The 115,343-nt window shown below is 69.6% G+C and carries 107 protein-coding genes, 2 tRNA genes, 1 pseudogene and 1 riboswitch (2 of these 111 cut by a window edge); of the genes and pseudogenes, 63 read left to right on the top strand and 47 right to left on the bottom strand.

What is annotated here, in order from left to right; genetic code table 11:
* Both U9J66_RS10200 and U9J66_RS10195 read right to left on the bottom strand, forming a co-directional pair.
* A protein-coding gene (locus U9J66_RS10200; protein WP_014909545.1) for a DUF1850 domain-containing protein crosses the window boundary here: on the bottom strand, positions 1-348 show its 5' portion. 216 nt of this gene lie to the left of the window's left edge; 348 of the gene's 564 nt are visible here — the first part of the coding sequence; its start codon is at positions 346-348; the stop codon falls past the left edge of the window.
* 13 nt (positions 349-361) lie between these two features.
* Positions 362-1,444: a TAXI family TRAP transporter solute-binding subunit gene (locus U9J66_RS10195; RefSeq protein ID WP_161110641.1), complete on the bottom strand. Its 1,083-nt coding sequence runs from the start codon at positions 1,442-1,444 to the stop codon at positions 362-364.
* Between U9J66_RS10195 and U9J66_RS10190 the strand changes: the two are divergent.
* Positions 1,413-2,690: pseudogene (locus U9J66_RS10190) on the top strand (TAXI family TRAP transporter solute-binding subunit); the annotation flags it as partial. The gene U9J66_RS10195 and the pseudogene U9J66_RS10190 overlap by 32 nt on opposite strands.
* A gap of 10 nt (positions 2,691-2,700) precedes the next feature.
* Here U9J66_RS10190 and U9J66_RS10185 read toward each other — a convergent pair.
* The 4 genes from U9J66_RS10185 to U9J66_RS10170 form a co-directional block, all read right to left on the bottom strand.
* Positions 2,701-4,179 (bottom strand): sensor histidine kinase, encoded by a 1,479-nt coding sequence (locus U9J66_RS10185; protein ID WP_014909145.1) that lies wholly within the window; start codon positions 4,177-4,179, stop codon positions 2,701-2,703.
* A 20-nt stretch (positions 4,180-4,199) separates the two neighbouring features.
* Positions 4,200-4,916 carry a response regulator transcription factor gene (locus tag U9J66_RS10180; RefSeq protein ID WP_014909335.1) on the bottom strand — a complete coding sequence of 239 codons (717 nt, stop codon included), beginning with the start codon at positions 4,914-4,916 and terminating at the stop codon, positions 4,200-4,202.
* Between the two features lie 140 nt (positions 4,917-5,056).
* Complete coding sequence (glpD, locus tag U9J66_RS10175; protein WP_014908649.1) at positions 5,057-6,778, bottom strand: glycerol-3-phosphate dehydrogenase; 1,722 nt, start codon at positions 6,776-6,778, stop codon at positions 5,057-5,059.
* 98 nt (positions 6,779-6,876) lie between these two features.
* Entirely contained in the window at positions 6,877-7,929 is a 1,053-nt protein-coding gene (locus tag U9J66_RS10170) for a helix-turn-helix transcriptional regulator (protein ID WP_326337581.1), read from the bottom strand.
* A 99-nt stretch (positions 7,930-8,028) separates the two neighbouring features.
* Between U9J66_RS10170 and U9J66_RS10165 the strand changes: the two genes are divergently transcribed.
* Positions 8,029-8,445, top strand: coding sequence for a DUF3224 domain-containing protein (locus U9J66_RS10165; protein ID WP_014909980.1), 417 nt, complete (start codon positions 8,029-8,031; stop codon positions 8,443-8,445).
* A gap of 86 nt (positions 8,446-8,531) precedes the next feature.
* Positions 8,532-8,915 (top strand): STAS/SEC14 domain-containing protein, encoded by a 384-nt coding sequence (locus U9J66_RS10160; RefSeq protein ID WP_326337580.1) that lies wholly within the window; start codon positions 8,532-8,534, stop codon positions 8,913-8,915.
* Here the strand turns inward: U9J66_RS10160 and U9J66_RS10155 are convergent.
* The 6 genes from U9J66_RS10155 to groES form a co-directional block, all read right to left on the bottom strand.
* Positions 8,897-9,781 carry a lytic transglycosylase domain-containing protein gene (locus U9J66_RS10155; RefSeq protein WP_326337579.1) on the bottom strand — a complete coding sequence of 295 codons (885 nt, stop codon included), beginning with the start codon at positions 9,779-9,781 and terminating at the stop codon, positions 8,897-8,899. The genes U9J66_RS10160 and U9J66_RS10155 overlap by 19 nt on opposite strands.
* Before the next feature lie 769 nt (positions 9,782-10,550).
* Positions 10,551-11,657 carry a GuaB3 family IMP dehydrogenase-related protein gene (locus tag U9J66_RS10150; RefSeq protein WP_017533345.1) on the bottom strand — a complete coding sequence of 369 codons (1,107 nt, stop codon included), beginning with the start codon at positions 11,655-11,657 and terminating at the stop codon, positions 10,551-10,553.
* 119 nt (positions 11,658-11,776) lie between these two features.
* Positions 11,777-13,267 carry an IMP dehydrogenase gene (gene guaB / locus U9J66_RS10145; protein ID WP_014912486.1) on the bottom strand — a complete coding sequence of 497 codons (1,491 nt, stop codon included), beginning with the start codon at positions 13,265-13,267 and terminating at the stop codon, positions 11,777-11,779.
* 294 nt (positions 13,268-13,561) lie between these two features.
* Entirely contained in the window at positions 13,562-14,212 is a 651-nt protein-coding gene (locus U9J66_RS10140) for a sigma-70 family RNA polymerase sigma factor (protein ID WP_376737577.1), read from the bottom strand.
* 204 nt (positions 14,213-14,416) lie between these two features.
* Positions 14,417-16,021 (bottom strand): chaperonin GroEL, encoded by a 1,605-nt coding sequence (gene groL / locus U9J66_RS10135; RefSeq protein ID WP_014913507.1) that lies wholly within the window; start codon positions 16,019-16,021, stop codon positions 14,417-14,419.
* 106 nt (positions 16,022-16,127) lie between these two features.
* A complete protein-coding gene (groES, locus tag U9J66_RS10130; protein ID WP_014910929.1) occupies positions 16,128-16,436 on the bottom strand; it encodes a co-chaperone GroES in 309 nt (102 codons plus the stop codon).
* A gap of 227 nt (positions 16,437-16,663) precedes the next feature.
* Between groES and U9J66_RS10125 the strand changes: the two genes are divergently transcribed.
* Both U9J66_RS10125 and U9J66_RS10120 read left to right on the top strand, forming a co-directional pair.
* Positions 16,664-17,923, top strand: coding sequence for a class I SAM-dependent methyltransferase (locus tag U9J66_RS10125; RefSeq protein ID WP_326337578.1), 1,260 nt, complete (start codon positions 16,664-16,666; stop codon positions 17,921-17,923).
* Between the two features lie 388 nt (positions 17,924-18,311).
* Positions 18,312-20,555 carry a hypothetical protein gene (locus U9J66_RS10120; protein WP_326337577.1) on the top strand — a complete coding sequence of 748 codons (2,244 nt, stop codon included), beginning with the start codon at positions 18,312-18,314 and terminating at the stop codon, positions 20,553-20,555.
* Positions 20,556-20,639: 84 nt separating this feature from the next.
* Here the strand turns inward: U9J66_RS10120 and U9J66_RS10115 are convergent, their stop codons facing one another.
* The 6 genes from U9J66_RS10115 to alr form a co-directional block, all read right to left on the bottom strand.
* Positions 20,640-21,596 (bottom strand): zinc-binding dehydrogenase, encoded by a 957-nt coding sequence (locus U9J66_RS10115; RefSeq protein WP_326337576.1) that lies wholly within the window; start codon positions 21,594-21,596, stop codon positions 20,640-20,642.
* Positions 21,597-21,710: 114 nt separating this feature from the next.
* The gene (gene tsaD / locus U9J66_RS10110; protein WP_017533341.1) at positions 21,711-22,742 is read right to left on the bottom strand and encodes a tRNA (adenosine(37)-N6)-threonylcarbamoyltransferase complex transferase subunit TsaD; all 1,032 of its coding nucleotides are present in this window, start codon (positions 22,740-22,742) and stop codon (positions 21,711-21,713) included.
* On the bottom strand, positions 22,735-23,172 hold the full coding sequence (rimI, locus tag U9J66_RS10105) for a ribosomal protein S18-alanine N-acetyltransferase (RefSeq protein WP_086003583.1): 438 nt from the start codon (positions 23,170-23,172) through the stop codon (positions 22,735-22,737). Before rimI ends, tsaD begins: the two co-directional genes overlap by 8 nt.
* A 23-nt stretch (positions 23,173-23,195) precedes the next feature.
* Positions 23,196-23,867 (bottom strand): tRNA (adenosine(37)-N6)-threonylcarbamoyltransferase complex dimerization subunit type 1 TsaB, encoded by a 672-nt coding sequence (tsaB, locus tag U9J66_RS10100; protein WP_017533339.1) that lies wholly within the window; start codon positions 23,865-23,867, stop codon positions 23,196-23,198.
* 11 nt (positions 23,868-23,878) lie between these two features.
* A complete protein-coding gene (gene tsaE / locus U9J66_RS10095) occupies positions 23,879-24,391 on the bottom strand; it encodes a tRNA (adenosine(37)-N6)-threonylcarbamoyltransferase complex ATPase subunit type 1 TsaE (RefSeq protein WP_026124772.1) in 513 nt (170 codons plus the stop codon).
* A 115-nt stretch (positions 24,392-24,506) separates the two neighbouring features.
* Positions 24,507-25,634, bottom strand: coding sequence for an alanine racemase (gene alr, locus U9J66_RS10090; RefSeq protein ID WP_017533337.1), 1,128 nt, complete (start codon positions 25,632-25,634; stop codon positions 24,507-24,509).
* Positions 25,635-25,724: 90 nt separating this feature from the next.
* Between alr and U9J66_RS10085 the strand changes: the two genes are divergently transcribed.
* A complete protein-coding gene (locus U9J66_RS10085) occupies positions 25,725-26,336 on the top strand; it encodes a DUF6069 family protein (protein ID WP_014910172.1) in 612 nt (203 codons plus the stop codon).
* Between the two features lie 70 nt (positions 26,337-26,406).
* Here U9J66_RS10085 and U9J66_RS10080 read toward each other — a convergent pair whose 3' ends face one another.
* Positions 26,407-27,639: an ROK family transcriptional regulator gene (locus U9J66_RS10080; protein WP_014911724.1), complete on the bottom strand. Its 1,233-nt coding sequence runs from the start codon at positions 27,637-27,639 to the stop codon at positions 26,407-26,409.
* Between the two features lie 115 nt (positions 27,640-27,754).
* Here U9J66_RS10080 and U9J66_RS10075 point away from each other — a divergent pair, with 115 nt between their 5' ends.
* The 26 genes from U9J66_RS10075 to U9J66_RS09950 all read left to right on the top strand — a co-directional run bounded on the left by U9J66_RS10075 (position 27,755) and on the right by U9J66_RS09950 (position 58,082).
* Complete coding sequence (locus U9J66_RS10075; RefSeq protein ID WP_326337704.1) at positions 27,755-28,912, top strand: Gfo/Idh/MocA family protein; 1,158 nt, start codon at positions 27,755-27,757, stop codon at positions 28,910-28,912.
* Positions 28,909-30,414 (top strand): sugar ABC transporter ATP-binding protein, encoded by a 1,506-nt coding sequence (locus U9J66_RS10070; protein ID WP_042284031.1) that lies wholly within the window; start codon positions 28,909-28,911, stop codon positions 30,412-30,414. Before U9J66_RS10075 ends, U9J66_RS10070 begins: the two co-directional genes overlap by 4 nt.
* Entirely contained in the window at positions 30,411-31,484 is a 1,074-nt protein-coding gene (locus tag U9J66_RS10065) for an ABC transporter permease (protein WP_326337575.1), read from the top strand. The genes U9J66_RS10070 and U9J66_RS10065 overlap by 4 nt, the downstream gene beginning before the upstream one ends.
* Positions 31,481-32,527 carry an ABC transporter permease gene (locus U9J66_RS10060; RefSeq protein WP_017533332.1) on the top strand — a complete coding sequence of 349 codons (1,047 nt, stop codon included), beginning with the start codon at positions 31,481-31,483 and terminating at the stop codon, positions 32,525-32,527. Before U9J66_RS10065 ends, U9J66_RS10060 begins: the two co-directional genes overlap by 4 nt.
* Positions 32,528-32,532: 5 nt before the next feature.
* A complete protein-coding gene (locus tag U9J66_RS10055; protein WP_326337574.1) occupies positions 32,533-33,741 on the top strand; it encodes a substrate-binding domain-containing protein in 1,209 nt (402 codons plus the stop codon).
* Between the two features lie 2 nt (positions 33,742-33,743).
* Complete coding sequence (locus tag U9J66_RS10050) at positions 33,744-34,652, top strand: sugar phosphate isomerase/epimerase family protein (RefSeq protein WP_161110652.1); 909 nt, start codon at positions 33,744-33,746, stop codon at positions 34,650-34,652.
* 192 nt (positions 34,653-34,844) lie between these two features.
* Positions 34,845-39,179 carry a ThuA domain-containing protein gene (locus U9J66_RS10045; RefSeq protein ID WP_326337573.1) on the top strand — a complete coding sequence of 1,445 codons (4,335 nt, stop codon included), beginning with the start codon at positions 34,845-34,847 and terminating at the stop codon, positions 39,177-39,179.
* A gap of 152 nt (positions 39,180-39,331) precedes the next feature.
* Positions 39,332-40,099 carry a hypothetical protein gene (locus U9J66_RS10040; RefSeq protein ID WP_326337572.1) on the top strand — a complete coding sequence of 256 codons (768 nt, stop codon included), beginning with the start codon at positions 39,332-39,334 and terminating at the stop codon, positions 40,097-40,099.
* A gap of 11 nt (positions 40,100-40,110) precedes the next feature.
* Positions 40,111-41,268: an inositol-3-phosphate synthase gene (locus U9J66_RS10035; protein WP_051018260.1), complete on the top strand. Its 1,158-nt coding sequence runs from the start codon at positions 40,111-40,113 to the stop codon at positions 41,266-41,268.
* The gene (locus tag U9J66_RS10030; protein WP_326337571.1) at positions 41,265-42,146 is read left to right on the top strand and encodes an SCO3242 family prenyltransferase; all 882 of its coding nucleotides are present in this window, start codon (positions 41,265-41,267) and stop codon (positions 42,144-42,146) included. The genes U9J66_RS10035 and U9J66_RS10030 overlap by 4 nt, the downstream gene beginning before the upstream one ends.
* Positions 42,143-42,994 carry a sugar phosphate isomerase/epimerase family protein gene (locus U9J66_RS10025; protein WP_161110656.1) on the top strand — a complete coding sequence of 284 codons (852 nt, stop codon included), beginning with the start codon at positions 42,143-42,145 and terminating at the stop codon, positions 42,992-42,994. Before U9J66_RS10030 ends, U9J66_RS10025 begins: the two co-directional genes overlap by 4 nt.
* On the top strand, positions 42,991-43,632 hold the full coding sequence (locus tag U9J66_RS10020; RefSeq protein WP_052358179.1) for an EboA domain-containing protein: 642 nt from the start codon (positions 42,991-42,993) through the stop codon (positions 43,630-43,632). Before U9J66_RS10025 ends, U9J66_RS10020 begins: the two co-directional genes overlap by 4 nt.
* Entirely contained in the window at positions 43,633-44,502 is an 870-nt protein-coding gene (locus U9J66_RS10015) for a TatD family hydrolase (RefSeq protein ID WP_017533325.1), read from the top strand. It begins immediately after the preceding gene.
* Positions 44,499-45,662 (top strand): metabolite traffic protein EboE, encoded by a 1,164-nt coding sequence (gene eboE / locus U9J66_RS10010; RefSeq protein WP_326337570.1) that lies wholly within the window; start codon positions 44,499-44,501, stop codon positions 45,660-45,662. Before U9J66_RS10015 ends, eboE begins: the two co-directional genes overlap by 4 nt.
* A 28-nt stretch (positions 45,663-45,690) precedes the next feature.
* Positions 45,691-47,088, top strand: coding sequence for an alkaline phosphatase family protein (locus U9J66_RS10005; RefSeq protein WP_326337569.1), 1,398 nt, complete (start codon positions 45,691-45,693; stop codon positions 47,086-47,088).
* A gap of 37 nt (positions 47,089-47,125) precedes the next feature.
* Complete coding sequence (locus U9J66_RS10000) at positions 47,126-48,130, top strand: sugar phosphate isomerase/epimerase family protein (protein ID WP_161110661.1); 1,005 nt, start codon at positions 47,126-47,128, stop codon at positions 48,128-48,130.
* Between the two features lie 527 nt (positions 48,131-48,657).
* Positions 48,658-48,981 (top strand): contact-dependent growth inhibition system immunity protein, encoded by a 324-nt coding sequence (locus U9J66_RS09995; protein WP_326337703.1) that lies wholly within the window; start codon positions 48,658-48,660, stop codon positions 48,979-48,981.
* A 388-nt stretch (positions 48,982-49,369) separates the two neighbouring features.
* Complete coding sequence (locus U9J66_RS09990) at positions 49,370-49,690, top strand: hypothetical protein (RefSeq protein WP_042283949.1); 321 nt, start codon at positions 49,370-49,372, stop codon at positions 49,688-49,690.
* The gene (locus U9J66_RS09985; protein ID WP_014912911.1) at positions 49,687-50,052 is read left to right on the top strand and encodes a DUF6507 family protein; all 366 of its coding nucleotides are present in this window, start codon (positions 49,687-49,689) and stop codon (positions 50,050-50,052) included. The genes U9J66_RS09990 and U9J66_RS09985 overlap by 4 nt, the downstream gene beginning before the upstream one ends.
* A 43-nt stretch (positions 50,053-50,095) precedes the next feature.
* Complete coding sequence (locus U9J66_RS09980) at positions 50,096-52,936, top strand: hypothetical protein (protein WP_326337568.1); 2,841 nt, start codon at positions 50,096-50,098, stop codon at positions 52,934-52,936.
* A complete protein-coding gene (locus U9J66_RS09975; protein ID WP_326337567.1) occupies positions 52,908-53,762 on the top strand; it encodes an RHS Repeat family protein in 855 nt (284 codons plus the stop codon). The genes U9J66_RS09980 and U9J66_RS09975 overlap by 29 nt, the downstream gene beginning before the upstream one ends.
* Positions 53,763-54,081: 319 nt before the next feature.
* On the top strand, positions 54,082-54,804 hold the full coding sequence (locus U9J66_RS09970) for an immunity 49 family protein (protein ID WP_326337566.1): 723 nt from the start codon (positions 54,082-54,084) through the stop codon (positions 54,802-54,804).
* A gap of 96 nt (positions 54,805-54,900) precedes the next feature.
* Positions 54,901-55,356: an immunity protein YezG family protein gene (locus U9J66_RS09965; protein ID WP_326337565.1), complete on the top strand. Its 456-nt coding sequence runs from the start codon at positions 54,901-54,903 to the stop codon at positions 55,354-55,356.
* 178 nt (positions 55,357-55,534) lie between these two features.
* Positions 55,535-55,726, top strand: coding sequence for a hypothetical protein (locus tag U9J66_RS09960; RefSeq protein WP_014913003.1), 192 nt, complete (start codon positions 55,535-55,537; stop codon positions 55,724-55,726).
* A 156-nt stretch (positions 55,727-55,882) separates the two neighbouring features.
* Complete coding sequence (locus U9J66_RS09955) at positions 55,883-56,644, top strand: immunity 49 family protein (protein WP_326337564.1); 762 nt, start codon at positions 55,883-55,885, stop codon at positions 56,642-56,644.
* 31 nt (positions 56,645-56,675) lie between these two features.
* Positions 56,676-58,082 (top strand): DUF6177 family protein, encoded by a 1,407-nt coding sequence (locus tag U9J66_RS09950; protein ID WP_326337563.1) that lies wholly within the window; start codon positions 56,676-56,678, stop codon positions 58,080-58,082.
* Between the two features lie 10 nt (positions 58,083-58,092).
* Here U9J66_RS09950 and U9J66_RS09945 read toward each other — a convergent pair whose 3' ends face one another.
* The 4 genes from U9J66_RS09945 to U9J66_RS09930 form a co-directional block, all read right to left on the bottom strand.
* Entirely contained in the window at positions 58,093-58,338 is a 246-nt protein-coding gene (locus tag U9J66_RS09945; RefSeq protein WP_014912897.1) for a hypothetical protein, read from the bottom strand.
* Positions 58,339-58,451: 113 nt separating this feature from the next.
* Positions 58,452-58,823 carry a hypothetical protein gene (locus tag U9J66_RS09940; protein ID WP_014913133.1) on the bottom strand — a complete coding sequence of 124 codons (372 nt, stop codon included), beginning with the start codon at positions 58,821-58,823 and terminating at the stop codon, positions 58,452-58,454.
* Positions 58,824-58,911: 88 nt separating this feature from the next.
* Positions 58,912-59,406 carry a hypothetical protein gene (locus U9J66_RS09935; RefSeq protein WP_014912905.1) on the bottom strand — a complete coding sequence of 165 codons (495 nt, stop codon included), beginning with the start codon at positions 59,404-59,406 and terminating at the stop codon, positions 58,912-58,914.
* Positions 59,407-59,619: 213 nt separating this feature from the next.
* Positions 59,620-60,321: a carbonic anhydrase gene (locus U9J66_RS09930; RefSeq protein ID WP_026124767.1), complete on the bottom strand. Its 702-nt coding sequence runs from the start codon at positions 60,319-60,321 to the stop codon at positions 59,620-59,622.
* A gap of 466 nt (positions 60,322-60,787) precedes the next feature.
* Here U9J66_RS09930 and U9J66_RS09925 point away from each other — a divergent pair, with 466 nt between their 5' ends.
* The 3 genes from U9J66_RS09925 to rsgA all read left to right on the top strand — a co-directional run bounded on the left by U9J66_RS09925 (position 60,788) and on the right by rsgA (position 63,770).
* The gene (locus U9J66_RS09925; RefSeq protein WP_014911673.1) at positions 60,788-61,360 is read left to right on the top strand and encodes a TetR/AcrR family transcriptional regulator; all 573 of its coding nucleotides are present in this window, start codon (positions 60,788-60,790) and stop codon (positions 61,358-61,360) included.
* Between the two features lie 181 nt (positions 61,361-61,541).
* On the top strand, positions 61,542-62,408 hold the full coding sequence (locus U9J66_RS09920) for an MHYT domain-containing protein (protein WP_326337562.1): 867 nt from the start codon (positions 61,542-61,544) through the stop codon (positions 62,406-62,408).
* 240 nt (positions 62,409-62,648) lie between these two features.
* The gene (gene rsgA / locus U9J66_RS09915; RefSeq protein ID WP_326337561.1) at positions 62,649-63,770 is read left to right on the top strand and encodes a ribosome small subunit-dependent GTPase A; all 1,122 of its coding nucleotides are present in this window, start codon (positions 62,649-62,651) and stop codon (positions 63,768-63,770) included.
* A 23-nt stretch (positions 63,771-63,793) separates the two neighbouring features.
* Here the strand turns inward: rsgA and U9J66_RS09910 are convergent, their stop codons facing one another.
* Complete coding sequence (locus U9J66_RS09910) at positions 63,794-64,717, bottom strand: TatD family hydrolase (protein ID WP_017533309.1); 924 nt, start codon at positions 64,715-64,717, stop codon at positions 63,794-63,796.
* A 146-nt stretch (positions 64,718-64,863) separates the two neighbouring features.
* Here U9J66_RS09910 and U9J66_RS09905 point away from each other — a divergent pair, with 146 nt between their 5' ends.
* Both U9J66_RS09905 and U9J66_RS09900 read left to right on the top strand, forming a co-directional pair.
* Positions 64,864-66,039: a hypothetical protein gene (locus tag U9J66_RS09905; protein ID WP_326337560.1), complete on the top strand. Its 1,176-nt coding sequence runs from the start codon at positions 64,864-64,866 to the stop codon at positions 66,037-66,039.
* Positions 66,036-66,449, top strand: coding sequence for a GntR family transcriptional regulator (locus U9J66_RS09900; RefSeq protein ID WP_326337559.1), 414 nt, complete (start codon positions 66,036-66,038; stop codon positions 66,447-66,449). Before U9J66_RS09905 ends, U9J66_RS09900 begins: the two co-directional genes overlap by 4 nt.
* 55 nt (positions 66,450-66,504) lie before the next feature.
* Here U9J66_RS09900 and metG read toward each other — a convergent pair whose 3' ends face one another.
* Positions 66,505-68,322, bottom strand: coding sequence for a methionine--tRNA ligase (gene metG / locus U9J66_RS09895; RefSeq protein ID WP_014912906.1), 1,818 nt, complete (start codon positions 68,320-68,322; stop codon positions 66,505-66,507).
* 251 nt (positions 68,323-68,573) lie between these two features.
* On the opposite strand from metG, the gene U9J66_RS09890 reads away from it, so the two are divergent.
* Positions 68,574-69,053: a hypothetical protein gene (locus U9J66_RS09890; RefSeq protein WP_161110670.1), complete on the top strand. Its 480-nt coding sequence runs from the start codon at positions 68,574-68,576 to the stop codon at positions 69,051-69,053.
* 70 nt (positions 69,054-69,123) lie between these two features.
* Positions 69,124-71,760, top strand: a complete 2,637-nt coding sequence (gene secD, locus U9J66_RS09885) for a protein translocase subunit SecD (RefSeq protein WP_161110671.1) — start codon at positions 69,124-69,126, stop codon at positions 71,758-71,760.
* Positions 71,761-71,880: 120 nt separating this feature from the next.
* Here secD and U9J66_RS09880 read toward each other — a convergent pair whose 3' ends face one another.
* On the bottom strand, positions 71,881-72,555 hold the full coding sequence (locus U9J66_RS09880; RefSeq protein WP_326337558.1) for an AIM24 family protein: 675 nt from the start codon (positions 72,553-72,555) through the stop codon (positions 71,881-71,883).
* A gap of 101 nt (positions 72,556-72,656) precedes the next feature.
* A complete protein-coding gene (gene rsmI / locus U9J66_RS09875) occupies positions 72,657-73,532 on the bottom strand; it encodes a 16S rRNA (cytidine(1402)-2'-O)-methyltransferase (protein WP_014910096.1) in 876 nt (291 codons plus the stop codon).
* Between the two features lie 112 nt (positions 73,533-73,644).
* Between rsmI and U9J66_RS09870 the strand changes: the two genes are divergently transcribed.
* The 3 genes from U9J66_RS09870 (at position 73,645) to U9J66_RS09860 (ending at position 76,277) form a co-directional block, all read left to right on the top strand.
* On the top strand, positions 73,645-75,282 hold the full coding sequence (locus tag U9J66_RS09870; RefSeq protein ID WP_326337557.1) for a dolichyl-phosphate-mannose--protein mannosyltransferase: 1,638 nt from the start codon (positions 73,645-73,647) through the stop codon (positions 75,280-75,282).
* A gap of 319 nt (positions 75,283-75,601) precedes the next feature.
* The gene (locus U9J66_RS09865; protein ID WP_014911107.1) at positions 75,602-75,805 is read left to right on the top strand and encodes a cold-shock protein; all 204 of its coding nucleotides are present in this window, start codon (positions 75,602-75,604) and stop codon (positions 75,803-75,805) included.
* Between the two features lie 160 nt (positions 75,806-75,965).
* Entirely contained in the window at positions 75,966-76,277 is a 312-nt protein-coding gene (locus U9J66_RS09860; protein ID WP_014909879.1) for a sec-independent translocase, read from the top strand.
* A 13-nt stretch (positions 76,278-76,290) separates the two neighbouring features.
* Here U9J66_RS09860 and U9J66_RS09855 read toward each other — a convergent pair whose 3' ends face one another.
* The 10 genes from U9J66_RS09855 to galU all read right to left on the bottom strand — a co-directional run bounded on the left by U9J66_RS09855 (position 76,291) and on the right by galU (position 84,710).
* Positions 76,291-76,710, bottom strand: a complete 420-nt coding sequence (locus U9J66_RS09855) for a hypothetical protein (protein ID WP_326337556.1) — start codon at positions 76,708-76,710, stop codon at positions 76,291-76,293.
* A 1,061-nt stretch (positions 76,711-77,771) separates the two neighbouring features.
* Positions 77,772-78,185, bottom strand: coding sequence for a hypothetical protein (locus U9J66_RS09850; RefSeq protein WP_326337555.1), 414 nt, complete (start codon positions 78,183-78,185; stop codon positions 77,772-77,774).
* 5 nt (positions 78,186-78,190) lie between these two features.
* Positions 78,191-78,793 carry a TetR/AcrR family transcriptional regulator gene (locus U9J66_RS09845; protein ID WP_326337553.1) on the bottom strand — a complete coding sequence of 201 codons (603 nt, stop codon included), beginning with the start codon at positions 78,791-78,793 and terminating at the stop codon, positions 78,191-78,193.
* A gap of 325 nt (positions 78,794-79,118) precedes the next feature.
* Positions 79,119-79,192: transfer RNA gene (locus tag U9J66_RS09840), tRNA-Ala, on the bottom strand.
* 68 nt (positions 79,193-79,260) lie between these two features.
* Positions 79,261-79,896 carry a divisome protein SepX/GlpR gene (gene sepX, locus U9J66_RS09835; protein ID WP_017533299.1) on the bottom strand — a complete coding sequence of 212 codons (636 nt, stop codon included), beginning with the start codon at positions 79,894-79,896 and terminating at the stop codon, positions 79,261-79,263.
* 404 nt (positions 79,897-80,300) lie between these two features.
* Complete coding sequence (locus tag U9J66_RS09830; protein ID WP_014908406.1) at positions 80,301-81,020, bottom strand: GNAT family N-acetyltransferase; 720 nt, start codon at positions 81,018-81,020, stop codon at positions 80,301-80,303.
* A gap of 238 nt (positions 81,021-81,258) precedes the next feature.
* Positions 81,259-81,753: a MogA/MoaB family molybdenum cofactor biosynthesis protein gene (locus tag U9J66_RS09825; RefSeq protein WP_014909347.1), complete on the bottom strand. Its 495-nt coding sequence runs from the start codon at positions 81,751-81,753 to the stop codon at positions 81,259-81,261.
* A 28-nt stretch (positions 81,754-81,781) separates the two neighbouring features.
* The gene (gene moaC / locus U9J66_RS09820) at positions 81,782-82,285 is read right to left on the bottom strand and encodes a cyclic pyranopterin monophosphate synthase MoaC (protein ID WP_026124763.1); all 504 of its coding nucleotides are present in this window, start codon (positions 82,283-82,285) and stop codon (positions 81,782-81,784) included.
* A gap of 140 nt (positions 82,286-82,425) precedes the next feature.
* Positions 82,426-83,646, bottom strand: coding sequence for a molybdotransferase-like divisome protein Glp (gene glp, locus U9J66_RS09815; RefSeq protein ID WP_161110673.1), 1,221 nt, complete (start codon positions 83,644-83,646; stop codon positions 82,426-82,428).
* Between the two features lie 125 nt (positions 83,647-83,771).
* On the bottom strand, positions 83,772-84,710 hold the full coding sequence (gene galU / locus U9J66_RS09810) for a UTP--glucose-1-phosphate uridylyltransferase GalU (RefSeq protein WP_017533296.1): 939 nt from the start codon (positions 84,708-84,710) through the stop codon (positions 83,772-83,774).
* Between the two features lie 163 nt (positions 84,711-84,873).
* Between galU and U9J66_RS09805 the strand changes: the two genes are divergently transcribed.
* From U9J66_RS09805 to U9J66_RS09790, 4 genes are all read left to right on the top strand, one after another.
* Positions 84,874-85,506: a 5-formyltetrahydrofolate cyclo-ligase gene (locus U9J66_RS09805; protein ID WP_326337552.1), complete on the top strand. Its 633-nt coding sequence runs from the start codon at positions 84,874-84,876 to the stop codon at positions 85,504-85,506.
* A 170-nt stretch (positions 85,507-85,676) separates the two neighbouring features.
* Positions 85,677-86,054, top strand: coding sequence for an FmdB family zinc ribbon protein (locus U9J66_RS09800; protein ID WP_014910673.1), 378 nt, complete (start codon positions 85,677-85,679; stop codon positions 86,052-86,054).
* Between the two features lie 136 nt (positions 86,055-86,190).
* Positions 86,191-86,838 carry an SAF domain-containing protein gene (locus U9J66_RS09795; protein WP_326337551.1) on the top strand — a complete coding sequence of 216 codons (648 nt, stop codon included), beginning with the start codon at positions 86,191-86,193 and terminating at the stop codon, positions 86,836-86,838.
* Between the two features lie 82 nt (positions 86,839-86,920).
* Positions 86,921-87,334 (top strand): MscL family protein, encoded by a 414-nt coding sequence (locus U9J66_RS09790; protein ID WP_014911884.1) that lies wholly within the window; start codon positions 86,921-86,923, stop codon positions 87,332-87,334.
* Between the two features lie 68 nt (positions 87,335-87,402).
* Here the strand turns inward: U9J66_RS09790 and U9J66_RS09785 are convergent, their stop codons facing one another.
* On the bottom strand, positions 87,403-88,512 hold the full coding sequence (locus tag U9J66_RS09785) for a M15 family metallopeptidase (protein WP_014908247.1): 1,110 nt from the start codon (positions 88,510-88,512) through the stop codon (positions 87,403-87,405).
* A gap of 422 nt (positions 88,513-88,934) precedes the next feature.
* Between U9J66_RS09785 and U9J66_RS09780 the strand changes: the two genes are divergently transcribed.
* Positions 88,935-89,007 (top strand) — tRNA-Arg (locus tag U9J66_RS09780).
* 312 nt (positions 89,008-89,319) lie between these two features.
* On the top strand, positions 89,320-89,541 hold the full coding sequence (locus U9J66_RS09775; RefSeq protein WP_014911157.1) for a hypothetical protein: 222 nt from the start codon (positions 89,320-89,322) through the stop codon (positions 89,539-89,541).
* On the opposite strand, the gene U9J66_RS09770 is transcribed toward U9J66_RS09775, so the two are convergent.
* The 3 genes from U9J66_RS09770 to U9J66_RS09760 all read right to left on the bottom strand — a co-directional run bounded on the left by U9J66_RS09770 (position 89,538) and on the right by U9J66_RS09760 (position 92,561).
* Positions 89,538-90,305, bottom strand: a complete 768-nt coding sequence (locus U9J66_RS09770) for a class I SAM-dependent methyltransferase (RefSeq protein WP_014912349.1) — start codon at positions 90,303-90,305, stop codon at positions 89,538-89,540. The genes U9J66_RS09775 and U9J66_RS09770 overlap by 4 nt on opposite strands.
* A gap of 87 nt (positions 90,306-90,392) precedes the next feature.
* Positions 90,393-91,631: a phospholipase D-like domain-containing protein gene (locus U9J66_RS09765; RefSeq protein ID WP_014911394.1), complete on the bottom strand. Its 1,239-nt coding sequence runs from the start codon at positions 91,629-91,631 to the stop codon at positions 90,393-90,395.
* A 138-nt stretch (positions 91,632-91,769) separates the two neighbouring features.
* Complete coding sequence (locus U9J66_RS09760) at positions 91,770-92,561, bottom strand: class I SAM-dependent methyltransferase (RefSeq protein ID WP_326337550.1); 792 nt, start codon at positions 92,559-92,561, stop codon at positions 91,770-91,772.
* 176 nt (positions 92,562-92,737) lie between these two features.
* On the opposite strand from U9J66_RS09760, the gene U9J66_RS09755 reads away from it, so the two are divergent.
* From U9J66_RS09755 to U9J66_RS09725, 7 genes are all read left to right on the top strand, one after another.
* Positions 92,738-93,799 (top strand): STM4015 family protein, encoded by a 1,062-nt coding sequence (locus tag U9J66_RS09755; RefSeq protein WP_326337549.1) that lies wholly within the window; start codon positions 92,738-92,740, stop codon positions 93,797-93,799.
* A 52-nt stretch (positions 93,800-93,851) separates the two neighbouring features.
* A complete protein-coding gene (locus U9J66_RS09750; RefSeq protein ID WP_326337548.1) occupies positions 93,852-94,820 on the top strand; it encodes an STM4015 family protein in 969 nt (322 codons plus the stop codon).
* Complete coding sequence (locus U9J66_RS09745) at positions 94,817-95,998, top strand: STM4014 family protein (RefSeq protein ID WP_326337547.1); 1,182 nt, start codon at positions 94,817-94,819, stop codon at positions 95,996-95,998. Before U9J66_RS09750 ends, U9J66_RS09745 begins: the two co-directional genes overlap by 4 nt.
* Positions 95,999-96,042: 44 nt before the next feature.
* A complete protein-coding gene (locus U9J66_RS09740; RefSeq protein ID WP_326337702.1) occupies positions 96,043-96,870 on the top strand; it encodes an STM4013/SEN3800 family hydrolase in 828 nt (275 codons plus the stop codon).
* 11 nt (positions 96,871-96,881) lie between these two features.
* Positions 96,882-98,216 (top strand): STM4012 family radical SAM protein, encoded by a 1,335-nt coding sequence (locus U9J66_RS09735; protein ID WP_326337701.1) that lies wholly within the window; start codon positions 96,882-96,884, stop codon positions 98,214-98,216.
* A 4-nt stretch (positions 98,217-98,220) separates the two neighbouring features.
* Entirely contained in the window at positions 98,221-99,159 is a 939-nt protein-coding gene (locus U9J66_RS09730; protein ID WP_326337546.1) for an STM4011 family radical SAM protein, read from the top strand.
* A gap of 65 nt (positions 99,160-99,224) precedes the next feature.
* Positions 99,225-100,040 carry an HAD family hydrolase gene (locus U9J66_RS09725; protein WP_161110680.1) on the top strand — a complete coding sequence of 272 codons (816 nt, stop codon included), beginning with the start codon at positions 99,225-99,227 and terminating at the stop codon, positions 100,038-100,040.
* 62 nt (positions 100,041-100,102) lie between these two features.
* Here U9J66_RS09725 and U9J66_RS09720 read toward each other — a convergent pair whose 3' ends face one another.
* Positions 100,103-100,417: a DMT family transporter gene (locus U9J66_RS09720; RefSeq protein ID WP_017533283.1), complete on the bottom strand. Its 315-nt coding sequence runs from the start codon at positions 100,415-100,417 to the stop codon at positions 100,103-100,105.
* A gap of 31 nt (positions 100,418-100,448) precedes the next feature.
* Positions 100,449-100,515, bottom strand: a riboswitch (guanidine-III (ykkC-III) riboswitch).
* A 299-nt stretch (positions 100,516-100,814) separates the two neighbouring features.
* On the opposite strand from U9J66_RS09720, the gene U9J66_RS09715 reads away from it, so the two are divergent.
* From U9J66_RS09715 to U9J66_RS09685, 7 genes are all read left to right on the top strand, one after another.
* On the top strand, positions 100,815-101,207 hold the full coding sequence (locus U9J66_RS09715; RefSeq protein WP_326337545.1) for a DUF485 domain-containing protein: 393 nt from the start codon (positions 100,815-100,817) through the stop codon (positions 101,205-101,207).
* A complete protein-coding gene (locus U9J66_RS09710; RefSeq protein WP_326337544.1) occupies positions 101,204-102,898 on the top strand; it encodes a solute symporter family protein in 1,695 nt (564 codons plus the stop codon). The genes U9J66_RS09715 and U9J66_RS09710 overlap by 4 nt, the downstream gene beginning before the upstream one ends.
* Positions 102,899-103,120: 222 nt before the next feature.
* Complete coding sequence (locus U9J66_RS09705; protein WP_041561726.1) at positions 103,121-104,137, top strand: sensor histidine kinase; 1,017 nt, start codon at positions 103,121-103,123, stop codon at positions 104,135-104,137.
* Complete coding sequence (locus U9J66_RS09700) at positions 104,134-104,928, top strand: LytR/AlgR family response regulator transcription factor (RefSeq protein WP_161110683.1); 795 nt, start codon at positions 104,134-104,136, stop codon at positions 104,926-104,928. Before U9J66_RS09705 ends, U9J66_RS09700 begins: the two co-directional genes overlap by 4 nt.
* Positions 104,925-105,353, top strand: a complete 429-nt coding sequence (locus U9J66_RS09695; RefSeq protein WP_326337543.1) for a hypothetical protein — start codon at positions 104,925-104,927, stop codon at positions 105,351-105,353. The genes U9J66_RS09700 and U9J66_RS09695 overlap by 4 nt, the downstream gene beginning before the upstream one ends.
* Positions 105,350-107,005, top strand: a complete 1,656-nt coding sequence (locus tag U9J66_RS09690) for a sodium/solute symporter (protein WP_326337542.1) — start codon at positions 105,350-105,352, stop codon at positions 107,003-107,005. Before U9J66_RS09695 ends, U9J66_RS09690 begins: the two co-directional genes overlap by 4 nt.
* Before the next feature lie 54 nt (positions 107,006-107,059).
* On the top strand, positions 107,060-107,848 hold the full coding sequence (locus U9J66_RS09685) for a hypothetical protein (RefSeq protein WP_326337541.1): 789 nt from the start codon (positions 107,060-107,062) through the stop codon (positions 107,846-107,848).
* Positions 107,849-107,904: 56 nt separating this feature from the next.
* On the opposite strand, the gene U9J66_RS09680 is transcribed toward U9J66_RS09685, so the two are convergent.
* The 3 genes from U9J66_RS09680 to U9J66_RS09670 all read right to left on the bottom strand — a co-directional run bounded on the left by U9J66_RS09680 (position 107,905) and on the right by U9J66_RS09670 (position 112,044).
* Positions 107,905-108,678 (bottom strand): bestrophin-like domain, encoded by a 774-nt coding sequence (locus U9J66_RS09680; RefSeq protein WP_014911828.1) that lies wholly within the window; start codon positions 108,676-108,678, stop codon positions 107,905-107,907.
* Positions 108,679-108,952: 274 nt separating this feature from the next.
* Positions 108,953-110,749 carry a phosphoenolpyruvate carboxykinase (GTP) gene (locus U9J66_RS09675; RefSeq protein ID WP_202422749.1) on the bottom strand — a complete coding sequence of 599 codons (1,797 nt, stop codon included), beginning with the start codon at positions 110,747-110,749 and terminating at the stop codon, positions 108,953-108,955.
* 392 nt (positions 110,750-111,141) lie between these two features.
* Positions 111,142-112,044, bottom strand: a complete 903-nt coding sequence (locus U9J66_RS09670) for a universal stress protein (protein ID WP_014909643.1) — start codon at positions 112,042-112,044, stop codon at positions 111,142-111,144.
* Between the two features lie 233 nt (positions 112,045-112,277).
* On the opposite strand from U9J66_RS09670, the gene U9J66_RS09665 reads away from it, so the two are divergent.
* A complete protein-coding gene (locus U9J66_RS09665) occupies positions 112,278-113,006 on the top strand; it encodes a DUF998 domain-containing protein (RefSeq protein WP_017533275.1) in 729 nt (242 codons plus the stop codon).
* A gap of 5 nt (positions 113,007-113,011) precedes the next feature.
* On the opposite strand, the gene U9J66_RS09660 is transcribed toward U9J66_RS09665, so the two are convergent.
* Positions 113,012-114,643 carry a tetratricopeptide repeat protein gene (locus U9J66_RS09660; RefSeq protein WP_326337540.1) on the bottom strand — a complete coding sequence of 544 codons (1,632 nt, stop codon included), beginning with the start codon at positions 114,641-114,643 and terminating at the stop codon, positions 113,012-113,014.
* A 127-nt stretch (positions 114,644-114,770) separates the two neighbouring features.
* Positions 114,771-115,343 carry the final stretch of a HelD family protein gene (locus U9J66_RS09655; RefSeq protein ID WP_326337539.1) on the bottom strand. Its footprint extends 1,566 nt past the window's final position, so the window shows 573 of its 2,139 coding nt (coding positions 1,567-2,139); its start codon lies beyond the right edge, outside the window — the gene reads right to left on this strand; its stop codon occupies positions 114,771-114,773.

Below are 115,343 nucleotides of genomic sequence, written 5' to 3'. Positions count from 1 at the left end.
GTCGGCTCGGCCGTTCCCCTCTCCGGGGATGTGGCCCATACCGGCGCCGAACTGGCGTAGGCGGGTGGAGTCGACCACCAGGGTGTCCTCGCGGACCTCGATGTTCTCCTCGATCGGCAGATGGTCGATCGAGTGCACGTAGGCGATCGTGAACCGTTCCCCCTCGGCCAGGGGCAGGTGGCCGAGGTGTTCTCCGTCGACGCTCAACCGGAGCGCGGGCCACAGGGGCAGAAGGGCGGCCGCCGCCCCCAGGGCCAGGAGGATGGTGATGCCCCCGATCGCGGCGATCCGCGGACGCCGGGGCGTTCCGGTGTCCGCGGATCCGCGCACCCTCTTCGGGGTACTCATCGGGTCACGGGTCCTACTCGTCGTCGGAGTCCTCGGCGGCGGCGTCCTCGTCGCCGGAGGAGTCCGTCTCGGGCAGCAGGTCCGCCGGGATCTCGATGCCCTGCTCCTCGTAGAAGCGGACGGCGCCCGGGTGGACGGGGACCGGGCTGTTCTCGATGGTCTCCGGGACCAGGTACTTCTCACCGGGACCGTAGACGCCGATGACCTGGTCGATGTTGTCGAACATCGCCTTGGTGATCTCGTAGGCCTGGTCCTCGTTGAACTCCCCGCTCACGACCAGGGCGTTCCACACGGCGATGGTGTCGACGTCCTCGTCGACACCCGGGTAGGTGCCGCCCTCGATGACGTGCTCGGTGTAGCCGCCGTAGCCGCTGACGACCGCCTCGCGCTCGTCGTCGCACATCTCGATGATGGCGATGTCCTCGGTGGTGCCGAGCTCGGTGATACCCGAGTGGCCCTCGCCGACGACCCAGGAACCGGCGTCGAGCTGGTTGTTGGTCAGGGCGTTGGCGGTCTCGGCGTAACCGAGCTGCTGGAGCTCGATCTCCTTGGAGGAGATCTCCAGCGACTCGAACACCTGGTTGGTGGTGGCCTCGTTACCACTGCCGATGTCGCCGACGGAGTAGCGGTTGCCCACCACGTCGGAGAAGCACTCGAAGCCCTTGGACTCGGCGATGTCGGCCAGGGTCACGGCGTGGAAGACGTTCGGGTACATGACCGCGAGCGAGTAGGTCTCGATCGGCTCGCCCTCGAAGTCACCGGTACCCGTGAAGGCCTGGTCCGCGGCGTCGCCCTGAACGATGGCGAGCTGGCCGTCGCCGCCGCCCAGCAGACGGATGTTCTCGACGGAGGCGCCGGTGGCCTCGACCGAGGCGCTCTGGCCTTCGAGGTTGTCGCCGATGATCGTGCGCAGGGCGCCGCCGATCGGGTAGTACACACCGCTGGTGCCGCCGGTGACGATGCTGAGGTTGTTCTGGACGGGCCCGCCACCGAGTTCGACGTCTTCGGCGGCCTGCTCTGCGGGCTGTGCCCCGCACGCCGCCAGCAGGAGAACGCCGGCGGGGATGGCGGCCAGGGACAGCGGATTGCGTCGCATGGTCGGTTGGGTCCTCTCGGATTTTCGGCTCAGGGGATGTCGGAGAACTTCGGGGGTATGGGTACTCCGGTACACACCCGCCCTCCGGGTACGGATATGGCATGTACCACTCTCCGTCGCGAGCAACCTAACCGTCATTCCTGTGAAACGGGTAAACCGGGGAGGTGAATTTGAGCCTCTCCTGAGGTTCGTCCCCGATTGCTATTGTTCGGGTATGGAGCGGCCTCCCACCCACCGTCTGTGGGCGACCACCCGAGCCCTCTCCGTCGGTCTGTTGACCGTCACACTGCTCTCCTGGTCACACCCCCTTTACACGGACCCCCTCCACCTGTCCATCGGCACGGGTGGAGCCGGCGGCGTGTACCACACGTATGGAACCGGTCTGGCGCACGTGGCCGGTTCCGATCCGGACACGCGCATCCGTGTCCTGACGACGGCCGCCAGTGTGGAGAACAACCGGTTGGTCGCCTCGGGATCGCTGGACGCGGGTTTCACCCTCGCCGACGTGGCGGCCCTGGCCGTCCAGGGCGAGGAGCCCTTCGACCGTCCACTGCCGATCACCGCGATCGCCCGCCTGTACGACAACCACACGCACGTGGTGGTCCGCGCGGACTCCCCCTACCAGAGCGTCTCCGACCTGGCGGGGGGCACCGTCTCCGTGGGAGCGCTGGGGTCGGGGACCGAGATGATGGCCGAACGCCTCCTCCGCGCCTCCGGTCTCGGGGAGGACGGCGAGGGCATCGAGAGCGGGATACCGATGGACGAGGAGGGGCCCCGGGACGAGGAACGGGCGACACCGCCCTCCGGCCCCTCGGGCGTGACCCGGCTGCGGCTCTCCATCGGCGCCTCGGCCTCGGCCTTGGAGGAGGGGCGGGTCGACGCCTTCTTCTGGTCCGGCGGTCTGCCCACGAAGGTCGTCGCCGATCTCGCCGAACGGACCCCGATCCGGTTGTTGGACCTGTCCGAACACGTTCCGGACATGGTCGAGGAGTACGGCGAGTTCTTCTCCGAGCTACCGGTGCCCGCCGGAACGTACGAGAACGTGCCCGCGGTGCGCACCATCGGCGTACCGAGCCTCTTGGTGGCCAACGAGCAGATGCCCGATCGGACGGCGGAGGCGCTCACCCGGCTGCTGTTCGAGTCCCGGAACGAACTGGCGGAGATCCACCCGGTCGCCCTGCAACTGCATCCGAGGTCGGCCATATCGACACTGCCGGTGCCCCTGCATCCGGGCGCCGTCTCCTACTACCGGTCGGTCAAGTACGCCCATGACTCTCCGGCGTCCCCTCCGGGTCCCCTTCGCACCCCTCCCCCGGCTCGTGAGGGGAGATCGCCCGGAGCCGGATCCGGGCGTCGATCCCGTTCGGCCGTGCCGGTCGCAACGACAGGCTCGCCCCCTGGAGCTCCAGCAGGGTGACCACGATGGACAGCCCCAGTCCGGAGCCGCCCCCGCCACCGTCCCGCCAGAAGGGTTCGGTGGCCCGGTCGAGCTGTTCCTCGGGGAGGCCGGGGCCGTCGTCCACCACGTGAACGTCCAGATGCCCCTCCCGACCGTCGACCTCCCACACCGGTTCGCCCACACGGACCACGATCCGCACCCCGTGTCCGCCGAACTTGAGGGCGTTGTCGATGAGCGCGTCCAAGGCCTGGTCGAGGGTGCCCTCCACGCAGCGCACCGATACCCCAGACCTCCCCTCGCAGAGCAGCTCGGCGCGGGCGCGTTCGGCGATGGGGCTCCACGCCGCCACCCGGTTCTCGACGACCTCCCGGACGTCCTCCCACACCATCGAGTGTTCGGCGTCCTCGGTACGGGCGAGGGTGAGCAGGCTGTCGCAGATACGGGTGAGCCGGTCCACCTCGTCCAAGGCCAGTTCGTGTTCCTGCCGGGCGTCCGGTCCCAGGTGTCGGGCGAGACCGTCCACCCGCAGGCGTAGCGCGGCCAAGGGGTTGCGGACCTGGTGTCCGGCGTAGGCCACGAAGGTGCGCTGACTCTCCAACATGGAGGTGATGGTGTCGGCCATCTGGTTGAAGGACTCCCCCAACCGCCGCAGTTCCTCCGGGCCGGCCGCCGTGGGCACCCTGATGTCCAGACTCCCGCCGCTCACCGCGCGGGTGGCCTCGTCCAGGTCGTCGATGGGACGCAGGATCCACCGGGTGAGCGGACCGGCCGCGGCGATCCCGGCCAGCATGAGCGCGAACGCCACCAGCCAGGTCACCCCCCACTGCACGAGGGTGGCGCGACGCAGCGACTCGGTGGGAGAGACGGTGACGGCGGCGCCGACCACCTCCCCGGAGCGACCGATCGGCTCGGCCACCACGAGCGGGCGATCCTGCCAGGGCCAGACCACGTGGTCACCGCCCACCCGGTTCCCGGCCAGGGCGGTGCGCACCGGCTCGGGCATGTCGCCGTCCCCGCCGGACCACCCGTCCGGCTCCAGATCGGCGAGGGTCAGGCCGGACCGTGAGGAGGCCACCACCTCGCCGTCACGGTCCACCACCAGTGCCGCGATCCCGTACACCTGCTCATAGGCGGCCAGCTCACCGGCGAGGGTGCCCCCGTTCCCGGTGAGCACGCTCGGCTCGGCCAACCCCGCGAAACGCGCGGTGTCGTTCATCCTGTCGAGCAGCATGTCCGAGGTGCCGCGGGCGGCGATATTGCCGCACAAGGGCACCGCCAGAGCGAGGCAGGCCGCCACCAGCAGGGTGACGTACACGGTCACCAGACGTCTGCGCATACCGGGCCCCAGTCGGCCTCTCAGCTCCGAGAGGCGCGGGCGGACGCGGCGACCGGACGGCCGCCGTGCGGTCCGCCGGCGCTTCCCAGGCGGTATCCGACCCCGCGCACGGTCTGGATGAGCCGGGGTACTCCCAGCTTGGAGCGCAGGGTGCCGATGTGCACTTCGAGCGTGCGCAGGGTGCCGGGCCAGGCGGTCTGCCACACGCGGAGCAGGAGGTGTTCACGGGAGACGACGGCCCCGGCGTCGCGCAGCAGTACCACGAGCAGGTCGAACTCCTTCCGGGTGAGCTCGACCGGTCTCCCCTCGCACTCGACGGTGCGGGTGATCAGGTCGACACGGACCGGGCCGGCCTCCAACGTGGTGTCGACCCTCTTACGGGTGCGCCGCAGGACGGCCTCCATCCGGGCGCAGAGTTCCTCGATGCCCAGGGGCTTGACCACGTAGTCGTCGGCACCCGAACGCAACCCCAGTACACGGTCTCGCTGCCGGCCCCGCGCGGTGACCATGATGACCGCGGTGTCCCCGAAGTCCTGACGTTCACGAAGGAGACGGCACAGCTCTATGCCGTCCATGTCCGGTAACCCGAGGTCGAGAAGAACGACATCGGCGGGCGGCGCGGCCAACGCGCTCGCTCCGGTTCGGACTTGGTCCACCTCGTAACCGTGTGCTTCGAGCGCACCGGCGAGGGCGTCGGCGAGCCGGACGTCGTCTTCGACGAGCAGCACCTTGATCATGACTGCGGGTCCTTTGGAGGGTAAGTACACCAGGGGGTCATAAGCACCCTAACGGGACCGTGTGCCATGGGACACAACAGGGTGACCGCACTGTGTGACCAGTGCGATCCCCCCTGTGTTCCGAATATCGGAAGTCCGGCTCAGGAACGGTCGGCGTGCACGTCCGGGACGATCTCCGGCGCCCCGTGCTGGATCGCGTCGGCCTCCTGGTCGGTGTCCTGTTCCTGGGCGGCGCGTTCGGCCTCGATGCCCTTGCGGTAGTACTCCACCTCGCGCTCCACCTGCGCCCGGTCCCACCCGAGGGGTTCGGCCATCAGCTCGGCCGCCTCCTCGGCGGCGGCGATCCCCCGGTCCCAGGTCTCGAACGTGATGCGGGTCCGCCGGGACAGGACGTCCTCCAGGTGTCGGGCGCCCTCGGCCTCCACGGCGTAGACGACCTCGGCCCTCAGGTAGTCGTCGGACCCGGCCAGCGGGCGGCCCAGGTCCTCACGCTCCTTGATCAGGTCGAGCACGTCGTGGACGGCCGACCCGAAACGGCGCAGCAGATGCGAGATCCGGGAGACGTGCAGGCCCGAGTCGCGGGCCAGCCGGTGACGCTGGTTGTACAGCGCCGAGTAGCCGTCCGCGCCCACCAGCGGCAGCCGATCGGTGACCGACTCGGGAACACCTCCGCCCAGGCCGTGCGCCACCGCGTCCACGGCGTCCTTGGCCATGACCCGGTAGGTGGTGTACTTGCCGCCCGCGATGAGCACCAGACCCGGTACGGGATGCGCGACCGTGTGCTCGCGGGACAGCTTGGAGGTCTCCTCCGACTCCCCCGACAACAGCGGGCGCAGACCCGCGTAGACGCCCTCGACGTCGTCGCGGCCCAGCGGCGTGCGCAGGACCTGGTTGACGTGGTCCAGGACGTAGTCGATGTCGGCCCGACTCGCCGCCGGGTTCTCCTTGTCCAGGTCCCAGGGGGTGTCGGTGGTGCCGATGATCCAGTGCCGCCCCCAGGGGATCACGAAGAGCACGCTCTTCTCGGTCTGGAGGATCATCCCGGAGGAGGCCTGGATACGGTCGCGCGGCACCACCAGGTGCACGCCCTTGGAGGCGCTCACGTGGATCTGACCGCGACCGCCGACCATCTCCTGGATGTCGTCGGTCCACACGCCGGCGGCGTTGACCACCTGCCGGGCCCGGATCCGCAGCCGCTCCCCGCTCTCGAGGTCGGCCGCGGTCGCCCCGACCACGTGCTCGCCCTCGCGCAGGAACTCGACCGCCTGTACCCGCGAGGCGATCCGCGCGCCCAGGCCGGCCGCCGTCCTCAGCACCGTGGTGACGTAGCGGGCGTCGTCGACCTGACAGTCCCAGTACTGGATCGCTCCGGCGAGGGCGCTTCTCTTGAGCGCGGGGAAGACCCTCATCGCACCGGATCTGGTCAGATGCCGATGCGAGGGCAGCCCCCGGTTATTGCGCGAGGTCATGGCGAGGGTGTCGTAGAGGGCGACGCCGGCCCCGATGTAGAAACGCTCCCAGTGGTGCTGGAAGGGGAAGAGGAACGGCACCGGCCGGACCAGGTGCGGGGCGAGTCGGGTGAGCAGGAGCCCGCGTTCCTGGAGCGCCTCCTGGACGAGTTCGAAGTCGAGCTGTTCCAGGTAACGGAGCCCGCCGTGGATCAGTTTGCTGGACCGGCTGGAGGTGCCCGAGGCGAAGTCGCGCGCCTCGATCAACCCCGTGGACAGGCCGCGCGAGACCGCGTCCAGGGCGATCCCCGCCCCCACGATCCCACCTCCGACCACGAGCACGTCGAGTTCCTCGTCGGCCATGGAGGCCAGCGCCGTGGCGCGGCCCTTCGGTCCCAACCAGGTGGTCGCCATAGGTCGTCCTCCGTCTCGATGGGTCTTTCTCCCGAGCGCATACCCGCTCGAGGCCCGTCCATCGGGCCGATCGGTGTGGCGACCGACCGGTGGGCCTCTCAGGCTAACCCGGACGACCCCGACATCTCGCGGAGCCACACGGGGCCTCCCCGATCCCCACCACCCCCTCGGTCCCTCCCCTCGTAGAGACGCCCCAAGGCCGCCACCTCGTCGGCGACCGCTCGACGCAACTCCTCCGGACCGAGTACCTCCGCCCCCGTGCCCATGCGGAGCAGATCGCCCACGGCCACGGCGAGCGTCTCCACCTCCATCTCGACCTCCACCCAGCCCCGTTCGTCCGGTGGCCCGGCCCCCTTCAGGGCACGGACCCCGACCGCGCCGAACCGCATCGGCAACAGCTCCCGTTCCCTCGGCGAGATCCGCAGGCGGGCCCTCCCTCGGAGCACCGAACCCTCCAGTCGACGGGCCGACTCCTCCCAGTAGGAGACCAGGTCGAAACCGGTCGGCCGCGCGAAGACCTTCCCGGTCGTCTCCACGGACGAAAGGCGGGAGACCCGGTAGGTCCGCACCGCCCGCTCGTCCCCGGCCTCGACCGACGCCACCAGATACCAGGTTCCGCCCTTGAGCACGACGCCGAGCGGCCACAGCTCCCGCTCGACCTCGGTGTTCCGCCGCCGGTAGAGGACGCGCAGCACCCTCCGCTCCCATACCCCCTCGGTGACCTCCGCCAGAAGAGGCACCTCCTCGGCGTCGCGGAACCACCCGGGCGCGTCCAGGTGGAAACGGTCCCGGACCCGCTCGGCGCGTTCGGCCAACGGGGCGGGGAGAGCGGCCCGCAGCTTGTGCCGGGCCGTCGCCAGCACGGCGTCCAATCCCAGGTCGCGAGCGGCGGAGGGGGCTCCGAGCAGGAAGAGCGAGTCGGCCTCGGCGCCGGTGAGCCCGGTCAGCCGGGTGCGGTACCCCTCCATCAACCGGTAGCCGCCCTCGGGGCCCCGATCGGCGATCACCGGGACGCCCGCGGTGCCGAGCGCCTCCACGTCCCGATAGACGGTGCGGACCGAGACCTCCAGTTCGGCGGCGAGGCGGTCCGCGGTCATACGGCCTCGGTTCTGCAACAACAGGATCAGGGAGACCAGTCGATCGGCGCGCATGAGAACATTCTCCGCCTACCTGACAGAAGATGTCAGGTACCCCGAGCAGGCTGGTCCTCGAACGCGGGAGAGACCCGCACCGAAACGAGGGGTCATGCCATGTCATCGTCGAACGGAACCCGGATCGAGGGAGCCTTCACCTTCTCCGATTGGAAGGAGGAGCAACTGACCGAAGGCCCCGGCCCCACTCTCGCGCGGGCCCACGTGACCAACCATTTCAGCGGTGGGATCGAGGCGCCCGACAGCACCTGCGCCTACACCTTCGTCTACCTGGAGGACGGCACCGGCTCGTTCGCGGGGCTCCAGCTGCTGAACGGGACCCTGGACGGCCGCGAAGGCGCCTTCACCATCGAGGAGCGCGGCACCTTCACCGGTCAGGGGAACGTACGGTGCTCCTTCGAGGTCGTCTCCGGCAGCGGGACCGGGGCGCTGGAGGGGCTGAGCGGTCGAGGCTCCTACGTCGCCGTCCACGGGGAGCCCTCGGTCCCCTACACCTTCGAGTACACCCTGCCCTGACGTCGAACGACCTTCTTCGAAGGGCATGGGGGACACCTCGAACGGGTAGTCCGCCCGCACACCCTCTTTCGAGGAAGGGAGGAGCCGTGTACAGGAGACTGGACTCGGGCGAGGACGACGTGCTCGGCTACGAGGTGGAGGACACGATCCCCCACGACGATTTCGAGGAGATCCTGGACGAGGTGCGCGAGGTCATCCGCCACTACGGCGCGGCCCGCCTCCTCGTCCGCATCCACGGCCGCCCCTCCACCGAGACGCCCACCTTGGAGGAACGCCTACGGTTCGCCAAGGAGCACCTGCACGACATCGAGCGCTACGCGGTGGTGGGCGACGACCGGATCATCCGCTTCCTCACGACCCTCGCCGACGCCTTCGTCGACATGGATCTGCGCTTCTTCGAGCTCGACCAGGAGGACGCGGCCTGGGCGTGGGTGCGCGACAAGAGCACCCCTCAGGAGGCGTCGGCGTAGGCGTGGGCGTAGGCCAGGACGTCGGCCACGTAGGTTCCGGAACGGTTGTAGGTGAGGATCGCCCGCTCCCAGTCGTTCGCCGTGGTCAGATCCCGTCCGTCCGCGCACAGGTAGCGGCCGGCGCTGAGGGCCGCGTCGTCGATGTTGTGGGGGTCGGGGGTGTCGCCGCTCGGAGAGTCCCCCCATCGGGCCCAGGTGCTCGGGATGAACTGCATCGGGCCGATCGCCCGGTCCCATTCGGTGTCCCCGTCCAGTTCACCGCCGTCGGTGTCCGGGATCGCCTGGGTGTTGTTCTGCCCGTTCAGCGGGATGCCGATGACGTCCACCGTGGTGGTGCCGTCGGGGCCGATCTCGCCGCCCGCGTAGGTGCCGTGGCGGGATTCCACGTAGCCGATGCCGGCCAGGGTCGGCCAGGACAGTCCGCACGTGGGCAGCTCCTCGTCGAGGATCAGCTGGGCGCCCGCGTACCCTTCCAGGGCGCGCACCGGGATCCCGGTGCCCTCGGCGACCTCGTCGAGCCAGGCCTCGTCCGGTCTGGGCGGACCGCTCTCCGGTCGGGTGCGCTCGTCCGCGCCCGCGTCGAGGGGCTCCTCCTCGGCCGTGTCGGCCTCGGACCCCTCCTCACGGGCGACCACGTCGTGGTGCTCGGGGGGACCGGTGAGCTCGTCGTGCGGAGGCGTGGCGATCGCGCCCGCCGAGGGCTCCTCCGCCGCCGCTCCCGGCGCCTCCCAGGTGTTGAGCGCGCTGGAGACCTTGCCCACCAGGACCACGACCCCGGCCGTCACCAGAAGACACACGGCCAGGGTGATACAGACCGCGATCGTCGGACCGCGGCGCCGTCGAGCACCGGTCGCGCTGTCGCCCATCCCGTCCTCCCCAAAGAAAGGTCACCGAGTCATCACGAGACAACAAAACTCGCCTCATAGTGGCACACGATCGCCTACGAATCGCACCCGTGCGCGCACGAAAAAGGGGACGCCCCGCGTGACGCGAGACGTCCCCCGACACTCGATCACCCTCGAGCGACCGCCCCCACCTGCCCGAACGCCCACCCTCAGGGTGTGTGACCGGTACACGAGTTCCTACAGCAACCCCGAGGGAGTAACGGCCCCGCCCCTACCTCGACCCCCTGTAGTGACCGGCACGCGGTCTCCTGCACCGGCCGCAGGGGGTCGCGGCACACGGTCTCCCCCATCAACCCCCTGAGGTCGGGACACACGGTCTCCTGCACCAACCCCCTGGGGTCGGGGTAGGAGATCGAGCGGCGGGTCCCACCCCTGGGGGTGAAGGTGGAAGTCCGCACCCTCCGGCACCCCAGGGGGTCGGTGTACGCGGTCTCCTACACCAACCCTCTGGGGTCGCGGCACACGGTCTCCTGCACCAACCCCCTGGGGGTTGAGGCAGGAGATCGTGTACCGGTTACACCCTGCCGGGGCTGAGGCCCGAAAGTGTTTGCTTTGCGCCTCCGCTTCGCTTCGGCGCGTGTTCGGGCGCCAAGGGAGGGAGCGTTCTTCATCCTCGTCCACGCCTACGCTCGTACCTCGCGGGCGGCTCGACTCGTCTTGCAGAACACTCCCGGCGCCCGAACCGGAAACCCCCCGTGGCGAGGTGGGAGACCGAGCAGCGGTCACACCCCTAACGGTGCGGGTTGACCACGACCTCCACCCGCTGGAACTCCTTCAGATCGGTGTAACCCGAGGTGGCCATGGTGCGGCGGAGGGCGCCCATGAGGTTCATGGAGCCGTCGCTGGTGGAGGCGGGGCCGTGGAGGATCGACTTGAGGTCGCCGATGGTGCCGACCTCGACGCGTTCGCCGCGCGGGAGCTCCTCGTGGTGGGCCTCGCTGCCCCAGTGGTAGCCGCCGCCGGGCGCCTCGGTGGCGCGGGCCAGCGGGGATCCGACCATGACGGCGTCGGCGCCGCAGGCCAGGGCCTTGGCGATGTCGCCGCTGCCGGTCATACCGCCGTCGGCGATGACGTGCACGTAACGGCCGCCGGATTCGTCGAGGTAGTCGCGGCGGGCCGCGGCGACGTCGCCGATGGCGCTGGCCATGGGGACGGCCACGCCCAGGACGGAGCGGGTGGTGTGGCCGGAGCCGCCGCCGAAGCCGACGAGGACACCGGCGGCACCGGTGCGCATCAGGTGCAGGGCGGCGGTGTAGGTGGCGCAGCCGCCGACCACGACGGGGACGTCGAGGTCGTAGATGAACTGCTTGAGGTTGAGCGGCTCGGCCCGGCCGGAGACGTGCTCGGCGGAGACGGTGGTGCCGCGGATGACGAAGATGTCCACGCCCGCGTCGACGACCGCCTTGTGGTACTGGGCGGTGCGCTGCGGCGACAGGCGCGCGGCGGTGACCAGACCGGCGTCACGGATCTCCTCGATCCGGCGGCCGATCAGCTCCTCCTGGATGGGGGCGGAGTAGATCTCCTGGAGCCGCTTGGTGGCCGCGACGTCGTCGAGGTCCCGGATCTCCTGGAGCAGCGGTTCGGGGTCCTCGTAGCGGGTCCACAGACCCTCCAGGTCGAGAACGCCGAGTCCGCCCTGTTCACCGACCGCGACCACGGTCTTGGGCGAGGCGACGCTGTCCATGGGGCTGACCACCAGGGGCGTCTCGAACCGGTAGGCGTCGATCTGCCAGGCGATCGACACCTCCTCCGGGTCGCGGGTCCGTCGGGCGGGCACGATCCCGATCTCGTCGAGTTCGTAGGCACGACGCCCGTTCTTGCCCAGCCCGATCTCCACCTGAGCCAACGCTTCGCTTCCCCTCTGACGTGCGGCTCCGGCCGGTCGACCGGAGCGATGACCGCGGACGCGAGTCTATCCGCCCGCGGTCATCCTCTGCTCGGCCCCATCGCCCGAAGTCAGCGGGCGTTGTAGTTGGGGGCCTCCACGGTCATCTTGATGTCGTGCGGGTGGCTCTCGCGCAGGCCGGCGCTGGTGATGCGCATGAGCTGGCCACGCTCGCGGAGCTCGGGGACGGTGCGGGTGCCCGCGTACCACATGGACTGGTGGAGACCGCCGACGAGCTGGTGGGCGACGGCCGAGAGCGGGCCGCGGAAGGGGACCTGTCCTTCGATGCCCTCGGGGACGAGCTTGTCCTCGGAGGAGACGTCGGCCTGCGCGTAGCGGTCCTTGGAGAAGGAACGGCCGCGCATGGCGCCCAACGACCCCATGCCCCGGTAGGCCTTGAACTGCTTGCCGTTGATGAAGATGAGCTCGCCCGGGCTCTCCTCGACACCGGCGAGGAGGCTGCCGAGCATGACGCTGCTCGCCCCGGCGGTGATGGCCTTGGCGATCTCGCCCGAGTACTGGAGACCGCCGTCGGCGATGAGCGGGACCTCGGCCGGCCCACAGGCCTTGGCGGCCTCGAGGATGGCGGTGAGCTGGGGCGCGCCCACGCCGGCGACCACGCGGGTGGTGCAGATGGAGCCCGGCCCCACACCGACCTTGACGGCGTCGGCGCCGGCGTCGATCAGCAGCTGGGCGCCGGCGCGGGTGGCGACGTTGCCGGCGACGATGTCGGCGCGGGAGTTGGCCTTGAGCTTGGAGACCATGTCGGCGAGGCCGGCGGAGTGGCCGTGCGCGGTGTCGACGACGATGAAGTCGACCCCGGCGTCGATGAGCAGCTTGGCGCGCTCCTCGGCGGCGGTTCCCACTCCCACGGCGCCGCCGACGACGAGGCGGCCGTCGGCGTCCTTGGTGGCGTTGGGGAACTGCTCGCTCTTGATGAAGTCCTTGACGGTGATCAGACCGCGCAGGCGGTTGTCGGCGTCCACGAGCGGGAGCTTCTCGACCTTGTGCTCGCGCAGCAGTTCGAAGGCGCGCTCGCGGCCGACGCCGACGGGGGCGGTGACCAGGTTCCGGGTGGTCATGACCTCGCGGACCGGGCGGGAGCGGTCGTCCTCGAAGCGCATGTCACGGTTGGTGACGATGCCGACGAGGGTGCCGTTCTCGTCGGTGACCGGGACGCCGGAGATCCGGTAGTGGGCGCAGAGGCGCTCGACCTCGGCCAGGTCGTCCTCGGGACGACAGGTGACGGGGTCGGTGACCATGCCGGCCTCGGAGCGCTTGACCAGGTCGACCTGGCCCGCCTGGTCTTCGGCGGAGAGGTTGCGGTGCAGGACGCCGACGCCGCCCTGGCGGGCCATCGCCACGGCCATGCGGGCCTCGGTGACGGTGTCCATCGCGGCGGAGATCAGCGGGATGCTCAGGGAGATGTTGCGGGACAGCCGCGTGGCGGTGTCCACCTCTCCGGGCTGAAGGTCGGAGTAGGCCGGGACCAGCAGAACATCGTCGTAGGTCAGGCCCGGCGGGAGCAGTTTGTCCCCGTAGTCGCTGTAGTCCTGGCTCATGACACAACCTCCGCTGTTGACCGGCAACACCTGCGCGGATCGCCCCCGCGTGTCGTCTCATCCTAGGTCGTCGACCCGGTCGCCCCAGGTGGATCGGACTGTTTGCCCCGTCACCCCGCACCCAAAGTGGCCAACGTCACGGTTTGAGCGGCCCTCAGGTCAAGAGAGGATCACCGGGGCGCGGCGTGAAGGTAACGGCAGTAGCCCTTGGAGCCCACGATCAGAGGGTGGACGAAACGGTTCGGACAGGAACGCGGTCCCGGCCCGGGCCTGCGCCCGTGTTCGAGGGAGCTTCTATGGGAGGACGCGGTTCGCCAGGGCCACCTTCCGAAGCCGAGCGATAGCTCGGTGCTGGGCAACCCGTACCGCCCCTGCCGACATTCCAAGGAGATTTCCCGTCTCGTCCGCTGTCAATCCTGTGATCACCCGCATCACCAGCAGTCTTCGCTGCTGTTCGGGCAATTCGTCGAGGAGGTCTCTGGCCCGCTGTGCCTCGATCACGCGCACTGCGGACTCCTCGGGCCCCGGCCCCTCGTCCGGCTGTTCGGGCACGGTGTCGGTGGGGACCGTCTCCACCCGACCCGCCACACGGAGGGTGTCCGCGACCTTGTGCGCGGCGATGCCGAACACGAAGGAGGCGAAGGGCCTGCCTCGGTCCTGGTAGCGGGGGATCGCCGAGAGCAGGGCTATACAGACCTCCTGCGCGACGTCGTCGGAGTAGTGCGCCAGCCCCGAGACCCGTGCCAGGCGACTGCGACAGTACCTGACCACCATGGGCCGGACCTCGCGCAGTAGCGAGTCCATGGCACTGTCATCTCCTTGGACGGCGAGCGAACCCAATCGGTTCAAACCCGTCTCACGCGATTCGGGGGCCGCCCCCTCGTGTTCCTTGGGCGTCCCTGTCCGCTGCGCGGTAACGCCTTCCCGGGCGCCTGCATCCGTCACGTTACGAATGATGCCCGCACCACGGGACCCAACCACTCCAAACGGCAACTACAGAATGGTCACATTTTGGGAAAATAGGCTGAAATCGCCACCACATCGACCCTGTTTTTCGCCCTCAGCGTGGTAATGAGCGGGGGTGGGACGCCGTGGCGCCCCACCCCCGCTCGAGGTCATCGGTACGGAAACGTACCCGACCCGACGCTCCTAGTGAGCGTGGCCGTGACCGTCGTCGTCGCTCTCCTCGGGCTTGTCCGCGACCAGCACCTCGGTGGTCAGCAGCATGCCCGCGATGGAGGCGGCGTTCTGGACGGCGGAGCGGGAGACCTTGACCGGGTCGAGGATGCCCTCGGCGGTCAGGTCGCCGTAGGTGCCGGTCGCGGCGTTGAAGCCGTGGCCGACCTCCAGCTCGGAGACACGGTGCGTGACGACGTAGCCCTCGGCGCCCGCGTTCTCCGCGATCCACCGGGCGGGCTCGACCAGGGCGCGGCGGACGATCGCCACACCGGTGGCCTCGTCACCGGTCAGGCCCAGGTCGCCCAGGGCGGTGGAGGCGTGCACCAGGGAGGCGCCGCCACCGGCGACGATGCCCTCCTCGATGGCCGCGCGGGTCGCCGAGATGGCGTCCTCGAGGCGGTGCTTCTTCTCCTTGAGCTCGACCTCGGTGGCCGCGCCCACGCGCAGCACCGAGACGCCGCCGGCGAGCTTGGCCAGACGCTCCTGGAGCTTCTCGCGGTCCCAGTCGGAGTCGCTCGCCTCGATCTCGTTGCGGATCTGGCGAACGCGGTCCTCGACCTCGGCCTGCGCGCCGGCACCGTCGACGAGCGTCGTGGCGTCCTTGGTGATCGTGATGCGACGGACGCTGCCCAGCGCGTCCAGCTCGGCGTTCTCCAGGGTCAGGCCGACCTCCTCGGAGATGACCTGGCCGCCGGTCAGAACGGCGATGTCCTGGAGCATGGCCTTGCGGCGCTCACCGAAGCCGGGCGCCTTGACGGCGGCGACGTTGAGCATGCCGCGCATCTTGTTCAGCACCAGGGCGCCCAGGGCGTCGCCCTCGACGTCCTCGGCGATGATCAGCAGCGGCTTCTTGCTCTGGACGACCTTCTCCAGGAGCGGCAGCAGCTCGTTGAGGTTGCCGATCTTGCCCTGCGAGATGAGGACGAGGGCGTCCTCCAGGACCGCCTCCTGGCGGTCCCCGTCCGTGACGAAGTACGGGGAGATGTAGCCCTTGTCGAACTGCATGCCCTCGGTGAAGTCGAGCTCCAGACCGAAGGTCGGGGCCTCCTCCACCGTGATGACGCCGTCCTTGCCGACCTTGTCGAAGGCCTCGGCGATCAGGTCGCCGATCTGGGCGTCCTGGGCGGAGTTGGTCGCCACGTAGGCGATGTCGGAGCGCTCCTTGATCGGAACGGCGCGCTCCAGGAGGGTGCGCGACACCTCGGCGGCGGCGGCGTCGATGCCCTTCTTCAGGGACATCGGGGAGGCGCCGGCGGCCACGCTGCGCAGGCCCTCGCGGACCAGCGCCTGGGCCAGCACGGTGGCGGTGGTGGTGCCGTCGCCCGCGGCGTCGTTGGTCTTGGTGGCGACCTCCTTGACCAGCTGGGCGCCCAGGTTCTCGTAGGGCTCGTCCAGCTCGATCTCACGGGCGACGGTCACACCGTCGTTCGTGATGGTGGGGGCGCCGAACTTCTTGTCGATGACGACGTTGCGGCCGCGCGGGCCCAGGGTCACCTTGACGGCGTCGGCGAGACGGTTCACGCCCTGCTCGAGAGCGCGGCGGGCGTCGTCCTCGAACTCCAGGATCTTCGGCATCTGTGGTGTTTCCTCTTAGCGGTGTGAGGTCGAAACGAGAACATCCCGCCCCGCCCGGCTTCGAAGGCCGACCGGTGCGGGATGTTGAGGGCTCAGTAGCCGAGGACTACTTCTCGACGACCGCGAGCAGGTCGCGAGCGGAGAGAACCAGGTACTCCTGGCCGTCGTACTTGACCTCGGTGCCGCCGTACTTGCTGTAGAGGACGACGTCGCCGACCTTCACATCGAGGGCGACGCGCTTGCCGTTGTCGTCGAGGCGACCGGGACCCACGGCCAGGATCTCGCCCTCCTGGGGCTTCTCCTTGGCGGTGTCCGGGATGACCAGACCGGAGGCGGTGGTCTGCTCGGCCTCCAGGGTCTTGACCACGACGCGGTCCTCGAGCGGCTTCAGCACGGTCTTGGTGGCGGTCGACACTGTGTGACCTCCCCCTTCAAGGTTTCGGTGTCCTGAACATCGGCCCGTGCGGTGGCACGGACCGGCTATGTAAAAGGGGCGACCGCGGCGGCCTGTCGTCGCGGGTGCCAGACCGGCCTCGTCGCGTTTAGCACTCTACCCCCGAGAGTGCCAGAATGGAAATGTGGCGAGGACCCCTCCCGTAGGGGGCGGCCACCTACCCCGTCGTGCCCATCGCAGGAGGATCCATGCGCCTTCCCGCCTTCTCGGCCCTGCTCACCGACGCCGGGCGGGAGATCATCGCCGGCGTGGATCCGTCCGAGGCGGCCCGGAATCCGCTGGCGACCGCCTCCCACCTGCGCGAAGATCCGGCCGTGGCGGCGCTGTCCCCGGAACTCCCCGTCTCCGAGCTGGTCAACGCCGTGATGACCCAGGTGGGGCTGCGCGAGCGGGGGCGCGCCAAGTTCGGAGAGCGCGCACGGGGGATGTTCTTCACCCCCGACGGTCTCGAACAGTCCACCCGGGGCTCGGTGGCCGCCTATCGCGCGGCGAGGATCGCCGCGACGTCCGCCGTCTCCCTGGACGCGGGCGACCTGTGCTGTGGGATCGGCGCGGACCTGCTGGCCCTGGCCGAACGGGGGGTGAGGGTCGAGGGGGTGGACGCCGACCCCCTCACGGTGGCGGTGGCCCGCGCCAACATCGAGGCCCTCGGACTGGAGTCGTACGCCCGCGTCCGTGAGGGCGACGTGAACGACGTGACCCCGGGCGCCTACCCCCTGCTGTTCTGCGACCCGGCCCGTCGGGGCGGTCGTGGCCGGGTGTTCGACCCGGCCGCCTACTCCCCTTCGTGGGACGTGGCCACCGATCTGGCCGAGAGGGCCGAGGCGGCCTGCTTGAAGGCCGCCCCCGGGATCCCCCACGAGGTGCTCTCGCCCGCCGCCTCCGCCGAGTGGATCTCGGTGGACGGGGAACTGAAGGAGACGGCCCTGTGGTTCGGGGCCCTGGCCGGGGGGCCGAGCCGGCGGGCGACGGTCCTGCACGAACGCCCGGGGCTGCTGGAACGCGAGGGGGCGATCGCCCACCTGGACTCCGATCCCGACGTCGGCCCGGCTCCGGTGGACGCCCCACGTCGCTACCTCTACGACCCCGACCCCGCCGTGGTGCGTTCGCACCTGGTGGCGGAGGCGGCCGCGCGCGTGGACGGCGCGCTGTTGGACGAGCGCATCGCCTACTTCACCTCGGAGCGGGCGGAGGCCTCGGCTCTGTGGCGCGTGCTGGAGATCGTCGAGTTCGCGCCGTTCTCCCTGAAGCGATTGCGTTCTTCGATTCGATCGCACAAGGCCGGAACGATAACGATCAAGAAACGTGGTTCGGCGGTGGACACCGAGAAACTCCGCCGTGATCTGCGGGCCTCCGGACCGGAATCCATGACCGTCGTCCTCACCCGGATCGGAGAAAAGCCCTTCTACCTGCTGTGTCGTAGGATCCCCGCGCCACAGGCGATCTGAGCGGACCCTCGACCCGGGGTGCGGATCGGCCCTCCGGCATTCGAAACGGCGGCCGGGAACCATATCGTTACCTATCCCACCGACATCTTTGGCGGTCTCCCCTGGCTCGCCCAAGGGATGTCGTTAAACTGGCGAACGCTGAATTCTTTCCCTTCTCATGGGCTCCCCCGGAAGGCCACGCTCGTCGGATCCGCTCCCCCGCGGTTCGTCCGGCGACGACCCGCACCCGCTGTGTGCACGCACGGTCACGTTTTCATCACGGTGAGACGCGACCGGCGCGTGACCACGCCCGCCCGGGGACCATCGAGAACCCGTCCCCCCGGTACCTCTCCACCGTCCGATGAATCCGGGTACGGACGGGAGCGCCAGAACCATAAGGAGCACCTCGGTGGAACAGACCAATCACAACTTCCTCAACGGGGGAGGTCAGGCCGGTGTCTCCGACCGGATGCGCGACCTCCTGTCCCAGGCCGCTCAGGAACACGTCTCGGAACAGAAGTCCCAGGGTGCCGTCAACGAGGAGATGCGTCAGCGCCTCGAGGGCATGGAGTGGCTGCTGCGCGAGCTGCGCGAGCGCGAACTCGTCTCTCTGGCCGAGTCGATCACCGCGGTCGACGGACGCATCGACGACTTCATGGCCCGCCCCCCGGAGTGGGCCGAGGCTCTCGCCGAGCACATCGAGGTCGTCGGACGACAGGTCAAGCCCCTGTCGGACATGTCCTCCCTCCGGGCCGACACCAACCGCATCGCCGGTCACCTCGACACCGCGCTGACCCGGCTCCAGCGCATGGCCGAGACGGGGACCAAGACCGCCGAGCAGCTCTCCGAGGTCGGCGAGCGCGTCACCGAACTGGGCGAGACCTTCGGGACCCGTCTGGACGCCCTCGACGCCGCCCTGAAGAGGCTGAACGAGCGGACCGAGGCCATCGAGACCTCGCTCGGCGCCGTGGACACCGCCCTCGGGGAACGCCACGAGGAGCTGACCACCACGGTCCGCACCACCCTGGCCGAGAGCAAGGACGAGCTCGCCGAGGCCATCGAGCGGAGCCGGGAGACCCTGGACACCGCCGTCCGCGAGAGCCGCGAGGAGCTGAACGCCACCGGTGTCAGGCTCGGCGAGGAGCTCACCACCGCCCTGACGGAGCGCACGGCCGAACTGCGCTCCCTGGTGGAGGAGAGCACCTCCGAGCAGAGCCGGACCCTGCTGGAGCGTCTCCAGGAGAACACCGGCGAACTGGGCGAGCGGTACGAGACCCTCTCCGAGGGGCTCACGGCGCTCGGCACCGCCGCCGAAGAGCGGCACACGGGCCTGACCGAGCGGGTCGAGGCACTGGAGACCGCCTCCACCGAACGCCACGAAGCCCTCACCACCAGGCTCACCGAGGCCGGCACCGCCGCCGAGGAACGGCACACGGGCCTGACCGAGCGGATCAAGGCGCTGGAGACCACCTCCACCGAACGCCACGAAGCCCTCACCGGCAGGATCGAGGCCACCGAGACCGCCGCCGCCGCGCGCGACGAGGCCCTCACCACCAAGCTCACCGAGAACGTCGGCCACCTCAGCACCCAGGCCGACGAGAACCACGCCGAGGCCACCGCCGCCGTCGCGGACCTCACCGGCACCCTCACCAAGATGCGGGAGACCCACGAGTCCTCCCTCACCGAGCTGCGCACCCACCTGCGTCAGCGGCTGGCCGAGCTCGACGAACAGATCGAGCTGGGTCGCACCGAGACCCGGGAGCACGCCGAGGCCACCGCCACGAGCCTGCGCGAGTCCGTGACCGAGCGGACCGACGCCTTGGCCGCGCGGGTCGCCGAGGACGGCGAGAAGGTCGCCTCCGACCTCACCCGGCTGCGTACCTTCGTCCAGGAGGCCCACGACAGGCTCTCCACCGAGACCGAGGAGCGCCACCGGACCCTCGCCGAGTCCCTCACCGAGCAGGGCGAGACCCACCGGACGGCGCTCGACGAGCGGCTGGAGCGTCACCGCGAGGCCCTCAACGGCAAGGTGGACAACCACCTGTCGCAGATCACCGGCAAGGTCGACCACGAGCTGGGCCGCCTGACCGACCGCTTCGACACCTTCGAAGGCCACTTCGAGGGCAGCTTCGAGAGCGTCGAGGGCAAGATCGACCGGGTCGACGGTCGACTCGACGGGGTCAACGGCCGGCTGGACGGCCTGGACGGCCGTGTCAACGGGGTCGAGGGCAAGTTCGAGGGCGTCAGCGGGCACTTCGAGGGCGTCGACGGCCGCATGGAGGCCATCGACGACCGCCTGGAGGCCCTCAACCAGCGTCTCAACCAGCTCCCGCAGACCCTGGAGGTCAGCGAGGTGCACCGTCGCCTCACCGAGCTGGTCGACCGCCCCCTCCTCGACCACTCGGGCAGGCTCGACGAGATCGACGCGCACGTCGTCTCGGCGGTCGAGCCGGTCCTGCGCGAGCTCAAGCAGCGTCCCGACCGTCACGAGTTCGAGGAGACCGTCACCGAGGCGGTCGAGAACTCGCACGACGACATCACCAAGCGGTTCTCCTCGCTGGAGGAGACGGTGCTCGCCCTGGCCGAGGCCCTGCTGCGCCCCGGTCGTGACGGCAAGAAGAAGCGCCGCCGCGACGAGGACGACGACGAGTGATCGATCCTCCCCTCACGGAGGAGCACGCGGGGCCCGGAGCGACGAACGCTCCGGGCCCCGCCCCGTTCCGATGGTCGGACCGGGTCAGTTCGTGAAGACGATCTTGCCGAAGACATCGCCCTCGGCCATGGCGCGGAAGCCCTCGGCGGCGTCCTTCAGCGGCAGGACCCGGTCGATCTCGGGTCGCAGACCGGTGCGCACGCACATCTCGGTCAGGGCCCGCAGCTCCTCCCAGGTGCCCATGGTCGAACCCAGCACCCGCAGCTGGAGGAAGAACACCCTGGTCAGCTCGGCGGGCGGGGCGTCTCCGCTGGTGGCGCCGCAGGTGACGATGGCGCCGCCCGGCTTCAGCGAACGGACCGAGTGCCTCCAGGTGGCCTGGCCGACCGAGTCGAACACCACGTCCACCCGCTCGGGCAGCCGCTCCCCCGAGGGCAGGGCCGCGTAGGCGCCCAGTTCCAGGGCCTTCGCCCGTTTGTCCTCGTCCCTACTGGTCACGTACACGCGATGGCCGACCTGGGCGGCGAGCTTGATGAGCGCCACCGACACCCCGCCGCCGGCCCCCTGCACCAGCACCGTCGATCCGGGCCGCAGGTCGGCCTTGTCGAAGAGCATGCTGTAGGCGGTCAGCCAGGCCGTGGGCAGACAGGCGGCCTCCTCGAAGGACAGTTCGGCGGGCTTGGGGAGGAGGTTGGCCTTGGGGACGAGCACCTTCTCGGCGAAGGTGCCGTCGTAGTGCTCCGACAGGAGGGAGAAACGCGGGGTGGCCCCCGGTGCGGCGGGTTCGGTGATCACGCTGTGCACGATGACCTCGTCGCCGTTCTCGTCGATCCCGGCGGCGTCCCCGCCCAGGATCATCGGGAGCCGGTCCTCCCCCAGGGCGACGCCGCGCAGGCTCCAGAGGTCGTGATGGTTGAGCGAGGCGGCCTTGACCCGGACCGTCGTCCATCCCTCACGGGGTTCGGGGTCGGGGCGCTCGCCGGCCTCCAGGCCGGAGAGGGGGTCGTCGGGCGCGATACGGGCTGCGGTGATGGCGAACATGCCCGTAGCCAACCACGGGCCCGGGCGTCGATTCCAGCCCCCGCCCGGGTTCGGGGGAACGTCGAGGGCCCCGTCGCGGTGGACGCGACGGGGCCCTCGTGGGCGGGAGACGGTTCACACCGCCAGCGGCGATCCCACCGGAAGCGATGTGTCCGTGGCCAGGCTCAGGGACGACGGCGGCAGCCCCGCCTTCACCACCTCGGCGCCCAGGGCGGCGATCATCGCGCCGTTGTCGGTGCACAGACGCGGACGCGGGACCCGCAGTTCGATCCCGGCCTCGGCGCAGCGCTGTTCGGCCAGGGCGCGCAGCGCCGAGTTGGCCGCCACTCCGCCGCTGATCACCAGCGTGCTCACGCCGTGCTCCACGCAGGCGTCGACCGCCTTGCGGGTGAGCACGTCCACCACCGACTCCTGGAAGCCGGCGGCGATGTCGGCGACCACCAACGGCTCGCCCCTGCGGTCGGCGTCCTCCACGTGCCGGGCCACGGCGGTCTTGAGCCCCGAGAAGGAGAAGTCGTAGGTGCCGTCGCCCCACTTGCCGCGCGGGAAGCGGATGGACTTGGGGTCGCCCTTCTGGGCGGCCCGGTCGATCGGCGGGCCGCCCGGGTAGGGCAGCTCCAGCAGGCGGGCGACCTTGTCGTAGGCCTCGCCGGCGGCGTCGTCGACCGTGTCGCCGAGCGAGACCACGTCGGTGGCCAGGTCGTTGACGAGCAGCAGCGAGGTGTGGCCGCCGGAGACCAGGAGGGCGATCGACGGCTTGGGCAGCGGCCCGTGCTCCAGCTGGTCCACCGCCACGTGACCGACCAGGTGGTTGACCCCGTACAGCGGCTTGTCCAGCGCCATGGCGTAGGCCTTGGCCGCCGAGACCCCCACCAGGAGGGCTCCGGCCAGGCCGGGTCCCGCGGTGACGGCGATCGCGTCGACGTCGGCGAGGGTGACCCCGGCGTTGTCCAGGGCCCGTCGCACGGTGGGCGTCATGGCCTCCAGGTGGGCGCGGCTGGCCACCTCGGGGACCACTCCGCCGAAGCGGACGTGCTGGTCGACGCTGGAGGCCACCGAGTCGCCGAGCAGCTCGCAGCCTCGGACCAGCGCCACCCCGGTCTCGTCGCAGGACGACTCGATCCCGAGGATCAACGGCTCACTCATGGCTTCCCCTCTCGGCGACGCGCCGCATGACGATGGCGTCCGCGCCCTTGTAGTAGCCCCGGCGGACGCCGATCTCGACGAAGCCGAACCGTCGGTACAGCTCCTGCGCGCGCGGGTTGTCCGAACGCACCTCCAGGAACATGTGGGTGACGCCGTACTCGGCGGCCCGGTCGAGGAGCCCGGTGAGCAGGGCGCGCCCGATGCCCCTGCCCCAGGAGCCCTCGGCCACGGCCATGGTCTGTACGTCGCCCTCGGGCGGCACGAAGCGCAGCCCGGCGTAGCCGACGATCGTGTCCTCGGCCTCGGCCACCACGTAGTGGCGGGTGCTCGTCTCGGCGAGCTCGTCGCGGAGCATGCCCTCGCTCCAGGCGTCGAGGGGGAACAGGGCCCGCTCCAACTCCATGACGGCGGGCACGTCGTCGGTGGTCATCCGTCGCAGGGACGGCGTCACGGTCACTTCACCCACTGGCGGACCTTCTTCGGGGCGCCGGGCTCGACGGCGTCGGGACGGCGCAGGTAGAGGGGGTCGGGGGCGGGGAGCTTCTCACCGAGGCGCAGACGCCTCAAGGCGAGTTCGGCCATGGCGGCGGCGTCCGGCAGCAGCGGTTCCTCGGCGGGGGCGCCCAGGACCTCGGAGTACATGCGGGCGCCGTCGCCGATCAGGGGCAGCCCCTCGGTGTCGATCTCGGCGGGCCGGGCGACCCGGACCTCGCCCACCCGGGTGAGGTGGTCGTCGTAACGCGCCCAGAACACCTCCTTGCGGCGGGCGTCGGTCATGCCGAGGAAGGGCTCGTCACGTCCGGTGGCGAAGGCCAGGGCGTCCAGGGTGACCACGCCGTGGCAGGGGATGCCCAGGGCGTCCGCGAGCGCGTGCCCGGTGGCCAGGCCGACCCTCAGGCCCGTGTAGGGGCCGGGGCCGACGCCCACCGCGATGTGGTCGAGGTCGGTCAGGGCGAGTCCGGACTCGGTGAGCAGGTCGCGCACCGTGGGGGTCAGGAGCTCGCCGTGGCGACGCGCGTCGACCGAGCTCGCGCTCGCTCGAAGGGTGAAGGCGCCGTCGGCGTCGGTCTCGCCGATCGCCGCGGTGACCGCCGGGGTGGCGGTGTCGAAGGCCAGGAGCAACACGGGTGTTCCGCCTATCCGCGCCCGGCGGCGGTGCCGGGCAATTCGATGTCGGCCCACCGGGCGCCGACCGGGCGCAGGTGGACGGTGCGGGTGTCGTCGGGGTGGCGTTCGATGCGGATCTCCAGCCGATCGTCGGCCAGCCCCTCGGCCACGCCCTCGCCCCACTCGACGACGGTGACGGAGTCGGGGAGGGTCATGTCCAGGTCGATGTCGTCGATCTCCTCGGGGCCGCCCAGACGGTAGGCGTCCACGTGGACGAGGGCCGGGCCCTCCGCCAGGGAGGGGTGGATCCGGGAGATGATGAAGGTCGGAGAGGTGACCGCCCCCCGCACGCCCAGGCCTTCACCCAGGCCCTGGGTGAAGGTGGTCTTGCCCGCGCCCAGCGGCCCGGAGAGGATCAGCAGGTCTCCGGGGCGGGCGAGGGCGGCGAGGTCACGGCCGAGCGTGCGCATGGCGTCGTCCGTCGCGGCGGTGACCGTGTGGACGTGGGACACGCCCGCTGTGGTGGCTGTGGTGTCTGTCATCGGGCTCGCAGCTTGTTCGGGTGGTGGATCGATCGACGATCGGACGCGCCGAAGTTCCCTCTTCACCCAGGTTAGGCCGGGTGAAGGAGGTTCGTGACCGATATCGGGGAGTGCGTCAGTGACCGCCGACATACTCCCGGGGCACGCGGGTGCCGATCCTCGTGACGATCTCGTACGGGATGGTGTCCAGGACCTCGGCCCATTCCTCGGCGGTCGGGACGCCCGGGGACTCGGCCGGGTCGCCGAACAGTACCGCGTACTCGCCCGCCTCCACGGCGTCGTCCTCGACATCCACAACGAACTGGTCCATGCAGACTGTTCCCGCGATGGTCCGGCGGCGCCCTCCCACGAACACGGGACCCTTGTTGGTGGCGGCGCGGGGGACGCCGTCGGCGTAGCCCAGCGGCACCACGGCCAGCGTGGTCTCACGATCGGTGACGTACCGGTGTCCGTAGGAGACGCCGCTGCCCTCCGGGACGCGCTTGGTCAGTGCGATCCTGGATTCCAGGGTCATGGCGGGACGCAATCCGGGCACGTCCAAATCCGGGATCGGGCAGAGACCGTAACTCGCGATCCCCCCGCGGACCAGGTCGTACCTGGCCTCGGGCACGGTGAGCAGCGCCGCCGAGTTCGCGATGTGCCGCACCTCGGGGGTCAGCCCCGCCTTCTCGACCAACGCCAGAGCCTGGTCGAACACGTCCAGCTGTGCCCGGATCGAAGGGTGGCCGGGCTCGTCGGCGCAGGCGAAGTGCGACCAGACGCCGCTGACCTTGAGGACCCCCTCCTCCTCGGCGCGCGCCGCGATCTCCACGACCGACTCCCAGTCGGAGACGGCGACCCCGCCGCGGTTCAACCCGGTGTCGGCCTTGAGCTGGACCCGCGCGACCCGTCCCAGACGGCGTGCCTCGGAGATCACCGTGTCCAGGACGGCGCGGTCGCTGACGCCCAGGTCGATGTCGGCCTCGATCGCGTCGCCCACCGCTTCACCCGGCGGAACGATCCAGGACAGCACCGGGACGGTGATCCCGCCACGGCGCAACTCCAGCCCCTCCTTGATCAGGGCCGTCCCCAACCAGGTGGCGCCACCCGTGATGAGGGCGCGCGCCACGGGCAGCATGCCGTGGCCGTATCCGTCGGCCTTGACCACGCCCATGAGGGGCGTACCGCCGGCGATCTCACGGAGCAGCCGGGCGTTGGAGGCGATCGTGTCCAGGTTGACGCGAGCGTGCGCGAAAGGAGCCATGCCTCCAGTGTTCCACGCGTGGGTTACCGCCTCGGAGCTGCGGGTATGTGGCTTACGACCGAGTTAGCGCCCTCTTTTGGGGATATCGGCATGAACGAAAACGGAAGTGAACGAGCCGTCGACGTCACCCGGCTCTGGTCCGGCGGACTGGCCACCGCGGTGGTCGCCGCGTTGGTCATCTTCGCGGGGACCCTGATCGTCCGCGGGGTGTTCGGAATCCCGGTGTTGGCCCCCGAGGAGGCCGGCCACCTGGGAGACGCCGGAACGGTCGGCTACGCGCTCATGGCGGGCATGGTCGCCCTGTTGGCGACCGCGCTGCTGCACCTGCTGTTGCTGTCGGCACCGCGGGCGCTCTCGTTCTTCGGCTGGATCGTCGGTCTGGCCACGGCCATCGCGGCCGTCACGCCCTTCACCCAGGGCGCCGAGCTCTCCAGCCAGATCGCGACCGGACTGATCAACCTGGTCTGCGGTATCGCGATCGCCTCGCTGCTGAGCGGCGTGGGCCGGAGCGCGCTCGTCCGTCGCCGCGGCGACCGACCCGTCCCACCGCAGCGCCCCGCGCTGCGGCACGAGGGGGTCCTGCCCGACATCGAGCAGGAGGAGTACGACCCCACGCGCTATCGCGCGATGGACGATGACGCCGAGTACGAGCACAGGCGCGCCGAGGAGGAACGCGCCCGCCACGGCCACCGCGACATCTAGCGCACGAACGCGGGAGGGGGCGGACCCGAGAAGGGTCCGCCCCCTCCCCCGTGTTCGGTGTCCGGCGAGGTCAGGCGCCCGCGACGAGGGTCTCGACGTGGCGGGCGCTCAGACAGTGGTCGATCACCATGACCGCCGCCCCGACGACCCCCGCGCCCTCCCCCGCCTTGGAGGAGACGATGCGCAGGTTCTCGGTGGCCAGCGGCAGTGAGCGCTGGTAGATGATCTCCCGCGCTCCCGCGAGGAGGTGGTCGCCGGCCTGGGCCAGGACCCCGCCGATGACGATCACCGAGGGGTTGAACATGTTGACGGCGGCGGCCAGGACCTCGCCGATGTCACGTCCGGCCTGACGCAGCGCCCGCAGGGCCGGGATCGATCCGTTCCGGGACAGCTCCACCACGTCGCGGGCCCCCGCGGCGGGGACCCCCTCGGCGGTGAGCGCCTCGGCCAGTGCGTGCCCGCCGGCGACCGCCTCCAGGCAGCCGGTGTTGCCACAGCGGCAGGGGAGTTCCCGGGCGTTGGGGACGTGGATGTGCCCGATGTCCCCGGCCGCCCCTTGGGCGCCCCGATAGACACCGCCCTCGCTGACGATGCCGCAGCCGATACCGGTGGCGACCTTCACGAACAGCAGGTGGTCGGCGTCGGGCCATGCGACGTGGTGTTCGCCGACCGCCATGATGTTGACGTCGTTGTCCACGAGCACGGGGCGTTCGATACGACGTTCGACGTGGCCGGAGACGTCGAAGTGGTCCCACCCGGGCATGATCGGCGGGTTGACCGCCCGACCGGCGGAGTGCTCGACCGGACCGGGCAGGCCCATTCCGAGGCCGAGGAGTTCGTCGGTTCCGCGTCCCGCCGCGTCCAGCAGGGCCAGGCCGTGCTCGACGACCCAGTCCAGGACGGGCTCGGGACCCAGGGCGATGTCGAGGTCGGCGCGGTCCTCGGCGAGGACCGTCCCGGACATGTCGGTGAGGGCCAGCCGCGCGTGGGTGGCGCCGAGGTCGGCCGCGAGGACGACGCGCGCCTCCGGCCGGAACGAGAAGGTCGTGGGCGGACGGCCTCCGGTCGAGACCGCCTCTCCGGCCGGTCCGATGAGCCCGCCGGCCAGCAACGCGTCGACGCGCTGGGTGACCGTGGAGCGGGCCAGACCGGTGACGGAGGCCAGTTCGGAGCGGGTACGGGGGCGACCGTCCCGGAGCAGTCGGAGCAGGGTTCCCGCGCCGGGGGCGGCGGTGGGGTTACCGGAGGCGCGTGGGCCGGCCGCCCCCGCCCCTCCCGGTTCGGTGAGCGCGTCTTCCGTCATGTGACCAGTGAATCACAGGATCTATTGCTCTTCCTCCCTCCAACTAATTTGTCCAGATGCGGCAACTTTTGCTTGACCATCGACATAAGTGCGACGTAACGTCTCCGTCATGTCAGTGAAGAAGGTCACAAGTCCGGACGCCCCCACGTCCGGACCGACCACCCCCCGGACATACCGAGCCGCGATCATCGGCACCGGCTTCATGGGACGGGTCCACTCCCACGCGATCCGGGCCCTCGGCGGCGAGATCGTCGGCGTCGCCGGTTCCTCCCATGCGAAGGCCGAACGGTTCCGCGCCTCCCACGGCATCGCCCGAGCCCACTCGGACGCCCTCGAACTCGTCCACGACCCCGACGTGGACGTGGTGCACGTGTGCACCCCCAACCATCTGCACGCCCCGCTGACGCGGGCGGCGCTGGCCGCCGGCAAGCACGTGGTCTGCGAGAAGCCCCTGGCCACCGACGCCGCCACCGCGCGCGAACTCACACGGAGCGCCCGAGAGGGCGGACGGGTCGCCGTGGTCCCCTTCGTCTACCGCTTCCATCCCATGGCCCGCGAGGCCCGGGCCCGGGTGGCCGCCGGCTCCCTCGGCAGGGTCGGGCTGGCGCACGGCGGCTACCTCCAGGACTGGTTCCTCTCCCCCGAGGAGGACAACTGGAGGGTCGATCCGGACATCGGCGGCCCCACCCGGGCCTTCGGGGACATCGGTTCGCACTGGTGCGACATGCTCGAGTTCGTCACCGGGGACCGCGTCACCGCGGTCAGCGCCCAGACCTCGCGGATCACCGACTCCCGGGGGACGGACGGCGGCCGATCCGTCACCACCGAGGATCTGGCGTCGTTCCAGTTCACCACCGCGGGCGAGGCGATCGGCACGGCGGTGATCAGCCAGGTGTCGCCGGGACGCAAGAACCAGCTGTTCCTCGAGGTCTCCGGAACCGAGGGGTCCCTGCGCTTCGACCAGGAGCGACCCGAGACCCTGTGGTCGGGCGAGCGCGCCCGGACCGGCACCGTCTCCCGGGACGACCCCGGCCTCAGCGCCGAGGCGGCCCGCATGGTGCGGCTCCCCGTCGGCCATCCGCAGGGCTATCAGGACTGCTTCAACGCACTGATCGCCGACACCGCGGCCGCCATCGCCGGACATCGGCCGGAGGGGCTCCCGGTCTTCGCCGACGGCCTGCGGGCCGCCGTCCTCGCCGAGGCCGTCCTGCTCTCGGCCCGGGAACGCCGATGGGTCGACGTCCCGCCCACGGACGAGGCGGATCCCACGTGAACGCCGCGCCCCTGCTCAGAATGACCGGCATCGACAAATCCTTCCTGGGCGTACGAGTCCTGCACGGTGTCGACCTGGAGCTGCGTTCCGGGGAGCTGCACGCCCTGGTCGGTGAGAACGGCGCGGGCAAGTCCACGCTGATGAAGGTGCTGGCCGGGGTGCACCGACCCGACGGCGGGCGAATCGAGATCGACGGCGCGGAGGTCTCCTTCGACCACCCCTCGCGGGCCCGCCGCGCCGGTGTGTCCACCGTGTTCCAGGAGTTCAACCTGCTCCCGGAGCGGACCGTCGCCCAGAACGTGTTCCTGGGGCGGGAGATCCTCTCCCGGGGGCTGGTGGACGACCGGGCCATGGAGCGGACCACCGCCGAGCTGCTCGACGACCTGGGCCTGGAGGGCATCTCCCCCAGAGCGAGGGTCCGGCATCTGTCCGTGGCCGAACAGCAGGTGGTGGAGATCGTCAAGGCGCTCTCCCACGACGCGCGCGTCATCTCCATGGACGAGCCGACGGCGGCCCTGGCCGACCACGAGGTCGAGGTCCTCTACCGGATCATCGCCCGTCTGCGCGAACGCGGCGTGGGCGTCCTCTACGTCTCCCACCGGCTCAAGGAGATCTTCGACCTGGCCGACACCATCACCGTCCTCAAGGACGGCCATCGGGTCGACACCGTCCCGGCCGACGACATCGCCCCCGCCGACCTGGTGCGCAGGATGGTGGGACGCCCCGTCTCCTCGGTCTTCCCCGAACGGCTCGAACCGCACGGCGAGCACGTGGGCCGGGTGCGCCTGGCGGTCTCCGGCGGCGGCAACACCCGGTTGGACGGGATCGACCTGGAGGTGCGCGGCGGCGAGATCGTCGGCCTGGCCGGGCTCCAGGGCAGCGGCCGCACCGAGATCGCGCACGCCCTGTTCGGCGTCGACCGGTTCACCCGGGGCGAGGTCCACGTCGACGGGCGGCGGGTCGATCCGCGCTCGCCGCGCCGGGCGATCCGCGCCGGACTGGCCCTGGTCACCGAGGACCGCAAGGCCCAGGGACTGGCGCTCGAACAGTCCGTCACGGCCAACGCCCGTCTCGTCCTGGACGCCGTGAACCCGTTCGGTTCCGCCCGACGCGCCGCGCGCGTCCCCGGCCTCCTCTCCTCCCTGGAACTGGTGGCGCGGGGCGGCCCTCGCCAGGAGGTCCGGTACCTGTCCGGCGGCAACCAGCAGAAGGTGGTGCTGGCCAAGTGGCTGGTCACCGACCCCGGTGTCATGGTGCTGGACGAGCCCACCCGGGGGATCGACGTGGGCGCCAAACAGGCCGTCTACACGCTGATGCGCGAGTTGGCCGCCGCGGGTGTGGCCGTCCTCCTCATCTCCTCCGAACTCCCCGAGCTGATCGGTATGTCCGATCGCCTGGTCGTGCTCGACGACGGCCGGGTGGCGGGAGAACTGCCGGGCGGCTCCGACGAGGAGACCGTGATGGCCCTGGCGACCGGCGCCGCGAGGGAGGCCGTCTCATGACCCCCTCCCCTTCACCTCTGAGAGACCTCCTGGATCGGGCCGGCACCACCGGAGCGGTCTACGCGGCCCTGGCGGGCGTCCTGGTGATCGGTTCGCTCTTCGTGGCCTTCCAGGGATCCCACCTGTTCACCGCCGCCAACACGGTGGACCTGTTCACCAGGGGCAGCCTGCTGGGCTTCCTGGCCATCGGCCAGACCCTGGTGATCCTGTGCCGCTCCCTCGACCTGTCGGTCGGCTACGTCGCCGCCCTGTCCACGATGGTCTCGGCGATCGTCATGGCCGGGGACCCCTCCCGGATCGTCCTCGGCATCGGCGCCACCCTGGGGCTGGCGGCCCTCATCGGCCTGGTCAACGGGCTCGTCGTCACCCGACTGCGGGTCAACCCCTTCATCACCACCCTGGGGACGGGGCTGCTCATCAAGGGCTACCTCGACACACGGTTCCAGGGGCCGGCCGGGTCGATACCCGCCGAGTTCCAGACGTTCGGGCTCTCCCGGATCGGCGTGCTCCCGGTGTCCACACTGGTCATGCTGGCTCTGGCGGTGCTCGCGATCCTCTTCCTGCGACGTACCCGGATGGGCTTCCACATGTACGCGGTGGGCGGGGACTCCGAGGTGGCCCGGCTCTCCGGGATCCGTCCCGAGGTCCCCGTGATCACCGCGCACGTGCTGTGCTCGATGACGGCCGGGATCGCCGGACTGCTCCTGGCCTCCCGTTTCGGCACCGGCAACACGCTGGTCTACAACAACGGCTACGAACTGGAGGCCATCGCCGCGGTCGTGCTCGGCGGCACCTATCTGCTGGGCGGACGCGGCGGGGTGGCCGGGACCGTGGCGGGGGTGTTCATCCTCGCCACCCTGGACACGGTGTTCAACACGCTCTCGGTCGACCCCTTCGTCAAGGACGTGCTGCGCGGCGCCATCGTCATCGCCGCCGTCGCCGTCTACGCCCGAGGGCGACACGGGCGCACCTCTGTCCGGCCCCGTTTCACCTCCGGTGGCGCACCACCGGCTCCCCCGCCCCCACCGCCCCCGACGGCGACGCCCTCGGCCCGGGGAGGAGACCGATGACCCGCCCGACCCGCCTCTCCCCCGGCGCCCTGTCGTCCGCCCTTCGCGGCGGCACCGGGACCGTGGCCGTCCTACTGACCTTGATCTTCCTGGTCATCGCCGTACAGAACCCGTCGTTCTTCGAAGGCCCGCCGCTGATGGCGTTCGCGAAGAAGGCGGCGCCCCTGGTCGTGCTCGCGCTCGGCCAGTACCTGGTGATCGTCTCCGGCGAGTTCGACCTCTCGGTCGGCTCCCTGGTGGGCGCGCAGGTGGTGATCGCGGCCCGGTTGATCGACGGCGACGAGGCCTCGACCCTGCCGGTCATCGGCCTGATGCTGCTCTTCGGTCTCGTCGTGGGGCTGGTCAACGGCCTGATCACCACGGTGTTGAGGGTCCCGTCGATCATCACCACCCTCGGCACGATGCTGATCCTGTTCGGCGCCGTGCGCTACTGGACGGGCGGCGCGCCCACCGGGGCCCTGTCGGAGGGGTTCCGGGTGTTCGGCCGGCACGGCCTCGACGGCGTCCCCGTCATCGGCCAACTGCCCTGGGCGTTGGTGATCGCTGCGGTCCTGACGGTCGGCGCGGTCCTCCTCATGCGCTCGCCCTATGGACGTTCCCTGATGGCCACCGGCGACAACGACACCGCCGCCGCCTTCTCCGGGGTCCGCGTACGACGAGTGCGCACCCTGGCCTTCGTCGGCTCGTCCCTGGCGGCCACCGTGGCGGCCATCCTCATCGGCGGCTTCGCCGGGGTCACCGCCCAGGTCGGCCAGGGGCTGGAGTTCACCGCCATCACGGCCGTCGTCCTCGGCGGGGTCGTGTTGGGCGGCGGTCGCGGGAGCGTCATCGCGGCCGTACTCGGCGCGCTCACCGTCGAAGCGCTCTTCACCCTGTTCAACCAGCTCTACCTGCCCTCGACCATCCAGCCGGCGGCGCAGGGGCTCATCATCATCGCGGCCGTGGCCTACGCCTCGCGCCGTGGCGACCGGAGACCGCCGAGACACGCGCGACGGCGGCCGGTCCACCCGAACGATCGACCGCTCGACCCTTCCCGGAGGTAACCCCCATGCGCCTACCCCCCGCGTTCCTCGCCGGCTCCGCCGGCCTGACCCTGCTGCTCACCGCCTGTACGACCGACGCCCCCGAGGGGGCGGACGGCGCCGGCGGAGAGAACGGCGCCGCCACGACCCCGGACGCCGAGTGGTTCGACCAGGTCGAGTTCGACGCGCAGCTCGCCCAGCGCGAGATCACCCCCGAGGGCCCGGACGACGAGCCCTGGGCCCAGGCGATCGAGCCCGAATGGATCGACACCGCCGAGTTCGCCATCGACGACCCCGAGAACGCCCGGGTCTGCTTCTCCAACGCCTCGGTGTCCAACCCCTGGCGGGTCACCGGCTCCATCACCATGCGCCAACAGGCGGAGGCGCTGATCGAGGAGGGGCGGATCGGTGGTTTCTCCTCCTCCGACGCGGCCGACGACGACAACCAGCAGATCTCCGACATCCAGGCGTTCGTGGACTCCGGGGACTGCGACGCCATCATCATCTCCCCCTCCACCACGGCCACGCTGACCCCGGCGGTGGAGACCGCCTGCGAGAGCGGGGTCCCGGTGATCGTCTTCGACCGGGGCGTGAACAGCGACTGCATGGTCACGTTCATCCACCCGATCGGCGGCTACGCCTACGGGGCCGACGCCGCCGAGTTCCTGGTCGAGAACCTGGAACCGGGGTCGACCGTCCTGGCCCTGCGCATCCTGCCCGGTGTGGACGTGCTCGAACACCGTTGGGCCGCGGCCCAACAGGTCTTCGGCGACAGCGACCTGGAGCTGCTCGGTTTCGAGTTCACCGAGGGCGACGGGGCCCAGATCAAGGATCTGGTCTCCCAGCACCTGCAACGAGGCGAGGTCGACGGCATCTGGATGGACGCCGGGGACGGGGCCGTCGCGGGCCTGGAGGCCTTCGAGGACGCCGGCCGCCCCTATCCGGTGATCGCCGGCGAGGACGAACTCAGCTTCATGCGCAAGTGGGACGAGGAGGGGCTGACGGCGATCGCCCCGGTGTACTCCAACTTCCAGTGGCGCACCCCGATGATCGCGGCGGGCATGATCCTCGCGGGCGAGGAGGTCCCGGCCGAGTGGATCCTGCCGCAGGAGCCGATCCGTCAGGACGAGCTCGACGACTACCTGGAGCGCAACTCCGAGATGCCCTCCCTGCACTACGCGAAGTTCGGCGGCGAGGACCTGCCCGGCTTCCCCGAGGCGTGGGTGGACCGGTAGGGATGCGCGCGCTGGGGGTCGACACCTGGGTCTGGACGTCACCGCTCACCGACGCCGAACTGCGTCGGATCGCGCCCCGCGTGGCGGGGTGGGGGTTCGACGTGCTGGAACTGCCGGTCGAGGAGATCGGCGACTGGAACCCCGCCCACGCCCGGACGCTCCTGGACGATCTGGGGCTCGGCGCCACCGTCGTCCTGGTCATGTCCCCGGGCAGGGAGCTCGTGGCGACCGATCCCGGCACCGTTCGACGGACCAGGGACTACCTCAGGCGGGTCGTCGACGCCGCGGCGGAGGTCGGTTCCACCGTCGTCGCGGGTCCGGCCTATGCCTCGGTGGGGCGTACCTGGCGCATGTCCCCGAAAGAGCGGGCGGGGCTGCGCTCGGAGCTCACCGAGGCTCTGGCCCCCGTGGTCGACCACGCGTCGGCCGCGGGGGTGCGGATCGCCGTGGAGCCGCTGAACAGGTACGAGACCAGCGTGCTCAACACGGTGGACCAGGCGTTGGAGGCGCTCGCGGACCTGCCCGCCGAACACTGCGGTCTCGCCTTGGACGTCTACCACATGAACATCGAGGAGAAGGATGTGGCGGAGGCGATCTCCCGGGCCACCGGGCGCATCCACCACGTCCAGGTTTGTGCGAATGACCGAGGAACGCCCGGCGCCGATCACCTGGACTGGTTACAGATCGTGACAAAACTAGATGAATCCGGTTACCCGGGACCCCTGGTGATCGAGTCGTTCACAGCGCACAATGTGAGCGTCGCCACGGCGGCGTCCATATGGCGGCCCCTGGCCGCCTCCCAGGACGCCCTCGCTGTCGACGGTCTGGCCTTCCTCCGTTCGATCACCACCTCGGAACCTCCTCCGTCTCCCTCCCCCACGCCCCCGGTGAAAGGAGCCGCCATGGACTGAGCACCCCGATGAGGCGGCCTCCCCCGCTTCCGAACGCGATAGCAGGAACTCCCCGACGGACCCCGTCCACGCGTCCACCGACGCCCGGTCCCCGACCGGCGCCGGAACACCGTGGCCCGCAGACCGTCCCTGCCGTCGGCGCCGGCACGCCGCACGGACTCATCGACCCCCATTCTCCGGATGAGGTTCCCCGTGATCACCAGCCCCCTGAGAGCGTTGGGCGCGACCGTCGCGGCCATCGCCATGGCCATCGGCCTGACATCGGTCCCCGCCCAGGCGGACGAGGTCGAACAGGACCCGTTCACCGCGCTGATCTTCTCCAAGACCACCGGCTTCCGACACGACTCCATCCCCCACGGCGTCGCCCTCTACGAGGCTCTCGCCGAGGAACACGGCTTCGAGACAGAGCACACCGAGGACGCCGACGTCTTCAACGAGGAGGACCTGGCCCGCTTCGACGTGGTCGTCTGGCTCTCCACCACCGGCGACGTGCTGGACGAGGACCAGCAGGGCGCCTTCGAGGACTACATCCGTTCGGGCGGCGGCTACGTCGGCGTCCACTCGGCCTCCGACACCCACTACGACTGGGAGTGGTACGGCGAACTGGTCGGCGCCTACTTCGCCAGTCACCCGCCCGGCACCCAGGACGCCACGGTCATGGTGAACGACCGTGTGCACCCCTCCACGGCCGGTCTTCCCGCTTCGTGGGAGCGGCACGACGAGTGGTACGACTACGACGTCAACCCGCGCGGCGACGTGCACGTCCTGGCCGGGCTCGACGAGGGCTCCTACGAGGACCAGGTCGACCCGGCCGGCCAGATGGGGTACGACCACCCGATCGCCTGGTGCCAGGTCTACGACGGCGGCCGATCCTGGTACACCGGCGGCGGCCACACGAACGAGTCCTACTCCGAACCGGAGTTCACCGACCACCTCCTGGGCGGTCTCCAATGGGCGGCCGGCCGGGCCGAGGGCGACTGCGGCGCCACCGCCTGGGAGAACTTCCAGAAGGTCACCCTCGCCCAGGGCGAGGAGAACGTCGGCGAGCCGATGGGCATGGCGGTCCTGCCGGACGGCCGTGTCGTGCACACCTCGCGCGACGGCCGGGTGTCCCTGTGGTCCCCCGAGACCCACTCCACCGCCCTGCTCACCGATCTGCCCGTGTACGACCACGACGAGGACGGTCTTCAGGGCGTAGCCCTCGACCCGGACTTCGAGGAGAACGGGTGGGTGTACCTGTACTACGCGCCCGTGCTGGACGGGGTCCCCTCGGGTGAGGCGCCCTCGGACGGCGCGCCGGAGGACTTCGCCCCCTATGAGGCGCACAACAACCTGTCGCGTTTCCAGTTCGTGGACGGTGACGAGCCGACCCTGGACCTGGAGAGCGAACAGGTGATCCTGGAGGTCGAGGCCACGCGCGGCATGTGCTGCCACGTCGGCGGCGACATCGACTTCGACCACGAGGGACGTCTCCTCCTGGCCACCGGGGACGACACCAGCGCGTTCGGGTCGGACGGGTACACGCCGATCGACGAGCGCGAGAGCCGCAACCCGGCGTTCGACGCCCAGCGCAGCTCCGCCAACACCAACGACCTGCGGGGCAAACTCCTCCGGATCTCCGTCGACGAGGACGGCGGATACTCCATCCCCGAGGGCAACCTGTTCCCGCCGGAGACCTCCGACCCGGACCTGACCCGCCCGGAGATCTTCGCCATGGGTCTGCGCAACCCGTTCCGCTTCTCGGTCGACCCTCAGGACGGCGGCGTCTACCTGGGCGACTACGGACCCGACGCCCATGAGGCCGACCCCGAGCGAGGGCCGCAGAACACGGTGACCTGGCACCACATCACCGAGGCCGCCAACATCGGCTGGCCGTACTGCATCGGGAACAACTCCGCCTACGTCGACCACGACTTCGGGTCGGGGACCTCCGGTGAGGCGTTCGACTGCGCCGCGCCGGTGAACGACTCCCCGCGCAACACCGGTCTGGAGGAGCTGCCCCCGGTCACCCCGGCGTCGATCTGGTACTCCTACGAGGAGTCCGAGGAGTTCCCGCACCTGGGCGAGGGCAGCGGCTCCCCGATGGGCGGACCCGCCTACCACTACGACCCCGACCTGGAGTCGGACAACAAGTGGCCCGAGTACTACGACGGCGTCCCCCTGATGTACGAGTGGGGACGCCAGTGGATCAAGCAGATCCACCTGGACGACGAGGGCGGCGTCCTCGACATCACCGACACCGTGCCGGACATCGACCTGGCCAACCCCATGGACATGGAGTTCGGCCCGGACGGCGCCCTGTACGTGTTGGAGTACGGATCCGGCTACTTCGGCGGGGCCGAGGACTCGGCGATCTCCCGCATCGACTACGTCTCCGGCAACAGCCCGGTGGCCAGGATCGGGGTCGACACCACCTCCGGTCCGGCCCCGCTGACCGTGGAGTTCTCCGCCGAGGACTCCTTCCACCCCGGCGGCCTGCCCTTCGAGTACGCGTGGGCCTTCGGCGACGGCGCGACCTCGACCGAGGTCTCGCCCACGCACACCTTCACCGATGAGGGCCGTTACACCGTCACGTTGACGGTCACGGACGAGGAGGGACGTACGGGTACGGCGACGACGACGGTCACCGCCGGCAACACCGCGCCCGAGGTCTCCTTCGACACCCCGAGGGACGGACGGTTCTTCTCCTGGGGCGACGAGATCCCGTTCTCCGTCTCCGTGGAGGACGCCGAGGACGGATCGATCGGCGACGGGATCGACTGCGGCGACGTTCAGGTCACCTCGTCCCTGGGGCACGACTCCCACGCCCACCCCTGGACGCAGTACGACGCGTGCGAGGGTGTCAGCGTCACCGGGACCGACGGCGGTCACGGCCACGACATGAACATCTTCTGGGTGCTCCAGGCCGAGTACACCGACGGCGGCGGAGCGGCCTCACCACCGCTGAGCGGCTCCGACGGGGTCAAGCTCAACCCGTCGCGGATGCAGGCCCAGTACTTCTCCGACAGCCGAGGCGTGCAGACCGAGGCGACGGAGGACGACGAGGGAGGGCTGCGCAACCTCTCCTGGATCGGGCACGGTGACTGGGTCTCCTACACCCCGGTCGACCTGTACGAGATCGAGGAGATCACCTTCCGGGTCGCCTCGGACGGATACGGCGGTGCCATCGAGGCCCGGGCCGGCTCCCCCGAGGGGGAGACGCTGGGCACGGTCGACGTCCCGGTCACCGGCGGCTGGCAGGAATGGACCGACGTGACCATGGAGGTGACCGATCCGGGCGGGACCATCGAGCTGTTCCTGGTCTTCACCGGAGACGACCCGGACGTGGCCGACGGTCTGTTCAACCTCAACTACTTCGAGGTCGGTCACGGGGACCACGAAGCCCCCGACGAGGGCCCCGAGGTCGCTCTGACCAGCCCCGAGGACGGTTCCGTCCACGCCCCGGGCGAGGACATCGCGCTCGCGGCGGAGGTCACCGACCACGGCGACGTCGGTATCGAAGGGGTGGAGTTCCTCGTCGACGGCGAACCGGTGGCCACGGCGACCGAGAGCCCCTACGAGGCCACCTGGACGGAGGTCGCCGAGGGCGAGTACTCCGTGAGCGCGGTCGCCACCGACGGCGACGGGGCGACCGGGACCTCGGCCTCCCACACGATCACCGTCGGCGAGGTCGCCGAACCCGAGGAGTGCGCCCCGCCGAACGTGGACGACGGGTACCGCGCCTTGTGGGACGGCGAATCCCTGGACGGCTGGAGCATGGCCGGACCGGGCGGCTTCGAGATCGTTCCGGACGAGGACGGATGCGTGCTCCGGACCGAGGGCGGCATGGGCCTGCTCCATCACGAGACCGAGCTGGGCTCCTACCGGCTGAAGCTGGACTACCTCACCCCCGAGGAGAGCGACAACTCCGGTGTCTTCGTCGGCTTCCCCGACCCCGGGGACGACCCCTGGGTCGCCGTCGACCAGGGCTACGAGATCCAGATCGACCCGTTCGGCGCCCCGGCGGGCGACCCCCTCACCCGGACGGGAGCCGTCTACGGCTTCCAGGAGGCGAGCTCGCACCCCGAGGTCGTGGGCGAGTGGAACACGATGGAGATCGAGGTCGACGACCCGATGATCCGGGTCAGCGTCAACGGTGAGCTCGTCAACGAGTTCGAGAGCACCGACCCGGACCGGGACCTGTCCTCCGGGTTCATCGGACTCCAGAACCACGGCGACGCCGACACGGTCCTGTTCCGCGACGTGCAGGTCATGGACCTGGAGGACGAGGTCGAGCCGATCACGTTCACCGAGGTCTCCGAGCGGATCGACGCGCTCGCCGACGAGGGGTCCCTGACCCACTCCGAGGCCCGCCGTCTCGCCCCGCAATTGCGGCTGATCGAACACCACCTGGACACCGGACGGCCCGCCCAGGCCGAGCGTTCCCTGGAGCGCTTCGTCGCGGTCGTCGAGTCCGTGGTCGACGACGACGCCCGAGAGGAGTTGACCGACCTGGCCACCCGGCTCAGGGCCCTGCTCCCCGACTGACCCCACCGACACCCGGAGCCGCCGTGTCCACGGCGGTGAAGCACGACCGAACGCGGCGGGGCCCTCCCCGGCCCCGCCGCCCCCGGCGGCGTCGCTCGCACGGTACGCGCCGCCTCTCCCCCGACAGAGTGCCGAACCGACGGGAGGTGCCCGTGCGCACCGAGAAGGACCAGAGTCGAGACCCCCGCGAGCCCGAGAACGGAAAGGGCCCGGACACGACCGAACGCGTGATGACCAAGGACGCCACCGCCACCACCTGGTGGCTGACCGGCGGATCCGTCCTGTTGGTCGGAGCGATCGCCGCCGCGGTGATCGTCGTCTTCTCCGGAGGCGACGACGCGGTCTCCCCCGACCTGGCCCGGGTGGCCGAATTGGAGGCCTCCGCGGCCGAACGCCACGTCGACCAGGTGGAGGAGCTCGTCCACCACACCCGTGCCGCTCACGAGGGACTGCTCCCGGTGCTGGAGTCCCTGGACACGGTGTTGCCCGCGGACGGTTCGGCCCCGTCGGAGGACCTCCCGAACACCGAGGAGATCGACGCCTGGCTCGGGACCACCCTGGAGGCCCGCGACCACCTGGAGCACGCCGAATCGGGCGAGACCGCGTTCAACGTCACCCACGCGGGGCTGCGCGGCTCCGTCGACCTGCTCGCCTCCTCCCTGAACGCCTACGACTCCGCCGTGCGCGCCGACGAGGACCGGCGCACCGATCTGCTCGAACTCGCCGCCGACCTGCGGGACCAGGCGGTCCGCGCGTGGTCGGTGGCGGCCACACAACTGGACATGGTCAGTGTCGAGGCCGGTCACGGCCATATCCACCTGTACCTCCCCGCGGCACCGGGCAGCGGGGCCCTGACACCCGACGAGGCCGAGGACGGCGACGGGGCCCTCGAAGAGGCCCCCGGACACGACGACCACTGACAGGGGACCCCATGACACGTATCGGAGTGTGGTCGATCGGAGCGCGAGGATCGGTCGCCACCACGGCCGTCCTCGGCGCTCTGGCCGTCCGGGCCGGAGCCGTGGAGCCGATCGGGTGCGTCACCGAACGCCCCGAGTTCGCCGCGGCGGGCCTGCCCGGGATCGGCGACCTGGTCTTCGGCGGCCACGACCTCCACGGCACCCACCTGGCCAAGGGCGCGGAGCCCCTGGCCGGGGCGGGGGCGGTGCCACCACGTCTGACGGAGATGTTCGCCGAGGAACTGGGCGCCGTGGACCGTCGGATCCGCGAGGGGGTGGAGACCCCGGCCGCAGGGTTCTCCCGCCGCCACGTGGACTCCCTGGAACGCGATCTCCGCGAGTTCGCCGAGGCGGAATCGCTGGAGAGGGTGGTGGTCGTGGACCTGTCCGGCACCGAGCCCCCTCCGGCCCCGGCCCCCGAACTCACCGACCCCGGCCGCCTGGAGGAGGCCCTGGACGCGGGGAACGCCCGGATCCCGGCCTCTTCGGCCTACGCCTACGCGGCGCTGCGCGCCGGCTGCTCCTTCGTGGAGTTCACGCCCAACGCCGGCCCCCGACCACCCGCCCTCTCAGCCCTGGCCGAACGGCTGGGGCTGCCCTGGGCCGGTTCGGACGGCAAGACCGGGGAGACCCTGGTCAAGAGCGCGCTGGCGCCGATGTTCGCCACCCGCGCGCTCCGGGTGCGTTCCTGGTCCTCGACCAACCTGCTCGGCGGCGGCGACGGACGGACGCTGGCCGACCCGGGCAGCAACGACAGCAAGACCTCCTCCAAGGCCCGGGGGCTGGAGCACCTGTTGGGGCATCCGGTGGACGGCCCGCTGCACATCGACTACGTGCCGGACCTGGGCGGGACCAAGGTGGCCTGGGACCACGTCTCCTTCGAGGGTTTCCTGGGAGCCCGGATGTCCCTCCAGTTCACCTGGTCCGGTCACGACTCGGCCCTGGCCGCTCCGCTGATCCTGGACCTGGCCCGGCTGACCGCCCACGCCCACCGGACGGGCCGGGTCGGTCCGGTGCCGGAGCTGGGCTTCTTCTTCAAGGATCCGGCCGGCGGCGGCCCGCACGGGCTCGCCGAACAGTGGCGCGCGCTGACCGCCTGGTGTTCCGACGACCGGGGAGGGCTCCGATGAACCGCCGGCTCCGTTCCCTGGCCCGCCTGGTGCGCCTTCCCGCGGCCCTGACCGTCCTCGGTGACGGCCTGACCGGCGCCGCGGCGACGGGCCGGTCGCGCGACCCCCGCGTCATGGCGCTACCGCTGTCCTCGGTCTGCCTGTACTGGGCGGGTATGGCGCTCAACGACTACGCCGACCGGGACCTGGACGCGGTCGAGCGGCCCGAACGTCCGATCCCCTCGGGAGAGGTGGCACCGGGCGAGGCCCTCACCGTGGCCTGTGGGCTCACGGCGGCCGGTGTGGGCGTCGCGGCCCTGTCCGGCGGCCGACGTGCCGCCCTGGTCGCCTCGGCGCTGGCCGCCACCGTGTGGACCTACGACCTGGTGCTCAAGCCGACACCGTGGGCCCCGTTGGGGATGGCCGCCGCCCGAGGCCTGGACGTGCTGTTGGGCGCGGGCGATCGCACCGCCGACGCGGCGCGGCCCGCCCTGGCCATGGCCGTGCACACCCTGGGGGTGACGGCGCTGAGCCGAGGCGAGGTGCACGGCACCCGGCCGGAGGTGGCGGCCGGATCCCTGGCCTGCACGCTGCTGTCCACGGCGGTGGCGGCGCTTCCCTCCGCGAAGGGCCACGACGCCTCGCGCGGAACGGTGGAAGGCCTCGGCGCCGCGCTGTTCGCGGGCGTGTACGCCGTGTCCGTCGGTTCGGCCCAGGGCCGGGCCCTCGTGGATCCGACCGCCGGACGGGCCCGAGAGGCCACCGGAACGGGCATTCGCGGGATGATCCCGCTCCAGGCCGCGCTGTTGGCGCGGTACGGGGCCCCGAGGACGGCCTGCGCGCTGGCGGTGGCCGCACCCTTGGCGGCCCGTGCGGCCAGGACGGCGGTGGTGACGTGAGGTTCGGATACGGCACCAACGGTTTCTGGGACCACCGCCTGAACGACGCCCTGGCGATCATCGCCGACCTCGGCTACGAGGGGGTCGGACTGACCCTGGACCATCCGCACCTGGACCCGTTCGGCCTGGACGTCAAGGCCCGGACGGCCGCGATCGGTCGACGCCTGGAGTCACTGGGACTGTCGGTGGTGGTGGAGACCGGCGCCCGCTACCTGCTGGACCCCCGGCGCAAGCACGAACCCACCCTGGTCTCCGACTCCGACCGTGACGTCCGGGTCGACCTGCTCAAACGGGCGGTACGCATCGCCGACGCCTGGGGCGCCCGGGCGGTGTCCTTCTGGTCGGGGATCCTCCCTCCCGGCGCCGACCCCGACCGGGGTTGGGAACGACTCGTCGCCGGTGTGGAGAAGGTCCTGGTGGTGGCGGAGGAGCTGGGCGTGGACTGCGCCTTCGAACCCGAACCGGGCATGTTCGTCGAACGGCTGGACGACGTCCTGGAGCTCCGGCGTCGGCTCGGGGACCCCGAACGGCTCCGGGTGACGCTCGACGTAGGGCACGGGGTGTGCAACGAGCCCGACGGTCCCGAGGGGGCGATCGCCCGGGCCGGCGACCTGATCGCCAACGTGCAGTTGGACGACATGCGGCCCCACGTGCACGAACACCTGGAGTTCGGAGAGGGCGAGATCGACCTGCCCGGGGTCCTGGGCGCCCTGGACCGGGCCGGCTATCGAGGACTCGCCTCCGTGGAACTGCCCCGCCACGGTCACGCCGCCCCTCTGGTCGCCGAACGCTCCAAACACGCCCTCGACGCCGCATGGGAGCGGGCCGTTCGAAAGGACCGGGTATGAGCGTGGAGCACCTTCCGGACGCGAGGGCCCGCGAGGCCCTGACCGATCTGTGCGCCGAGGTGGCCGAACACCCGACACGGATCGCGGTGCTGTTCCCCGCCGCCGCCCGGCGGGTGGCCCGGGGCGCCGGCCCCTCCGGAGACCCCACCGGTCTGCGTGGACCCACCGTGGAGGACCTGGTCCGGGTCGCGCTGCTGCGGACCCTGACGCGCGCCCTTCCGGCGCCGGATGCGGCCGAGGAGATCCACGACCTGTACGAGTACGGGGACGCCGACGAGAGGCGCGCGGTCCTGTACGGCCTCCACCACCTGGACACCGCCCTTCCCGAGGTCGCCTCGATCGTTCGCGGGCTCCTGGCCGACGCCCTGCGCACCAACGACCCCCGATTGATCGCGGCCGCCGCCGCGAGCCCGACCCAGGCGCTGTCGGACGACCACTCGTGGCGCCAGGCGGTGCTCAAATGCCTGTTCGTCGAGGTCCCGCTGTCGGTGGTGGCGGGGTTGGACTCGCGGGCCGACCCCGAACTGGCCCGCATGTGCGCCGACTTCGCACACGAACGCTCCGCGGCGGGCCGCCCCGTCCCCGACGACGCCCTGACCCTCCTGGACCGCTTCCCCGAGCACCGGACGGAGACCTGAATGCGCATCTTCGACCCGCACGTCCACATGACCTCCCGTACCACAGCCGACTATCGGGCCATGTACGACGCCGGAGTGCGGGCCCTGGTGGAACCGGCCTTCTGGATGGGCCAGCCGCGCACCGGCGTGAGCTCCTTCCGCGACTACTTCGACGGCCTCGTCGGATGGGAGCGCTTCCGTGCCTCCCGGTTCGGCATCGCCCACCACTGCGCGATCGCGCTCAACCCCAAGGAGGCCAACGACCCCCGCCTGACCGGGGTCCTCGACCTCCTCCCCCGCTACCTGGCCAAGGACGGCGTGGTCGCGGTCGGAGAGGTCGGTTTCGACTCCCGCACCTCCGAGGAGGAGAAGGCCTTCCGACACCAGTTGGAGCTGGCCCGCGAGTTCGAACTGCCGGTGCTGGTGCACACCCCGCACCGGGACAAGATCGAGGGCACCCGGCACACCCTGCGCCTGGTCGAGGAGTCGGGGATCCCGCCCGAGCGGGTCCTGGTCGACCACCTCAACGAGACCACCGTCGCCATGGTGCACGCCTCCGGCTGCGCCATGGGCTTCTCCATCTACCCCGACACCAAGATGGCCCCGGAACGGATGGTGCGGATCCTGTCGGAGTGGGGCACCGAACGGATCCTGGTCGACTCCGCCGCCGACTGGGGCCACAGCGACCCGCTGACCACCCTGTACACCGGTCGGGCCATGCTCGCGGCGGGGTTCTCCGAAGAGGACGTGGACCGGGTCCTGTGGCGCAACCCGGTCGACTTCTACGCGCGGAGCGGGCGGCTGTTCCCGGAAGGGGGCGCCACGGCAGGCTCCACCTTCGAGGGCAACTCGCTCCTGCGCGGTGAAAGACCCGAGGGGGACGACCGATGAGGTTCCGCCACCCCGACGGCACCGTCGTCCACCTGGCCTACTGCACCAACGTCCACCCGGCCGAGGACCTCGACGGCGTCCTGCGACAGATCCGGGTGTTCGGCGGCGGCGTCCGCTCGGCCCTGGGGGTGGAACGTCTGGGGCTGGGACTATGGCTGCCCGCGCCCCTGGCCCGTCGGCTCGCCACCGACCCCTCGCTGGTCGACCTCCTGCGCGAGGGCCTGGACGAGGCCGGCGCCGAGACCGTCACCCTCAACGCCTTCCCCTACACCGGCTTCCACGCCCCCGTCGTCAAGCACGCCGTGTACGGACCGGACTGGACCGATCGCGCCCGATTGGACTACACCGTCGACTGCGCGCGGGTCCTGGCCCGACTGATGCCCGACGACGCCGAACGCGGCAGCGTCTCCACCCTCCCCCTGGCCTGGCGCGAACCCTGGACCCCCGAGCGCCTGACCGTCGCGCGCGGGCACCTGACCGAACTCTCGAAGGCGTTGGAGGAGCTCGCCGACGCCGGACGTCCGATCCGGGTCGCCCTGGAACCCGAACCCGGATGCGTCGTGGAGAGCACCCGGGACGCCGCCCGACTGCTCGCGGGCCTCCCCCCGCACCTGGGCGTGTGCCTGGACACCTGCCATCTGGCGGTGGGGTTCGAGGAACCCGCCCCGGCCCTGACACGTCTGGCCGAGGCGGGCCTCCCGGTGGTCAAGACCCAGGCCTCCGCCGCCCTGGAGATCCCCGACCCCACCGGATCCGAGGCGCGTACGGCCCTGACCGCCTTCGCCGAGGACCGTTTCCTGCACCAGACCCGTGAACGCGCGCACGGCCGGCTCCACGCCCGCGACGACCTGCCCGAGGCCCTGTCCGGCCCCCGGGCGCTCCCCGGCGACGGCCCGTGGCGCACCCACTTCCACGCTCCCCTGCACTCCCCCGCGCACCCTCCGTTGACCGGCACCACCGACCACCTCGTCGAGACCCTCGGGCTCCTCCTCGGGCCGGGCGGAGCGCTCACCGACCACGTCGAGGTCGAGACCTACACCTGGACGGTGCTCCCCGAGGAACGACGGCCGACCGACGAACGCGGGCTGATCGACGGCATCGCCGCCGAACTCTCCTGGGCCCGCGACCGGCTGATCGAGCTCGGCCTGACCGCCCTGTGACCACCGACGACGGAAGGGACCACCATCCATGCCCCAGGACCGACGCCTCCTCGTCATCGACGCGGTCGGCCTCACCCCGCGCCTGCTCGAACACGCGCCCCGGCTGAGCGCCCTGGCCGACCGAGGGACCCGGGCCACCCTGGAGACCGTGCTGCCCGCCGTCACCTGCACCGTCCAGTCCACCTTCCTGACCGGAGCCCCGCCGGCCCGGCACGGGGCCGTCGCCAACGGCTGGTACTTTCGGGACCTGGGCGAGGTCCACCTGTGGCGCCAGCACAACCGGCTGGTCGGCGGCGAGAAGGTGTGGGAGACCGCCCGCCGCCATCGCCCGGACTTTCGCACCGCCAACGTGTGCTGGTGGTACGCCATGGGCGCCACCACCGACTGGACCATCACCCCGCGCCCCGTCTACCACGCGGACGGCCGCAAGTCCCCCGACTGCTACACCCGGCCGGTCGCACTGCACGACGAACTGACCGCGGAACTGGGCCCCTTTCCGCTCTTCCACTACTGGGGGCCGACCGCGTCGATCCGCTCCACCGAATGGATCGTGGCCGCCACCCGTCGTCTCCTCCCCAGGGCCGACCTGACCCTGTGCTACGTCCCCCACCTCGACTACGACCTCCAGCGTTTCGGCCCCGACTCCGTACAGGCGCGCCGGGCCGTCCGCGACCTCGACGCCGCGCTCGCCCCACTGCTGGACGACGCCGAGGCGGCGGGCGTCACCGTCCTGGTGCTGAGCGAGTACGGCATCACCCCGGCCGACCGCCCCGTCCACGTCAACCGGGTGCTGCGCGAGGCCGGGCTGCTGGAGGTGTACACGCAGGAGGGCATGGAGTACCTCGACCCCTGGACCTCCCGCGCCTTCGCCGTCGCCGACCACCAGTGCGCCCACGTCTACGTCGACGACCCGGCGGCCCTGCCCGAGGTCGCACGACTCCTGTCCGAGGTGGAGGGTGTGGACCTGGTCCTGGACCGGCGGGCCCAGGCCGACCACGGCCTCGACCACGAACGCTCCGGAGAACTGGTGCTGTTCGCCGACCCCGGAGCCTGGTTCACCTACTACCACTGGCTGGACGACGACCGCGCCCCCGACTTCGCGCGCGGCGTCGACATCCACCGCAAGCCCGGATACGACCCGGCCGAACTGTTCCTGGACCCCGCGGACCGGCTCGTGCGGCTGCGCGCGGCGTCCGGACTCGTCCGCAAGAAGGTCGGGCTCCGTTACGCGATGAACGTCGTTCCCCTCGACCCGAGCTGTGTACGGGGCACCCACGGACGCCCGCACACCGACCCCGAGGACGGTCCCGTCCTCCTGTGCACGGACCCGGACCTGGCCCGGGACCGTTTCGCGGCCACCGAGGTCCGCGACCTGATGCTCGACCTCGTCGGTGTGCCGGCACCGGCGAGGTCGACCCCGCTGTGAGCCCCCGGCCCCGCCCCCGACCCCAGGAGGAACCCCGATGACCCGACCGGTCACCCTCTTCACCGGCCAGTGGGCCGACCTGCCCTTCGAGAAGGTGTGCGAACTCGCCTCCTCCTGGGGCTACGACGGCCTGGAGATCGCCTGCTGGGGCGACCACCTCGACGTGACCCGGGCCGCCGTGGACGACGCCTACGTGCGAGAACGCCGAGAGATCCTCGAACGGCACGGCCTGGGCGTGTGGGCGATCTCGAACCACCTGCTCGGCCAGGCCGTGTGCGACGACCCGATCGACCACCGGCACCGGGACATCCTGCCCGCCCGGGTCTGGGGCGACGGAGAGCCGGAGGGCGTGCGGCGGCGCGCCGCCGAGGAGATGAGGACGACGGCGCGCGCGGCCGCCCGGATGGGCGTGTCCACGGTGGTGGGCTTCACGGGCTCGGCCAACTGGAAGTACGTGGCGATGTTCCCTCCGGTGGACGAGGCCGTCGTCCGGGCCGGCTACCGCGACTTCGCGGACCGATGGAACCCGATCCTGGACGTGTTCGACGAGGTCGGCGTCCGCTTCGCCCATGAGGTGCACCCCTCGGAGATCGCCTACGACTACTGGTCGACCGCGGCGACCCTGGAGGCGATCGGGCACCGGGAGGCCTTCGGGCTGAACTGGGACCCCAGCCACATGGTGTGGCAGGACATCGACCCGGCCGGCTTCCTGTGGGACTTCCGCGACCGGATCTACCACGTGGACTGCAAGGACGCCCGTAAGCGCGTGGGCGACGGCCGCAGCGGACGCCTGGGCTCCCACCTCCCCTGGGGGGACCCACGCCGGGGCTGGGACTTCGTCTCCGTCGGACGGGGCGATGTGCCCTGGGAGTCCTGCTTCCGAACCCTGAACTCGATCGGCTACACGGGACCGATCTCCATCGAATGGGAGGACGCCGGCATGGACCGGCTCACCGGGGCCGCCGAGGCGGTCCGGTTCGTACGGGCCAACGCCTTCGACCCGCCCTCGGCCTCCTTCGACTCGGCCTTCTCCTCACGGTGACCGGCCGTAGGTGAGGAGGAAAAAAAGGGGGGCGGGCCCGTCATGGGCCCGCCCCCCTTTCGTGTTCCACCCCTCCCCCGGCGCGATGTCCGTATCCGGCCACCATCGACCGCCACCACCACTGACCTGGCCCGACGAGCCGCCCCACCCGCGCCGGGCCCCGCGTCCCCCCCTGACCAGGACGCCAAGGCCCGAGAAGACCACACAGAATCAGAACGAAGTTCCCCGCACCCACGCGCGAAGCCACCGCGATCCCCATATGGGACAGCGTTCAACACCACCGAAAGGAGGCGGAGAAAGGACTACCCCGGCCTCTACATCGAGGAGGTCGAAGACATCGATGGGATTCTGCAAGACGTCTCCGCCGGGGTTCCGGAAAGCCACTGGTGGTGGCGATCCCCCGCACAACAGGGCATGGGTGAGAAGGAGATCGGACAGCGCCTCGAATACGACCGCCGGGACGGACTTTGAAAGACCGACCCAGCACCAGAACAGGTCGCTCTGGAACGGAGAACCCCGATTTGAACATGGACCCGGCGTCTCTGGACAAGAGCGAAGACCTCGCCGACATCAAACACTTCTTTCAGGCATACCTGCACCAGGACTGGACGATCGACGGAAACACCCTTGAAGAGGTCTTCGAGAACAACCACGGACTCGAAGGCATACGCGAGGGGGTCGGAACCGGTGCTCGGATACTGATCGACTCGGACCTCACCGAGCACCGACTGGGAATACTCCTCGTCCGCCACTGGAGCGCCGGATACGAACCAGAGGACGAGGATCTCGGGACCTGGCGGGGGATCTTGAAGGAGATCGTGCGGCTCTGTGATGCCTACGACCGACCGTGAACGACCAGGTCGGATATCAGCGAGACCCCTACCTTCGCGGAGGCGATGAGGCCGGGCACGATGACGACCCGGTGGCGAGAGTCATCGCCGGCGAGCCGACTTCACGCACCCGACCGTTCCGTCATACCTCTCTGAGAGCCTTCCCCCGGAACGAACACGAGCCCCAACGTCCCGACACCTTCATTCCGCATCGATGGCCACATCCGGCCACCATTCACCTCCACCACACCGATGACCTGGAATAACAAGGGACTTCACTCGTCGGAGTCCGAATACTCACCCGGAACCGGAGCTCCACGGCCAGAGAAGAGCACACAGAATCAGAACCGAGCACGCCGATGGCGCGACTGAACACACAAGACCATCCGAACGTTGAAAAGGCAGAGCGGTGAAGTTCGAGTTCATCGAGGACGAGAGTTCAGAGCACCGGCACACGACCACCGGCCATGAGGGAGCGCAGGGGACCGAAGACGAACAGCCCACGCCGCTCTCTCCCTCCGCTCTCATCGCGGCGGCCTCGGAGCGCCTTCTCAGCAGGACCTTCACCGACGTCCACCGGGCCCGCGCCTCGCTGAACCGGATGCAGTACGCCGTTCAGGCGTCCCCGTCCTGGACGGAATCCACTTTCGAGAGCACCACCCCCGAGCCGGAGCCGGCGACGTTCCGCCCCTCGGCCTTCGGCCCTCGCCCCCAGGAGGACGGGTCTTGAGTAGTTGGTCCATCGATCCCCCACAGGTGAGCGCGATCCTCACCGAGACCCTCGGCCTCATCGGCGAGGAGGGCGGCACCGACGGACTGGTCGGCGACATGGACACCATCGCCACCACCGCCGAGACCGTGAGCGAGATGGCGGACAGCGTCCCCATCAGCATCGCCCTGAGCGAGTTCTGCGGCCACTACTTCGAGGTGATGGGCGAGATGGCCGCCAAGACGTTGAGCGGGGTCGAGGGCGCCGGAGACGCCACCACCGCCTACGTCAACGGCAACCTCGAGATGGCGGCCGAGGCCCAGAGCAACGCGGGGGTCGTCCCTCCCCCCGATTCCCCGCCTCCCCCGCCGCCCAACATCTGACCCCTCCTGACCTCGTCCCCCACCCCCGCCAGGAGCCCCCCGTATGACCGGCATCCTCGATGTGCCCGCGCCCCTCCAGGACTGCGACGGCCTCATCGACCCCTCAGCGTTCCCCATCCCCACCACCGACCACGTCGAACTCCGTAACCAGGCCTCCGCCCTGCGCAAGGCGGGGAAGGGCGTGGCGGAGACCGGAGAGGACATCGTCTCCACCTGGGGCGGTCTCTCCGCCTGCTACACCGCACCCGAATCAGAGGATCTCCTCGGCGCGTTGGCCCCCGTCTCCGCCAAAGGAAGCGATGTCGAGTGCGGGACCGACCGGGCGGCGGGGGCCTTGGAGGACTTCGCCGACGAGGTCCGCGAGATCAAGATGGAATGGAACGACCTGAGGAATCGGGCCGCCGCCTTCCGAGAGCGCATGCTGAGTGAGGAGGACTGGAAGAAGTCCGACCACTGGTTCACCAGTACGAGCTCCAACGTCGAGAAGAGCAACGCCTACCGGGACGAGGCCCTGGCTCTGATCAAGTGGTACGAGAGAGCCCAACGTATCTGCGCCAACACGATCAGCCGGGGGATCGTCGGGAGGACCGTGTTCGTCCGCGGCTCCTCCAGTCAGGCCACGACGAACCCCGACGCCTTCGTCTTCGACACGATCGACACCGACGCCGACATCCCCTCCGTGTGGGGCGAGCCGGGCACCGCGGACCAGTACTGGCATCAGGACGCGCTCGACGCGGTGTGGGACTTCGGCGTGGACGCGGTCCAGGGCACCGGAGCCATGCTGGGCATGCACTCCTCCGAGGGCTGGTTCGAGATGTCCTGGGGGGACGCCCTCAAGGAGTACCACTGGGACAACCTCACGTCGGCCGCCTCCCTCATCGGGATGTACGACGCCGAAACCGACTCCCTGGGCTGGTCCGGCACCGACACCATCCATGGGGCCTGGCGGGACCTGGCGCACTCGGTGGTGCCCTGGGAGGAGTGGGGCGACCGTCCCGGATACGTGATCGGCACCGCCGCGTTGAACGTCGTCGGCCTGGTCGGCGGCGCCGCGCTCACCGCCACCGGTGTGGGCGCTGTGGTGGGCGTGCCCCTGATGGCCTGGCGCGGCATGTCCATCGTGGACGGGATGGGAGGCTCCGGCAGCCGGGGCGGCAGCGGCGACGGTGTGGGAACGAACATCTCCTCGCCATCGATGAACCTGCCGAACTTCGGCGGCAACGGATCCCCTGTCGCGAACCTGAACTTCGACTCCTCCGACCTCAGCGGATTCGACCCCCGGCAGGTCTCCGAGATCGGCGCTTCCCTGGAGCGGCTGTACAACAGCCAACAGAGCGGCGGGACAGGCTCCGGCGAGGCGGCGGGCGGTGGACGTCCTACCCCCTCCAGACCCATCGGGCAGGACCGCTCCGAGACATCGGGACCGGAACGTCGCCCCGCGGAGGACCCTCGGGTCGACGACATGCTCACCTTCGAGGACATCGTCAACCACCCGGACAATGCCACCCTGGGAGACCGGCTCCGAACCGAGAACCAGAGGGCGCTCGACCAGGTCGACCGGGACAACAAGACCCGGTCGAACGACACCCCGGCCTCCGACGAGGGCACCTGGACCGCCCGCGAGATCATCGACGGTCCCGAAGGCGACCGCTCCCGTGTCCTCACTCCAGCGGGCGGCGGCCACAACGACACCTTCGACGCCTCCGCGGCGAACAGACCACCGTCGTCCTCACTCCACGCCCGCGCCGACGGCATCGACGGCACCGGCAGCGGTCGGGGCCCGGGCAACGAGGCCTCCGACAACAACCGCGGCGGCGACCACGGCGCGAACATGAGCGACCGCTCCCCCACCGCCCACAACCAGGACGGTACCGGCCCGACCCGGAACAACCTCGACGACGGCGCCTCCTCCAACACACCGGACTCGGACTTCTCGAGAAATTCAGATTCTTCACCCGAAACCAACAGAGGGGAAGACACAAAGGAACCAACCCATCACAATGAAGAAAATAATATTAAAGAGAGCGAAAATGAAAAGCTTCCACCATCCACCAGAGACGCCGACAGCGAAGTTATTAAAAATTCAGGACTTGAATTCGAGGAAGGAAAATACCCAGAGGGTGGACTTGCAAAAATTCCACCAGAACTCACAAACGGAAGAATACTGGGAAGAATTCCAGTTGAAAACGAAGGTCTGGTAGAAAGAAACTCCAACGGCCTGATTGAATCCTTCAATGGGATCCCAATCTCCGAATGGCACGCCAACCTACTAAAAGAAAGAACAACAGAGCTGAACCTACTCCAAAGGGAAGAGGGTTTCTCGTTCCGAGCATTAGGAAGTCGGGGTGGCGCGGTTAACTCAATTGTCATCGACCTTAGAACAGGGATCGTGGCAGAGGGCATGAACGGGAGATCTGGCAAGAAGGGAGAAATTCCAGAAGAAGACACCCACCCGATCATCGCCGAACGAATAGAAGCAATGAGAGGAGAATACACCCAGTACGACAGCAGGGACGGGGTGATCACCGAGCGTGCAGAAAAATCCGAGTATCCGCACACGGACAAGCCTCGACGACATGCAGAGGTGAAAGCGTCTAATCGAATACTCTTCGCCCGGGACTCTGGGGACCACGGGACACCTCCAGCCTCCACAGAAAGCTTCCGCGATCTTCGCGTGGATAACGCATTCACTTTCGCCGAAAGATTCGGAGATTGCCCTTGCTGCGCCAACTGCACTAGAATTACCGATGGAGCACCCGCACCCAGAACCGGAAAAAATATTAAAAACCCCCACGATCCTTCAAACAGAAGAATCACAGGGTCTGGCGAAAAAAGCGAGGAGCAGTGGAATCCAATTGAGAACGACCCATTTGAAAATAATTGACGCCGAAGAAATCGGAAATCCCGACGAGACAAACGTCCTACTCAACGGGAGCGCCTTCACCGGGATCCTCACCGAGAGGGACGGACCACACACGACCTACTTCAGAACCGTGGTCGATGGAAGGAATGACGGAGCCTGCTTCTACCGACTCGACAGTGGCACGCTGATCGAATACGGAAATTACTACGGCGGACTCGACCGAGGACCATCATACGAGTGGGACGAAGATGGAAACTTGATCAGTGAAACCGCTGGCGACTCCAAAATAACCTTCACTGAAAGAAGGTGGAATTCCAGCGGAAAGCTAATAAGTGAAGTTAAGCCCCCTTCAAATTTGAAGCAACCACACTCAAACAATAAAGAAGAAATCCTCTCGTGGCTAAGAATTCCCCCACACCCCGACGCCCCTGGAAATGATGGACACATCGAGGCCGTACGAACGACAGATCTCGATTTCAAAGAGAAGGCGGAATACTCACGCGCCCCCTACACGGGAAAATCAGCCGCAATAAAAGAGAACCGGAGAACAGAGGTCAGAACCTTCATCGAGGGCTACGAGTTCGGCCCCTACTGGGTCTGGTCCCCCGAGAAGAAACTCATCATCCAAGGAGTTCGATGCCACCCTTACGGCCCCGTCGGACCGTGGCACGAATGGGATGAGCAGGGCCGTCTTCTGAGAGAAACAATCTACGACGCCCTCGGGAACAAAATCATTCATCGTGAACTGGATGAGAACTGCAATATCGTCAGACAGGAGAGGTTCGATCCGACCACCTTCATGATCGATCCCGAGAGTGGAGAACAGCGGCCCGCCCCCTGGTTGTGAGAGTAGAGAACTCCATCGTCGATTCGACATCCCTGTGAGTACGTCAGGGCCGGAGCAGATCGTCCAGCGGGCGATAGCGTGGGAACACCCGAAACCCAGGGTTCAACTCCGACTACCTCCCCGAGAACATTCTCTCCCGAATCTGGGAAAGGCGCTCTCTATCCTAGTACCGAGCCATGACCTCTCGCACCGGATAGAACCCGACCACGAAGAGGATTCAAGGGAAGACCGAGAATTCTATTCCGATCTTCTTGAAACGAAACCACAGAGTGTCGATCTGATGGTGAGTGCTTTCAGGTCCAATACCATCTACAGCACCGTGGCCGACTCCGAAGTGGACCTGGCCTCCACTTGGGAGGCCTGGGTCACGGAAATGCAGATGCAGTACGCGATGTTCAAGATCACCACCAACCCCGAGGGCACCCCTCTGGAGCTGATGATCAACCGAAAGCTCCGCCACACCACCGCCACCGGACCGCGCTACTGCACCAACGTCGGCAACTGGACCCGAGCGTTCTTCCTCGCCGTCGTCTGCCGCGAACAACAGCGCTACCGCGACCTCTGCGAGATCCCCGTCGACCTCCTACGCGAAGCGGGAGAAGCAAAGGGGACCCGCTATAACCCCTCCTCCTACCACTGGGCCGCCGCTCTCCAGGACTTCGTCCTCAACCGGCCCGGCCTGGCCGAGAACCTCACCACGGCCATGGAGCTCTCCACCCCGGAACGGGCCGAGATCAGTGACCCCGAATACCTGAACAAGATCACCTTCCCCCCGATGAACACCTTCCTCCGCCTCGTCCAACGCGACAGCGACCGATACAACCAGGCCCTGGCCCAAGGACTCGCCCTGCACGGCGACTACTGGACCACCGGAGACCGGATCAACGACATCGACGGCATCGTCTCTCTCCCCCTGCTCGCTCTGGCCTGCCTGGGATACGACACCGCCGAACAAGACCCCGACTTCCACTTCGACGTCGAATCCGGCTACCTCCCCAAGCATCTACTCGAGAACTCCTGGTACGGAGAATTCCCCACCTGAACCGGGCACCCACGATCGGAGTACCGGAGACCGGACCAACAGCGCACCCCGAAAGGTCGCTATCCCGCACCCAGCCGGCTTCAAGTAAGGGATGACATGTACGGATCCCAAAAAGGCCACATGGGGCCAATTGAAGAAATCGAGAAGATTTCCGAGATAGCCTTTAACATAACAAAAGAGCTGCCCGATGGGTGGGTGTCTGCGGATTATTATTCCATGTTCATGGGAGCCTACGGAATCCAGCAGATCGATGTGGAAAAAGAAGGAGGGGAAGTAGCTCGAGTCAGCCTTCCTCCGAGTTTCATCATCAACACCATGCAACTCCGCTCAGGGATGTACAAAGAGAACGAAGGAACCTGGCTTTCGTGGGAACTGAACGTATCGAACGAAGGACGGTACCGCTCTAAGTTCAACTACGACACGATACCCCCCTACACCTTCTCGCCGAGCGACCGAGAGTACATTCGAGAAACCGAACTCTTTCCCAGAGAAGGGGAGCACATGCCGAGCTGGCTCCAAGATAAAATCGATGAAATAAACCTTCGACCCTAGACCGATACCCCAAGGAAAATACATCCAGGAACCCAAAATCATAGAAATCCCCGAAGAAGAACTCGATGGCATCAGGAAAGCTTTCATAACCTACCTACACCAGGACTGGAGCATCGACGGGGACACCCTGGAAGAAGTCTTCGAAAATACCCACGGTTTCGATAACTACAGAAATTGCGTGAGGATCGGGGCACAGATCCTGATCGACTCGAATCTCACCGAACTCCAACTGGAGCAACTGTTCTCTGGATGTTGGGGCGTCGGATACGAGCCGGAGATCGACGACTTCGACGGATGGCGAGAGGTGCTGAGGGAGATCGTTCGGCTCTGTGACGAGTACGGCCTGAGCGGATCGTCCGTCGGGCGATAGCGCAAGAACAACCAGACCCCTCCCCACCCCCTTCGGAGATATCTGTTGCTCCATCATCTATCACACCGCATAGAGCCCGAACACGAAGAAGGGGCTGAAAGAAGGAGAGACAAATACCCTCATACTCTCGAGACACGGCCGGAAAGTGTCGATCTGATGGTGAGTGCGTTCGGCTCCGACACGATCTACAGCACCGTGGCCGATCCCAAGGTGGACCTGTCCTCCACCTGGGAGGCCTGGGTCACGGAAATGCAGATGCAGTACGCGATGTTCAAGATCACCACCAACCCCGAGGGCACCCCTCTGGAACTGATGATCAACCGAAAGCTCCGCCGCACCACCGCCATCGGCCCCTGGTACTGCACCAATGTCGGTAACTGGACCCGAGCGTTCTTCCTCGCCGTCGTCTGCCGCGAACAACAGCGCTACCGCGACCTCTGCGAGATCCCCGTCGACCTCCTGCGCGAAGCGGGCGAGTCGGAGGGAACGCGCTATAACCCCTCCTCCTACCACTGGGCCGCCGCTCTCCAGGACTTCGTCCTCAACCGGCCCGGTCTGGCCGAGAACCTCACCGCGGCAATGGAACTGTCCACCCCGGAGCGGGCCGAGATCAGTGACCCCGAGTACCTGAACAAGATCACCTTCCCCCCGATGAACACCTTCCTCCGCCTCGTCCAACGCGACAGCGACGGATACAACCAGGCCCTGGCCCAAGGGCTCGCCCTGCACGGCGACTACTGGACCACCGGAGACCGGATCAACGACATCGACGGCATCGTCTCTCTCCCCCTGCTCGCTCTGGCCTGCCTGGGATACGACACCGCCGAACAAGACCCCGACTTCCACTTCGACGTCGAATCCGGTTACCTCCCCAAGCATCTACTCGAGAACTCCTGGTACGGAGAATTCCCCACTTGACCCGCCCCTTCCCCCTTTTCGGAGGCATCTTTTGAGCCGTGACGTGATCGCCGTGTTGGCGGAGAGCCCCGGTCGTCGTTCGCTTTTGGAGGCCCTCGCGGCGGCCGACCCCGCTCTGCGGGTCCGGTTGATCGCGGAGGGCACCGTGGTGCAGTTGCGGGACGATTCCGGTCGGCTGGTCATGGCGGTGCAGGCCGCGCAGCGGAACGCCGTCGCCACCGAGATCGATCGCTTGTTGGGCGAGGGGTTCACCGACGATCTGCCCGCCCAGCCGTGGTGGGTGGAGGCTCGCGGCGGTGAGTTGGAGGACGTCGACACGCTCGCCCTGGTCCGCCGGTTCGCCCACCATCTGGTCGGGGCGCACGGCGGGAGGGTGTGGGAGCCCGAGTCGCGTCTGTCCAGGGATCCCTGGCTGCTCGGGGGCACCGACCATCCCGCGGTGAGCACGGTGACCGGGAAGAACGTGGTCCTGGTGCAGGACCGTCCGGTGGTGTCGTTCTCCGGTTGGACGGTGGACGCGCTGGCCCGCTTCGGTCGGGAGGGGCTCGGCCTGCAATTGGTGACCCCGTCCACGAGCTCCCTGACACACGCCCTGCGCGGGATCCTGAGCGACCCGAACGCCACCTGGGTGGTGCGCACGGAGGACGGCCACCACTACGACGGGTTCAACGGCCTGCCTCTGGTGTGGCGGGACGAGGAGGGGTACGTCCCGGATCCGTCGACGCGGGCGGAGGAGGAGGGGCCGCATCCGGATTTCCGGGCCGCGGAGGAGCATCTCGGCGGTGTTCTGCTGCACGTGGATCTACGCGTGGACCATCCGGTCCATGACGCTCTGGTGGTCGGTGAGGCCACCGAGCTGTTGACCGAGCGTCTGGCCGGGGCCGCGCCGGCGGTGTGGGGTCTGGCGGAGCCGTTCGCCTACGAGTGGGACACGGCTTCGGTGACCGCCCTGGCCCGTGATCGGATGCCGCGGGAGAGCACGGTGGGGTTCGGCGGGATCCCGGGGAGCGGACGACCGTTCGCGGGACGGTTGCGGTTCTCGCGTACGGCGTCGGGGGTGCGCGAGCACGTCGCTCTCACCGTGGGGCACACGGAGGAACCCGACCTGGACGTCCTGGAACCCCTGGTCCGGGAGTTGGTCGACCGTGACGGGCTGTCGTCCATGACGGTGCGGCGTGCTCTGGGCCGCGCCGATCTGCTCTACCCGCCGAAGTGGGCGGGGGTCCCGGTCCCCATCGGGTCGGCCGTGGGAACCGAGGGGGTGCTCGCGGCGGGGCGGGAGCGCGCCTTGACCGGGCCGGTGAAGGGCGTGCCGTTCGGTCCGCCGATGACCCCGACGGTCTGGTATCGGATCGGGGACGGGGTGGAGCCGGACGCTTGGCACCGGTTCCAGGCCCTGGTCGAGCATCTGAGGCCCGCGCCCTCGCGGCGGAGGTGAGGTCGGCGGGTCACATCATGGGGGCGATGACGACGCGGTAGTGGGAGCCGTCGGCGGTGGCCACGTCGTGGCGGAAGTCGTTGACCCGGTTGACCGAGCGCTGCACGGCGTCGCTCTGGAAGGCGGTGGTGTCCACGGTGGGCAGGACCTCGCGGAGGGCGTGGACCGCCTCGTCGACGGACAGGGCCGTGCCGCGGTGTTCGGGGGTGATGCGGCGGCCGTCGTCGGTGAGTCGACTGATGGCGATCCGGAACATGCCGGTCTCCCTGGGATGGCTGGGGGTGGTCACCCGCATTCTCCCCCATACCCGCCGGGGTGGAAAGGCCGATGGTCCCTTCCACCCTTACCGCGGGTGGGCCCTGAGGGCCCTTAGACCTCCAGGGTCCGCTCGATCTCTCCCAGCCGTTCACGGGCCGAGGCCAGGTCGCCTCCGGAACGCTCCAGGACCAGGTAGAGGAAGAGGTCGCGCTTGGTGGGCGCGGTGACGGGCCGGATGACGTGGTACTGCCCGGACAGGGTGATGAGCATGTCCTCGATCCGGTGGGCGGCCTCTGATTCGTCCAGGGCTCCGGCCTTGGCCCGGATGACCTCGGTGTTCGCGGCCAGGGCGGCCGTGAGGTCGAAGGAGTCGTTGGAGGTGAGCGTTCCCAGGGGCAGACCGCTGTCGTGGTCGACCACCGCCGCCCCCATGGCCCCCTCGATCCGCATCATCTCGCGGAGCCCGATCTCGATGTTGGGCATGTCCCTCTTCTCTCCTCGGTCGGACCGATGCCCGAGGCCGATCGGCGCGGTGGCCTCGTGATCGGGGCCCGGGGGGCGAGGGAGCGTCTCACGTGACCGTCATCGCCGGGCGCACTCCGGCCACGGCCAGGGATCGCAGGCCGGTGAGGACCCGTTCCAGGACGGGTCGGTCCACACGGCTCTTGGCCCTGACTCGGGGGTGTCCGCCCCGGCCTCTGCGGGGCGGCCTCCCGTGGTCCCGGGTGGGCAGCTCGGTGTTGTCGGCCAAGTGTCTCAGGCGCCGAAGGGCGAGGGCGACGTCCCCTTCTTCACGTTCGACGCGGACCTGTACGCAGTACCGGGAGCCGCGCATGACGGCGAACAGGAGATGGTGGTCGCCTTCGGTGATCATCACGTCCTCGACGGCCTGGGCGACGCACAGAGGGCCTCGGTCGATGGCCCGAAGCATCGCGGCCGTGCCCGTCGCCCCCTCGGATTCGCCGAGGTGCTCCAGGACACGGCCGCTCCGCCAGTCGAGGAGGCAGACACCGCTCACACCCGGGGTCCGGAACATCTGTCGCATCTGGTGATCGATGGCGTACACGGGGTTCCTTCGCGAAGACGGGACCGCCCCCGTCGGCGCACGGGCGGATCGGACGACATCCCTGAGGACACCACGAGAATAGGCGCACTCGCACCCTTCCGCAGACTTTTCCCGTATTCATCGCTCACCAGCGGTTTGACCTGCCCCTTCCTGGAAAGGGTAGTAAGTCGATTTTCGGTCCGCCCTCTTCTCCTCCGTGTACGGTGCCGTGCCTCAGAGCCAGGAGACCCGGGAGTCCTCCAGGCCGTACCGGGCGGCGACGATCTGTACGCGTCCCTCCGCCACGGATCCTCCGATCTCGTCGTCCTCCCGGAGGAGGTCGGCGATGTGCTGAGCGTTGGCCCTCACACAGTCGTCGAGGAAGTCCTCACCGTCGTCGGGGGTGGACTCCACGACCTCCAGGATCTCGGCGACCAGTCCTCCGACGTGTCCATGCGGGAGTTCGCCGGTCCGGTGCGCCTCGACCGCGGCGTCGACCGCGCCACAGCTCTGGTGGCCCATGACGACGATCAGGGGCGTGCTCAGGTGTTCGACGGCGTAGGCGATGCTGCCGAGGACGGATCCGTCGAGGACCTGTCCCGCGGAGCGGATGGTGAACAGGTCACCGAGTCCGCGGTCGAAGACCAGTTCCGGGGGCACCCGTGAGTCGGCGCAGCCGAGGACGACGGCGAAGGGGTTCTGGCCGCCGACCATCTCCTCCCGGCGACCTCTCCCCTCGTTCGGGTGGGAGGAGGCGTGACGTCTCCAGCGCCGGTTGCCCTCCTTGAGCAGGCGCAACGCTTCCGCCGGGGTTCGTACGGAGGGCGCGCCGGGGATGGGGTCGGCCCAGGCCGAGGTGGGGAAAGCGGTCACGGCGGCGGCGCCGACGCCGCCGAGAAGGGATGCCTTGAGAGCACCCCTACGACTCATGGCCATGAGGATCTCTTTTTCCGTTTCACGAAAATCAATGGCTTTCAGCGGCAAAGCCCGAAAAAGCTACTCCTGTGTCCTGTGTGCCAACAAGGGGGATTAACGGTCCCCTAACGCGCGACGGCCGATTGCGACACAGGCGAACTTCGCGATCATGGATATATCTATATAAAAGAGACAAAAAACAGCGCCCCGCCGCCCCGCCTCCGCTCCGAGGAGACCCGCCGACCCGCCGAACTTCCCCTTGTGGACCCTCGGGTCTATGCTGGATTACCTACCGACCGTTCGTTCAGTGAACGGATCCGGACACATGACACATCCGGGAGGAACGCGTCCCCGCACGTCCCGCTCCCGCCGCAAGGTAGGTTCGACAACCGTGGCCCGAACTTCCGCACCAGAACAGTCCACGGCCCGCTCCACGGGAAGGCGCCGGTCAGGCCGGCCGGGACACGACGCCGACTCCGTACTGCGCGTGGCCGCCCGCGTCTTCAACGAGCGCGGGTACGACGGCACGAGCATGGAGGACCTGGCCCGCGCCCTCGGCGTGACCAAGTCCGCGATCTACCACCATGTCTCCGGCAAGACCGAGCTCCTGCGCCAGTCCCTCGAACTGGCCATGGACGCCCTCTTCGCCGTCACTCGGGAGGAGGGGGCGACCACCGGTCCGGCGATCGACCGGCTCGAACACGTGATGCGCGGCAGCGTCCGGGTCCTGGTGGAGGAGCTTCCGCACGTGACCCTGCTCCTGCGCGTACGGGGCAACACAGAGGTGGAGAAGCGGGCCCTGGAGCGCCGCCGCCGATTCGACCACCTGATCGCCGACCTGGTCCGCGAGGGCGTGGTCGACGGCGACATCCGCGACGACGTGGACCCCGCGGTCGCCTCCAGGCTTCTGTTCGGCATGGTCAACTCGATCGTCGAGTGGTACAAGCCCGACCGGGGACTGGGCTGTGAGGAGATCGCCGACACCCTGACCCGCATCGCCTTCGAGGGCATGCGCTCGTCCCGGACGCGGAACGAGGCCGGAGACCACCCCGGCCCGTGACCGTCTCCTCGCCCACCGCGAGCGAGGAAGACCCTTTTCGCCCGGAACGGGACCATAAAAGGCCGATGGCCACAAAAGGTCATGTGAAAACGGGCGTTCCCCCTGGTGAAGGACCACTTTCGTCTCTACGATCCATGGACGGAGGTCACTTTTGTGACCTGTGACATAGAGAGTAGAGAACGTGGCCGATCTTCTCCCCCAGGACTGGCTGACCCCCGCGATCGCCTACACCGTCTCGGCGATCGGTTCCTTCCTCGGGCTGTCCTTCGCCTCACGGGCACGCCGGGCGAGCGGTCTCTTCCGCCTCCAGTGGCTGGCCCTGGCCTCGTTGGCCCTCGGCGGCATGGGCGTGTGGTCCATGCACTTCATCGCCATGCTCGGCTACAGCGTCCCCGGGACGGTCATCCGGTACGACGCCCTGCTGACCGTGATCAGCGGTCTGGTCCCGATCCTCGTCATGGGCGCGGCCCTGTACCTGGTGATCCGGTTCCGGGGCGCCGTCCGGCTGCTCGCCGGCGGGGTCCTGCTGGGACTCGGGATCGTCTCCATGCACTACACCGGCATGGCGTCGATGAATCTGCACGGGGACCTGCACCACGACCCCGTTCCCGTGGCCGTCTCCGCCGTGATCGCCGTGTTCGCGGCCACCGCCGTACTGTGGGGGGCGCGTCGGCTGAGCCACTACGGCGCGATCGCGCTCGCGTCCCTGTTGTTGGCGCTGACCATCACCGCCGTGCACTACACCGGGATGAGCGGGGTGTACGTCACCGAACCGCACGTGGAAACGGTCGGCCCGCCCGACGGGTTGAAGGCGCTCGACCTGTTGCTCCCGATGATCATCGGGCTGTTCGTCCTCCTGCTGATCTGTAGCCTGCTCCTCCTGTTGAGCGACTCCGAGGACGAGTCCCGCGATCCCGCGCGCCGAGGTTCGCGCGAGCCCGAACCCACCACCGCGGCCGCGTCTCCGGGCGAGTACGCGCCCAGGCACAGCGCCGTGAACACGACCACGCCTCCCGCCACCGACGACGTGTGGTCGCGGACCCGTTGACCGGCGGGGTCGGGTCCGGAGAAAAACCGGTGGCGCGCCCGGCCCCGTCCCGTCTAGTGTCGACCGAACCGAGCCCGGGATCGCCGGGCGAACGAACGACCGGAGAGGAGCACACGATGCCCGTTCTCGTGTCCACCCCCCACCAGAGTCCTTCCTTCGCCACCGGCGAGTCCTGAGCCGCCGCCCCGTTCCTTCGAGGATCCGGCGGCCACGACTCGCGACGCACAGAAAAGCGACGACGTGAGTCACCACGAACACGGTTCCACCCTGCCCGAGAACCGGACCCTTCACCCTCTGGCCCCTCTGGGCTGGAACACCCGGACGGCCGAGGCCTTCGACGCCCTGGCCGACGTGCACGAACTCCGCCCGGCCCGGGTCACCGAGGCCCGACGCGGTTCGGTGGGCGTCGCCATGCCCGAGGCCGCCACCGCCGACCTGTCACCGCGGGTCCGCAAGGCCGCCGAGACCGACCGATCCACCTCTCCCACCAGCGGCGACTGGGTCGCCCTTCGACGCTCCGGCGACTCTTGGACGGTCGAGGCCGTCCTGGAACGTTCCGGAACCCTGGTCCGCCAGGGCGTGGCCAAGGACTCCCACGACCAGGTCCTGGCCGCCAACATCGACGGGGTCCTCATCTGCGAGGCCGCCGATCAGGGCCCCAACGTGGGCCGCCTGGAACGCTTTCTCAGCCTCGCCTGGGCCAGTGGCGCCGCCCCGGTCGTGGCCGTCACCAAGTCCGAACTCGCCGGGGAACGACTGCCCGAGGTCGTCGAGCTGGTCGAGGCCGTCACCATGGGACCCGACGTGTACGCGGTGAGCGCGCACACCGGCGACGGGCTGGCGGAGCTGGCCGAACGGCTGCTCCCCGGTCGTACCTGGGTGCTGTTGGGCACCTCGGGCGCCGGGAAGTCCAGCCTGCTCAACGCCCTGGCCGGTCACGAGGTGATGGACACCGGGGCGATCCGCCACGACCGTCGGGGACGGCACACCACCACCCACCGTCGGCTCGTCCCGATGCCCGGCGGCTCCCTGTTCCTGGACATCCCCGGCGTCCGCCGGATCGACGTGCCCGGGGGCGAGGAGGGGGTGGATCGCACCTTCTCCGACATCAACGCCCTGGTGGACCTGTGCCGCTTCCGGGACTGTTCGCATCGGAACGAGCCCGGCTGCGCGGTGAACAGGGCCGTCGACGAGGGAGAACTCGACGTGTCCCGGCTGGAGCGCTGGTTCAGGCTCCGGCGCGAGGCCGAGTGGAACCGGACCCGCAACGACGTCCGTCTGCGCGCCGAGCGCAAGCGGGAGTGGAAGAAGCTCACCCGCCAGGGCCGTGAGAGCGCCCGGCACAAGCGCGGCGGCCTGTAGAGCGCGCCTGTCCGGGCCTCGCCTCAGAGGCCGAAGGCCCGGCGGGCGTTCTCGGCGACGATCGTCGCGAGTCCGTCCTCGTCCATCCCCTTGACCTCGGCGATCGTGCGCAGTGTGATCGGGATCAGGTAGGGGGCGTTGGGGCGTCCCCGGTAGGGCTTGGGTGTGAGGAAGGGCGCGTCGGTCTCCACCAGGATCAGCTCGGCCGGGGCCGCCGCGGCCGCCTCGCGCAGGGATTCGGCGCTGGCGAAGGTGACGTTGCCGGCGAAGCTCATGAAGTAGCCCCGTTCGGCGCAGACGCGGGCCATGTCGGCGTCTCCGGAGAAGCAGTGGAAGACCACCCGTTCGGGGGCGCCCTCCTCCTCCAGGATCCGCAGGACGTCCTCGTGCGCCTCGCGATCGTGGATCATCAGCGCCTTGCCGTGTCTCTTGGCGATGGCGATGTGGCGGCGGAAGGAGTCCTCCTGGGCCCGGGCGCCCTCGGGACCGGTCCGGAAGGTATCCATCCCGGTCTCGCCGATCGCGACGACCTGGTCCAGACCCGCCAGCGCGTCGATCTCGGCGAGTTCCTTCTCCAGGGCCTCGATCCCTCCGGCGGGGCGGGCCTTGCCCGTCCAGTCGGTGTCGTCGGCCTCCACACCCTCGGCGCCGTCCCCGTGGACGACGCGGGGGGCCTCGTTGGGGTGCAGCGCGACCGCGGCCCAGACCTTTCCGGGGTGGACGGCGGCGATCTCGGCCGCCCAGCGCGAGGAGGGCAGGTCCACCCCGACCTGGATCAGCGGGGTCACCCCCACGGCCTCGGCCGCGGCGATGATCTCCTCCACCTCGGGGGTCTGCATGTCCATGTGGGTGTGGCTGTCGGCCACCCGCACCCGCAGTGCCTCGGGCGCCGGTGGCGGCGTCTGCGCGTTGCGCTTCTCGACCGCCTTGCCACTGCGCTTGCCCACGTGTCCCACCTTCTTCTCGCCGGTCGTCGTGGTGATTCTAGGCGCGCCGGCGGTGCGGATCCGCCGGGGATCGACACGTCATTGACTCAATGATTTAATACATTGAGTCAATGAACACCGGCCCGCCCCACGAAGGGACCCCGCCCATGCCGGAGCCCACCCCCGCCCTGGTCGTCGACCACCTGGCCCCGTCACTCGGATCCGCTCTGCCCTGGATCGCCCTCGTCGGCGCGCTGCTCGCCATCGCGTTGCCCATACGGACCATCCGGGCCGGTTCCCCCCAAGGCCGGAACCGTTCCGGACCCGTACCTCCCCTGGTCGGAGCCGTCGTCGCGGTCCTCGCGGCCGAGTACCTCACCGGAATCCGGGGGTGGGCGACCATCACCCTGCTGGTGGTGATCCTGGTCATCGGCCTCGTCCTGCTCGTACGGTCCCGACGCGAGGCCTCCCTCCTCGAAGAGGCCCACGGGGAACCGCTCGACCAAGGGGCGACCGCGCGAAGCTGGTGCACCGCCTCCCTCCTGGGATTCCTGGCCACCGTGGTGGCCGGGGTCACGCTCCTGCTCGTCAGTGGCGGCGACGGGTTCATGACGATGTCCTCCATCCTGATCGCCGTCGTCCTGTCCTCGATCGTGATCGGCGACCTCTCCGCGAACCTGCTGCTCAGGCTGAGGTCCCGCGTCCGGCGGGCCGAACTGCGGCCGCGTGGACCGGGCGCGCTCCTCTCCCCCGGTGTCGCGGTCACGGTCCTCCTGGCCACCGTCGCCGTGACCGTGGGCGGGTTCGTCGTGGCCCGCGGCGAGTACCTGGCCGGCGGGGCCGCCGACTGCCACCCCTCCATCACCCTCGGGATCTCCGAGGCCGAGGACACCGTGGCTCTGGGCATGATCGGCGTCATCGCCCCGGCGATCGCCCTCGTGGGCGTGATCGGTGTCCTGGTCGCCGCGGCACGGCCCGCGATCGCCTCCTTGGAGCCCGACGCGGACCGGGCCCTGCGCCTGCTGTCCGCCGGACGCACCGTGGGCGCGGTCCTCGGCGCGCAACTCGTCCTCGCCGGAGACCTCGTCCCCGGCGCCGCTCACGCCGTGCTGCCCGTCGATCCGGCCCTGTGCGACCCCATGGACACGAGCCCCGATTCGTGGGCCTGGCTTCCCGGCCCCTACGAGCCGGGAGGGCTCCTGGTCCTGGCCGGCACCGTCCTGTCCGTCGCCGGTGTCCTCGTGTGGGCGGCCGTGACCCTGCGGACCGCGCGTCGGTCCCTCGCCCCTCTGCGTTCGTCCCGGCGACCGCCGGCGATCACGTCTTCGGAGGCGCCCCGATGATCGTCGAGGTGGACTCACGGGATCCGCTCCCGCCCTACGAACAGATCCGTCGCCAGGTCCTGGCCCTGGTGGCCTCCGGTGAGCTGCCCCCCGGGACCCGCCTGCCCGCCATCCGGCAACTCGCCGGCGACCTCGGTGTGGCGCCCAATACCGCCGCGCGCGCCTATCGGGAGCTGGAGGGCGTAGGGGTGCTCTCCAGTCGGAGGCGACACGGGACCTCGGTCACCGCCGATGCCCGGGAACGGGCGCTCGCCCTCCTCGGGAGGGCCCCGACGGCCCTGCCTCCGGCCTCACCGAGCCTGGACCCCGCCGCCCGGGAGTACATCGGGCACGTCCTCCGGCTCGGCCGCACCCTGGACGAGGCCCTCGACGCCGTACGTCGGAATTGGGAACGGGGGCCGGAGGCGTGAAAAGGGCCCGGCCCCCGGAGAAACCCCGGGGTCCGGGCCCTGAGCGTCGAGGCCCCTACTCGGTGGGGCCGGCCAGGCGGGCCAGCTCCTCGTCGACCACGGAGGGGTCGAGCTTGGCGAACAGTGGCTCGGGGCGGTTCAGCGGGGTGCCCGGGACGATCGGCGTCGACCCCCAGCGCGCCACGTTGTCGGCGTAGTCACCGGTGATCACCGGATAGTCCACCTTCTCCTCGGAACCGCCGATGGTGTCGTGGCCGGTCTCCAGACGGGGCATGCCCGTCCAGGTGCCGGTCCCGCCCAGCATCGCGTACACCTTGTTGGCCGCGGCCGGCAGGAACGGGGTGAGCAGGGTGTTGGCGTCCTGGACCAGCTGGAGGGCCACGTGCAGGACGGTGGCCATCCGCTCGGGGTCGGTCTTCTTGAGCGCCCACGGAGCCTGGTCGGAGATGTACTTGTTGGCCTCGGCGACGGTGCGCATGGCCTCCTGGAGACCGGCCTTGAACTGCGAGCGCTCCAGGCGGGCCCCGACCGTGGCGAAGGCCTCCTCGGAGGCGGCCAGGACCGCGCGGTCCTCGTCGGTGAGTTCACCCGCCGCGGGGATCTCGCCGAGGTTCTTGGCCGCCATCGAGATGGAACGGTTGACCAGGTTGCCCCAGGCCGCCACCAGCTCGTCGTTGTTGCGCCGCACGAACTCGGCCCAGGTGAAGTCGGTGTCCTGGTTCTCCGGGCCCGCGGCCATGATGTAGTACCGCAGCGCGTCGGCGGAGTAGCGCTCCAGGAAGTCGCGCACGTAGATCACCACGCGGCGCGAGGAGGAGAACTTCTGTCCCTCCATGGTGAGGAACTCGCTGGAGACCACCTCGGTGGGGACGTTCAGCTCGCCCAGCGGTCCGGCGTCGCCGCCCCGGTCGCCCCCGCCGCTCGCGCCGAGCAGGATGGACGGCCAGATGACCGAGTGGAAGACGATGTTGTCCTTGCCCATGAAGTAGAAGGACTCGCTGTCCGGCGACTGCCACCAGCGCTTCCAGGCGTCGGGCTCGCCCACGCGACGCGCCCACTCGATGGAGGCGGACAGGTAGCCGATGACCGCGTCGAACCAGACGTAGAGACGCTTGTTCGCGTTCTCGCTCCACCCCTCCAGCGGGATCGGCACGCCCCAGTTGAGGTCACGGGTGACGGCCCTGGGCTGGAGGTCGTCGAGCAGGTTCAGGGAGAACTTGAGGACGTTGGGACGCCATTCGCCCTCCTTGCCCTTGAGCCACTCGGTGAGCACGTCGGCGAAGGCCGGCAGGTCGAGCATGAAGTGCTCGGTGTCCACGAACTCGGGGGTCTCCCCGTTGATCCGGGACCGGGGGGAGAGCAGGTCGATCGGGTCGAGCTGGTTGCCGCAGTTGTCGCACTGGTCACCGCGGGCACCGTCGTAGCCGCAGATGGGACAGGTGCCCTCGATGTAGCGGTCCGGCAGGGTGCGTCCGGTGGACGGGGAGATCGCGCCCTTGGTGGTGCGCGTGAAGACGTAGCCGTTGTCGTAGAGCGTGGTGAACAGCTCTTGGGCGACGGCGTAGTGGTTGCCGGTGGTGGTACGGGTGAACAGGTCGTAGGACAGGCCCAGGGCGACCAGGTCCTCGGCGATGATCCGGTTGTAGCGGTCGGCCAGTTCCCGGGCGCTCACGCCCTCCTGGTCGGCCAGTACCTGGATCGGGGTGCCGTGCTCGTCGGTGCCGCTGACCATCAGCACGTCGTGACCCGACATTCGCTGGAAGCGCGAGAAGACGTCGGAGGGGACCCCGAAGCCGGAGACGTGGCCGATGTGGCGCGGGCCGTTGGCGTAGGGCCAGGCGACCGCGGTCAGGATGTGGCGTTTCGACGACATGACTCAAGACTAAAGGCGGAGCGGGGTGTCCGCGTACCGGTTTCCCCGTCGTCCAGCGTGTTCACGGGCCTTCGTCCACAGGGACGGAACCGGCGATTCCCCGGGGAGGTCCCCTACCCGTATGCTCTGCTCAACGCCGCCGTGTGCCACCGGAGTACCGGCGGAACCAGTACGGCCCTCCAACCCGGTCCGAGGCGGTGGTCACCACGGTTGCCCGTGCCCTACCCCGCCCTGCCCGAAGCACCGCCTCGTTGATCGCCGGCGTGGTGCTGTTGGTCGTTCTGGCTCTCCCCCTGGCCTCGAACCCGCCAGGGGGCGCCGAAGCGAGCCTTCCGCCGCAGATCGGTCGGATCGACTCCTCGGCGGAGACCGCCGACACCGGTTCCTCCTCCACCGATCAGGAGGTGGGGCCCTACCTCGGCTCACAGACGGTCGCCCTCGGCCCCGTCGCCTCCGGCTGCGACCAGCGGCCGATGCTGCGGGACCTGCCCGATGTCGTCCCCCCGTGCGCCCTGCGCCTGGCGGTGTGGGACCAGCCCTGGTGGCCGTTGCCCCTTCCCCCCCAAGATCGCGTACCACCACAGGTCGAGGCGGAGGGTCTGCCGCCCACCCGAGCGCCCCCTCTCACCGCGCACGCCACCCTCCGACCATCCCGGTCGGTCCCGTCGACCGCCCCGAGCGCGTCGACGTCGGACCTTCGCGTCCTCGTTCCGGCCCAGGGTCGCCCGTAACGTCTCGGGTGGACCCGGCGCCGCCGGGCACGCGACCGGTACCCACCATCCGCAGTGAGAGGTTCACCCCTTGTCCAGTCAAACGGGAGCGGGGGCGCGCTGGCTGCGCGCGCTCATCTCCCTTCTCGTCATCCTCGTCGCGTTCGGCGCGGCGTGGTTCATCCCACCCCGTCTGGGTCTCGACCTGAGCGGCGGCACCCAGATCGTCCTGGAGACCCAGGACGGCCCCGACGGCACCAAGGCCGACTCCGCGAACACCGACAAGGTCGTCGAGGTGCTGCGTCAGCGCATCGACCGTCTCGGTGTCGCCGAGGCGAACATGTCCCGGTCGGGTGAGAACCGCATCATCGTCGAGCTTCCCGGCGTGCAGGACCCGGCCGAGGCGGCGCAGATCGTCGGCCAGACCGCTCAGCTCTCCTTCCACCCCGTCCTGGGCGTGGGCGAGGCCGGCGGCCAGGGCGTGCAGGCGCCCCAGGGCGGCGGCGACTTCGCCAACCCGCCCTCCGACGAGGCGCGAGCCCCCTCCGACTCCGAGAACGGCGGAGAGGAGGCTCCGGCCGAGGGCGGCGACCCCGCGGAGATGTCCCCCGATGAGCTCCAGGACCTTCTGGGCGGTGGCGGGGGCATGCCCCAGGCGCCCGCGGGTCCCTCCGCGGAGAACCCCGAGGACGTCGCGATGGTCCTGCCCGACCAGGACGGCACCGCGCTCCAGTTGGGCGCCGCCGCCATCCAGGGCGACCGGGTCTCCAGCGCCGACGCCGCGCTCGACAGCGTCAACCGCGCCCAGTGGGTCGTCAACGTCGGTTTCCGCGGCGAGGGACGCGATCAGTGGCAGGAGCTCACCGGTCAGGCCGCCTGTTTCCAGGAGGGCGACCCGCGCCGGCGTGTGGCGATCGTCCTGGACGACCAGATCATCTCCTCGCCCCAGGTGACCCCGGAGACCGCCTGTGACGTGGGTATGGCCGGCGGCCAGACCACCATCAGCGGTGACTTCACCAGCGAGACCGCCAACGAGCTGGCCGTGCTGATCGAGGGCGGTTCGCTGCCGCTGCCGGTCACCGAGGTGCAGCGCCAGACCGTCGGCCCGACCCTGGGCGCCGCCGCCATCCAGGCCAGCGCCATCGCGGCCGTGCTGGGCATCGCCTTCACCGCCCTGTACATCACCCTGGTCTACCGGCTCGTCGGCTTCCTGGCCTCGATCGCCCTGGCCTTCTACACCCTGATCGCCTACGGAGCGCTGGTCGCCATCGGGGCCACGTTGACCCTTCCGGGTCTGGCCGGTTTCGTGTTGGCGATCGGTATGGCCATCGACGCGAACGTTCTGATCTTCGAACGCGCGCGCGAGGAGTACCAACGCCAACAGAAGACGTACGAGGCCAACAAGTCCGCCGGGCTCAAGGACCCCGACGAGGAGGGCAAGGAGACCGGTGCCCTGGCCCGACGTCGCCGTCGCGCGGTGCCGCCGAGCCTGGAGAAGGCGTTCGTCCAGGGCAGCCAGAAGGCCTGGAGCGCCGTTCTGGACACCAACGTCACCACGTTGCTGGCCGCGGGTCTGCTGTTCTTCTTCGCCTCCGGCACCGTCCAGGGCTTCGGTGTGACGCTGAGCCTCGGCACCATCGCCTCCATGTTCTCCGCGCTGATCATCGCGCGCGTGTTCGTGGAGTGGGCCGTGCGTCGCGCGGTCATCAAGAAGCACCCCGCCGTCAGCGGTCTCAACCGGATCGGTGCGGTCCGCACCTGGATGGTCGAGAAGAACCCGCAGATCATGAACTACCGCCGCGTCGGCCTGATCGTCGCGGCCCTGATCACGGTCACCGCGATCGCCGCCCCGATGGTGCGGGACACCAACCTCGGTGTGGAGTTCACCGGCGGCCGTGTCCTGGAGTACGAGATCACCGGCGACGATCACATCTCGGTGGACGAGGCCCGCGACGTCATCTCCGGGCTGGACTTCCCCGGCGCCGACAACGCGGTGGTCCAGGAGGCCGGAGACGGCGACATCGCGGTCCGCACCGGTGACATCTCCGACCCCGAGGCGGCGGGCATCGCCGACGCCCTGGGCGAGGCGACCGGTGGTGTCGAACTGGTCAGCGACGAGCTGATCGGCCCGAGCATGGGCGACGAGCTGCGCAACCGGGCGTTGATCGCGCTCGGCGCGGCCCTGGCCCTCCAGATGATCTACCTGGCCTGGCGTTTCCGCTGGTCCTTCGGTGTGTCCACGATGCTGTCGCTGGCGTTCAACATCGTGCTCGTCACCGGCCTGTTCATCTGGTTGGGCAAGCCCATCGACGGGGTCTTCCTCGCGGCGATCCTGAGTGTCATCGGCTTCACGGTCAACGACACGGTGGTGGTGTTCGACAGGGTGCGAGACGAATGGGCGAGGGACGATAAGTCCTCGTTCCTCGAGATCGCCAACCGCGCGGTGATCAACACCCTGCCGCGTACGGTGAACACGACCGTCGGCGCGTGGATCATCCTGGGCTTCCTCACCTTCCTCGGTGGGTCCTCGCTCCAGGACTTCTCCATCGCGATGCTGGTCGGTCTGACCACCGGTGTGGTCTCCACCGTGTTCGTCGCGGTGCCGCTCTCCATCTTCCTACAGAAGTGGGACAAGACCCCGCCGCCGCACGTGCTCAAGGAGCGCAAGGCGAAGCAGAAGGTGGCGGCCAAGGCCGCCCGCGACGCCGACGACGGCGCCGTCGTCTAGGGAACGTCGTCCGCCCCGGGCCCTCGACGGCCCGGGGCGGAAGGCTCCGGCCCGCAGGACACGAAGGGGCCCCGATCCGAGGACTCGGATCGGGGCCCCTTCGTGTCCGTGGTGTCCCGGTCAGCCGCCGGTGGGGGCCGGTGCTCCCTCGGAGGCCTGGACGAGAACGAAGCCCCGGCCCTCCAACGCCAATTGGAAGGCCTCGCCGCTGCCCCTGCCGATGAACGCGCCGGCCTTGACGGTGCTGCGGATACCGGCTTCGAGGGAGCTGCTCCAGGCGACCGCGGCCTGGGTGTCGACGAAGGTCGGCTGGTCGACCTGGAGCAGCACCGGCGCTCCATGGCAGGCCACGGCCACCCGCCCGCGCCCGGTGAAGACCGTGTTGAACAGACCGCCGGAGACCATCCCCCCGAAGCCCTGGATTCTCTTGATGTCCCAGCCCAGCGTGGGTTCGAAGGCCAGGACGTTGGCCCCGTTGACCGTGAGGGACTCCTCCTCCAGGTCGATGAGGTGCACGTCCCAGGCCTCGTGGGCCAGGAACACGTCGCCCTGTCCCGAGACCTTCATCAGGGGCAGGCCCTCACCGGTGAAGGCCTTCTTCATGAACCGACCGACGCTGCCGGCGCCCTGGTAGGCGAAGTCGATCGCGCCCTGGTAGGCGACCATCGAGCCCTGACGGGCGTAGAACTCTCGGTGCGCGTCCGCGCCCAGGCCCACCCTCAGCATCTTGCGGTTCTGCAACCTCATCCCGGGCTGCTGGATCTCCTGGGCCTCTTGAAAGAGCTCACTACGCATGACGACGTCCTCTTCTCGTCTTATATCGCCTGATGGATATGACGCTCCGGAGGTCTCGGGGTTCCCGGCGCCCGCGAGGCTTTACCCGGTTCTCACCCTGCTCACTCGGCCTCCACCACCCCATGCGCGAGGTCGTAGACCCGACGCTTGGGGACCCCGGTCTCCTTGGCGACCCGGGCGATCGCCTCCTTACGACGCACGCCCTCGTCCTCCAGGGCGGACACGGCGGCGACCAGGTCGGCGTCGCTCGTCGTCTCCGCGGTGGGGCGGGCCCCCTCCACCACCACCGAGATCTCACCGCGGACCCCGTCCGCGGCCCACTCGGCCAGCTCGCCCAACCCGCCTCGGCGCACCTCCTCGTAGGTCTTGGTGAGCTCACGGCACACCGCCGCCCTGCGTTCGGCCCCGAACGACGCGGCCATCGCCTCCAAGGTGGCGGCGATCCTGTGCGGGCTCTCGAAGAAGACCATCGTGCGACGCTCACCCGCCAACTCGTCCAGGTACGTCTTCAGGCCCTTGCGCGGGGGGAAGCCCTCGAAGCAGAATCGGTCGGTGGGCAGTCCGGAGACCACCAGGGCGGTGGTCACCGCCGAGGGGCCCGGGATCGCGGTGACGGGGACACCCTCCGCAGCGCAGGCCGCGGCCAACCGGTAGCCGGGGTCGGACACCCCGGGCATCCCCGCGTCGGTGACGACCAGGACCTCTTCGCCCCGGCGGATGTCGGCGAGGAGTTCCTCGCCCCGGCGGCTCTCGTTCGCGTCGTAGTAGGACACGACGCGGGCACCGGCCTCCCCGCCCAGGCGGATCCCGGCGCGGGAGGCGAACTGCCTCAACCGCCGGGTGTCCTCCGCCGCGATCACGCGCGCCTCCTCCAAGGCGCGCAGAAGCCGGGGCGGCGCGTCCTCCAGGTTCCCGATGGGCAACCCGGCCAGGACGAGCCTCCCGACGCGCCATGTCCCGTCAACACCCTCAACCACTGTGATCCCCGTCCTGTCGCGCTACGGTTGGCCGTGAGCGACCCAACCGAAACCCGGTTTCGCGGCCCGTCCGCAACGGACCCCCATCTCTGACCCCAACCTACGAGCCGAGATGACCACCACCGCACTTTCCAGCGAGGCCGAGCCCTCGACCCCACCGGCCGCGGCCCGGCCCTCCGACCTCCGCTCCCGCTTCGTCCCCCGTATGCCCGGCCCCTGGTGGGTGGGGTGGGCGGGGGCGGTCATCGTCGCGCTCTTCGCCGGAGCCCTGAGGTTCTTCAACCTCGGACGGCCCGACCGGATCTACTTCGACGAGACCTACTACGCCACGGACGCCTTCGCGCTCTGGGCGCACGGCTACGAGCACGAGACGGTGGAGAACTCCGACTCCCTGCTCGCCCAAGGCGATCCGAACATCTTCACCGGCGGCGGCGACTTCATCGTCCATCCGCCGGTCGGCAAGTGGATGATCGCCCTCGGTGACCAGCTGTGGGGCCTGATGCCCTTCGGCACGGCCGTCAGCCCCGAGGGTTGGCGGGTGGCCTCCGCTCTCGCCGGGGTGTTCTCCGTGCTCATCCTGGTCCGGTTGGCCACACGGATGACCCGCTCGATCCTGCTGGGGTGCACCGCCGGTCTGATCCTGGCCCTGGACGGCCTGCACTTCACCCTGAGCCGTATCGCCATGGTGGACATCTTCCTCACGCTGTGGATCCTGGCCGGGTTCGCCTGTCTGGTCATCGACCGGGACAAGACCAGGGAACGGCTGGTCCGCCTGGCGGAGGCCGGGGTCGATACGACGATGGTGGGCGCCCTCGGCATGCGCTGGTGGCGTTTGGCCGCCGGTCTGTGCTTCGGTCTGGCGATCGGCACCAAGTGGTCGGCCCTGTTCTTCGTGGCGGCCTTCGGTCTGCTCACCGTCGCCTGGGACTACGGGGCGCGGCGCAGCGTCGGTCAGCGACGCCCCTTCGGCCGTTGGCTGGGCTACGACGCGATCCCCGCCTTCCTCCAGACCGTGGTGGTCGCCGGGATCGTCTACCTGGTCTCCTGGACCGGCTGGCTGATCACCGGCGGTGGCTACAACCGGCAGTACGCCGCCGGCATGGCCCCCGACTGGATCCCCGGTCTCCTGGTGAAGCCGATCGAGGCCCTGTGGAGTCTGGTCGACTACCACGGCCGGATGATGAACTTCCACGAGAACCTGACCAGCGATCACACCTACATCTCCGCGCCGTGGGAATGGCTGATCATGCGCACCCCGGTGATGTTCCACTACGACGGCCAGGCCGTCGGGTGCGGCGAGGGACAGTGCGTGACCTCGGTGGTCTCCATCGGCACCCCGATCGTGTGGTGGGTGAGCATCATCGCCCTGGTCGTGATGCTCGGCTGGTGGATCACCTTCCGCGACTGGCGGGCCGGAGCGGTACTGCTCGCGGTCGCCGCGGGCTGGCTACCGTGGTTCGCCTACCCCGAACGTCCGATGTTCCTGTTCTACGCGCTGCCGATCCTGCCCTTCCTCGTGCTGGGCATCGTGCTGGCGCTGGGGCTGTTGATGGGGGCCGGAGACGACAGTCCACGCTTCGCGCCCTATACGCGTGCGTTGGGGGGCGTGGTCTTCGGTGTGGTGGTGCTCCTGATCATCGCCCACTTCGCCTACCTCTATCCGGTTCTGTCGGCCTATCCGCTTCCCGAGGAGACCTGGGGAGACCGGCTGTGGTTCGACGTATGGATCTACGGACGTGACGCCTCATGATCCGTTCCGGGGAACGGCGTAAACCGTTCCCCGGAACCGAACTCCATTAGTGGCACAAGGGCGGGAAATCAACAGTTTCGAGTAGCCGAAACAGGACACTTCGGTATCGCGGATTCACAGCGGAAAAGCCTCGGCAGGGCCCGGGTCTCCCTGGTACTGTCGGCAACCGGTTGCTGTTGTAGTTTCCATGGATGCCCAAGGCGCCTCGCGGAACTTCACGTGGGCGCTTATCGATTCGGGATGTCCCTTCTTCGGTGCGGCGCCCGGCGACCCGGGGCCAGCAGGGTGCGGCCCCGTCGTAGTCCCCAAGGGAGAGCACATGGCTCAGGGCACCGTGAAGTGGTTCAACTCTGAGAAGGGTTTCGGGTTCATCGCCGTCGAGGGTGGTCAGCCCGACGTGTTCGTGCACTACTCGGCGATCGCGGGCACCGGCTTCCGGAACCTGGAAGAGGACCAGCAGGTCGAGTTCGACATCATCCAGGGCCCGAAGGGCCCGCAGGCGGCGGACGTTCGAACGGTCTGACCGTCACACGTGCGTTTTCCCGGCCCTCCGCTCCCCCGAGCGGGGGGCCGGACCCCGTTACCAGGGGCGTTCGAGCCTTGGAGGGGGACACGGTTACCCAAGCGTGGCGATACCGGTTAACCTGCTTGAAGCCGGTCAGCACCGAAGGCGAGGACATCACATGTTCGGCATCAGTGGAGGGGAGTTCGTCCTCCTCCTGCTCCTCGGGCTGTTGATCTTCGGCCCGGACCAGCTCCCGAAGGCCGCCCAGCAGGTGGGCCGCGTCCTCCGCCAGCTCCGCACCATGGCCAACTCCGCCTCCAACGACATCAAGGCGGGGCTCGGCCCCGAGTACAAGGACTTCGACGTCCAGGACCTCAACCCCAAGCGCTTCATCCAGAAGCACTTCTGGGAGGAAGAGGAGGAGAACGAGCCCAAGCCGGCCTCCCGCCTGAACGGCAAGCGTCCGCCCTTCGACGACGAGGCCACCTGAGCCCCTCCCCCGCTCAGCCCACCAGCATCAGGAAGAACGACCCCAGGGCCAGCAGGATCACCGAGCCCACGATGATCATGGGCGAACCCATGGTCAGGATGAGCAGCTCGACCGCCACCGCCCCGCCCAGGGCCGCCGCCGCCCAGGGCCATCGAGGGCGCGGCCCCCAGTCGTGACGACGTTCACGGGCCACCGCGATCCAGAATCCGAGCCCGATGAGCAGCCAGAACACCAGGTGGGCGCCGATCCGCGTCCCCGGCTCGACGTAGTCGGCCATGCCGCCGACCACCATCACGTAGAACACGGTTCCGATGGCCAGGTGCCAGAAACCGCGGCCGCGTTCGGCTCGTATGACCTTGTTCCGGGCTCTGGTCGTGCGCCGGAAGCCCTCTCCCGCCATCGTCGGCGCCGGGCGCCCCGGGACGGGCTCCACCCGGCTCTCGGAGCCTTGCGGGGGCGGCCTCTCCTCGGGGCCGGGCCGTGGCTCCACCGGTGGCACGTATCCGCCCTCGCCGTGTGTCTCCTCGGGTGACCTGTATCCGTCTGGCTGCTGTCGGGGGGAATCGGACACTGGTATTGATCGCCCCTTCGGTTCGGATCGGCGGGACCCGTGCACGGCCCGTCGGACGTAAAGGTCTCCTACCCGCCGGGGCGAACGGTCAAATCCCTTCGGCCGAGAACGGCCCCACCGGTTCATCGCATACGAAAGGGCCCGCCGACACAGGTCGATCGGGCCCCGGTGCTCGACGGCCCCACAAGGAGGCGCTCCCCCTACGGAACCGTCAGGCGGCGCCGGTTACCACCAGCTCCAGCCGCCGTTGTTCTTGCTGCTGCTCTTCGCGTACGCGGTCATGGCATCTACCTTTCTCGGTGTTTCCAGCCCATCCCGGAACCAAGATGTCCTATCTCGGCGGGCTTCACAAGACCCGAAGAAGAATATTCATCATTCTAAGGCCCAGCGGACACCAATGGTCGCACCACCGGGTTCTGAATAGTCACAGAACACGACGTTTTCGCAGTTCAACCGGGAGTTGATTGAATCAACCAGAAGACACCATCCCCGGTGACCTGCAAAAACAAGACCCACGAAGAGCAAAGTCCAAGGATCCGGACATAACAATGAGTAACGAGCCCGCTATTGTCGCTCGGAGTCAGTGATTCGTCCTCTACGTCCGGGTTTCCTCGCGCCGTCTCGTGTGCTCCGACGTCAACAGGCGGCATACCCGGGGGGACGATACGGAAAAACAGTCATATAACACCACCGTTCAGACTGTTCACCCGAAGACGGTCATCACGCTACGTAGCGAATCGACGAACTCGCCACAGAGGTGCGACACGCCCTTACTTCTCATAGTTACTCATTACGGACAAACACTAAACCTTGTATGATCTGTCACTTTTGACACATAGCACCATGAAACAAGAGGGGCCGCCCAGGGCGCGACGAGCACCCCGAACAGCCCCCTCCGAGCCACGGGTCGGCCGACGGGCCCGTCAGCCCAGGCCCGCCCCCGCGAGGATCAGCGCGATACCCGCGCCGACCAGCCCGACGACCAGGGAGACGGCTCCCGCCCCGATCAACAGGCGAAACCCGTTCGGCTTCGCGGGATCGCGACCCACCACCGAGAGGAAGAAGCCGGCGGGCATCAGAACGGCGGCCAGGAGCACCAGAAGCCCCAGAGTGGCGCCCCATCCGGGGACGGTGGGCTGATCCGTCAGGATCGCCACCACGAGACCCAGGATGACCAGTACACCGGCGTGGGCGTGCCCGGCACGGAAATAGGACCGCTGGAGATCATTGGCGGGGAAACCCCCGTCGACCACACGCAGGAGGAAAGAACCTCCATAAGCGATCCCGACCACGGTGAGCAGGACGATCCCCGCTACGAGAAGCACTGGGGCGGACATGACGGTCATCCTTCCGATTCAGGGGGCCCCGACGGACCGAACAGGAGCCCGGCACTGCGTCTGGTGATGATCGACAGATCGGCCCCCTCGAACAGGTCGCGCGCACCGGAACGGTCCAGGTTCCCGGTGAGGGCCAGGGTCGCGATCCCGTGCACGATCGACCAGCCCGCCACCATCGCGGCCGGCTCGTCCGTCACCTCCTCGCCCAGAGAACGCACCCCGGAGCGCAGTTCGGCGAAGGCGGATCTGCGGGCCGCGACGAGTTCGGCGTCGTCCAGATCGAGGAGCGAGGGTTCGAACATCACGGTGAAGTGCGCCGGCCGGTCCTCGGCGAAACCGACGTAGGCGACACCCGACTCCAGGAAGCCGCCTCCGTCCCCCGCACTCGCCCTCAACCGTTCGGCCAATTCCGCGAACCCTTCGGTCGCCAGCGCGTTGAGCACGCCCTGGCGGTCGCCGAAGTGGTGACGGGGGGCCGTGTGACTGACCCCCAGGTCGGTGGCCAGAGAACGCAGGCTGAAGCCGTAGGGCCCCTTCTCCTCGATGACCCGGGCGGCCCGTTCCAGAACGGCGGCCCGCAGGTTCCCGTGGTGGTATCCGTCTGCCATGGATGGAACTATACGCCGGCAAGTTGCCACTGTAAAGATTTAGGCATTCGTCTCGGAACACCCGAAGGACGGGTACTTCGGGCGACTTCGCGGGTAAGGTGACCACGAACCGGCCCCCGCGACAGGGGATAGACGCTTCGCCGGTGACACTCGGGGCTCAGGTCCGGACGCACTCCCGCCTCAGGGAACAGCGACACCCCGTTCGGACCGCCCACGAGGTGGGGCCCGGTCTCGCGAGACCGGGCCCCACCCCACTTCGGGTAGAACGAAGAGACCCGCGCGCGACGGAGATCCTCCGTCGACCACGCGGGTCTCTTCTCTTCGGTGGAGCTGAGGGGATTCGAACCCCTGACCCCCTCGATGCGAACGAGGTGCGCTACCGGACTGCGCCACAGCCCCGAAGACGAGATCAACATTAGCAGGAAAGTCCGGGTGGTCCGAACGTGCCTTCGCCCGCCCGGACCGGCTCAGTCGCCGGCCGCCCTGAGACGGGCGTCGGCGTACTGGTCGTAGACCTGACTGCGTCGCTCCTTGAGGGCGATGACCTCGGCCTCGCGTTCGGCCTCGCGGGCCTCGCGCTCCCGGTGCACCCGCTCTCGCGCGGCGGCCCGCCGTCGTGCCGCCAGGTAGGCCCGGCGACGTTCCGCGTCGGCCTTGGCCGCCTCGCGCAGCAGGACCAGGTGCCCTGAGAGCAGCAGGACCGGCGGAGCCATCACCCACCAGGGGCCGAGCCCGAAGGCGACGGCCACCATCGTGGCGACGGTGAGCAGGGTGAGCGCGCTGGTGCGACGGCGACGACGGGCGATGACCCTGGCCCGCGGGACGGGCGAGGGGAGCACGGGGACCTCGTCCCGGCCCGTCTCCTCGACCTCGTCGTCTTCGACGTCGTCGATCTCCGAACGCCTCATCACCCGGGTCTCGGTGAGGTCCGGGTCCTCGTCGTCCTCGACGAGATCGGAGACCTCGTCCCGCTCCTCGGGTTCCTCGTCCTCCCTGCGACCGTCCTCGTGGACCGGGTCCACGGGATCCTTCCGCAACAGCATCGGGACGAGGACTATGAGCCAGACCACCACGATGGCGAGGTACAGAGGAGAGCTGCTCATCACCCCTCCTCACGATGACGGCCACTGAACGTTGATCGACACTTCGTCGACACCGCGCCGCGTGTGGCTGGACCTGCTTCCGGGAGTAGAGACGTTCCCCGGAGGAACATCGTTCCTGCCCCCGGTCGGGGCGGGATCGAATCCCGTGCGCCATATCCACGCGTTGCCCGCATCGTCAATGCGTCTATGTTCCGCACGGTACGACCCCGTGTCCATAAATGCGCCACATTCCACCCGGAGTGTCGCAAGATTGTGGACCCTCAGTTTCGGTCGTTCCACCTCCCGGAGTGAAAGCCCAGGTCAGGGCATGACTGCATAGAGCATCACCATTTCAACGCAAAGTAATGAAGCATTGTGCTTAAAGAGAGGTTTAAGCTCCGGATGCACCCGTGATGCTGTCATGTTCAGTTCGGCCTCGGGTACGGACTCGCCGGATCGCGTGGTTCCCCGCCGCCGTTCGGGCCCTGTGGCCCCAAAGCGGAACCAGGGCCGGAACCACCCTCTGTGGACGGCCCGGAAGGGGTTCCGTCGTACCAACGGCGCAGGACCCCCTGAGGGACCTCCTCCGCGGTGAGCGCGTAGCAGATGTGATCTCTCCAGGCCCCGTCGATGTGCAACTGTCTACGGCGCACGCCCTCGTCTCGGAAGCCCAGTTTGGTGACCACACGCCTGCTGGCACGGTTCTCGGGACGGATGTTGGCCTCGATCCGATGGAGTCCGACGTGGAAGAAGGAGTGATCGACGGCCAGCGCGACCGCCGTCGGGGTGATACCGCGCCCCGCGTGGGCGCTGTCGATCCAGTAACCGACCTGCGCCGACCTGGCCGAACCCCACACGATGGCACCGATCGTCAGCTGACCGACGAAGCGCTCCTCGTAGGTGACCGCCCACGGCATGGACAACCCCTGTCGGGCCTCGCGACGGATCGCCTGGATCATCGCGACATAGGGGGCCAGACCGGTGGTGCGCAGCGGCATCTCCGGATAGGTCGGCTCCCAAGGACGCAGCCACTCGGCGTTGCGGGCCCGGGTGTCCCGTAGCTCGGGGGCGTCGCGAAGTCGCAGCGGACGAAGCGCGATCGGCCCCTCCCGCAGGGTGACCGGCCACCTCTGTCTGCGATTCACGTCATCCCTCCGAGGCCCTCTGCACCGCCCTGCGCGGATGCGACACCGGACCTGGGCGCACCCCTGCTCCCGTCGTCGGTGACACCTTCCAGTATTCCACTCCGAAGGTGTGCGGTGGCGGGCGTCGCCCCCTCCACACAGGAATCGGCTGATTCTAAACTCCATTCACTCCAGCACCGAAAGACGGCCTCAGGTCAAGGAATTCTCTACTACCGGAATGCCCGGGATGTGATTCCGGTCATTCTCCGGTCTCATTCACCCGAGGGTGATCGCCGCCGCCGAGCTGGTCGATGGCGTGTCCCAGCACCTGCTCCAACACGTCCATACCGTCGCTCACACCGCCCCGGGACCCGGGGAGATTGACGACGATCATGCGGTGACCGTCGCGTTCCACGACCCCGGCGAGACCACGCGAGAGGATCGCCGTGGGCACCCCCTTCTCCCGACCCGCGGAGCGCAGAGCCTCGGCCACACCGGGGATCTCGAAGCTCAGCAGAGCTCTGGTCTCCTCGGGCGTACGGTCCTGCGGGGTGAGTCCGGTGCCCCCGGTGGTGAGCACGGCGTCCACTCGTTCGTCCGACGCGCGCACGAGCGCCTCGCCGACCGGAGGCCCGTCCGGCACCACCCAGGGACCCAGCACGGAACACCCCATGGCCCGCAATCGGTCCGCGACGACCGGCCCGGAGCGATCCGGGTAGACCCCGGCCGCCGCACGATTCGATGCCGTGATCACCGCGACACGGTGTATCCTCCCGGCCGGTTCAGGCACCACGCCTCCAGTGCCCCTTCTTGCCGCCGACCTTCTCCTCGACCCGGACCCGGGTGATCTCGGCCTCGGGATCGATCGCCTTGACCATGTCGACCAGTCCGAGCGCCGCCGTCATCACACAGGTGAGCGCCTCCATCTCCACGCCCGTACGGTCGGCGGTGCGCACCGTGGCGGTGATGTCCACCCCCTCGTCCACGACCGTCAGGTCCACGTCGACCCCGTGCACGGCGATCGGGTGGCACAGGGGAACGAGGTCGGGCGTGCGCTTGGCCCCCTGGATCCCGGCGATGCGGGCGACCGCGAGGGCGTCCCCCTTGGGCACCTCCCCCTCACGCAGCGCGGCCACGGCCTCGGCCGCGAGCAGGACCCGCCCGGTGGCCGTGGCGGAGCGCGCTCCGACCTGCTTGCCGGAGACGTCGACCATGCGCGCGGCGCCGGACTCGTCGATGTGCGTGAGGCCCGAGGGATGCGCCTCGGGCTGCGGGGTGTCGGTCATCGGGGTCACCCGTCGTCTTCGCGTACAAAGCGCACGACCCACCGGACGGCGGGCCGCGGCGGGCGCGTGGTGACGCGCCCCACGACGACCGTACTCCTTCGCGACGCCACTTCCCGCAGGAGCCCGTGACCTCCCCCGGCTCAGCGCCCGGGCAGGAGCAGGACCTCGACGAGCTCCCCGGCGGCGAGTTCGGTCGTCTCCTCGGGGACGACCAGCAGACCGTCGGCGTCGGCCAGGGCCGAGAGCTGGTGCGACCCCTGCCGGACCGCCGGAGAGACCGTGTGTCCGCCCTCACCCTCCGGGCCGAGCACGGCCCGGAGGTGGGAGCGGCGCCCCTTGGGCGAGGTGACGTCGGTCGTCAGACGGGCGCTCACACTCGGCAGAGGTTCGGGGGTGAGCCCGCGCAGCCTCTGGATCACCGGACGGACGAACAGGTGGAAGGAGACGAAGGCGCTGACCGGGTTGCCCGGGAGCGTGATGATCGGTGTCCGGTCCGGGCCGATGACGCCGAACCCCTGTGGTTTTCCGGGCTGCACGGCCACGGAGGTGAACTCGACGGTCCCCTGCCGGCTCAGCACCTCCTTGACCACGTCGTAGGCGCCCATGCTGACCCCACCGGTGGTCACGACCAGGTCGGCTCGGACGAGCAGCCCCTCCAGCGTGTCCCGGACGCTCTCCGGGTCGTCGCCGACGAAGCCGTGGCGGTACACCTCACAGCCGGCCTCCTTGGCCGCGGCCGCGATCATGTAGCTGTTCGACTCGTAGATCTGGCCCGGGCCGAGGGGGTGTCCCGGTTCGACCAGCTCCTCCCCGGTCGAGAGCACCACCACCCGGGGACGGGGACGGACCGGGACCGTTCGACGCCCCACCGCGGCCAGCACCCCCATCTCGCCCGCTCCGACCAGGGCGCCCTCGCTCAGGACCGTCGCGCCCTCCTCCACGTCCTCGCCCCTGCGACGTACGAACGCCCCGGGCTCGGTCGGACGTTCGATCAGGACCTCGACCGCCCCGCCGTCGGTCCACTCGACCGGGACGACGGCGTCGGCGCCCTCGGGCATCGGGGCGCCGGTCATGATCCGGGCGCACAGGCCGGAGCGAATGGCCCCGGGAGAGGGGTCGCCCGCCGGGATGTCGGCCACCACCGGAAGTCGGACCGGAGAGGTGGGGGTGGCGGCGTCCAGGTCCGCGGAGTGGACCGCGTAGCCGTCCATCGAGGAGTTGTCGAAACCCGGGAGGGAGACGGTGGAGACCACCGGTTCGGCCAGCACCGTCCCGTGGGCCCGGAGCAGGTCGAGCTCCGTCGCCTCGGGGACGGAGACCAGCTCCAGCAGATCGGAGACGTGCCGTTCGACGCTCTTCATGGGGTCCTTCCGGGTCGTGAGACTCACTGGGAGCGTTCCGTCACACGGGACACGCTCCCCTCCCATTGTGGCCATCCATGCCGGGGAGGGCCCGGACCCGGCCCTCCCCCACCCGGTCGGTCGGGTCAGACGCGCCCTTCACCCTGACGGTCCACGAACTCGCGCAGCCAGGGCAGGAGCTCCTCGGCCAGGTCGGGACGGCGGCAGGCGAAGTCCACCACCGTGCGGATGTAGTCGGCCTTGTTCCCCGTGTCGTAGCGGCGCCCGCGCAACAGGACGCCTCGCACACCGCCCCCGTCCTCGGGCTTGGTGCGGGCCAGCTCCAACAGGGCGTCGGTCAGCTGGATCTCGCCGCCGCGGCCGGGCGGGGTGCGGTGCAGGACGGAGAAGACCTCGGGGTCGCAGATGTAACGGCCGATGATCGCCCAGCGGCTGGGAGCCTCCTCTTGGGAGGGCTTCTCGACCAGATCGGTGACGGTGACGACGTCGTCCTCCTCCGTCGGCTCCACCGCCGCGCACCCGTAGAGGGAGACCTGTTCGGGCTCCACCTCCATGAGCGCGACGACGCTCCCGCCGTGCTCCTGGCGGACCTCGATCATGCGGCGCAGCAGGTCCGCCGACTCGATCAGGTCGTCGCCGAGGAGCACCGCGAAGGGGTTGTCGCCCACATGCGCCTCCGCGCACAGGACCGCGTGCCCGAGCCCGCGAGGCTCCCCTTGGCGGACGTAGTGGACCTGGGCCAGGTCGCTGGACTCGCGGACGGAGCGGAGTTTGCCCTCCTCGCCCTTGGCCGCGAGGGCCTCCTCCAGCTCATAGGCCCGATCGAAGTGGTCCTCGATGGAACGCTTACTGCGTCCGGTGATCATGAGGACGTCGTGAAGACCCGATTCGACCGCCTCCTCCACCACGTACTGGATCGCGGGTTTGTCCACGATCGGCAGCATCTCCTTGGGGGTGGCCTTGGTCGCGGGCAGGAAGCGGGTGCCCAGCCCGGCCGCCGGGACGACCGCCTTGGTGACGGTCTCGGAGGACAGGGGTCGCGTTCGGTCGATGTCGGCGCTCATGGACAGGCACTTTAGGGCAGATATCGAGGTCCACGCGGCGGCTCACCGGTCGTGGCGGAGAGAAGTCCCCGCCCTTTCGGGTGAAGGCGTCGAAAACGCCACCCTGGGTTCACCGAAGGGGTGACGAACACCCTCCCCGACGGCACGATGTCACACTGGCCCCATGGGTGAGTCGAACGATCGGAGCCGATCCGACAAGCGCGCGCTGCGGGAACGTCTCCTCTCCGCACGCCGGGCGCGGAGCCCCGAGGAGCGCGCTCGCACGGGGGCCGCGATCCGCTCCGTCCTGTTGAGGCTGCCCGCTCCGCCCCTCGACGGCACCATCGCCTGCTACTACTCCGTGGGCGGCGAACCCGACACCCGAGGCCTGGTGGAGGACCTGTGGAGGGAGGGATCACGGGTGCTGCTCCCGATCTTCCGACCGGACGGTCCGATGGACTGGGCCGACTACGAAGGGCCCGAGAGCCTCGTCCCCGCCGGACACGGCCTGCTCGAACCCGGCGGCCCCCGCCGCGGCACCGAGGCGCTCGGCCTGGCCGACCTGGTGATCTGTCCGGCCCTGGCGGTGGACCGACGCGGCATGCGTCTGGGACGGGGCGCCGGCTGGTACGACCGCGCCCTGGAGTACAAGAGACCGGACGCCCCGGCCCTCGCCCTGGTCCACGACGAGGGCCTCGTCGAGTCCGTGCCCACCGAACCGCACGATCGCCCGATGGACGCGGTGGTGAGCCCGGGCGCGGGGCTGCTCCGCTTCACCCCTCTCCTTCCGGCCCTTGCCACGGCGACCGGGGATTAAGCCGACCACCTGGAACGTTGACGTCTTCGTCCGTGTCCCGACGGGGTCGGGCACGCGGCTCCCCTCCTCCGTTCCGCGACGTCGACGAGGGGCTGTCGCGGCCCTGGTCGGCGAACGCGTACTATTTAGCAGTCAACGGGCGTGAGTGCCGGCAAGGAGGACTTGGAACAGTGCCTACGTATCAGTACGCGTGCACCGAGTGTGACGCCCAGATGGAGGTCGTGCAGAGCTTCAGCGACGACTCTCTGACGGTCTGCCCCGAGTGCGAGGGTCGCCTGCGCAAGGTGTACTCGGCCGTGGGGATCGTCTTCAAGGGCTCGGGCTTCTACCGCACCGACAGCGGCAAGAGCACCACGAACAGCTCGGCGCTGACCGGCTCCTCCGAGAGCAAGGACAGCGGCTCCGGCGACACCGCCAAGTCCGGTGCCGCCACCGGGTCCACCGATTCCGGAAGCGCCTCCGGGGCGGCCAAGGACTCCTCGAACAGCACCAAGAGCACCGGTTCCACCACCGCCACCGCCGGCAGTGGTGGCGCGAGCGGTAGCTGAGCCACCGCACCGTTGACCGTGGCCGCGCCGCCGAGACCCCTCGGCGGCGCTTTCGTGTGTCCGGGAACCCGACGGCCGGAGATCCACCCTGTGGACAACCGCCCCGACCGCCCTTCGCCGGTCTAGCGTTGGAGGTATGGCCGATACCCCCTACCGCCACCGTCGCGGCCTTCTCCGACTCCTGGAGCGGTATCGGCGCCTCGTGGCGGCGCTGCTGACCGCGCTCGCCGCGATCTGCGCCGTGCTCGTCCTCCGTCCCCTTCCCGAGCCCGTCACCGAGGTCCTGGTCGCCGCCCACGATCTGGACGCCTCCGCTCCCCTGACCGAGGCCGACCTCGACACCCGGGAACTGCCCGACCGTCTTCTCCCCGAGGGCTCGCTCCGGCCCGGAGGCCGGGCCGCCGGACTGACGCCCAACGCCCCGGTGCGGGCCGGTGAGGTACTGACCGACGCCCGCCTGAGAGACCCTCCGGCCCTCCCCTACGGTCCCGGCCTGGTCGCCGTCCCGGTCCGGGTCTCCGACCCCGGGGCGGTGTCACTGCTCTCCCCCGGCAGCCGGGTGGACGTCCTGGCCGCCCGAGGGGTCGACGACCTCTCGAGCCCGTCCTCGCGCCCGGGGCCGGCGACCGAGGTGGTCGAGGACCGTCCCGTGCTCTCGATACCCGAGGAGGGCGCCGGTGGGGAGGGCGGGGCGCTCATTCTCATCGCCGCCACCCCGGGCGAAGCACGCCTCCTTGCCGGACACGCGACCACTTCACGACTGTCCGTCACCATCCGCGGTTGACCGATGACCAAAGGTGGTGAAAGCTGGCCCAGGCGTCCAACGGGACGCCTCAGAACAATCCCGATCACGTAGGGCAGCTTCCATGGAAGGCTTCAAGAAGTTCCTGCTCCAGGGCAACCTGGTGCAGTTGGCGGTCGCGGTCGTCATCGGCGCCGTTTTCTCCGGTCTCATCACCGCGTTCACCGAAGGGTTCATCACCCCGCTGCTCGGCATCTTCGGGGGTGTCCCCACCTTCGGCGACCTGTACTTCGAGATCAACGGCAGCCGCTTCCTCTACGGCGCCTTCATCGACGCCCTGATCTCCTTCCTGCTCACCGCGGCGATCCTGTACTTCTTCGTGGTCCTGCCCACGAGCAAGCTGTTGGAGAAGCTGATCAAGGCGGAGGAGGCCAGCACCCGCGAGTGCCCGCTCTGCTTCACCGAGATCAACAAGAAGGCCAGCCGCTGCCCCGCCTGCACCGGCGAGGTCACCCCGGAGATCACCACCACGGCCTAGATGTACGTACCCCGCACACGCGTGAGGGCGGTCCCCGCGGGGACCGCCCTCACGCGTTCTCGGTAACGCTAACCCTCGAACTCCCAATGCCAGGGTTCGAACGGGTTGGACTTGGCCCAGGCCGGATGGATCCAGCCGTAGCGGCCCCCGTTGGTCTCCATCCAGTTCCACTTGTCGGAGCGGAAGTTCTGGATGCCGCACCCGAGGTCGATCGCCTGTCCCAGACCGTGGTTACTGGTGCCCGGGACCGCCGCGAAACCGGGCGGCACCTCGCCGTACACACGGTGCTGGTTGGGCAGGTCACGGTAGGAGCTGGTGATGCAGATGTTCTCGCCGAACTGCTCCACGTGCTCCATGTTCAGTTCGAGGAAGGCCTTGGCGGCGTCCGCTCGAAGGGAATGCCCGTCGTAGAGCTCGCACAGGGCCTCCTTCGGCAGCAGGCCGTTGGGGTAGCCGTCCGCCTTGGAGGCGGCCGAGGGGTCGCAGTCGGCCGCGGCCATGAAGGTGTCCGGGTCCAGCCCTCGCGACTCCAGTTCGTCGGTGAGCGCGTTCGTGCTCTCCTCGGACTGGGCGCGCAGGTCGTCCACCTTGGCGGCGAGCTCGGCCTGTTCGAGCTGGGTGAAGGTCTGGAGGTCCTGGGCTTCGCCGGCCAGGCCGATCTGCTCCTCGCGCAGGTCGGTGGCGTCCTGGATGAGCGCCTGGTTGTCCTCGGAGAGCTTGGCCGCGTAGGACTGCGTCTGAAGGTCCTCGTCGAGGTCGCCCGCCGCGAGGATGCCGAGCACCCCGGCCTCGGGCTGCTGGTACATGGTGCTGGCCAACTGGGCGAGCGGTTCGCGCATCTCACCGAGGTCCACCTCGATGCGCTGGAGCTCGTGAAGGGTGTCGACCAGTTCCTCCTGGGCCTTCTCCAGCTCCTCTTGGCGCTCGACGTACTCGTCGGTCGCCTTCTCCAGCTCCTTGGACGCCTCCTCGGCGTTGTTACGCAGTTCCTCCAGGCTCGACTGCGCGGATGCGGGCTCCAGGCCCGACTCCGGCAGAGGGACGACCAGCAGAGCGGTGAGCAGGACGAGTGTGAGCGCCTGCGTCATCCGGACCCGCTGAAGCGTCCCCAGGGCGCCCAACGCCCCGGTACCCGGCGCGCGGGACCTGCGCCGCGCCGAATCAGAAGTGAACGGCACGAAGATCCTCCGGCTGCATTTTCCTCGAACACCTACTCGTGACCGCAAGGCAAGGTACTACATGTCCACATGCGGACACACTGGACAGATCTGGCTGAAGGTGGCTTCTCGGGGCCGTCGGCCGCCTCGATGGGCGGCACCCCGGCCCGCCTTCCGTGGAAGACCTGGTCGTCAGAGCGACAACACCTGTCACATCCATCAACCCACAGTGACCGTAACGCTCAACCTGCCATAATCGCGACACGCGACATGAACAACATCACACCGTCACCAGGACAACCGATCGTAGGTCAGCGTACTGTGCCACGTACACAGCGTGCCCCCAAGGCACCCGCCGAACACCAATCGGCACCCCATGCACGCCCATCCTGGGTTAGGCTTGACCCCGAGACGGGGTAACCTCCGTCTCTGGTGATCATCATGGCTCCGTAGCTCAGGGGATAGAGCACCGCTCTCCTAAAGCGGGTGCCGCAGGTTCGAATCCTGCCGGGGCCGCCGTGAGAACCGTGGGGCGTCATCTCCGTTCGGAGGTGGCGCCCTCGTCGTTTTCCCGCACCAGAATTCACCCTACTGGCGGCCAACTCCTCACAAACCCGCCCGCCCGCCCACCCCTCTCCCTGTGTCCCTTTCCGCCCACGGGAGAGCTGCTGCCGGTGGGCCGGGGCGGACGAGGTGGGCGGTCTTCGGAGAGGAGATCGTCCGGCGCGTCGTGTCGGAACGTCGCTTCGAGCCCTCGGACGTCGATCATGGAGACCCGACCGACCAGGTCGGAGGGGTCGCGACCATGGTCGAACGGGGAGTGGGCGAATGGCGGGCGAGGACGACCGGACCGAACGGGAGACGGGGCGGACCCCCGGATCGCGGGGGCGGCAGAGGGGCGGGTCGCCCTCGGCGATCGCGTCGGCGCTCACGAGGGACCCCCAGCCGGGCCCCCAGCACTGGGGCGGACCCCGACCCAGGCGCGCCAAGCCCGACGTGTTCTTCCCGCGCGACTTCCCCCACCTGGCCCCGCCCAAGAAGAGGGGCTAGGAACGGCGGGGGCGGAGCACGTATCCGACGTAGCCGTATTCGTGGCCGTGCTCCCGGTACAGCCGGATCTCCCTGCGGACGTCCTCGGCGGCGGCGACCGCGTGCGGGTCCTCCGGGTCGATCATGGCGGCCCGCGCGTCCAACGGTGCGTAGTAGGCCTCCACCCAGTCGCTGTCGGGGAGCAGGTAGGTGGCGGTCACCGTGTAGCCCGCCGCGGTGGCCTGCTCGACGTTCTCCCCGGTGCCGCGCAGCGGGTAGGCGGCGTCCCAGTACGCTCGGGCCTCCTTCGAGGGGGCGTCGGTGAGCCACCCGCATTCGGTGACCACCAGGACGCCCTCGGGGGAGAGCAGCCGACGCCAGGAGGCCAGCGCCGAGCCGAAGCCGATGTTGTAGGCGGCGCCCTCACTCCAGATCAGGTCGAGGGAACCGTCGGGCAGGTCGTCCAGGGCGTCCATCGATCCGTGTCGCGCGTGGACGCGGTCGGCGACCCCGGCGGCCTCCGCGGCCGTCCTCAGCTGTTCGAGGAAGGGCGGATAGACGTCCACGGCGGTCACGTGCGCCCCTTCGATCCCGGCCAGGATCAGGGTCGCCGCGCCGGTGCCGCTGCCCAGGTCCAGTACGCGGGGCCGCTCCGGCAGGGGCGCGGCCAGGGAGAGGAGCAGTTCGGTGGTGGCCCGCGAGCCCGGCCCCTGACGTTCCTGTCCCTCGTGCAGGGTGAGCGCCGCTTTGAGCGAAGGGTCGTCGAAGTCGAGGTCGAACGCCATGAGGGCACTCCGTGTCGGGTCGTGTGATCAGGGACGACGGGGGGCGCGGGGGACCCACCCTAGCCCTCTTCCTCCGGTTCTCGGGGGTCAGAGGAGGTTGCGCCAGGGCATGAGGACGATCTCGCTGAACTTGGCCATGAAGGGGCGGCTCCGCCATTCCTCCTCGGTCAGCTCCCGGGCGTTGGTGAGGTCGGTGGTGAAGACCCGCTCCAGGTGCGCGGCGACGTCCTCGTCGAAGAGCTCCACGTTGATCTCGTAGTTGCCGGTCAGGCTGAGCCGATCGACGTTGGCGGTGCCGATGGTGCTCCAGCGGCCGTCCACGGTGGCGGTCTTGGCGTGCACCATGGCGTTCTGGTAGAGCCACAGCCGCACTCCGCCCCGGAGCAGCTCGGCGTAGCGGCCCCGGGCCATCCAGTCGGCGACGACGTGGTTGGAGTTCTCCGGGACGAGGACGTTGACGTCCACCCCCCGTTCGGCGGCCTCGATGAGGACCTTGGCCAGCTCTCGATCGGGGATGAAGTAGGCCTGGGTGAAGATCACCCGCGTTTTGGCCCGATCCACCGCCTCCAGGAACATCGCCCGGATCGGATAGATGAGGAGTTCGGGCACGTTGCGGTGGACCCGGATGCGGGAGTCCCACTCGGCCTGGCCGAGCCCCTCCAGTTCGGGTTCGCGGGCGCCCTTGTTGGTGTTCCAGAAATCGATGAAGGCGTTCTCCAACTCCCACACCGCGGGCCCGGCCACCTTGAGGTGGGTGTCCCGCCATTCGATGGCGTAAGTGGAACCGATGTTGAAGCCTCCGACGAACCCCACCTCACCGTCCACGGTGAGGATCTTGCGGTGGTCACGGCCGGATTTGCGCACGTTCAGGAACAGCACGCCGACGCGGAAGGCGGGGTAGCGCAGGACCCGCACCGAGGGCGGGAAGTCGAAGAAGCGTCGGGGGACCACGAGGTTGGCGAAGCCGTCGTAGACGACGTACACCTCCACACCGCGTTCGGCGGCCTCGATCAGGGCGGCCTTGAACTCCTGGCCCACGGCGTCGGACTTGACGATGTAGGACTCGAAGAGGATGCGGCGCCTCGCCCCTCGAATGGCGTCGAGCATGTCCTCGAAGAGGTCCGTGCCGTAGGTGTAGACCGTGGCGGTGTTGTCGCCGACCGGTATCGACGCGGGTTCGGTGCGGGGGAAACCGGCCCGGTGGGGGCGCACCTTCTTGCGCCAGTGATCGATCCCGATGAGGGTGGCGACCACGGCGACCTGGGTGGCGAGCAGGCCCAGCAGTCCTCGCCGGACCCAGGTCATGACGGTCGAGCGTCTCAGCATACGGTCGCCTCCCGGAACAGGACGTCCGCCGCGGACCGCCCATGACGGCGACCCGACACAGGTTCCGTCCCACCGTATACCTGCGCACAGCAGGACACCGGCCGCGAATCGCCCGTATCGCCGATCTCTCTTTCGAGGTCAGTCGTCCTCGCGACGCTCGAGGACGAGCAGCTCGGTGGTGGGGCTCTCCGTACGCCCGCGGACCAGCCGTCGGTCCACCTGGTAGAGCGCCGCTCCGGCCAGCCATCCGGTCGGCCCGGTGAGCGTGACCGCGCGCAGGAAGGCCCCCCAGACCTTGCGCCAGGGCAGGGAGGCGTCCACTTGGGCGTTCATCAACATGAGCATCGGCACGCGATGGACGATGTCGAACCCGGCCTTGTCCGCCACCGCGGCGATCGTCTCCAGAGTCCGGTTGACCTGGTGCTCGCCGCGCTGTTCGGGGCGTTGGAGGCAGTTCTCCGAGATGATGAGGGTGCCGCCCGGGCGCACGACCCGGCCGAGCTGGACGAAGGCGGAGGCGTAGCGGTCGTCGTCGGTGATGTGGAAGAGCACGTCCATGCAGGAGGCGACGTCGAAGTCGGCCCGACCGAAGGCGTCCAGTTCCGAGGCGTCCTGCCGGACGAAGCGGTGGCGGGGGAAACGTCCCCGTAGGCGTTCCACGGCGGCGTCGGTCATGTCGCAGCCGGTCACCTCGCCGGCACCGAGTCGGTCCCACAGCCCCACGTAGAAGCCGGTGCCGCTGCCCACGTCCAGGACACTGGCCCCGCCGAGCCCGAGACGGCCGATCTCGCGGAGGAAGACCTCCTCGCGCACCTTGTACATCCAGCTGTTGAAGGGCCTGCCCAGAGCGCGGTAGCCCACCCCGCTCTCGGTCCAGTCCCCTTCGAGGCGATGCTCCCAGAAGTCGCGCAGTTCACTGTGTGTAGCCATGCCATAACTCTCACACCGGGCGGCGGCGTTGTCCTGTCGAAGCGCCGGGGCCCCGCGCGGTTCTCCCGCTCCCACGACCTCGGAGAAGGAGGTGGTGGGAGCGACGGCACGGTGTGCCGGGTTTGTCCCCGCGAGGCGCTAGACATGGAACATCCGCGGCACACCCAGGAGAGCGCATGACCATCAACCAGAACCTGACCGAGTTCGCCGGCCTGCCGGTGGTGGACTTCCCCGCCGAAGGGCTCGACGAGTACTCCCTGCCGCGAGGTGACTCCGGTCTGACCCACGAGGAACACCGGGACCGGTGGATCGAGGCGGCGAAGGATCCGGCCGCGTGGGCCTGGCGGCTGCGCGTCGAGTCCTACGAACCGGAGGAGGAGTTCGGTCCGTGTTTCCTGCGTTTTCTCGAGGCGGTGGACACCACGCCCATCACCGCCCTGGTCGTGGGCATGACCGGTTCGGTGGAGGACGAGCCCGGCTACCTGGAGGCCCGTGACCTGCTGATCCGGCACCGGGACGCGTTCCCGAACCTGCGCTCGATCTTCCTCGGCGACGTGACCTTCGAGGAGAGCGAGGTGTCCTGGCTGAACCACACGGACGTGGCGCCGCTCCTGGCCGCCTATCCCGAACTGGACACCCTGGTCACGCGCGGTACCGGCGATTCCCAGTACCGGGCTTCGGACGAGGAGCCGACCGAGGACACCGTGCTGCGGCTGCACGTCCCCCGTCACGAGGGGCTGCGACGTCTCATCGTCGAGTCGGGCGGCCTGCGCGGGCGGATGTGCCGGGAGCTCTGCTCCTCCGACCTGCCTCGATTGGAGCACCTGGAGTTGTGGTTGGGGCTGGAGGACTACGGCTACGACGCCGTCCCCGAGGACCTGGCCCCGCTCCTGTCCGGCGAGGCCTTCCCCGGCCTGCGCCACCTGGGCCTGCGCAACGCGGAGGACACCGACGACTGGGTGCGGGTTCTGGCCTCGGCCCCGATCCTGGCCCGTCTGGAGACCCTGGACCTGTCCTTGGGCACCCTCCGGGAGGAGGGGGCACGGATCCTGATGGAGACCCCCGCCTTCCACGCTCTGCGCCGGATCGACCTGCACCACCACTACCTTTCGGAGGAGGCGCGCGACCGGCTCCGCGAGGCGCTGACCGCCTCCGGGGTGGAGGTCGATCTGAGCGAGGAGCGCGAGCCCTCCCATTTCTCCGGCGAGGACCTCTACTACCCGGCCGTGGGCGAGTGAGCGCGCCGCGTTCCGACCGTCCCCTTCTCCCCTCCCCGACGAAGGAGTCTCCATGATCGGCGAGTGCCTCACCGAGTACGCGGGACTTCCCGTGGTCGACTTCCTCGAGGACGAGGAGGACCGGCCCACGCCGTCCTCGGTCGTCTGGCGGCTGCATTCCATGTACGGCGAGGAGGGGTTCCTCGGCACGGTGGACCGGTTCGTCCAGGAGGTGGACACATCGAAGGTCACCGCCCTGGTGATCGGCGACTGGGGGGTTCAGGGCGGCAAGGATCTCTCCTCCGCCGGTGCGCGCGACGCCCTCGTCGAGCACGCCGCCGCGTTCCCGGCGCTGCGTTCCCTGTTCCTCGGCGACATCACCTTCGAGTTGAGCGAGATCTCGTGGCTCCAGCAGTCCGATCTGGCCCCGCTCCTGGTCGCCTATCCGGCCTTGGAGGAACTGACCGTCCGCGGGGTGGGCGACACCTACGTCGACCCCGACGTACTGGCGTTGCACGTCCCCGGGCACCCCTCTCTGCGCTCCCTGACCGTGCAGAGCGGTGGTCTGCCCGGACGGGTCGTGCGCGAGATCGTCTCGTCGTCCCCGCTCCCGTTGGAGCGGCTGGAGCTGTGGCTGGGCGTGGAGCACTACGGGTACGACGTCGTTCCCGAGGACCTGGCGCCGATCCTGTCCGGCGAGGCCTTCCCCGACCTGCGCCACCTGGGCCTGCGCAACGCGCAGGACACCGGTGACTGGGCGCGCCGTCTGACCGCGTCGCCGCTCCTGGCCCGGCTCACCTCCGTGGACCTCTCCCTGGGGTCCCTGCGCGGGAAGGACGTCGAGCACCTGATCGCCTCGGTCCCGCTCCTGGCCCATCTGGAGAGCCTGGATCTGCACCACCACTACCTGTCGGAGGAGGAGACCGAGCGGGTGCGCGCCGCGTTCGCCGAGACGGGGGTACGGGTCGACCTCTCCGATCGGCGGGAGGTCCGCGGCGACGAGGACGACCTCTTCACCTACTACCCGTCCGTGGGCGAGTGACCGTGCCCCTACCGTCGATCGACCGTCCCCTGGTAGTGGTGTGCGTGCCGGGCAATCGGCGGCGTGCCCTGTTCGCCGAGGCGACCCGGGGAATCGGTCTACCGGAGCCGATCGTGCTCCCCTGGCACGAGCTGGCCGACCCCTCCGCGACCGTGCGCCTGCCCGAGGGCGCCCTGGTGCGGGTCGACTCGGCCGGCGAGGACACCGCCACCGCGCGGCTGTTGCGCGGGCTCCCCCACGATCCGGACCTTTACCGGGTGGAGGGGGCGGCCGAGCAGCACCGGGGGTTCGTGCGCGCCCTGGAACGGCTGTCCACGGTGGTGGCGTCCACCCCCGACGCCCACCTGCTCCAGGACCCGGCCGACCTGGTGGACATGTGCGACAAGCGCCGCTGCCACGCCCGGCTGGAGGCGGCGGGAATCCCGGTGCCGCCGGCCCTGCCCGGACCGATCACCGGCTACGGGCACCTGCGCTCCCTCATGGCCGAGCACCGGATGCCCCGGGTGTTCGTCAAACCGGCGCACGGCTCGTCCGCGTCCGGGGTGATCGCGTTGTCGACGGCCTCGGGGGGCCGGGTCAGGGCCGTCACCTCCGCCGCTCTGCGCCGTTCCGAGAACGGTCGGGCTGAGCTGTACAACTCCCTGCGCCTGCGCACCTACACCGACGAGGCCGAGGTCGCGGCGGTGGTGGACGCGCTGGTCGCCGAGGGCCCGCACGTGGAACGCTGGTCGCCCAAGGCCTCCCTCGATGGTCGCGTGGTGGACCTCCGGGTCCTGGTCGTGGCGGGTCGTGCCACCCACGTGGTGGTGCGCTCGTCCCGTTCTCCGTTGACCAACCTGCACCTGGGCAACGCCCGAGGGGACCTGGAGGCGCTGCGCTCGAGCATGGGCCCCGGTTCCTGGGGCGAGGCGATGTCCGTCGCCGAACGGGCCGCCGCGGTCTTCGATTCCACTCTGCACGCCGGGGTGGACCTGTTGATCTCACCCGACCGTCGTCGGTTCACGATCTGCGAGGTCAACGCCTTCGGCGACCTTCTCCCCGGGGTCCTGCACGAGGGGCGGAGCACCCACGCGGAACAGCTGCACGCCCTGGCGACCGGTCGTTTCCCCCTACCGCCCCGCCGAACCCCGTCCCCCGAATCCCGATATCCGTCCTCACCCACACTGGAACCTCGTTGAACACCAGCACGACCGGGGCCGTCCGGCCCGGAGCCACACCGGACATGAACACCGTGGTGGGCACGCACGACATCCTGCTGCTCACCCTGGACACCCTGAGGTACGACGTGGCGGTCGAGCTCGCCGACGCCGGCCGTATCCCGAACCTGGCCCGCCTGCTCCCCGAGGGCGGTTGGGAGGAGCGGCACTCCCCCGCGAGCTTCACCTACGCCTCCCACCTGGCCATGCTCGCCGGGTTCCTGCCCACCCCCTCCTCGCCCGGCCCGCACCCCCGCCTGTTCGCCGCCGCCTTCCCCGGCAGCGTCTCGACCGCCCCGGGCACCTGGACGTTCGACACCCCGGACCTGGCCTCGGGCCTGGCCACCGAGGGCTATCACACGGCCTGTGTGGGCGGTACCGGCTTCTTCAACCGCCGTTCGGCCCTGGGGTCGGTGCTGCCCGACATGTTCGCCGAGAGCCATTGGGAGGAGTCCTTCGGGGTCACCGACCCCCGCTCCTTCGAGCACCAGGTGGAGCGGGCCGTCTCGATCACCACGGCGATCCCCGCCGAGCGCCCCCTCTTCCTCCTGCTCAACGTGTCCGCCCTGCACCAGCCCAACTGGTTCCATCTGCCCGGGGCGACCCGCGAGGCCGGTGACACCAGGGAGAGCCACGCCGCCGCCCTGGAGTACGTGGACCGCCACCTGCCCCCGCTGCTCACCGCGATGGCCGCCCGCCGCCCCTGTTTCGCGATCGTGTGCTCGGACCACGGCACCGCCTACGGCGAGGACGGGCACACGGGCCACCGGATCGGCCACGAGGTCGTGTGGACGGTCCCCTACACACACGCCGTCCTGCCGCACGGCCACGTCCACGAGGAGGAGAACGCGTGAGCGTCGTCCCGATGACCGAGCCCGTGCGCCCGGACTCCCCGTACCGCTCGTACGTGTACGCCTATCCGCACAAGACGGCCTATCGCCCGTTCGAGGAACGGCCGCGCCTGGCCGACCTGTGGCGGGATGAGGAGGTCGGCGCGCTGTCGCTGTACGCGCACATCCCCTTCTGCGAGATGCGCTGCGGTTTCTGCAACCTGTTCACCCGTTCCACCCCGCCGGCCGAACAGGTCACCGCCTACCTCGACGCCATGGAGCGGCAGGCCGAGGCCGTCGCCTCCGGCCTGCCGGAGGGCGCCGCCTTCGCCCGCGCGGCCCTGGGCGGCGGCACCCCCACCTACCTGACCGCCGACGAGCTGGCACGGACCTACTCCATCATCGAATCGGCCTTCGGGGTGGACCTGAAGCGGATCCCGATGTCCGTGGAGACCTCACCGGCCACCGCGACCCCCGATCGGCTCCGGGTCCTGGAGTCGCTCGGCGTCACCCGGATCAGCATGGGGGTGCAGAGCTTCCTCGACCCCGAGGCGCACGCCGCCGGCCGTCCGCAGAAGCGCGCGGAGGTGGACCTCGCCCTGGCCGCCATCCGCGAGCACACCCGCGCCGACCTCAACGTGGACCTCATCTACGGCATCGAGCGGCAGACCCCGGACACCTGGAGGTACTCGCTGGACACGGCGCTGTCGTGGCGACCGGAGGAGGTCTACCTCTACCCGCTCTACGTGCGCCCGCTCACCGGTCTGGGTCGTCGCGCCCGTGCCTGGGACGACCACCGTCTGTCCCTGTACCGCCAGGGCCGGGACCATCTGCGCGAGCGCGGATACGAGCAGGTGTCCATGCGGATGTTCCGTCGGGCGGACGCACCGACGACGGCCCTCCCCGACCATTCCTGTCAGACCGACGGCATGGTGGGTCTGGGCTGTGGTGCCCGCTCCTACACCCGCGGCACCCACTACTCCTTCGACTACGCGGTGGGGATCGGGAAGGTGCGGTCGATCATCGAGGACTACGTCGGCCGGGACACCGAGGACTTCACCCGGGCCGAGGTGGGGTTCCACCTGGACGAGGAGGAACGTCGCCGCCGCCACGTGCTCCAGTCGCTGTTGCGGGTGGAGGGGTTGGACGTGGCCGCCTACACGGAGCGGTTCGGCTCCCACCCGGCCGCCGACCTGCCCACCGAGTTCGCCGCCCTGAACGCCCGGGGATGGCTGGTCCCCGGGGAGGACTCCGTCGACTCCGGAACGCTCCGTCTCACCGATGAGGGCCTGGCCCACTCCGACGCGATCGGACCGGACCTGTTCTCCGCGCGGGTGAACCGGCTCATGGACGAGTACGAGGCCGGGTGACCCGATGGCCTCGAACCGTCTCGTCGACCTGCCCGACCCGTCCCCCCGGGCGGGGTCGGGTTCGCACGCCCCTCTCCCGGAGCACCTCACCCTTCTCTACCGGGGCCCGTTGGCCAGTTGCGACTACGACTGCCCCTACTGTCCCTTCGCCAAGCGTCGGGACTCCCCCGAGACCCTGCGCGTGGACCGGGCCGCCCTGGAACGCTTCACCGACTGGGTGGCGGCCCGGGCCGAGGCCGACCCCGGAACCCGGATCTCGGTGCTCTTCACCCCGTGGGGCGAGGGGCTGGTCCGCTCCTGGTACCGGCGGGCCATCACCCGGCTGAGCGGTATGGCGCACGTGGAGCGGGTGGCGATCCAGACCAACCTGAGCGGACGGACGGGCTGGCTCGCCGACTGCGACCGGACGAAGGCGGCGCTGTGGGCCACCTACCACCCCGGCGAGGTGGCGCACGAGCGTTTCCTCGCCAAGGCCCGCGAACTGACCGCCATGGGCGTGCGCTTCAGCGTGGGAACGGTGGGTCTGCCCGAACACCTGGACGCGGTCCGGCGGATGCGCGCCGATCTGCCCGAGGAGGTGTACCTGTGGGTGAACGCCGCCGAGGGGCGCTCCTACACCGACGCCGAGGCGGCCCTCTGGCAGGCGATCGATCCGCACTTCCACTACAGTCGCCTCCCTCACCCCGCCCGGGGTCTTCCCTGTCGTACGGGTGACACCGTGCTGTCCGTGGACGGCGAGGGGAACGTACGACGGTGTCACTTCGTGGACGTGCCGCTGGGCAACCTGTACGACGGCTCCTTCCGCGCGCGTCTGGGGCCCTCGGCCTGCCCTCTCACGAGCTGTGACTGCCACATCGGCTACGTCCATCTGGAGCCGTTGGACCTGTACGAGGTGTTCCGGGGAGGCGTGATCGAGCGGATCCCCGCCCGGTGGCCCTCCTGACGGGCGGACGTCAGAAGCATCGGTATCCCCTCGAAACCGTCCTTCTCGACCGCCATAATGCGTCCATGGTCCTTCCTCGTGTCATCGCCACCGACCTCGACGGAACCCTCCTCGGACGCACGGGAGAGGTCTCCGAACGCAACCGACGGGCCCTGAACTCCGCCATCGAGGCGGGCGTCCGGGTGGTGATCGTGACCGCCCGACCGCCTCGGGACACCGAGCACATCGCCGCCCTGTTCGACTGCGCCGCGGTGGTCTGCGGCAACGGCGCCCACGCCCGGCTCCCCGGCCGGGACCCCCTGCTCCGAGCGATCGACCCCTCCCTCTCCGAGACCCTCGTCACCAAGATCCGCGCCTCCCTGCCCGACGCCGGCCTCGGTTTCGGGGTGGAGACCGGAACGGGCTTCTACCACGACGCCGACTACGCGCTCGAATGGTGGATGTCGCCCGACGGGGTCTCGGGAGTGCTCGACGACACCGACGCCCTGCTGGAGGCGGCCTCCCCGGTCGCCAAACTCCTCGTCCGTTCGGCGGGCACCCCGGTGAACCTGATGTACGAGGCGGCCCTGAGCGCCGTCGGCCCTCTGGCCGAGGTGACCTACTCCGGTGGGGCCGGACTGTTGGAGGTGAGCGCGGCCGGGGTGAACAAGGGCGGCACCCTCGCCCTGTTGTGCGAGGAGTGGGGGGTGGCCCGCGAGGAGGTGGTGGCCTTCGGCGACATGCCCAACGACCTCTCCGCCCTCACCTGGGCCGGATCCGGTTACGCGATGGAGAGCGGACACCCGGGGCTGCTCGCCCCGGAGCTGGGACTGCGGGTGGCCCCGTCCAGCTTCGAGGACGGCGTGGGCCGCGTGGTCGAGGAGCTCCTGGCCGGAGCCTGAGGCCGGACATGGAACCGCCCCGGAACGTCTCGGACGTTCCGGGGCGGGGTCCTTCCCGGGGTTCAGTGGAGCAGCTTGAGGCCGATCACACCGGCCACGATCGCGATGAGGCACAGCGCCTTGGGAAGGCTGAAGCCCTCCCCGAGGAAGAAGGAGCCGATCAGAGCGGTGCCGACCACACCGATCGACACCCACACGGCGTAGCCGGTGCCCAGGGGGATGGTGCGCAGCGCGTAGGCCAGACCGGCCATGCTCAGCGCCAGGGTGACCACGAAGGTCACCGACGGCCACAGACGGGTGAAGCCCTGAGAGGCGTTGAGCGCCGCCGCCCAGGCGGTCTCGAGAAGACCCGAGATCACGAGTACGAGCCAGGCCATGACCTGTTACCTCCACGAACGCAGGGATCGGTGCGCGCCGTCTTGTCATGACCGGGTACGGCGCCCTCGTCCGGGGTCCACAGGTGCTCGAACGGTACAACGGCCCCCTTCACGGGGGGATTCCGGGGTGGGTGGAGGGGTCGGTCACCATCGTCGGGCGTCGTGTCCGACGTCGGACGCGACCGCCCGGCGACCGTTCGGCGCTTCAGGTGACCGTTGGTCGCACGGTGGACGACCGCTCGACGCTCCGCGTCCGCGTTCGGCGCTCGCCCGCGCGAGCCCCCTGCTCAGGGCAAGTGCCCCTCCTTACAGTGCCGGGTAACCCAGGTCACATATCGGGAACCGGCACCCGTCGGCGCACACGACCCCTGCCCATCCCCCGGAGGTAACGAGCAGCATGGCGAAGAACAGGCCCACCAAGGATCCGACACCACCACCCGAGAACGACGGGGCCGCGGCGCAGGAGCGTGCCTTCGTGGCCATGCACTCCGACCCCCGGTTCCACGAGCTCAAGCGCAGGCTGTACCGCTTCATCTTCCCGATGAGCGTCGCCTTCATGATCTGGTACCTCCTCTACGTCCTGATGTCCGCGTTCGGACGTGAGGTGATGGGCACGGTGCTGTTCGGCAACGTCAACGTCGCCCTGGTCTTCGGGATCCTCCAGTTCGTCTCCACCTTCGGGATCGCGATCCTCTACACGATGTACGCGAACCGGAACTTCGACTCCCGCGCCGCCGTGCTGCGCGACGAACTCCAGAGCGAGCTCGACGGCAAGGAGGGCGACCGATGATCCTCGCGCAGGAGGTGGTGAGCGAGAGCAGCCGGATCGTCACCCTCGGCCTCTTCACCCTCATGATCGCGGCCACGATCGGCATCACGGTCTGGGCCAGTCGCAACACCCGTTCGGCCACCGACTTCCACTCCGGTGGGCGCGGCTTCTCCCCGCTCCAGAACGGTCTCGCCATCGGCAGCGACTACATGTCGGCCGCGTCCTTCCTGGGCATCGCCGGCATGATCGCGCTGTTCGGCTACGACGGCTTCCTCTACTCCATCGGCTTCCTGGTGGCGTGGCTGGTGGCCCTCCTCCTGGTGGCCGAGCTGCTGCGCAACTCCGGCCGCTACACCATGGGCGACGTGCTGTCGTACCGCATGCAGCAGCGCCCGGTGCGCACCGCCGCCGCCGTCTCGACGATCGTCGTCTCGATCTTCTACCTCCTCGCCCAGATGGTCGGCGCGGGCGCCCTCATCGCCCTGCTGCTCGGCATCCAGGAGGGACAGACCTTCCTGGGCATGGACGCCCCCACCGCCAAGATCGTCGGCATCGTCGTCATCGGTCTGCTGATGACCATCTACGTGACCTTCGGCGGTATGAAGGGCACCACCTGGGTCCAGATCGTCAAGGCCGTCATCCTCATGGTCGGCGCGGCCCTGCTCACCCTGCTGACGCTGTCGCTGTACGGGTTCAACCTCGGCGCCCTCATGGGCGACGCCGCCAACGCCAGCCAGGCCGCCGCCGACGGCAACGCGGCCGGTTTCCTGGAGCCGGGGCTGCGCTACGGCGTCGAGGTCGCGGGCGACCCCCTCCAGACCCTGTGGAACAAGCTCGACCTGATCAGCCTCGGGCTGGCCCTGGTCCTGGGCACCGCCGGTCTGCCGCACATCCTCATCCGCTTCTACACGGTCCCCGACTCCGGCAGCGCCCGGAAGTCCGTCAACTGGGGTATCGGCCTCATCGGCGCCTTCTACCTGATGACCCTCGTCCTCGGCTTCGGCGCCGCGGCCCTGGTCGGCCACGAGGCCATCACCGCCCAGGACGCGGCGGGCAACACCGCGGCCCCCCAGCTGGCGCAGGTGGTGGGCACCACCCTCGGCGGGGACATGGCGGGCGCCGTGCTCCTGGCGATCATCGCCTCCGCCGCCTTCGCCGCGATCCTGTCGACCGTGGCGGGCCTGGTCATCGCCTCGTCCTCCTCCCTGGCGCACGACTTCTACAACTCGGTGATCCGCAAGGGCAAGGCCACCGGAAGCGAAGAGGTCAAGGTCGCCCGGCTCTCCGCGCTGGCCATCGGCGCCGTCGCCATCGTCCTGGCGATCTTCGCCCAGAACCTCAACGTGGCCTTCCTGGTCTCCCTGGCGTTCGCGATGGCCGCCTCGGCCAACCTGCCGACCCTGCTGCTCAGCCTGTTCTGGAAGCGGTTCAACACCGCGGGGGCCCTGGCCGGTATCTACGGCGGCCTGATCAGCGCGGTCGGTCTGGTGTTCTTCTCGCCGGTGGTCTCCGGTTCCGAGAGCGCGCTCATGCCCAACGTCGACTTCGCGTGGTTCCCGCTGCCCAACCCGGCCCTGGTGTCCGTGCCGATCAGCGTCCTGTGCGCGGTCGTCGGCACCTACATGTCCAAGGAGCGCGACTTCGACAAGTTCGCGATGCTCCAGGTCCGCGCCCTCACCGGCGCGGGGGCGGAGAAGGCCGCCGACCACTGACCGTCGTGGGCGGGGTCCACGACGCCGCCCGTACCCCCGGCCCGCCGGTCTCCTTCGGGGACCGGCGGGTCCGTGCGTTCCTTCGTCGGGAAAGGGAGACCCGGACGTGACCGTCGACACAGAGCACGGCGATAGGATCGGCCCGTGTCGTATCGGTGGCTGTCGTGGTTCTCCCCCTCCCGACGCCCCACGACGTCGGAGCACCGGGCGAGTGTGGAATTGATGCGTCAGATCCACGCCCTGGGAGCCGACCTTCGTGACGGGTTGCACGGCCGCGGCGTCGGCGCGGCCGCCCGACGCCTGCGCCGCCTCCTGTCCGTGGACGGGGTCCTCCTGGCCGACCTCGACGGACCCGTCACCTCGAACGGGACACGGCCGGACGCGGCCGAGATCGACGGCGTCCTCGCCCAGGTCTTCGAATACGGCGGTGGCGTACGCGCCCGTACGGCCGACGGCTCCTCGATGTGCGCCGTGCCGCTCCACGTCGCCGACGAGCTCGCCGGCGCCCTGGTGGCGATCGGCGATCCCGTCGACGCCGACGTCGAGGCCGCCGCCGCCCTGGTGTCGGACAACCTGGACCACGCGGCGCTGCGACGGGCGCGGGCCCGGATCGCCGCCGCCGACCTGCGCACCCTGCGCGCCCAGATCTCCCCGCACTTCGTGCACAACGCCCTCGCCGTGATCGCGGCCCTGGTCCGCACCGATCCGGACCGGTCCCGCCGGCTGCTCTCGGACTTCGCCGACTACCTGCGGTACGGCTTCTCCGACAAGGGCGACTACGCGACGGTCGCCGACGAACTGGAGGCCACCCAGACCTACCTCGAACTCCAGCGGGCCCGTTTCCACGACCGGCTGGACATCACCGTACGGATGGCCCCGGAGGTGCTGCCCGTGGCCGTCCCCTTCCTGGTGGTGCAGCCGATCGTGGAGAACGCGATCCGGCACGGACTGGAGCGCAAGGAGGGGCGCGGGCACATCAGCGTGTCCGGTTTCGGCGAGGGGCCCCTGTGCGTGATCGAGATCGAGGACGACGGGGTGGGGATGCACCCCGAGCTCGCGCGGGCCCTGCTCGCCGGGACCGGGCCGGAGTCGCGCGGCGTCGGTCTGGCCAACGTCGACCAGCGCCTGCGGGCGGTCTACGGACCGGAGTACGGTCTGGTGATCGAGACCGCGCTGGGAGAAGGGACGAAGGTGACCGTGCGCGTACCGAGATTCGCCCCCGGAGTGGTGGTCGGATGAGACCCGAACTCCGTGTCCTGGTGGTGGAGGACGAGTCCTCGACCCGCCAGGAGATGGCGGCCCTACTGGAGGACATGCCCGAGGTGTCGGAGGTCCTGGTGGCCCCCAACGGGGCCACCGCGGTGCGTCTGCTGGGCACGCGGACCATCGACGCCGCCTTCCTCGACATCCTCATGCCCGGGCTGGACGGCATGGACGTGGCCCGGGTCCTGACCGTCATGTCGGACCCACCGTCGATCGTGTTCGTGACCGCCTCGGAGGCGCACGCCGTGGAGGCCTTCGGGATCGGGGCGGTGGACTACCTGCTCAAGCCGATCCGACCCGAGCGGCTGGCCGAGGCGGTGGGACGGATCGCCCAGTTGCGCAACCCGAGCGGACATTCCTCCCCCGCCGAGGACCTGCACGTGGTGCAGATCGACACCGGCCGGCGCACCGTGTTCGTCAAACGCGACGACGTGCAGTTCGTGGAGGCCCAGGGCGACTACGTGCGGCTGCACACCGCCGACGGCACCCACCTGATCCGGTTGTCGCTGTCGTACCTGGAGGAGGTGTGGGCCGCGGCCGGGTTCGTCCGGGTCCACCGCGGTTTCCTCATCGCCATCCCCTGGGTCCGGGACCTGCGCGTGACCTCCTCCTCCGGGCTGGTCGCCGGGACCCCCGCCGGGGACGTCCCCGTGAGTCGCAGGCACGGACGACATCTGCGTTCCCGCCTGCTGGAGGCGGCCAAGCGGGACCAGCTCGGCCGTTCGGCGACCGCGCGCCCGTCGGGGACGGCCAAGGAGCAGCCGTGAGCCCGCGCCGGGAGAAGCTCACGAGCCCACAGACGAGGATCGCCCTGGCCCGGGGCAACCGACCGGTCCAGCACCTGCAACCGGTGCCCGGACCGGTGGACACCCTGGCGGCGCGCACCCTCTTCAAGGCCCAGCGCCGCGCCGCGATACGCACGGTGGTGGCGTTGGGGACCCTGTTGTTCGGGTTGAGCGGGGCCTTCGCCCTGTTCCCGGCTCTCGGCGAGCTCAGGTGGTCGGGGGTCCCGGTCTCCTGGGTGTTGTTGACGGTGGCGATCTATCCGGCCCTGCTCGCCCTGGCCCTGTGGCACGTGCGATCGGCCGAGGGCCTGGAGCGCCGGGCCGAGGAGGAGAAGGGCGACGTCCGGCCGGACGAGGCCCCCTCGTACGGGGCGTGCGAGGCCGGGGACACCGAGGCCGTCCCATGACCGCGGCGGTACCGGCCATCGGTCTGGTGCTCGTCACGAGTCTGATCATCGGGGTCTACGGGGTGCGGGCCGCCCGGTCCACGTCGGACTTCCTGGTGGCCTCCCGTCGGGTGTCCCCCAACTGGAACGCCCTGGCGATCGCGGGCGAGTACCTGTCGGCCGCCTCCGTGCTGGGGTTGGCGGGGCTGCTGCTCAAGAACGGCCTGGGCACCATGTGGTACGCGGTGGGGTTCACCGCCGGCTACGTCGCCGTGGTCGCGCTGGTGGCGGGTCCGATGCGACGTTCGGGCGCCTTCACGGTCCCGGATTTCGCCGAGTACCGTCTGGGCGCGCCCCGACTGCGCAAGCTGTGCGGCTGCGTGGTCCTGGTGATCATGCTGTTGTACCTGGTGCCCCAGTTCAAGGGCGCGGGCGTGGTGCTGAGCCTGGTCAGCGACACCCCCTACTGGGTGGGCGTGGTGCTGGCGGGGCTGGTGGTGAGCGGATCCATCGCGGCGGGCGGCATGCGCTCGGCCACCTACGTGCAGGCCTTCCACTACGTCGTCAAGCTGATCTTCCTCGCCGTCCCCGCGATCTACCTGGTGGTCCAGGCCGGGGCCGACACCAGGGCCGAGGCCCTGCACCCGAAGTGGGGCACCCACTTCCCCGCCGACACCCGGGTCGAGTTCTCCGTCCCCACCGACTTCACCCTCGACGAGCCGGTCACCGTCGTCACGGCCGACGGCGGGGAGCTGGAGCTGTCCGCGGGGGCGCACACGGTCGTGCCGGGCACCGAATACGTCTTCCCCGAGGGCGCCGGGATCCCCCACCCGGAGGGGCTTCCGGAACTGGGCGGGGAACAGTGGAGCACCCCGTTGTTGAGCGTGGGCGGCCGACCGCTGTTCGAGACCTGGTCGACCCTGCTGGCCATCACCCTGGGCTGCATGGGCCTTCCACACGTGATCATGCGCTTCCACACCAGCCCGACCGCGCGCACCGCCCGCCGCGTCGCGGTCGGCGTGATCGCCCTGCTGGGGTTGTTCTACCTCTTCCCCGCCGTGTACGGACTGCTCGGCCGGGTGCTCACCCCCCAACTGGTGATGCTCCAGGGCACCGACACCGTGGCGGTGGTCCTGCCCGCCCAGGCCGCCCCGGGCGCGGTGGGCACCCTCCTGACCGCGCTGGTCGCCGCGGGCGCCTTCGGGGCGTTCCTGTCGACCTCCTCCGGGCTGTTGCTGGCCCTGGCCGGAGGGCTCTCGCACGACCTCTTCCAGGGCAGCGTGCCCCGGCTACGGCTGGCGGTGGTGATCGGCGCCTGTGTCTCGGTGCTCCTGGCGCTGCCCGCCCGGACCATCGACATCAACGTCCTGGTGGTGTGGGCGTTCACCGTGGCCGCGTCGACCTTCTGCCCCCTCTTGGTGCTGGGCATCTGGTGGCGTCGTCTGACCCTGCCGGGGGCCGCCGCCGGCCTGATCGTGGGCGGGGTGACCGCCACGGGCGCGGTCGGCTGGTCGATCCTGTTCTCCACCCCGCCCGGATGGGTCACGGTGCTGCTGGCCCAGCCCGCCGCCTGGACCATCCCCCTGGCGTTCCTCACGATGGTGGTGGTCTCCCTGCGCACCCGCCCTCCGGAGTGGGCCGAGCACGCGGTACTACGCCTGCACTCTCCCTAGGCCCGGCCCCCGATTCCGCCTTGGGGGAGCGTCCCCACCCCGTAGCATCACCGTGTGAACAGACCGCAGCACGAGGAGTCACCGACCCTCTCCTCTCCCCCCGCCTCGCACCGGAACCGCCTCCCGAGGAAACGGACCTCCACCACCCGCCGTCGCGTCTCGGCCCTCGTCTGCCTGGCGGCGGGCGCGCTCGCGATCACGTCCGGCCCCGTGTCGGCCTTCGTCGAGCGGGCCGTTCCCCCCGCGCGGGCCGTCTCGTCGGAGGCGGACCCCGACACCGGCGCCTCCCAGGTGGACGTGAACCCCTCCGGGACCCAGGTGGAGACCCCGAACGCGTACGTCGACATCCAGCCCGGTCCGCACGTCGTGGTGTGCGCCAACGGCACCCACGTGGTCATCCACACGGGACGAGCGCCGATGTGCACGCCACCGCCTCCGCCTCCCCCGCCTCCGGAGCCGCCCGCCCCGGAGGAGCCGCCCCGGGAGGAGCCCGTGCCGGAGGAACCGGCGCCGCCGCCCGGCTCGGAGGCGCCCCGTGTGTCCCCCGGCGAGCCGGAGGAGCCCGAGGCGGACGAGCCCGGCCCGGAGGCCTCGGAGGCGCCACCCGAGTCGGCCCCGCCCTCCGAAGAGGACCCGTTCGAGACCCCGGTGGAGGAGCCCGAAGCGCCCGCGGACCTTCCGCCCCCGGTCCAGGAGGCGCTCCTTCCGGACACCGGTACGTCCGCTTCGGCCGAGTCCTCCGAGGCGTTCACCCCGATGCGCACGATGGTCGTCGTCGCGATCGTCGCCGTGGGCGCGGCCGTCGGCGGCGGTCGCGCCGTGGCGGCCGGCGCGGTCGGATGACGAAGGGCCCGTCCCGCCGTGGCACGGCGGGACGGGCCCGGGTCACGCGGCGACGATCACGGTCGCTCCAAGGTCAGGTCGGCGCGATCGAACCCCTCCACGGCGTCCTCGATCGCCCCCGAATCATTGGCCAGGACCCCGTTGTAGGGGTTGCCCATGAACAGCAGCAGCACGACCGTTCCGAACAGGAACGCCAGGTTCACCCCGGCCCAGAAGTAGGCGGTCCTGGTCCCCTTCTGGATCATGGCGAACGGCAGTACCGCGATGACCACGGCCGACAGCACGGTGATGGCCATCAGGGCCACGGGGATCCCGTCCTCGGCCGCGTCGGCGCGCTGGGCGCGCGCGTCGCTGAGCTTGGTGAGCTCCTGGCGGGCGGTCAACCGGTCCAACCCGTCGCCGGTGTCGGAGACCGAGAGGGTCCGCACCGAGGCGGACAGCATGGCGAGGTCGTCGTCGCCACCGGGGCTCAGCTCCCCGCTCGACTCCATCAGCGGCCAGTCGTCCTCCACCACCGTCGACAGGTAGGCGCGCAGGTGACCGCGGACGGCCTCGCCCTCCTCGCCGGGGAACGCGGTGCTGCTCCAGTACAGGGCCTGGGCCGCGCCGGCCTCGGCGATCATGTCGTCCTCGGCCGACTTGTAGTCCTCCCATCCGATGACCACGGCCATGGCCGCGGCCACGAGGTACAGGGACAGGACGCAGGGCGCGATGACGACGCCCACGGCACCACCGGAGAGGTCTCCGGAGATCCGGTGGCGCCGGGCGACCAGCACGGCACCACCGACCATGGCTACCAGGACGGCGATGACGACGAACGACGTGAGCATGAGGGTTTCCCGGGGGTTCTCGGCAGAGGACGGACCATCCTTAGCACGCCGTACGGCACCGCCCGGGTGGAAAAGGGGAAAGCGTCATCGGGCCGTGCCCACGCTCGGACCTGCGGTTTCCCCCATGTCATGATCTGCCCGGACACATCACCCGATGCCCCGGGGGAGCGCCGAGCACCGGCCGGACACACGAACGGGGCGCGGACACCGTGCGGTGTCCGCGCCCCGTGGTCGGTCGGCCCCGTGCGCGGAAGCGGGGCCGATCATGGAGGCGCTACTTCTCCAGACGGTCGAGCAGCGCGTGGTACTCGTCCCACAGCTCGGCGGGAAGGTGGTCGCCGAAGGTCTTGAAGAACTCGGGGACCAGGGCGGCCTCCTGCTTCCAGATCTCACGGTCGACGTCGAGGACGAAGCGCATGTCCTCGTCCGAGATGTCCAGACCCTCGGTGTCGATGGCGTCGGCGGTCGGAACGTACCCGATGGGGGTCTCCACGGCGGAGGCCTTGCCCTCGAGGCGCTCGATGATCCACTTGATGACGCGGCTGTTCTCACCGAAGCCGGGCCACACGATCCGACCGTCGGTGTCCTTCTTGAACCAGTTGACGTAGAAGATCTTCGGCAGTTCGGTCTCGTCGGCGCTCTGGCCCAGCTTCACCCAGTGGGCGAAGTAGTCGCCCATGTTGTAGCCGCAGAACGGCAGCATCGCGAAGGGGTCGCGGCGCAGCTCGCCGACGGAACCCTCCTGGGCGGCGGTCTTCTCGGAGGAGACGTTGGCGCCCATGTAGACGCCGTGCTGCCAGCTGAAGGACTCGTTGACCAGCGGGACCGCGGTGGCGCGACGGCCGCCGAAGAGGATGGCCGAGATCGGCACGCCCGCCGGGTCCTCCCACTCGTCGGCGATGGTCGGAGCCTGACCGGCCGGGGTGGTGAAGCGGGAGTTCGGGTGCGCGGCGGGCTCACCGGACTCGGGGGTCCAGGGGCGGCCCTTCCAGTCGGTGAGACCGGCCGGGGCCTCCTCGGTGAGGCCCTCCCACCAAACGTCGCCGTCCTCGGTCAGCGCGACGTTGGTGAAGATGCTGTTGCCCCACAGCGTCTCGATCGCGTTGGCGTTGGTCTTCTCGCCGGTGCCGGGGGCGACGCCGAAGAAGCCGGCCTCCGGGTTGATGGCGCGCAGACGGCCCTCGGAGTCGAAGCGCATCCAGGCGATGTCGTCGCCGACGGTCTCGACCTTCCAGCCGGGGATGGTCGGCTGGAGCATGGCCAGGTTGGTCTTGCCGCAGGCGCTCGGGAAGGCGGCGGCGACGTAGTGCGAGGCGCCCTCGGGCGAGGTGACCTTGAGGATCAGCATGTGCTCGGCGAGCCAGCCCTCGTCGCGGGCCATGACCGAGGCGATGCGCAGCGCGTAGCACTTCTTGCCCAGCAGGGCGTTGCCGCCGTAGCCGGAGCCGTAGGACCAGATCTCACGGGTCTCGGGGAAGTGCGAGATGTACTTGGTGGAGTTGCAGGGCCAGGCGACGTCCTCCTGGCCGGGCTCCAGCGGGGCGCCGACGGAGTGGACGGCCTTGACGAAGTCGCCGCGCTCCTCGATCAGACGCAGGGCGGCCTCGCCCATGCGGGCCATGATGCGCATGGAGACGACGACGTAGGGGGAGTCGGTGATCTCGACGCCGAGCTGGGAGATGTCGCCGCCGAGGGGGCCCATGCAGAACGGCACCACGTACATGGTGCGGCCGCGCATCGAGCCCTTGAAGACCTCGCCGAAGGTGGCGCGCATCTCGTCGGGGGCGATCCAGTTGTTGGTGGGACCCGCGTCCTCTTCACGCTCGGAGCAGATGAAGGTGCGGTCCTCGACACGGGCGACGTCCGTCGGGTCGGACGTGCAGTAGAAGCTGTTGGGGCGCTTCTCCGGGTTGAGGCGGGTGAACGTGCCCTGCTCGACGAGCAGGTCCGTCAGTCGCGTCCACTCCTCCTCGGACCCGTCACACCACACGACCTCGTCCGGCCTGGTGAGCTCGGCGACCTCGCGAACCCAGGCGACGAGCTCCTCGTTCTTGGTCGGGACTACGCCCAGATCGATACCCACGTCAGCGGTCACAACGACTCCTCTTCGAATTACGAGATCCCTCGCATCATGAACGACGAGTGGCAACACTGACCAATTGGTCTAGGCCAGTGGTCTAAACTTGGGTCGCGAAAACCCCCGATCCCACTGCACAGCAGGCGATTCGGTCACGCGAGTCCGTGCACCGAAGCAGGGACGAACGCTCCCCTCTCGATGCTGATCGGAGGCGGTTTCCCCCACCACACGGGGAAAACGCCCGGTCGACACCGACACTCGGTGCTGTTCGTCACATACCCGATCTCACCCGCCGGCATCGCGAATAGACCTGTGCGACGGCCCCGGCGCGACACCCTGCGACGTCGCGCCCGGCCCCCTGACCGCGAACGACGCCGGGGACGGGCTCAGCGCAATATGGCGACCGGACCCCGCGCCCCGTGCAGGACGGCGTGGCTCACCGACCCCAGGAGCAGGCCGCGGAACCCGCCACGCCCCCGGGAGCCCACCACGATCAGATCCGCCGGAGTGGCCTCCTCCAGCAGGGCGACCACCGGATGGGCCCGCACCACGCGCGTGCTCACCCGGACGTTCGGCCGGAGCAGGCTCGGCTCCGCGAGTTCCTCTTCCAAGGCCTGGCGCGCCGCCTCGGCCGCGGTGGCGTCGTCGAACAACTCGGGCGGGATCGGCCCGGTCGCCGCGGCGAAGGCCACCAGCGGCTGCCAGGCGCTGACCGCCACCAGCTCGGTGTCGGCGAACTCCGCCTGGGCGAACGCGAACTCCAACGCCCGACGGCCGGGTTCGGACCCGTCCACACCCACGATGACCCGGCTGCGCACCCCGTAGGCGGCGGCGTGGTCCCGGGGCAGCACGATCACGGGGACCGGGGCGCGGGCCGCGAGCTCGATCCCCACCGACCCCACGAACGCGGCGGCGATCCCGCTCAGCCCTCGCGAACCCACCACGACCGCGGCCACCCCGGGTTCGGAGGCGGCCGAGACCAGGGCACGGGCCGGACGGTCGAACGACAATCGGGTCCGCACGGCCAGTTCGGGGAAGAGCCGCGAGACCCAGTCCTGGGCGTGGTCGAGCAACCGCCCGGCCCCGGCCCCCTCGTCCCCGCCCTCGGGCGGTTCCGTCTCGGGCCATACCTCGAACCCGTCGGTCGTCAACGGGCGCGCCGCGGCCACGATCAGCACCCCCAGACCGCGGAGCGAGGCCTGGTGGGCCGACCACTCCAGCGCGTGTCTGCTGGAATCGCTGCCGTCCACCCCCACGACCATCCATCGTGTCGTGGATGCGCCGTTCATCCCATGCGCCCTTCCGTCGGTCGTCGATGGCCTTCTCCGGTTCCGGCCCGACCGGTGTTCCCGTGATGTTCCACGATGATGCCGCTCGAACACGCACCCGTGGGTAACGGTGCCGCCGCGAGTCGGGTGACGTAGGGTCCCAGAACGGCCGGTGTCCGCACGGGGATGGAACCGTACGGGTGTTTCGAAGCGTCCGAGAGGTATAGAAGAGTCATCGGCGGATTGGGGACGCGATGCCTTACTCGAACACCAGCACCCTGCACTGGGACTACCGGGACGGGCGAGTGGCCGCGGTCATGGCCGCCCTCGTCTACAGCCTGTGGACACTGGAGATCGTCTTCGTCGGGAGCCCGGACTCCACGAGCGGGGCGCTCGCCGATCCCGATTCCTCCTTCGGCCGTTTCCTGGACAGCGCGCATCGGACCGCCGCGATCCTGGTGATGCTCGCCGCGGGCCTGGGCCTGACCCTGGGGGCCACGCGCCCCCGCCGACTCCTGACGATCGCCTGGTGGTCGATGGCCGTGTTCGGCGCGGCCTCGCTGGCCGCCTCCCTGCTGCCCGGACGGTGCGTGGTCTCCACGGACGCGGCGTGCGCCGTGGAGACCCTGGTCGAGGGGGTCGACGGCGCGACGGCCGTCCAGCCCCCGATCGCCGTGATCTCCATCCTCGCGGCGCTGGTGTCGGCGATCGCGCTCACCCTGGACCGGCGTCGGGCCGGGGAGCGCGCCTGGCCGGTCCTGGCGCTGATCACCGCTGCGCAGGCCGTGGCGGTGGTGGTCGTGCTGGTACTCGCGTCCCTGCTGTACGCCTCGGCCGGAGACGGTTCCCCCGGCGTCGCGCTCGGTCTCGCCGAACGTCTCCACCTGGTGACGGTCGCCCTGTGGCTGTTGGCGGTGGGCCTGGTGCCCGGACAGTGGAAGCGGACCCGCCGGGCCCGCCGGATCCCCGAACGCGCGGCCTAGACCGGTCACGCGGGGCGCCGCTCCGGCCGCTCCGGGGCCCCCTCTCTACCGACGACGAACCCCAGCCACTCGGTGTAGGCCTCCAGGGCCGCCCGGGTGCCGGGGGCGTCGGTCCCCAGCGCCCGTACGCACCCGTGGTACAGCTCGCCGAGCTCCTCGAGCGCGGTGGGCTCGTCCTCGTCCATGGTGATGAGCAGCGCCCGGAACATCACCGTCAGCCCGTGGTCGGGCCCCAGCGACCGGGCGAACTCCTCGTACAGCCCGTCGAGGCGCCCTCGGTCGGGCTCCCCCGACGACTCCTCCGCGGTGGCCAGCCGCAACCGGACCACCAGGGTGTTGGGGTGGGTCGGCCCCAACAGCCTCTCCCATTCACGGAGCAGCTCCCGTTGGACGTCGAGCGCGGCGGGATCGCCCCGGCCCTCCATGACCTGCGAGCGGACGAACAGGGTCGCGTAGTGGCGGTCGCCGTGACGGCGACTCAGCCTCGGCAGGAGCGCCTCCGCCTCGTCGAGGGCCTCCCCCGCGTCGCCGGTGGTGACGCGCGAGGCCACCAGGAGGAAGCCGGCCTCCAGCACGTGTTCGTGATCCTCCCCCACCACCCGCTCCAGGTCGGGGAGGATCGCGGTCAGCTCCGCCCCGGTCGTCTCGGTCTCCCCGAGGAGGAAGAGCAGACGCGCGCGGCCGAACCGGGTGAGCAGGGTGATCCGGTGATCCGCGGGCAGAAGACGGGCCAGGTCGGTGAGCAGTTCCTCGTAGTCCCGTTCGGCGCGCAACGGGTCGCCCGAGGAGACACGGTGGTGGGCGAGCGTCCGACGGGTGTTGAGGACCTCGCGCTCATCGGGACCCTGGGTCATCAGCCGGGCCCGGAGCAGCCCCTCACAGGCCCGGACGGCGCCCGCCGGGTCGTGGGCCGCCTCATAGGAACGCACCAGCCGCGACCGAGCGGCCAGGGTGTCGGGGTGGCCCGCGCCCCGCACCCGTTCGTAGGCGGCCACCTCGTCCTCGCCGCACCGGGCCGCCCCGACCGGGTCCCCCGCCGCCAGACGCCACCGCACGAGCTCGGTCCGGGTCTCCAACACCTCGGGGTGGTTGGGTCCCAGGGCCCGACGTCGCCGGTCGAGCAGGTCGTCGTAGGCCTCCGCCGTCGCCTCGGGGCGGTCGGTCTTCCCCGTCCACCAGGCGAAGCGCTCACGGGCGGCGAGCGTCCCCGGGTCGTCGGCGCCGCGCGCCTGCTCGAGCAGGCGGGCCAGTCGCTCGTAGCTGTCCGCGGCCAGGTCGACGAGATCGGACTCGCCCCACAGGCGGGCGATCTCCGCGCGCAACGCCAGCATGTGCGGGTGCAGGGGGCCGATGTCCTCCGACAGCTCCCCCACCAGACCGCTGAGGTCGATGGCGGCGCCCACCGGGTCGTCCTTGCGTTCCATACACAACGCCATGTGGACACGGACCGTCAGCGCCTCGGGGTGGCCGGCCCCCACCCGTTCCACCACCTCCCGGTGCAGGTCGCGCAGATCCTCGACGGCCCGTTCGGGATCGATGGTCCCCACGCCCTCCATCGCCCGCCACAGTCGCCGGTCCAGCCCCGGGTCCCCCGTACCGGAGGGCCTCCTGAGATCGTCGAGGACCACGCCCCTCATACCGTTCCCCCTTCTCGCGTGTCCGTCGCACCCGGTCCGACGTGGAAAACCGCTGTGAGGTTTCATACGATTCTCCGGCGAGCGCGCCGGACCCCCCGAAAGAGGCCAGACGCGTCCGGGGGATCGGTCAGACGAGCTGCTCCGGGAGGGGGCGGGCGTGGACCACGTGCAGGGAACCGACCGCGCGGGTGAGCACCACGTACAGCCGGTTGGCCCCGCGTTCCTCGGCCTCGACGATCTCGGCGGGTTCGGAGACCACCACCGCGTCGAACTCCAGACCCTTGGCCAGGCTCGCGGGGACGGCGACCAGACGGGCGCCGTCCAGACCGACCTCGCCGATCGGGGGTGCCTCCACCCCCTCCGCCGCCAAGGCCTCGCACAGCGCGGGGAGTCGGTCGTCGGCGGCGATCAGCCCCACCGAGCCGTCGCCTTCGAGCGCCTCACGACAGGCCCGGGCCAGGTCGGCGGTCCGCTCCTCCTCGGTGGTCGGTACGACCCGCAACGAGCCGGGAGAGCGGCGCACCGCGACGGGGGCGCCGAGGCCCGGGGCGATGGTCGGCAGCAGCCCGGCAGCGAAGTCGATGATCTGAGCGGGGACCCGGTAGCCCCGGTCCAGGACGTGCAGGTGTCCATCGGGCCTGCCCAGGTGCTCCAGCAGGGTCGACCAGTGACGCGCCGCCGACGGGTCGGTCCCCTGGGC

Origin of the sequence: Nocardiopsis sp. LDBS1602 (assembly GCF_035818715.1) — a bacterium.
Taxonomy (GTDB): domain Bacteria; phylum Actinomycetota; class Actinomycetes; order Streptosporangiales; family Streptosporangiaceae; genus Nocardiopsis; species Nocardiopsis alba.
The sequence above is the reverse complement of the archived record's forward strand: the minus strand, read 5'-3'. Positions and strand labels throughout refer to the sequence as shown.

Coding starts and splice junctions, on each gene's coding strand:
- U9J66_RS09700 (WP_161110683.1), top strand. CDS start 104,134: ATGAGACCCGAACTCCGTGTCCTGGTGGTGGAGGACGAGTCCTCGACC.
- U9J66_RS09845 (WP_326337553.1), bottom strand. CDS start 78,793: ATGGCAGACGGATACCACCACGGGAACCTGCGGGCCGCCGTTCTGGAA.
- glp (WP_161110673.1), bottom strand. CDS start 83,646: ATGAAGAGCGTCGAACGGCACGTCTCCGATCTGCTGGAGCTGGTCTCC.
- U9J66_RS09720 (WP_017533283.1), bottom strand. CDS start 100,417: ATGGCCTGGCTCGTACTCGTGATCTCGGGTCTTCTCGAGACCGCCTGG.
- glpD (WP_014908649.1), bottom strand. CDS start 6,778: ATGGCGACCACCTGGTTGGGACCGAAGGGCCGCGCCACGGCGCTGGCC.
- guaB (WP_014912486.1), bottom strand. CDS start 13,267: ATGAGCCAGGACTACAGCGACTACGGGGACAAACTGCTCCCGCCGGGC.
- U9J66_RS09790 (WP_014911884.1), top strand. CDS start 86,921: ATGGAAGGCTTCAAGAAGTTCCTGCTCCAGGGCAACCTGGTGCAGTTG.
- U9J66_RS09670 (WP_014909643.1), bottom strand. CDS start 112,044: ATGAACGGCGCATCCACGACACGATGGATGGTCGTGGGGGTGGACGGC.
- galU (WP_017533296.1), bottom strand. CDS start 84,710: ATGAGCGCCGACATCGACCGAACGCGACCCCTGTCCTCCGAGACCGTC.
- U9J66_RS09955 (WP_326337564.1), top strand. CDS start 55,883: ATGGTGAGTGCGTTCGGCTCCGACACGATCTACAGCACCGTGGCCGAT.
- U9J66_RS09735 (WP_326337701.1), top strand. CDS start 96,882: ATGACCGAGCCCGTGCGCCCGGACTCCCCGTACCGCTCGTACGTGTAC.
- U9J66_RS09740 (WP_326337702.1), top strand. CDS start 96,043: ATGAACACCGTGGTGGGCACGCACGACATCCTGCTGCTCACCCTGGAC.
- U9J66_RS10060 (WP_017533332.1), top strand. CDS start 31,481: ATGACCCGCCCGACCCGCCTCTCCCCCGGCGCCCTGTCGTCCGCCCTT.
- U9J66_RS09900 (WP_326337559.1), top strand. CDS start 66,036: ATGATCGTCGAGGTGGACTCACGGGATCCGCTCCCGCCCTACGAACAG.
- U9J66_RS10065 (WP_326337575.1), top strand. CDS start 30,411: ATGACCCCCTCCCCTTCACCTCTGAGAGACCTCCTGGATCGGGCCGGC.
- U9J66_RS10080 (WP_014911724.1), bottom strand. CDS start 27,639: ATGACGGAAGACGCGCTCACCGAACCGGGAGGGGCGGGGGCGGCCGGC.
- U9J66_RS09795 (WP_326337551.1), top strand. CDS start 86,191: ATGGCCGATACCCCCTACCGCCACCGTCGCGGCCTTCTCCGACTCCTG.
- tsaD (WP_017533341.1), bottom strand. CDS start 22,742: ATGAGTGAGCCGTTGATCCTCGGGATCGAGTCGTCCTGCGACGAGACC.
- U9J66_RS09710 (WP_326337544.1), top strand. CDS start 101,204: ATGATCCTCGCGCAGGAGGTGGTGAGCGAGAGCAGCCGGATCGTCACC.
- moaC (WP_026124763.1), bottom strand. CDS start 82,285: ATGACCGACACCCCGCAGCCCGAGGCGCATCCCTCGGGCCTCACGCAC.
- U9J66_RS09690 (WP_326337542.1), top strand. CDS start 105,350: ATGACCGCGGCGGTACCGGCCATCGGTCTGGTGCTCGTCACGAGTCTG.
- U9J66_RS10030 (WP_326337571.1), top strand. CDS start 41,265: ATGAACCGCCGGCTCCGTTCCCTGGCCCGCCTGGTGCGCCTTCCCGCG.
- U9J66_RS09980 (WP_326337568.1), top strand. CDS start 50,096: ATGACCGGCATCCTCGATGTGCCCGCGCCCCTCCAGGACTGCGACGGC.
- U9J66_RS09770 (WP_014912349.1), bottom strand. CDS start 90,305: ATGGCGTTCGACCTCGACTTCGACGACCCTTCGCTCAAAGCGGCGCTC.
- U9J66_RS10185 (WP_014909145.1), bottom strand. CDS start 4,179: ATGCGCAGACGTCTGGTGACCGTGTACGTCACCCTGCTGGTGGCGGCC.
- U9J66_RS10050 (WP_161110652.1), top strand. CDS start 33,744: ATGCGCGCGCTGGGGGTCGACACCTGGGTCTGGACGTCACCGCTCACC.
- U9J66_RS09680 (WP_014911828.1), bottom strand. CDS start 108,678: ATGCTCACGTCGTTCGTCGTCATCGCCGTCCTGGTAGCCATGGTCGGT.
- alr (WP_017533337.1), bottom strand. CDS start 25,634: ATGGCTCCTTTCGCGCACGCTCGCGTCAACCTGGACACGATCGCCTCC.
- U9J66_RS09945 (WP_014912897.1), bottom strand. CDS start 58,338: ATGTTCCGGATCGCCATCAGTCGACTCACCGACGACGGCCGCCGCATC.
- U9J66_RS09905 (WP_326337560.1), top strand. CDS start 64,864: ATGCCGGAGCCCACCCCCGCCCTGGTCGTCGACCACCTGGCCCCGTCA.
- U9J66_RS09930 (WP_026124767.1), bottom strand. CDS start 60,321: ATGGCCATGAGTCGTAGGGGTGCTCTCAAGGCATCCCTTCTCGGCGGC.
- eboE (WP_326337570.1), top strand. CDS start 44,499: ATGAGGTTCCGCCACCCCGACGGCACCGTCGTCCACCTGGCCTACTGC.
- U9J66_RS09775 (WP_014911157.1), top strand. CDS start 89,320: ATGGCGGGCGAGGACGACCGGACCGAACGGGAGACGGGGCGGACCCCC.
- U9J66_RS09965 (WP_326337565.1), top strand. CDS start 54,901: ATGTACGGATCCCAAAAAGGCCACATGGGGCCAATTGAAGAAATCGAG.
- U9J66_RS10180 (WP_014909335.1), bottom strand. CDS start 4,916: ATGATCAAGGTGCTGCTCGTCGAAGACGACGTCCGGCTCGCCGACGCC.
- U9J66_RS09805 (WP_326337552.1), top strand. CDS start 84,874: ATGGGTGAGTCGAACGATCGGAGCCGATCCGACAAGCGCGCGCTGCGG.
- sepX (WP_017533299.1), bottom strand. CDS start 79,896: ATGAGCAGCTCTCCTCTGTACCTCGCCATCGTGGTGGTCTGGCTCATA.
- U9J66_RS10115 (WP_326337576.1), bottom strand. CDS start 21,596: ATGTTCGCCATCACCGCAGCCCGTATCGCGCCCGACGACCCCCTCTCC.
- U9J66_RS10170 (WP_326337581.1), bottom strand. CDS start 7,929: ATGCGCGCCGATCGACTGGTCTCCCTGATCCTGTTGTTGCAGAACCGA.
- U9J66_RS10020 (WP_052358179.1), top strand. CDS start 42,991: ATGAGCGTGGAGCACCTTCCGGACGCGAGGGCCCGCGAGGCCCTGACC.
- U9J66_RS09725 (WP_161110680.1), top strand. CDS start 99,225: ATGGTCCTTCCTCGTGTCATCGCCACCGACCTCGACGGAACCCTCCTC.
- U9J66_RS09730 (WP_326337546.1), top strand. CDS start 98,221: ATGGCCTCGAACCGTCTCGTCGACCTGCCCGACCCGTCCCCCCGGGCG.
- U9J66_RS10125 (WP_326337578.1), top strand. CDS start 16,664: ATGCGCCTTCCCGCCTTCTCGGCCCTGCTCACCGACGCCGGGCGGGAG.
- U9J66_RS10055 (WP_326337574.1), top strand. CDS start 32,533: ATGCGCCTACCCCCCGCGTTCCTCGCCGGCTCCGCCGGCCTGACCCTG.
- metG (WP_014912906.1), bottom strand. CDS start 68,322: ATGTCGTCGAAACGCCACATCCTGACCGCGGTCGCCTGGCCCTACGCC.
- U9J66_RS09665 (WP_017533275.1), top strand. CDS start 112,278: ATGCCTTACTCGAACACCAGCACCCTGCACTGGGACTACCGGGACGGG.
- U9J66_RS10005 (WP_326337569.1), top strand. CDS start 45,691: ATGCCCCAGGACCGACGCCTCCTCGTCATCGACGCGGTCGGCCTCACC.
- groL (WP_014913507.1), bottom strand. CDS start 16,021: ATGCCGAAGATCCTGGAGTTCGAGGACGACGCCCGCCGCGCTCTCGAG.
- U9J66_RS10155 (WP_326337579.1), bottom strand. CDS start 9,781: ATGGGCGACAGCGCGACCGGTGCTCGACGGCGCCGCGGTCCGACGATC.
- U9J66_RS09865 (WP_014911107.1), top strand. CDS start 75,602: ATGGCTCAGGGCACCGTGAAGTGGTTCAACTCTGAGAAGGGTTTCGGG.
- U9J66_RS09750 (WP_326337548.1), top strand. CDS start 93,852: ATGATCGGCGAGTGCCTCACCGAGTACGCGGGACTTCCCGTGGTCGAC.
- U9J66_RS09995 (WP_326337703.1), top strand. CDS start 48,658: ATGGACCCGGCGTCTCTGGACAAGAGCGAAGACCTCGCCGACATCAAA.
- U9J66_RS09660 (WP_326337540.1), bottom strand. CDS start 114,643: ATGAGGGGCGTGGTCCTCGACGATCTCAGGAGGCCCTCCGGTACGGGG.
- U9J66_RS09755 (WP_326337549.1), top strand. CDS start 92,738: ATGACCATCAACCAGAACCTGACCGAGTTCGCCGGCCTGCCGGTGGTG.
- U9J66_RS10000 (WP_161110661.1), top strand. CDS start 47,126: ATGACCCGACCGGTCACCCTCTTCACCGGCCAGTGGGCCGACCTGCCC.
- U9J66_RS09940 (WP_014913133.1), bottom strand. CDS start 58,823: ATGCCCAACATCGAGATCGGGCTCCGCGAGATGATGCGGATCGAGGGG.
- U9J66_RS09760 (WP_326337550.1), bottom strand. CDS start 92,561: ATGGCTACACACAGTGAACTGCGCGACTTCTGGGAGCATCGCCTCGAA.
- U9J66_RS10015 (WP_017533325.1), top strand. CDS start 43,633: ATGCGCATCTTCGACCCGCACGTCCACATGACCTCCCGTACCACAGCC.
- U9J66_RS10085 (WP_014910172.1), top strand. CDS start 25,725: ATGAACGAAAACGGAAGTGAACGAGCCGTCGACGTCACCCGGCTCTGG.
- U9J66_RS10165 (WP_014909980.1), top strand. CDS start 8,029: ATGTCATCGTCGAACGGAACCCGGATCGAGGGAGCCTTCACCTTCTCC.
- U9J66_RS09860 (WP_014909879.1), top strand. CDS start 75,966: ATGTTCGGCATCAGTGGAGGGGAGTTCGTCCTCCTCCTGCTCCTCGGG.
- U9J66_RS10195 (WP_161110641.1), bottom strand. CDS start 1,444: ATGCGACGCAATCCGCTGTCCCTGGCCGCCATCCCCGCCGGCGTTCTC.
- U9J66_RS09850 (WP_326337555.1), bottom strand. CDS start 78,185: ATGTCCGCCCCAGTGCTTCTCGTAGCGGGGATCGTCCTGCTCACCGTG.
- U9J66_RS09705 (WP_041561726.1), top strand. CDS start 103,121: ATGCGTCAGATCCACGCCCTGGGAGCCGACCTTCGTGACGGGTTGCAC.
- rimI (WP_086003583.1), bottom strand. CDS start 23,172: ATGACCACCGACGACGTGCCCGCCGTCATGGAGTTGGAGCGGGCCCTG.
- U9J66_RS09715 (WP_326337545.1), top strand. CDS start 100,815: ATGGCGAAGAACAGGCCCACCAAGGATCCGACACCACCACCCGAGAAC.
- tsaE (WP_026124772.1), bottom strand. CDS start 24,391: ATGACAGACACCACAGCCACCACAGCGGGCGTGTCCCACGTCCACACG.
- U9J66_RS10035 (WP_051018260.1), top strand. CDS start 40,111: ATGACACGTATCGGAGTGTGGTCGATCGGAGCGCGAGGATCGGTCGCC.
- U9J66_RS09765 (WP_014911394.1), bottom strand. CDS start 91,631: ATGCTGAGACGCTCGACCGTCATGACCTGGGTCCGGCGAGGACTGCTG.
- U9J66_RS09880 (WP_326337558.1), bottom strand. CDS start 72,555: ATGCGTAGTGAGCTCTTTCAAGAGGCCCAGGAGATCCAGCAGCCCGGG.
- U9J66_RS09870 (WP_326337557.1), top strand. CDS start 73,645: ATGACCACCACCGCACTTTCCAGCGAGGCCGAGCCCTCGACCCCACCG.